The following is a 115343-nucleotide window of genomic DNA, read 5'->3' as shown; positions in this document are numbered from 1 at the left end:
TTAAGTGTGTGATTGGCAAAAATCACATCAGGAGTACCAGCGAAGTGGTGCAAGCCAAGTTTTCTAATATAAGTCCGCAGAGCGCATTCATCATTGGTGAATGATTCATAAAAGGGTTTGGGGGGGGATCCCATGAAAAAATATATTTTAGCTCATGATCTTGGAACTTCAGGGAATAAAGCTACTTTGTTTTCAGAAGAGGGGAAATTGCTAGGGAGTCAGGTTGCTGCCTATGATACCGATTACTATAATGCAACATGGGCAGAGCAGGATGCTGAGGATTGGTGGCGTGCAGTATGTGTGACGAGTAAGAGCCTCATCCATTCTTTGGGGATTGATCCTGCTGATATTGCTGTTGTGAGTTTTAGTGGACAGATGATGGGATGCCTTTGCGTAGATCGAGAAGGAAATCCGTTAAGAAAGGCGATTATTTGGGCGGATCAGCGTGCCCAAGCACAAGTATTGCAAATTGAGAAACATATCACTCAGCGGGACTATTATCACATTGTAGGTCATCGCAATACGGCTTCCTATGGGATACAAAAGTTGATGTGGGTACGTGATCATCAGCCAGAGATCTATGAAAAAACATATAAAACATTAAATGCAAAGGATTTTATTGTGCAGCGTCTAACAGGACAGTTTTACACAGACTATTCTGATGGGAATAGCAATGGATGCTTCGATTTAGTTAACCTAAAATGGTCTGATGAAATTATAGAGTATGCAGGTATCGATGCCGATAAGCTTCCAGAGTTAAAGCCCTCAACTTTCGTAGCTGGAAATGTAACCGCTAAAGCGTCAGAAGCAACAGGCTTAGCCATTGGGACCCCTGTAGTGATTGGTGGTGGAGATGGTGTAACAGCGAGTGTTGGTGCAGGGTCAATCCGTCCAGGAAAAACCTATTGTTCGATAGGAACATCAGCTTGGATTACTACTGCTACAGAGAAACCCATTTTTGATGAAAAAATGAGAACGGTTACTTGGGCGCATGTTATTCCTGGCTTATATGCGCCGAATGGAACCATGCAAACTGCCGGTGGGGCATACAGTTGGTTGAAAAATACAATATGCAAGTTTGAAATGCACGAAGCGGAGGTCCATTCAACATCACCTTATGAATATATCAATGCACAGATTGAAAAGAGTCCAGCAGGGGCAAATGGCATTATTTTTTTGCCTTATTTATTGGGAGAAAGGGCCCCGCGATGGGATGCTGATGCTAAAGGCGCTTTTATTGGATTGAAATCCGAAAATCAAAGGGAGGATCTTTTAAGAAGTGTCTTAGAAGGTGTAACCTTGAATCTGTCGCTCATTTTAGATGCTTTGCGACAACAAATAGACATTGATGAAATGCTTGTCATAGGCGGTGGGGCTAAAGGCGCGGTTTGGCGTCAAATGATGGCAGATATTTATAATACCAAAGTGATGGTTCCCAATCTCCTAGAAGAAGCAGGCTCTATGGGAGCGGCTGTTACTGGAGGTGTTGGTGTAGGACTATTTAAGGATTTTGATGTCATTCATAACTTTATTGACGTCAACGCGGTGCATCACCCTAATCCAGAGGCAGTTAAGATCTATCAGCCGATGAAAGAGTTATTTAATGAGTGCTACTTTGCATTAAAAGATGTATTTAAAAAAATCAATGCATGAGGCATTGTAAGTCTTTTTACATATTTCTTTTTTGGAATATTGGGACTCCGTTAAAAAGGGTTTATGGGTTGGACAGTCGAAGCGAGCTTATCCTGTCTATTGACGGTTAATACATTAGTGATGTCTATTGGCAGTTTTAGAGTTGAAAAGATGAAAAGGAATTTTGAAAAAAGTGAGTATCACAAAAAAATGAAAGAGATGGATTTTTGAAGGAGAAGAGAATAATGGATATGTTAAAAAAATTATTTTCACTTGAAGATAAAGTGGTGGTCATTACTGGTGGAGCTCAGGGCATTGGTAAAGCGGTTGCTGAACATATCGCTGCAGTAGGGGGCGATGTTGTCATTATTGACCAGCAGGTACAAAAAGCAAAGGCAACAGCTGATGAAATAGCGATGGCCTATCATCGAAAAACCTTTGCCATTGGTGCAGATGTTACTCAACCAGAGGAAGTGGCGCAGGCCATTGAAAAAGCAGATGAAGCAATGGGGAAACTTGATTTACTATTTAATAATGCTGGGATTGTTCTACAGAAATCTGTATTAGAGCTGGAGCCAAATGAATGGAGAAAAGTCATCGATGTCAATTTGAATGGTATTTTCTTTGTTGCACAAGCATTCGGGAGATATTTGGACGCACGACATAAAAAAGGAGCAATTGTCAACACCGCTTCTATGTCGGGGACTATAGTGAATTATCCACAACAACAAGCCTCCTATAATGCATCAAAGGCAGGCGTTGTTCAACTGACAAAGTCGCTTGCAGTGGAATGGGCTGATAAAGGAATAAGAGTGAATTGTATAAGCCCTGGATATATCTTTACGGAGCTCACATCCTTTGTTAGAGAAGATTGGAGAGAGATGTGGAAGGAACTCACGCCATTTAAAAGGATGGGTAAACCAGAAGAACTAGCTGGCGCCGTCATCTATCTACTTTCTGATTCTGCTTCTTTTGCTACCGGAACCGAATTGATTATAGATGGAGGCTTTACAATTGTATAAATTCTGTTAGGCGATCTCTTTTAGTGAAAGGATTTGTCATATTATATGATAGATAGTATCCTATTTGATTTGGATGGCACCTTATGGGATTCAACCGAAGCCTGCTCAAAGATTTGGTCGGAAGTTGCTGCAAAATACAATGTGAATAAAGGCGTCGCAGCTGATGAACTCAAGAAATTGTTTGGACTTCCAACAGAATGCATTGCAAAAAGGTTATTTCATTCGCTTTCAGAAACAACCGCTTTAGAGATAATGAATGAAAGCTGTGAAAAGCAATGTCCTTATCTTGAAACGAACGGAGGGATACTTTTTCCTCACTTAATGGAGACATTGATGGACTTAAAGGAAAGGTATCGCCTTTTTATTGTAAGTAATTGTCAAGAAGGTTATATTCAGGCGTTTATTAAGGGACATCATTTGGAAGGTTACTTTGAAGACTACGAATATCCGGGCAGGACAGGTTTATCAAAAGCAGATAACATACGTCTGGTTGTTGAAAGAAATCATTTGAGAAATCCAATATATGTTGGGGACACATTAGGAGACAAAGAAGCGGCTGAAAAGGCTGAGCTTCCTTTTGTTTACGCCAAATATGGATTCGGAGAGCTTAAGGCGTATGATTATGCTGTCGACTCATTAAGGGACTTAAACCAATGGCTGCGTGCTGTGAATGAGTTTTAGGCTATATGATGCGTTTTATAAGTCTTGCATGCCATGTAGGAGTTGTCTTAATGTTGGATGAAGAATGTTTTTAAATATATGAAACTACTCAAAGGACGCTTGCTACACCCTCTGAGGTCTGATTTTTTACAGACTTCAGAGGGTGTTTTTATACTATCAGAATGTATAACTTCGCTGCCGCTCATAAAGGAAGAGAGTATAAGGCGGGCTTTGGCTTTCGCCTTCTAAGGCTTGCGGGCACCCTAAGTGTGTGATTGGCAAAAATCACATCAGGAGTACCAGCGAAGTGGTGCAAGCCAAGTTTTCTAATTTGTCGCAAAATGTCTAAGGGTTGTTTTTAAACGTTGCCATTATATAGATTCTATTATCTGTTTGCATGCAGGAAGCGTTGACGAATCCTCTATAAATTTATGTTGTGCACAGATTAAATAAATAAAAAATTTCATTTGGATATTGAAACCGCTAACAACATATAGTATATTATAGTAAACACATAATATTGTAATGTCATAACAATGCTATGTGCTAACAAAAAAGTAAAGGGGTAAGTTTAATGAAGAAAAAGGGTTTGTTTACATTACTTCTGGTGCTAGTCATGGCTATGTCATTGTTGGTTGGGTGCGGTTCATCAAACTCCGCCTCAGGCAATCAATCGTCATCAAATAAAAAGCAACTTAAAGTAGGTTTCGCAATAAAAACTCAGGATTCTCCTTATTTTGTTTCTTTAGTTAAAAGGGTGCAAAAAGATTGTGAGGCTAAAGGGTGGAAAGTCACTATATTGGATGCCAATAGTGACACAACAAAAGAAGCGGCAAATATGGACACTTTTGTTGCTCAAAAAATGGATCTGATCTTCATAGATGCCATCGACCCTTCCTCTGCTGTGCCAGAAATCAATAAAGCTGCCGATGCTGGTATTCCGGTTATTGCGCTGGATAGTGGGGTGGACGCTTCAGCTAAAACTGTGACGACTGTTTATTCAGATAATAAAGAAAATGGACGTTCAGTCGGACTCGCTTATGCTAAAAAGATGGGTGACAAGGCAATTAAAGCTGTAATACTTAGCGGGGCTAAGGGGAACGTTGCTGGTCAAGAGCGAAGAGAAGGACTATTTGCAGGAATTATTCAAGGAAAGACTGGGGTTTCTGAAGCAAAGGCTTGGAAAGCAGCAGCATCCTTTGATAAAACATTAACTTCTAAAGGTAAAGCAACAGACAGTGCTGCTAATTTCTCTGTTGTCGGTCAAGGTTGGGGGAACTGGACCGAAGCAGATGGACTAAAAGCAGGTGAGGACTTAATTACAGCCAATCCAGATCTAACAACAGTTTTAGGAGAAAATGACCAAATGCTATTTGGAGCAATGACTGCGCTTAAGAACGCAGGAATTAAAGGTGTAGATCTTGTTGCTGCATCAGATGGTGCTAAGCGAGCGGATGATTTAATTAAAAAAGGTCAATATTTCGCGACAGGTTTAAATAGTCCATCAAAGGTTGCTGATTTAGGGGTAAAAATTGGCAAAGAAATTTTAGTTGATGGAAAGGATAAGACAAGCTATCCGAAGATCACATTAACCGACCCTGTTGCAGTCACTAAAGATAATGTAGATAAGTACTATGATTTCGGATTCTAAAGGGTGCTGCCGATAGCTTTGTTAGCCAAACCACATATTAAATTGAATTTATAACCCTTATAAAGGTGTACTTAGCTGGATAAAAGCCCTCTTTTACAAAAGAGGACTTTTATCCTAGTACTATTATTCGCATTTTACTAGAAATGAGGGGTTTATAGGATATGCAAAATGACTGTGTTGTCGAGATGATGAATATATCAAAAAATTTCGGCGGTGTTAAAGCATTACAAGATGTAATGCTCAAGGTGAAAAAGGGAGAAATCCATGCTTTGATTGGTGAAAATGGTGCGGGTAAATCCACCTTAATGAAAATTTTGGCGGGGGCCTACCAAAAGGATAAAGGGCAGATCATCATTGATGGCCAAGAGGTTAAAATCACCTCGCCAAAAAGCGCAATGGATTTAGGGGTATCCGTCATCTATCAAGAATTTATGCTGGCGCCTGATCTTACAGTTGCTGAAAATATTTTTATTGATAATTTAGTGAACCATGGCATGTTTCTGAATTGGAAGGATCTTAGGGCTAGAGCTAAAGAACAATTATCAAAGCTAGGATTTGGGGATATAGATCCAGACGTCAAAGTAGGGACTCTAAGTGTTGCGCGTCAACAAATCGTTGAAATTTGTAAATGTTTAGCTAGAAAATCTAAAGTCATTGTATTTGATGAACCTACCGCTGTTTTGACCTTTTCTGAAATTAAAAAATTATTTTCAATCATTCGTCAACTTAAAGAGGATGGCGTAAGCATCATCTATATCTCTCATCGACTAGAGGAGCTATTCGAGTTAAGTGATAACATAACGGTACTTAAAGATGGGAAATACATCGACACGGTCCCAACTGCATCGATCACTAAAGAGGAGCTCGTTGCCAAGATGGTTGGCAGACAGATCATGCAGCTTTTCCCAGAAAGACAGGCGAAAATTGGCGATGAGATTTTAAGAGTGGAGCATTTACATGTAGGTGACATGGTTACCGACGTTAGCTTTTCTGTTCGAAGTGGAGAAGTCGTAGGCTTTAGCGGTTTGGTAGGCGCCGGAAGAACAGAGGCAATGCGAGCAATTTTTGGAGCGGATAAAAAGGATTCGGGGAAAATACTTTATTTCGGAAAAGAAGTAAACTTTAAAAGTCCTAAGCAAGCGATTAAAAATGGATTTGGATTTTTACCAGAGGATCGAAAAGCTCAGGGGCTATTGTTGGAACAAAGCATACGGGTAAATGCCACATTAGCTTCAATGAGGAAAATCAAGAAATTCGATATTATCGGCCATAAAAAAGAGAAAGATTATGTAAAGCAACTGCTCAGCAGTATATCAACAAAATACGGATCAATAGAAGATAACGCTAATAGTCTGAGTGGTGGAAATCAACAAAAGATTGCCCTTGCAAAATGGCTTGCAGCGGATTGTAAATGTATTGTGTTTGATGAACCTACCAGAGGAGTAGATGTTGGTGCTAAAACGGAAATCTATAAAATAATTAATAGATTAGCCGAGGAAGGGGTTGGCATCATCATGATTTCATCAGAAATGACTGAAATCATTGGAATGTGCGACAGAGCCATTGTCATGCGGCAGGGTGTTGTGACTGGAGAAATCAACAAATCGGAGTTAAGTGAAAATAACTTAATAAAACTTGCGATGGGGGTTTAGAAAGACATGTCTAATGAACCAATTAGAAATTTGAATAATGGTATGAGCGACATAAATAGCACAAAAAAATTTAGCTTTACTAAGCTTTTGATCGACAATAACACCTATATCATATTATTAATTTTAATTATTGTCAGTAGCTTGCTTTCAAGTACATTTTTGACACCGATAAATATTAGAAATATTGCACTACAGCAAGCGGGACCAGTATTAGTAGCTATTGGAATGCTTTTTGTCATCCTAACAGGAGGTATTGATTTATCTGTTGGTTCTTTAATGGCTGTAGGCGCATCGGTCTCCTCTCTTTTAATCAAGGATCTTGGTATGAACTTCATTCTTGCCATACTGATTGCGATGGTGGTCGGCTTAATTTTTGGCTTATTTACAGGAATTTTAGTCTCTTACGGAAATTTTCAGGGCTTTGTCGCCTCCTTGGCAACGATGACTATTGCCAGTGGTGTCGCTTTTGTCCTCACCAATGGTACGCCTGTTATATTACCAGCAGGCACTTTAGACAACATAGTGGATAAAAAATTCTTCTTCCCTATTATCATCATAGCGGCTTTGTTAATCATTCTCTTTACTCTGATACAAAGGTATACGGGGTGGGGGCGGATTGTCATTGCCATTGGAAGTAATCCAACGGCCGTTCAATTAGCAGGGATCCAAACCAAGAGGTATATCATGTCAACGTATGCTGTATCAGGGTTGTTAGCGGCTTTGGCAGGGGTTTTCATTGCTGCAAGGTCAGCTACAGGAAGTGCCACCATAGGGACGGGGCAGGAATTAGATGCTATTGCCGCGTGCGTTATAGGTGGTGCCAGTCTTGCAGGTGGAAAAGGGTTTGTCATTAAAGCGGTAGCAGGTGCCTTAATTTTAGGATTAATCGGCAATATTATGAACCTAATGGCAGTTCCTTCATATCCTCAAGATATTATTAAAGGGTTTATTATTATTGCGGCCGTTTTCTTGCAAATTTTCACAAGCAAATCTGAAAAAGCCGTTTGATTTTTTGCTTTGCTACATGAGGTTCATAGACTTTATGTCTTAAAGTGAATATTGAAAGGAGGCCTGTCATGAAGACCTTAGTGACTCACTCTGACGGTCAATTAGAAGTTAGAGAAATACCGATCCCAAGCTTTCACTCTAAACAGGCACTAGTAAAAACGATTAGCTGTGGAATCTGTGGAACGGATTCTACCCTTATTCACTCAAGATTTAAGGGGTTTCCGAAGGAAGATTATCCCTTGATGCTTGGCCATGAAGGTGTAGGACGAGTTGTCGAAATTGGTGCTGAGGTTAAAAGCTTTAAAGTGGGGGATGTTGTCTTATTGCCCTTTAATGATGCTGATGAAGAATTATATGGTGCATTAGGTTCTGCTTGGGGGGCTTTTAGTGAATATGGCGTAATCAACGATAAGGCTTGTTATGAAGAGGAGCAAATTCCAGAGGTTGCATATGCCCAGCAAATCGTTCCAAAAGATATTGATCCTGTAGATGCTGCCATGCTGGTCACGCTTAGAGAAGTGCTCAGCAACATAAACTATTTTGGCATCAAAGAAAAGGATAGTGTTGTCGTATTTGGCAGCGGCCCAGTAGCCTTGACCTTCATTAAGCTGATGAAATTAAAAGGGATCAATCAAATTATTGGAGTAGCTAGAAGTGAAGAGAAAAAAAGAGTGCTATTAGCGAGTGGGGCCAAGACAGTCTTTAATAGCAGAGAAGTGAATTACGCGGAAGAGATTCACAGGCTTTTTCCAAAGGGTGTGAATTATGTGCTTGATGCGGTGGGCTCGACTGATATTATCAATGAGGCTTTAGAGCTCATATGTGATCGTGGTGAAATCCTTTGCTATGGTGTTCCAAAAAATAATCAAATGCAGCTTGATTGGAGTAAGGGACCGTATAATTGGAAAATCAATTTTCAACAAATGCCCTCTAAGCTTGAAGAGGGGGAGGCTTACGCACAGATTTTAGAATGGATAAGAGCTGGAAGGCTTGTATTAAAAGACTTCATATCAGATTATTATAAGTTTGATCATATTTTAGAGGCTTTTCAAACAGTGGCTAGACATGACGTTTTAAAAAAGGCTATTATCACTTACTAATTGGCTTAACACAAAGTTAAGAGAGGAGCAACATTATGTTACAAGCGATTATGACTCAGCCTGGAACGATTGAATTTCGTGAGGTTCCGATTCCAGAAGTAAAATCCAACCAAATTAAAATTAAGATAAAGCGCATTGGTGTTTGTGGTTCAGATGTCCATGTCAATCATGGTAAGCACCCCTATACAAGTTATCCTGTTGTCCAAGGACATGAGATATCGGCTGAAGTTGTTGAGATCGGCTCTGATGTTAAGCATGTCGCTATTGGAGACAAAGTCACGATACAGCCTCAAGTTGTTTGTGGCAAATGTTATCCCTGTACTCATGGAATGTATAATGATTGCGAAGAGCTAAAGGTGATGGGCTTCCAAACAACGGGAATGGCGAGTGAATATTTTGTTGTTGATGCCAATAAAGCCATCGCTTTACCCGAGGGCATGAGCTGGGAGCAGGGGGCTTTTATTGAACCGCTTGCTGTTGCTGTTCATGCGGTAAGACGTGCAGGTGATATTAAAGGGAAGAGGGTCTTGGTTTTAGGTGGAGGGCCGATTGGTAACTTAGTTTCTCAAACTGCAAAAGCAATGGGAGCTGAAGCGGTTCTTATTTCCGAGCTCAGTCCGTATCGGTTAGAGGTTGCTCGAAGGTGTGGCATTAAGACCGTCGATGCACAGAATGAAGATTTGCTTGAAGCCATTTATCAACATTTTGGTGCGGACAAAGCGGATTATATTTTCGAATGTATTGGTATTAATCCAACAATGAAGCAGGCCATAGATTATGCCCGTAAAGGGAGTACAATTGTGGTCGTGGGCGTATTTGCTGATTTAGGAGCAATTAATATGGGCTTCGTGCAAGACCATGAATTGTCACTTGTTGGGAGTGCCATGTATAGAGAAGAAGATTATATCAAAGCGATTGAACTCGTAAAAGAGCAACGCATTGAAGTGGATTTGCTCGTGACGCATCGCGTGAAATTTGGGGACTATGCGGAAGCTTATAAGATCATTGATGAACAAAAAGACAAGGCGATGAAGGTCATTATTGAAATGGAAGAGTAGGCTTTTTAAGCAGCTATCCCTTTTCATCAAGGAGGTAATAGCCATAAATCTTAAAGTATTTGAATCTGAAGAGGCGTTAGATCTGGCGGCGGCAAAAGATATTGCAAAGGTGATAGGGGCAAAGCCACATGCTAAGTTAGGCTTAGCTACGGGTCATAGTCCAGTGGGTCTCTATAAAAAATTGGTCTATTTATATGAAATGAAACACGTATCATTTGAGCATATCACTTCTTTTAATATAGATGAGTATGTGGGGGTAGGCAGGGACCACCCCAATAGCTTTTATCATTTTATGAAGACACACTTGTTTTCGAAGGTTAACATCCCAGAAGCACACACGCATATTCCAGATGGCAAAGCAGCTGATCTTGAAGCAGAGGCTAACCGATATGAGGCTTTGCTAAATCATGCGGGGCCACTTGATGTTCAAATTTTAAGTGTGGGATTAAATGGACATATCGGTTTTAATGAACCAGAAAGTGTTCTCCAAACAAAGACACATGTGGTTCCCCTAACTGAGGAAACGAGGCAGGTGAATTCTAAAGATTTTCCTTCACTTGCTGATGTACCGAGGCATGCAATAACCATGGGGGTAGGGGCCATGATGCGAGCCAAGAAAATTGTATTTATCGCAAAAGGCATTGAAAAGGCAGAAATATTAAAAAGGGTCTTTACAGGACCTATTGATACAATGGTGCCAGGCTCCTTATTACAGCTCCATCGCAATCTCGATGTTTATTTAGATAAAGACGCGGCGGCATTATTAACGAGTGAAGAATGATTGAAAAAGAGGATGAACACGTTTAATTACTATAAGTCATTGAGTCTATGGGCAATGCCAATTTTATAGGTCACCGTTTTAAAATCATTTTTTTAGCATACTATGTAGTAACATAGTTACAAAATGATAATCAGATAAAAGTTCTAAAGAAAATTCACCAAGCAGGAGATGAGAGCGGGAATGGGAAATAAAGTATTAATCACTCCAAAATCGTATCGTAATTATAAAGAGAAAGCCCACAAGTTGTTAGAAGAGGAGGGCTATGAGATTATCGAGAATACTTTTGGACGCACAATGACGGAAGAGGAAATCATTGAGGTTGCAAAGGAGGATGTGGTGGGTATCATTGTTGGTGTTGATCCCCTTCCAGCAGCAGTGCTCAATCAGTGTCAGGCGTTGCGCGCTATTTCAAAATACGGTGTAGGCATGGATAACATTGATCTTAAAAGAGCAGAAAAATTGGGAATTAGTGTCCAAAATGCAGCGGGAACAAATGCAATTTCTGTCGCTGAACATGCTATCGGACTGATGTTTGCCTGCGCGCGACATATACCAGAAGTCGTCGCAAAGGTTAAATCCCATTCATGGGAACGTACGATAGGGTTTGAATTGACGGATAAAAAACTTGGCGTTGTTGGTGGAGGTCAAATTGGAAGGGAGGTCGCCAAAAGAGCCATTGGGCTTGGGATGAAGGTGGCGATCTATGATCCTTATTTTAATGATCAAGCTTTCCTTGATCATTATGGTATTGAAAGAAAGGAGGATTTTGTAGGCATGCTGAGGGAAGCTGACATCATTACGCTTCATTTACCTGCAACTGAGGAGACGAAAGGATTAATGAATGCTGAGATGTTTAAATTAATGAAGCCTACGGCTATTTTAATTAATACCTCTCGTGGGGAATTGGTAGACGAAAAAGCCCTTTATGAAGCGCTTGTGCAACAAGACTTGGCTTTTGCGGCACAAGATGTTTATTCAACGGAGCCACCGAATCAAGGAGACCCATTAGTTGCCTTACCCAATTTTATTTTAACACCACATGTTGGTGCTTACACTCATGAATCGGTTGAAAGAATGGTAATGGTGTCAACTGAAAACCTTATTAAACTATTAGCTCAAAGGAAGGTAAAAAATGGCCACTAACTTTAGCGAGCTAAGAAGGAGTAAAAAGCAAGAGGAGCAAAGGACAATCATGACTGTAACAGGTGCAATAATGCCGTCAGAAATGGGCTTTTGCCATAGTCATGAGCACCTCTTTTTAAAGGGGGGGCATCAAACAACCATTGATCCCGCATTAAAAATTGATGACTTCGATAAGACGGTTGAAGAATTAACATTATTTAAATCTGTCGGTGGAAGGACCATTGTCGATGCTCAACCCGTTGGTAGTGGACGTAACAGCAAATGGTTAGCAGAAGCATCGCAGAAAACAGGTGTTCAGATCATTGCTTCCACTGGTTTTCATAAACTGGTTTTTTATCCAAAGGATCATTGGATCTATACTTCAAATGATGAAGGACTCACCCAATTATTTATAGATGAGATACAAAATGGAATGTATAGCGATGGAGAAAATGGGTGGCCAAAGGAACAGCTTACAGCAAAGGCAGGTCTTATTAAAACGGCCTCTGATTTTGAAGGGGTGGGTGGCCCTGTTTATCGCCTTTTTAAAGCAGCAGCTCATGCTGCAAAAGCAACAGGGATTCCAATCATGAGTCATACTGAAATGGGGCGAGCAGCCTTAGATCAAATTAAACTTTATTCAGACTTTGGCCTACCAGCTGACCAATTGATCATTTGTCATTTGGATCGGCAAATGGACAATGTGGATTATCTCCTTCATGTAGCGAGCACAGGAGTCTTTTTAGAGCTAGATACCATCGGAAGATTCAAATACCATTCCGATGAGGAGGAAGTTGAGATTATTTTAAAACTTATCGAGGCTGGGCATGAAGATCAAATATTGTTTGGGTTAGATACCACGAGAAAAAGGTTGAAGAGTTATGGTGGAGAGTTAGGCTTAGATTATTTGTCCAAGCATTTTCTTCCGAAGCTTGAGATCCAGGGTATATCCAAAGAAATTATTTACAAGATCATGTATGCCAATCCTGCCAGAGCATTTAGTAAAAGATCTCGTAACTAATGAAGCATAAATTTTATTTGTGAGGAGAATGATTGATGAAATTACCTGAAAAAGCAACACAACCAACGATGTATTTTATAGGCGTCACGACGACGAAATCATCGATTATGCGCCTGTTCCCCCTCTGGGCGCAATCATTGGGTCTAAAGGATGCCGTTCTTAAGGGGATTGATCTTGATATTCATGCAGCTCCTCAAGATTATCGTGAGGTTGTTGAGTTTATAAAAAATGATGAGCTGTCTCTTGGCGCACTTGTGACAACACACAAGATTGATTTGTATCACGCTGCGAAGGATTTATTTGATTATCTTGATCCATATGCAATGATGTTTGGTGAATTATCGTCAATTTCAAAAAGAGATGGCAAACTGGAAGGCTATGCAAAGGACCCCATTTCCAGTGGTTTAGCGATGGAGAGCTTTATTCCCAAGAATTTTTGGAAGGATCACAGCGGGGAATTATTTATTATGGGTGCTGGCGGCAGTGCAATCGCCATTTGTTCCTATTTATTAGATCAAAAAAATGGTGAAAATATCCCATCAAAAGTTATTGTGGCTAATCGCAGCCAACCACGCCTTGATGAAATCAAACGCATTGTTCAAGAAATTAACCCTCATATTGCGACAGAGTATCATTTAACACCAGAGGCAGAATGTAACGATGCGATTTTGGAACAAATCAAACCGCATTCTCTCATCATAAATGCCACAGGATTAGGGAAGGATCGTCCTGGTTCGCCACTAACGGACAACGGTATTTTTCCAAAGCATAGTTTGGTTTGGGAGTTGAATTATCGTGGAGAGCTCGATTTTATGCATCAGGCCCTTCAACAACAAACAGAAAAAAATTTGCATGTGGAGGATGGGTGGATCTATTTCATTCATGGCTGGACGCAGGTTGTTTCTGAAGTTTTTCATATAGATATTACGGGTGCTGTCTTTGAGGAAATTGAGCGGATTTCCAATCAATTAAATAAGTGAATGAGGTTTAGAGATTTATGACCTTTGAGTGGGAATGCAATGCAGGTTATTACTAATTAATGAAGCAAATAATAGGGGTGCTAAAAATGACAGAAACTAATGTGAAGCCATTTAATCTTGATTTTGATCTTGTCACTGGACTATCGAAATCAACGAAATCAACCAAGCGTCATTTATCAAAAATGAAGGGAATGTATGCCGATGATGCTGCGTTTGCTGCAGCAGTGCAAAGCGGTGATCCACTTGTTTATGAATTTTATGAGCTGGACTTACCAGAAACATCTGGCAATCTCTTATTTGGTACCAGTATCGTTTATCCAGGAAAAGTCGGCAATGAATATTATATGACAAAAGGGCATTTTCATACCATCTTAGAGACTGGAGAGGTCTATTATTGCTTGAGTGGTGAGGGCGCAATGTTATTGGAAAATCCAGAAGGGGACTGGGATCTGCAAAGATTTATTCCAGGGCAAGCTGTTTATGTTCCCCCTCGTTATGCTCATAGAAGCATCAATTTGGGAACAGAGCCACTTGTCACCTTCTTTACCTTTCGTGCAGATGCTGGTCATGATTATGGAACGATTGAAACCAAAGGGTATAGAAAGCTTGTCATCGAAAAGGATGGAAAGCCAGAAATCATAGATAATCCGAAATGGAAGTAAAAAAGGAGTCAAACAGATGAGGAAAAAATGGGAAGTTATCAATAGCATTACGGCGTCAGGGTTAGTTGTTGTCGTCAGATCCAGCAGTTCTGAGGAAGCAAAAAAAATTACTGAGGCTTGTTTAAAAGGTGGAGCGGCTGCAATCGAAATAACTTATACAGTTCCGGGTGCCAGCCGGGTGATTGAAGAATTAGTGAAAGAGTATAAAGATGAAATTATTATTGGAGCCGGGACTGTATTGGATTCGGAAACAGCAAGGATTGCATTGCTTTCAGGGGCTGAATATGTAGTAAGTCCCTATCTTGATGAGCAAAGTCTCAGATTATGCAATCGATATCAGGTTCCATACATGCCGGGTGTGATGACCATTGATGGCGTCGTCGAAGCTATGGAACTTGGAGCAGATATCTTGAAGGTATTTCCGGGGGAAGCTTTTGGACCAAATATCATTAAGTCCATTCATGGGCCGCTCCCGCAAGCTAATCTTATGCCGACCGGTGGTGTAAGTATTGATAATGTTGAACAATGGATAAAAGCGGGAGCAGTGGCTGTGGGGGTAGGCGGAACCTTAACATCCTTTGCAAAAACCGGTGATTTCAAGAAGATAACTGAACTTGCAGGACGTTTTGTACATAAGATCGGAGAGACCAGATCCAGTTAACCCGTTTACTTCAGCTATAAATGCTTTAACACTGTTATGTGTTCAGTGTGTTCTGCATAGCCCTTGGTATAAAGTGGATGAAGCTTTTTAAACCTAAGCATGACGTTATATTAAAAGGTTCCGAAACTTGAAAGATTTAAGGCGCTTGAAAGCGATAGATGTTTGGAGTGACTTTGGCTTACGAAAATCAGGTTAGGGTGCATTTGTTCGGCGCCGCCCACCAGGAGCTTAATGAAATTCTCAATCAAATAGAAGAAAAGGGTAAGGGAAAGCGAATTTATAAATGAGTGTTAAGGATAGAAAGTCATGTGTGTAAGTAAGAAATTATCTGTATTTCTTACTTACACATGAATTTATACTTCATATTAACGGGTGGACGCTTCCCAGTGGCTTCTAACGTGCCAGGTCATGCTCAATCTCAGCATGACTGGCGCCTTTTTAGTTATGAGTGAAGCATTATTTAAGAGGAATAAAAAACGGACATCAATACACTTTTGAAGTCGTATTTGACATCCGAATTTGAATTAAAATTGTGTTAAAGTTATCTTAGTGTTCTTAATGCACCGCTCCAAGCTATGACTTGGTCAAGCATTGCTGTGACATTTTCAAGATGTAATTCAGCGGGTTTAAAGGTTGCAAAGTTCTCAAAGTCTGTAAATAAAGATAAGGTCGGATGTGTTCTTACATCTGCGATTTGTAATTCGCCACAAATCCCTCTTAAATGTTCAGCAGCACGAGCGCCACCTGTTGACCCATAACTAACAATTCCAGCAGCCTTGTTATTCCATGGCTCACGCGCAAAATCAAGGGCATTTTTTAACGCTCCAGAAATACTGTGGTTGTATTCTTGAACGATGAAGACGAAGCCATCTAAACTTGCAAGTTTCTCGTTCCAGGCAGCAATCCCTGGTTCTGTTCCATCCGTAGTGCCTAAAAAGGGTAATTGGTAATCGGTAATATCTACAAGTTCATAGTTTGCATCTTCACGTTGATCGGCAATGTCTTTTAACCATTCCCCAACTTGTGGACTTAAACGTCCTTGTCGTGTGCTCCCTAAAATAATTCCTATATTTAATTTTTCATTTGTCATTGTATTCTCCTCCAGTTAAGTGTTTTAATTGAGATTTTGCTATTTTAAATGTTGCGCACCCATTCCAATTCTCTTTAACAGATCAATCAGCTGCTCTTTTTCTTCATTCGAGATAAAAGACAGATTTTCTGAAATGGTGGCCACGTGTTTTGGAAAAATATCATCAAAAAGTGCCTTTCCTGTTTCTGTGAGTACGACATTAGAGGCTCTTCTATCATTCGGGTTTGGCTGTCTTTCTACTAATCCTTTCTTTTCTAACTTATCTACGACATAGGTAATACTTCCACTAGGAATAGAGAAAGTCTCACTAATTTTTTGGACAGGATGAGGCCCTTTACTATAAAGGAGTTCCAGAATCATAAAATTATCATTACTAATGCTATAGCTCTCAATATCCTTCTGGATATTGAGAGCCACTGCTTTAGAAGCTTTCATCCAAATCCTAAATAATCTGAGATCCAATTCACTTTGTTCTTGCATTCTCTGACCCCCTATTGACTATAGAAGTGATGCCCTTGTCGGACTAGCACATTTACTAGTTTAACCCATTTATGAATAACACGACTAGACCTAACAGTAAGAGAATAATCGGCATGGTCATTTTGTTTACAGCATCTTTAATTTTAATGTGGGTAAAAATCCCGCCTAACATGGTGAGCACAATTAATATACCCCCATATATAGCTAATTCATGAGTCCAGATTCCCCAAATAACGAGGACGGCCGCTAAAACTTCGACCAAACCTGTAACGAATCTAAAAGCATCAGAATAGCCATAACGCTGAAATTCATCCTTCATTTGCTTTGTTCCAAACTTCATAAAACCAAACATGAGAAACCCAAGCCCTAATATAATCTGAAGAATAATCGATAAGCTCTCTATAAGTGCCACCTCCTTTGTCTTCATTCCATTTATCCTAAATATAGCCTAATTTTAGGATAAATATAGCCTAACATTAGGCTATATGTATGTCAACAAAAAATTCACGAGAAAAAAACCACCTTATCTGAGCAATGAGGCCAGTAAGGTGGGTATAGCGAAATTTAGTTTTAGGTGCTGTTTAGATGGAAAGTGATAATTGGCTGGCTAAAGCCACTGGTAGAACTCCCTATAGTGCTTTTAAACTGAAGGACTCTGACCTGAGGATGTTGAATTGCTGGTTTCTCCTCCCTCTAACTTTCGAATGCCAAAGCCACGGGTAAGTGGAGAAAGGAAACCATAAAGTGCAGAAAATACGAAGCCACCTAAGTTGAAAATAGACCAAGGCAGGAACGTAAAGTTATCAACCCCAAGTGTGGTAGCAATAAACACCCCAGAGACTGTCCACGGCATTAATACCTCGGTAATCGTAACTGAATCCTCCATGCTTCGCGATAAATTAACGGGATGGAGGCCTTTCTTTTTAAAGACATCACCATAAATATCTTTGATTAAGAAAAAGGTCACGAGTGCATTGGATGTACAACAAATTGTTGCAAACCCTGTCACAAGTGTTGCTAAAATAATACTTCCGGTTGACCTAAGATATTTAATGATGTGCTGTAAGACGACTTTGAGAGAGCCAGATACCTCTAATGCTGATGCAAAGAAAAAGGCGTAGAATATAAAGGCAGTTGAGTTATACATTGAATAAAGACCACCACGGTTGAGCAATGATTTAACATCATCTGTAATAATACTGGGGTCTAAGGAAGGGATGGACTCTTTTAAAATATCAACATTAAACCCTTCAACGGCAGCAGTAAATATATTGCCCAATGAGACAGGCTGAAAGCAGAGCGCCAGAATCATAGCTGCTAGAGAAGAGATAAATAATACGATCAAAGGTGATTTTTTCATTAATGAGCCAATAAGCACAATAATAGGTGGAATGAGCAGCAGGATATTCAAATTAAAAAGCTTTGTCATGGTAGAAAGCATATCTTGCACGTGTGTTAAATTTGTATCATGAGTATTCGTGCCTAGACCAACAGAAAAAAACACAATTATAGCGATAATGGACGAGGGGATGGCTGTAAATAGCATGTGTTTAATATGCTCATAGATATTGGCTTCCGCTGCAAGAGAGCTCATATTGGTGGTGTCTGAAAGTGGGGAGAGCTTATCGCCAAAGTAAGACCCAGAGACGACGGCTCCAGCAGTAATAGCCAGAGAGAGATCCATGGTTTGAGCGATGCCCATTAAGGCAACACCGACTGTTCCCGCTGCCCCCCATGATGTCCCTGTGCAGGTTGAGACGATGGCGGTAACAATAAAGGCCATAAGATAGAGATAGTTAGGATCGATAATTTTAAGACCATAGTAGATAAAATAGGGTATAGTACCCGAAATGAGCCAGCTGCCAATAAGTAAGCCAATGCTTAAGAGGATAAGAATGGCAGGAAGGGCTTTTTTGATCTTCGAGCCCATCACAGTGATAATGGTATCCCATTTGTTACCGTTAACAATTGCAAAGAGGCAAAAGATGATGCCTGAGAAAACAAGCATGATCTCTGCGGGATACTTTAATATACCGATGCCAATAACGAAAATAGCGATAGAAATGATGATAGGGATAAGAGCTAATCCCAGTGATGGGAGTCTTACTTCTTCAGTATTATTCATAACTTTATCATCCTTCCAAAGAATTATGGTTTAAGTGGTTAATCTTTTAAAGGCCTGCTCAAGGTCAGCGATCTGAGCTTCTGCTCCTTCAAGTCCGATAGATAGGCGAATGAGCCCTAAAGGAATACCTTGTTCTCTTAATTGGGCTTCGTTGTCATTTTTAATGGGGCTATTCACGAGACTTTCAAATCCTCCCCAACTGACCCCGATTTTGAATAAACGGAGGGCATCAATAAACTTGGAAACCCCTTCAAAATGTGCCTGCCTTAACTCGAAACTGAGTAATCCAGAGTAGCCGAGCATTTGTGAGTTTACGATAGTTTGCATTTCACCAGATTCCACATACGGGTGATGAATGGCTGTGACATCCTCCTGGTGTTTGAGATACTCGATGACTTTAAACACATTTGCTTGGTGTTGGGCCATTCTTACCGGCAGTGTACGGAGACCTCGTAGAATGAGATAGGCGTCAAAAGGACCGAGCACTGATCCGTTGAGCTGATGCCCATATTCAAAGATCGTATCGATTAATGTGTGACTCCCGATCACCGCTCCCCCAACAACATCACTGTGCCCCCCCGAGATATTTTGTCAGAGAGTGAATGGAGAGATCGATACCCAGTTCTATCGGTTTTTGGAATAACGGGGTGGACCAAGTGTTATCAATAGCTGTGATAATGCCTCGGCTTTTGGCTAACGTCGCTAAGGCCTTTAAATCCACGACTTTCATTAACATGGTTCCAGGGCTTTCAACATAGATGATTTTTGTATTATCTTTAATGGCGCTTTCAACATTTTTCAGGTTGTGATCGACCACGTCATGCTCAATATTGAATTTTTCTAGATGTTTTAGTAGCTGGGATGTCGGTCCATAGATGTTGTTCACAAATAAAACGTGGTCACCACTCTGCAAGAGAGAGAGGAAGACAGCACTAATGGCACCCATGCCAGAGCCAAAGCATTTGCATTGTTCGCCTCTTTCCAATTGAGCCAACTTTTTTTCTAAAAGGTTGACCGTCGGATTAACCCCCCGTGAGTACACATATTTCTCTCTTTCTTGTTTTTGTGATTCGGTGAAGCTCTCAAACGAATCGAATGTAAATAAACTGGTTTGAAAGATGGGAGGAGAGACCGCTCCGTGATATTGAGAGGCGTCTAAGTCTAAATCGGTACATATTTTTTCATCAGTCAGTGTCATAGATGTGCGAATCTCCTTTGTAAAATATAAATCCAATCTCAGATGATTGTGAGTTATGATGTTGTTTCTAGATTATCATACTTGCAGGCTGTATGAAAGCATAAATTTTTCAGAAAAATACCTGTTGAGCGACTATGCTATAATTTTTATAGAATATGACCAATGACGAGATAGTTATTTCAGTGATTTAGAGGTGTCTATATGAAAGCACTCAAAAAACAGCGTTTATCAGAACGAGTGGCTGAGGAAATCAAAAATTATATTAAGCAAGAGGATCTAAAAAAAGGGGATCGATTGCCACCAGCGGATACCCTTATAACAATGCTAGGCATAGGACGATCATCGCTAAGAGAGGCCTTGCAGCTTTTAGAAACACAGGGGTTCATCGAAGTTTTGAACGGAAAAGGGATCTTTGTTAAGGAGGTTAAACCCTTTTCGATACAAACGACTTTGGATATTGAGAACGAAAAAGAATTCCTCCTTGAGGCTTTAGATGTCAGAATGGCGATAGAAGGAAAAGCCGTTGATTTGGCCGTAGAGAAGGCGACTCAGGAGGACATTGATGAAATGGATTTTCATCTCCAAGAATATAGAAAATATATTCAATCCGGTGAAAGAAGAAAGGCGAATAAGGCAGATGCTCAGTTCCATCATGCACTGTATAAAGCTGCAAAAAATGCCCTTTTACTAAGCATTATTGATTCTGTATCCGATACTTTTAACGAGTTTTTTAATGAACCCTTTGGCGTTCACGATATATTTGATGAAAGTTTCCCTTATCATCAGGTCCTTTTAAATGCGATAAAGGATAAAGATTTGCCCAGTGCTCGCGAAGCCTTTAATAACCTGATGGGCTCTGTAAAAACAGCGATACTGAATGTATAGATAGAAAAGGCGATTGACACTTCCTCAAAAAGGAGGTGTTTGCTTATGGCGACAGAAGCAATGCTCACCATTGGATTAACTGTTACTCAACATTAAAGGGATGTTGTGCGACCATCGTCTCGATAATAAAAAAGTAGTAGGTAACTGAATCTGTGATATGTGAGCAGCGATAAACTGAGCGTTGCTGCACCCAGTTCTATTTATCATATGAATTTGATAAGGGATAGACTTGAAATTCAATAGTAGAGTATTATGCTTATTCTTGATATATGACCAGCAAGCAGAGCCTTTTAATTTTTTATTTGTGTAGAATAGGTTGTTTTATAATGAGAGCGCTTTATTTGTAGTGTTTTTTACATTTATAAGTAAAAAAATCATTAAGATTTGGTCTATTTAATGGTAATTTTGAATATTCATTGATATAATTCATAGTGAGATAGTTGGAATTATAAAAGGAGGGCTCTTAATGCCGAAGATTGCTAAAAATTTAACAGAGCTAATCGGTTCAACACCGCTTTTAAGACTAAATCGCATCAGTGATGACACCGGTGCGGAGGTCTTAGGGAAGCTTGAATATTTCAATCCTCTAGGCAGTGTCAAAGATCGCATTGGTAACGCAATGATTGAAGCGGGAGAAAAGACAGGAAAAATTAATAAAGACACACGTATTGTTGAGCCAACAAGTGGGAATACAGGAATTGCCTTAGCCTTTGTTTGCGCAGCAAAAGGCTATAAGTGCACCTTGGTTATGCCTGAGACCATGAGCGTTGAACGCCGTAACCTTCTTAAAGCATTGGGTGCTGATTTAGTGCTAACAGAGGGAGCGAAAGGGATGAAAGGGGCTATTGAAAAGGCGAAGGAAATCGTCTCTTCAACAGATAATGCTTTTATGCCACAGCAATTTGAAAATCCAGCTAACCCTGAGGTTCATCGGAAAACGACAGCGCAAGAGATTTGGAACGATACAGATGGAAATGTTGATATATTAATAAGTGGGATCGGTACGGGTGGAACGATTACTGGTGTGGCTGAAGTATTAAAAGAAAAAAATCCATCGTTCCGTGCCATTGCAATAGAACCAGATGCCTCACCCGTCCTTTCTGGTGGTAAATCAGGTCCACATAAGATTCAAGGTCTTGGTGCAGGTTTTGTACCAGAAGTATTGAACACCGAAGCTTATGATGAAGTTATTCAAGTCAGCAACGAAGATGCCTTTGCTGCGGCTCGAAGCATTGGTAAACAAGAAGGGCTTCTTGTCGGTATTTCATCAGGGGCAGCGATTCATGCCGCCTCTGTTGTTGCTGCGTTGCCTGAAAATAAAGGAAAAACCATTGTTGTCATTCTTCCTGATACGGGAGAAAGATATCTTTCAACACCATTATTCCAAGAAGACTGATTGGGTTTAATGTAAGTGTGTGAGTACTTTTAGAGTTAAAAAACACTAATAAAATGGATTTAAGCCGTAGGAGCTCTTTGAAAAGATTCCTATGGCTTTTATTATTTTTATTGGATTTATTTATAGAAATTTTTTGGCCAGATATAAGAAAGTAAACGTGATATGATTATTTCAATTAACAATTTTAAGGAAGAAAAAATGTTGATTATTATTTTATTATTCAACTTATAATCCAAGTTTAAATTGCCTAATTAAATTCAACTTTATGGAGGTGGAACGAAAATGCTCTTTTGAAGTAAAAGGGATCCTGGTCAAGGCTGATGGTTTGGATACCTTATTAGTTTGGAGGGTTATTCAGAATTAGTTATTACACGGGAGAGGTGCTGGTTATGAGAGGAAAACGGGATTAATAAAAGAGGCATGAACGCTATTATCACATCATTTACAACCATCGCATTGCATTTGTTAAGAAGAGTGATGTCGATGTAAAATAGATGATGATCATTGATGAGTCACATAAATAGAGATGAAACTCCTATTCCTTTGGTCTACCAAAGGAATAGGAGTTTTTTTATACTGTCAGAATAATTTCACTGACGCTCTCAAAGGATGATAGTAAAAGTGTAACCTTGACTTTCGACATTTAAGGCTTGCTCGCATTTATTGAAATTTACGTCAGGAGTACCCATACAGTACACCCTTAGTGTGTGAGTGCGAAAGCACGAACAGCAAGCTGTGCTTAGCGAAGCGATGAAGAACAAGACAAGTTTTCTAATTCCTTTATAAAAAGGGTCATAAGTCTTAGGAGTAAAGGGTGATGCATTGCACAAAAAGTTGTTTAATATTTGGTCTAAACAATCCTTTTTGCACACTTTATAGTAAATATGTAGTAAGCTAGACGGCCTAGTAAGGGAGGCAAGACCCAATGGCCTTAGATCATCGCAGCAGCGAAATTTTGCAACAGCTCATTGTGGCTGAAAACTATGTTTCGATTCAATGGTTAATGGAAACTTTTAATATATCTAGGCGTACGGTTTATTACGATTTAGACAAGATCAACAATTGGCTCTTGGACCACAATCTCTCGCCTGTTAAAAAGGTGAGAAGCGCAGGATTTTATTTGGAAAATGGGATCAAGGATATCGTCAAAAAAAATATTGAAGATATTCAAGGAAAGGAGTATGAGTATACGGCACGTGAGCGCCAGGCTTTAATGCTTTTATATCTTTTAAGCTCCACACATTCTATCTTTTTAGACGATATGGTAGAGCAACTCCGTGTCAGCCAAAATACGGTGAGTGGAGATATTAAGCAGCTCAAAAAGGTTTTAAATGCTTTTCAACTTAATCTGGTGTCTGACCGCGAGTGGGGATATCACATTATAGGAAGCGAGAAAAATAGAAGGAAGGCCATGACTTATTATCTGTCTTTTCTGCTTCCTGAACAATCGTGGAATCGGGCAGGAGCAAATATTCACATGCTATTAAACGGTAAAACGGGTATCACCTTTTCATTACTTCGTAAGCATATCGTTGAATGGATGATGAAATGGATTCGAAATAGTGAAAAAAGGCTGGGGATTGACTATACCGATGATGTCCATCAGCATCTCGCTATTCGATTTATTTTTTTTCTTAGGAGGATTGAACTTAGTCACTATGTTGGTATGGATCCTGTAGAGAGTGAAGTAATTAGAAACACTTTAGAGTTCGAGTTGTCGAAATTATTTGCACAGGATCTTGAAAATAAGCTGGGGATTATACTCCCAAAAGAAGAAGTAGATTATTTTACAACGCATTTTTTAAGTGCTAAAGTCAATCATTTACATAACTTAGAAAAAGAAAAGGATCATTTACAATGCCTCTCTATGACGATTGAAAAAATGATCGATGATTTTGAGAAAAAGGCATTTGTTCAATTTAGGGAACGTACAAAAATGACCTGTAACATGTTGATACATTTGAAACCCGCCTATTACCGGTTGCTTTATGATATCAAAGTTAACACACCTATAGCTAGGCAGATTCAAAAGAAATATCCGGAAATATTCCACATCACAGAACAGGTTGCTCATCATCTTAGTACGCTGGTAGGCAAAACGATTGATGAAAATGAAGTCGCACTCCTTGCGATGCATTTTGGTGGTTGGATGCACCGCCAAGGGATGGGATTAGAAGTAAAGATAAGGGCACTTATCGTCTGTGCCAATGGTGTTGGAACGTCAAGAATGCTTCAACAGCAGCTTGAAGAGCTATTTCCTAACATAGAAATCATCGGCCTGACTACAGTTAGAAACTATAAACGTATGGAAAAGCGTGCATCGATCATTATTTCAACAGCCCCTTTGGAGGATTCAGTAAAACCGGTCATTCTTGTCAGCCCCATTTTGACGGAGCCCCAGGTTTTAGAACTCCAAAGGGAAATAGTCGTGCGCACGACTATGGGAAAAAGGCGCAATCAATCCGTTGATGCACTATTGGATATTATTTCTCAGTTTGCCTCGATCAGAAATCGAGAAGGTTTAAATCGCGCTCTAAAACATTATTTATACCAGCCTCAAAAGGTCAACATGTTAAATCAAGCCAAGCCAGAGCTGACAGATCTTCTTCATCGTGATAATGTTCAGTTCCTTGATACTATAAATCATTGGACAGAAGCAATACATATTGCAGCAAAGCCTTTATTAATGCAGAAGAAAATTGAACCTCGCTATATTAAAGCGATCATCAATTCTGTTAATAGAAAGGGTTCTCATATGGTCATTGCACCAGGGGTGGCCATCCCTCATGCAAAACCGGAAGACGGAGCTAAGCAAATTGGCATGAGTTTATTAAAATTGCATGACCCTATTTCATTTCCGGATGTAAAACATAAGGTGTACATCTGTATCGTTTTATCAGCTATAGATGATGAAGGACATTTAAAAGCATTGTCTCAATTAACCCATATCATGAGCCAGAAACCTCAATTAGAAGCCCTCCTTCATTCGGAGACGATGAATGACTTATTAGCGATTGTCCAGCAGAAGTATTGATGCAAGTTATCGTGAGGGCAATAAGCAGAATGACGTGAATATAGATAAGCGAATGATTAGAGTGAGCATTCATCCCCGATGAAGTGACTAGCGTATGTGAAAGGAGGGAGGCTCCGTGTTATATGAATATAAAGGCGCATTCGATTTTAAAAAGGTCATACAAAAGTTAAAGCATACAGTATTGCTTCCAATTGGTAGATTGGAATCTCGGATTCCATCACTGACCATAGAGACAGAGAATAAATTAACTGAACGCATGGCAACGTGGATTTCAAAAGAAATGGATTGCCTTCAGCTCCCATCACTTTCATACGGACAAGTAAGGTGCCTTACGTCTATTCCAGAAAATACTGATATGAGTCATGAGACTTTGATTAATGTTCTTGTGGATATCGGGAGGAATCTTTATCTTTATGGCTTTCGCCTTCTTGTAATGATTAATGGTTATCCTGAGAATCAACAGACATTGAGAGAGGTTGCTCACCGTCTTCACGAGAATTATCCTAGCATGAGCGTCTATCTATTCTATTATCCAGAAATGCTAGTTTGCGCCGATCTTACACAAGAGCCTCTGGGAGTTAGCACTTGTAACCAAGATGTTACTAATACATATGAGGGGACCGCGCCCACTCTCAATGCTGTGAAAGACTCTACAACAACGGCAGTTTTGGAGCACTCTAAAATGGCTATTCAAGAGCATCAATTATATACAGCCCTTCAATCCATCATAGTGTTATTAACCCATGCACAGCAGCATCTTGCGTAACAACACCCCTTGAGAAGATGTGTTGTAAATTTTATTTTTGATAAACGACTTGAAACCTTGATTGGCAAATGCCTTTCAAGGTTTTTCAAGGTGAGAAAGGAATGGGACCTTGTTCAGGTGTTCTAAAATGATGCGCATTTTCTATTATGAAACGGATTCAATTAGTAAAATAAATTTGACTTATAGGTGTTGCATATTTATAATACAGACAATTAAATAAATTTGCTGTTATTAAAATTTTTTTATAATGGGGAGGAACGGTCCTTCTCTAAAAGATCCATTCCATTTTATTTTCGTATAATACCAAGTAATTTTATGTGAAAAGTTATATTTAGAGAATAATGTTTTTTGAGTATGAAATCAAGATAAAAGGAGGGGCGAATTTTTGATTTTGATGCAGTTATAAAATGACTGACAAAAAATTCGGAAGATTTTCTTACAAAACAATTGAAATTTATAAAATTTATATTTAAAATAATTTTGTAAATGTTAAAATTTTTTAATAAAAAGGAATTGAAACTATTCATTGAAAGAAGGGGTTGGCGTTGTCTTATAGTTATGTTTCACATCTTCACTGTCCGAAGTGCCAGAAGAAGTACAGTAAAGAGGAGAAACTACAGCTCTGTTCTTGTGGTGCACCATTGTTAGTAGATTATGATTTAAAAACGCTTAGTCAAGAGGTTGAGAGAAAGGATGTTATTGGAAGAAATCCTGATTTGTGGCGCTATCATGAATTGTTACCAGTGGAGGACCCTGATAATGTCGTGACATTAGGAGAAGGAATGACGCCTCTCTTATCAATGGAGAAGGCTGGACGAAAAATGGGGATTCCTAAGTTATTCATGAAGGATGAGGGAGTTATTCCAACGGGGACCTTTAAAGCCAGAGGGGCGGCAGTAGGTGTCTCAAAAGCAAAAGAGCTGGGCATTGAAAACCTGGTTATGCCCACCAATGGAAATGCTGGAGCGGCATGGTCCTTGTATGCAGCTCGTGGAGGGATTAAAGCTTCTATTGTCATGCCTGTGGATGCACCAGAAATCACTCGAAAAGAGGTGGCTGTTTCTGGCGCAAATTTGAATTTAGTCAACGGATTGATTAGTGATGCCGGTAAGATTGTCGGCAGAGCGGTTCAAAAGTATGATTTCTTCGATGTTTCTACATTAAAAGAGCCGTATCGTATTGAAGGTAAGAAAACAATGGGATTAGAAATTGCCGAACAGTTTAATTGGAAAGCTCCGGATGTCATTCTGTACCCTGCTGGAGGCGGTGTGGGCATCATAGGCATTTATAAGGCCTTTCTTGAATTGCAGGAGCTGGGCTGGATTGGTGAGAAGCTACCAAGACTTGTTGCAGTACAAGCTGAAGGTTGCGCTCCTATTGTCCAAGCTTGGAAGGAAAACAAGAAGGAATCGGAGTTCTGGGAAAACTCTAAAACAATTGCCTTTGGTATTAATGTGCCTAAAGCCTTAGGAGATTTCCTTGTGCTTGAAGCCCTTTATAGTACAAAAGGTTGTGCGATTGCTATTGATGACGCTTCGCTATTAAAAGAGCAAGAACAGCTCGCGGCATTAGAGGGATGTTTTATATGTCCTGAAGGTGCTTCAACCTTTGTCGCTGCCAGACGTTTGCGAGAAAGTGGCTGGATTAAAGAAGATGAAACAGTTGTAGCCTTAAATACAGGCACAGGTCTTAAGTATCCCAATACAGTTCAGGTGGAGGTACCAACCTTAGAACCAGAGGAAGAGCTCCAATGGGTAAGTGATGGTGTCAAAGTGTGACTGGCAATAATGATTTGATTTTTAGGCAGGCTGTTCGAACTGCAGACATATTAGTAGAGATGCTAGGAGCACATTGTGAGGTTGCGGTCCACGATTTTCGCAACTTAGAAGAATCTTTAATATACGTCGCTGGAACTATAACGGGGAGAAGTATTGGTGGACCTATCACTGATTTGGTTTTACAGGAATTAAAAAAACCCTCAGATGAGATTATGGATATCCCAAATTACAGAACGGTATCGAAAAATGGTCATGTGATGAAGTCCTCAACTGTTTTTCTAAGAGATTTAGAGGATGAGATCATCGGAGCATTATGTATCAATATTGATATTAGCTTATTAATTCAATTAGGTGCAGAAATCAACGACTTTTTAAGTATTGCTGAGGAAGAAAAAAGCTCAGAAAATTTTTATACCTCTGTTCAAGATGTAGTAGAGGATATGGTCAGACAGGTTTTGCAAAGCTTTAATAAAGCGCCTACATTATTAGAAATGGATGAAAAAATTGAATGTGTTCGGATATTAGAAGAGAAAGGTGCCTTCCTTATTAAGGGGTCTACCGAATATCTAGCTTCTATGATGGGTGTCTCAAAATACACCATCTACAATTACCTTCAGAAAATTCGAGTGGATACAACTTTTGGAGTTTAAGGAGTGATACATATGTTACAAACCATTAAAACAGATGACGCACCAGCAGCAATAGGCCCCTACTCACAGGCTGTGCATTCAGATCCATTTATGTTTATTTCTGGACAGCTGCCTATTAATCCTGAAACTCAGCAAATGGTAGAGGGTGGAATAGAGAAACAAACAGAGCAAGTTATGAAAAATGTCGAGGCCATTCTGAAAACAAATGGACTCGGCTTAGGGAATGTTGTGAAAACGACCATTTTCTTATCTTCGATGGATCACTTTACCTCGTTTAATGAAGCCTACGGGCGTTTCTTTGGGACTTACTATCCCGCACGCTCTGCAGTAGAGGTAAGCCGGTTACCTAAAGATTCATTGATTGAAGTGGAAGTGATTGCACTGCAGTCTAACAAACCATAGTCCAAGAAAAAAATAAAGGGGTGTTGTTATGTCAAAAGCATTGGGGTTTAGCTCAATTTTAATCGTTCTAGTTCTTGCGGTTCTCGTGGGGTGTAGTTCAGGTTTAAGCGCTCCATCTGACGATACAAGCAGCAAAACCAATAGCGGCAATGGAAAGAATTCTGCTCAAGGACACACGCTAGTTGTAGATAAGGCTAATGATCCTTCAACGCTTGATCCCGGTTTACAATACAATACAGACAGTTATACCGTTTATCGAAACATTTTTGATAACCTCATTCATAGAGACCCTGACACGCAAAAAATTCTTCCTTGGGTAGCAAAGTCTTGGAAACAGGACTCTCCTACTCAGTGGACATTTACGATCCGTGATGATATCAGTTTTCAAAATGGTGATAAATTAACGCCTGATGATGTCAAGTTTAGCTTAGATCGCATCTTAGATCCCTCATTTAAAAGTCCGCAATACTCCAACTTTAGTGATATTAGTAAAGTCAAAGCTTCTGGTAATACCGTCATTATTACAACTTCCAAGCCAAGTGCGACCTTATTAAGTAAATTGGTGAGCTTAAGCATCGTACCGAAAGATTATGTCAAAAAGAAAGGGGATAAGGACTTCAATCTTCATCCTATGGGCAGTGGTCCATATGCGTTGAGTGAATGGAAGCAGGGGGATCAGGTGGTTTTAACAGCCAATAAAGACTATTGGAATGGAGCGCCTGAGATTAAAAAGGTTGTCTTTAGAAATGTTCCAAACGCAGCGAGCCGCCTGGCAGATCTACAATCTGGTAAAGCAGATATTGCTTTTTCCATCAATCCTGATGATGTATCTGTGGTTAAATCTGATCCTAATCTCAAGGTGTTCTCAGCCCCAACGGAACGCGTCGCTTACTTAGCGTTTAACGCTTTAGGTGATACACCGACGAAGTCCGTAAAGGTGCGTCAAGCCATAGCTTATGGCATTAATTATAAATCCATGATTTCTTCACTGTTAAATGGTTATGGAAAACCGGTTAAAGAAGTGCTGACACCTGTTTCCTTTGGATACACGGATTCGATAGCTGGTTATAGCTATAACCCTAGTAAAGCAAAAGCATTGCTGAAAGAAGCAGGTTATAGCAATGGAGTGACCGTTGAATTTGCTTCATCACCAGCGTATGACCAACGTGTGATTCAAGCGATTCAAGGCGACCTGTCACAGGTAGGCATCAAGGTTAAGATTGCAAGTACGGATCAAGCTACATTTTTAAAGAAGGTTCAAGATCCTTCTCATAATTGGGGGAGCATTCGGATGGGGAACTGGTCTTGCTCATGCTTAGACGCCGATGGAACTATCTATCCATTATTCCATTCCAATACCATCTGGAGCAGCTATTCTAATAAAAATTTCGATACTATTGTAGAACAAGCTAGAACAACGACAGATGAGGATCAAAGGAAAGAAGCTTACCAAAAAGCCTTCCAAATTTTACAGGATGATGTTCCAGGGATTGGACTTTATCAAGCCTATGCGATCTATGGTGGCTCTAAGCATCTTCAATATAAACCAGATGCACAAGAGAACTTCTTTGTTGCTGATATGAAATGGAAAGAGTGAGGGGGTGTACGAATTGAAGTATATAGGGCGTAGGATATTACAAGCAATTATAGCCATGCTTGGGGTATCGACGATTGTCTTTTTTATCTTGCATCTCTCTGGAGACCCCGTTAAGCTGATGGCGCCACAGGATGCAAGCGCAAAGGATATTGCAGTTCTTCGTCACGAGCTTGGCCTTGATCAACCATTGGGGACACAATACCTTCACTTTATTGGGAATATTTTCAAAGGCGATTTGGGGTATTCCTATATACAAAATGTTCCAGTTATCAATATCATCGCAAGTCGTTTTCCTTATACGCTGGACCTCGCGCTTGGTGCTCTCATTCTGTCCCTCTTTTTTGGGATTTCAATTGGACTATTGTCGGCGATCTTTAGAGGGAAATGGATAGAAAAGGTACTCATGCCGATTATACTTATCGGACAAAGCATGCCGGCCTTTTGGACAGGTATCTTGTTAATCATGTTTTTGAGTGTCCATCTTCATCTGTTTCCTTCATCTGGGGTGGGAGGGATAAAGTCCCTCATCCTCCCCTCTATCACATTAGCCTCCTTATCTACAGCGACTATTGCCAGGATGACGCGATCAAGTGTGATTGATCAGCTGGATCAGGATTATGTAAGAACGGCTTATTCAAAAGGAGTAGGTAAGGGCAGACTGCTCGTCAGACATATTTTTCGAAATTCAGCCATTCCAATCATAACGATTGTTGGCTTGGAAATTGCTAATTTATTAGGTGGGGCGGTCATTACTGAAACCATCTTTGCCTGGCCCGGTCTCGGACAGTTAACCATACAATCCATCTCTTCACGTGATTTTCCACTTGTTCAAGCGATCGTTTTATTGGGTTCAGCCATATTTATTGGGGTAAACCTGATCACTGATCTTTTATATGCCAAAGTAGATCCAAGAATTAAACTGGGGAGAGATGCTTCATGATAAAGCCAAATATCGAAACACCTCAGCTTGGTGAGAGGAATACCGCTTTACCGTTAAGGGAAAAACGCCTTAAATTTTGGAAGCGTGATTGGTTTCAAATGCTGCCATTTTCCGTTATCATCGTGATCTTTGTAATCGTTGCTTTAGCACCAGGGTGGATTGCGAATCATAATCCTAATCTTACTGATTTAGCCATACGGTTAAAGAATCCTGGCTTTCATAATGCAACAGGGACTTATTTGTTGGGAACCGATGAATTAGGTCGTGACGTATTTAGTCGAGTCATGTACGGAGCCCGTGTCTCCTTGCTTGTTTCCCTTTGTTCGGTAGGTGTTTCAGGGATTATAGGTGGCCTGCTTGGCATTATTGCTGGGTATTACGGCAGGATTGTTGAAACGATCATTATGCGGTTGGCAGACATGGTATTGTCCATTCCCTTTTTATTACTGGCGATTCTCACAGTGGCCGTGTTAGGTCCAAGCTTGTTCAACCTTATCGTTGTCCTAGGCCTGGTACGCTGGCCAAGATATGCCAGGGTAGCCCAAGGCAAGACACTAGCTACAGTAAATCAGGATTTTGTTAAGGGTGTGATAGCTCTTGGTGCGAAATCAGGTCGCGTGATTATCCGTCATATCATTCCTGAAGTGATTCCGCCGCTTATTGTTATTGGGACGATAGAAGTGGGATTAATGATTATTTATGAGGCCTCTCTTTCCTTTATTGGGTTAGGGGTGCAGCCGCCAACAGCCAGTTGGGGAACGATGTTATCGGAGGGGCAACAATATCTGACGCAGGCCTGGTGGTTAGCAAGCTTTCCTGGTTTGGCGATTTTTCTTATTGTCGTATCCATTAATATGTTTGGGGATTATATCAGAGATCGGTTGGACCCGAAAAGTAAAAGGCGATAAGCAAAGGAGGAGTCATATGGACTCTTATAGTGAGTTTCTAGGTAAAAAGGTTGTCATAACGGGTGCTGCTGGCATATATGGGCAATGGATTGCTGAAGCCTTTGCAGCTGAAGGTGCAGAGCTCTTGTTAACAGATATTCGAGAGGAAGAGCTTGAGCGTCAAGCTGAAAAGCTTAAAGGAGTCCCTGTTACTATTCATCCGAGTGATCTGACAGACAGTGAATCCATACAGGGGCTAGTGCAAAAGGTTGAAGCATTGTGGGGAGCGCCAGATATCATTATAAATAATGCAGGGATCTATCCACGTCACTTTCTTTTAAAAATGTCTATAGAGGAATGGGACAAATCCATGGGGATCAATGTTCGCGCACCTTTTTTCCTCACGCAGCAACTAACAAGGCTTATGATCCAAAGGGAGATACCGGGTTCAGTTATTAATCTCGTTTCAGGGGCGTCCAAAAGCGTACAAATTGGTGGTGGACATTACTCTACCGCAAAGGCAGCTTTATCGATGCTGACGCGTGCCTTCTCTCTTGAATTAGCCCCCTTCAATATTCGTGTTAATGCTGTTGGACCAGGGTTTTCCCCAGGAAGTGAGGTTAGTCTTCTTGCCGATGATTATATTGACAATATGGTGAAAAGTATTCCATTAGGTCGGACATCGGGACCTCATGATGCCCCACAAGCCATTCTGTTTTTATGTTCGGATAAAGCATCCTTCATTACCGGGGCAACACTTGATGTGGATGGAGGACGAACAGCAGGTAAATTCAATGTGCCTGAACGGTTTAAAGAGGTGATTTTAGAATGAATTCAGTGCGTTACACATGGCCTGAGGGGAAAAAATGTGCCGTTGTACTGAGCTTTGATTTTGATGGCATTACACCATACTTGTGGCGTTCGCGCCACTCACAAAGCAAAGGGATCAGTGAGAAGGAACAGAGAAGATTTGGTCCACGCCAGGGGATTTACCGTATTTTAGAACTGCTCGAAAAGTGGGAGATTAAAGGGAGCTTCTATATTCCTGGAGTGACTGCTGAAGAGTACCCACAGGCTGTAGAAGCCATTGCCAAATGTGGTCATGAAATTGGGCTACATGGCTATCTTCATGAACGGGTGGATGAGCTGACTAGAGATAAGATAGAGGAAACCTTAATTAAGGGAAAAGCGGCCATTGAGCACATTGTAGGGCAAAGAAAAATGGGATATCGGTCGCCTTCTTGGGAAATGACTGAGGACACCTTTGAAGTGATAAAAAAATATGAAGTCCTTTACGATAGCTCGCTTATGGGAGCTGATCACCCCTATTGGATTAATCAAATGGTGGAGCTTCCTGTTCAATGGCTTCTCGATGATGCGATCTTTTATCGTTATGTTGGCGGCGGAGCCAGTGTGAATCCGCCAGCTAATCCAGCTACAGTTATTGATACCTGGAAGAAGGAATTTGAGGGGATCAAAAAATATGGTGGCTTATTTATGCTGACCATGCATCCTTGGTTAAGTGGGCGCGGGTCGAGAATCCTTGCACTTGAATCATTAATTTCTTATTTAAAAATGGACTCAGAGATCTGGTGGGCAACGGCCCAAGAGGTGGCAGCCTATCATCAATCTTTAGAAGTCGAGGGAAAAAATGCATGTTTGACTGAAATGATAGATCGATAGGGGGAACGGTAGCTATGAGTCTTGAAAGCACTATGCAACCGATAAATAAGGATGATGACGTGGTATTAGCGGTAAAGGATCTCTTTCTTGAATTTGATAATTTTGATAGTCATGTCACTGCACTGCATGGTCTGAATTTTACTATTCGTCGTGGTGAGATTTTAGGTTTAGTCGGGGAGAGTGGATGTGGAAAAAGCTTAACATCGTTGTCATCAATAAAGCTGCTCCCTAAAAACGCTAAGATAACCGGCGGGGAGATTCAATTAGCTGGAACCTCTATCACACATTTACCAGAAAAGGCAATGAAACGACTTAGAGGCAACACGATTTCAATGATTTTTCAAGAGCCGATGACGGCTTTAAATCCGCTTATCCCTGTGGGGAAACAAATTGAAGAGTCTCTGATTTTACACAAGAAAATAAGTCGAGCAAAAAGGCGGCAAAGGGTCATTGAACTCCTGCAATCTGTTGGTATACCGGAGCCAGAAGCACGTTATCATCAGTTTCCTTATGAGTTGTCTGGGGGAATGAGACAGCGGATCATGATAGCGATGGCACTTGCCTGTGACCCAAAATTAATCATTGCTGATGAGCCAACCACGGCACTGGATGTCACGATTCAATCGCAAATTCTCGATTTGATTAAAGACATAAGAGAGCGTTACCAAACCTCGATTCTCATCATTACTCATGATCTGGGCGTAGTCGCGGATGTTGCAGATAAAGTTGCAGTCATGTATGCCGGACATATTGTGGAGATCGCAACAGTGCATGAGCTATATGATCATCCGAGTCATCCGTATACAAAGGGGCTTTTGAATAGTATCCCAGATCTGACAACAGATTATGAGGGGGAGTTAGACTCCATTAAAGGCAGTGTTCCTGATTTGAGTGCGCTACCCGCTGGCTGTCCTTTTCAGGATAGATGTAAGAATGTTTCAGAAAAATGTCGAGTACAAAATCCGCAGCTGGCACCTACAGGTCATGCCGATCACTTTGTGGCTTGCTGGCATCCGATTGGAGATGAAACGATTGGAAAATGAAGCAACCGTCTTGAATCCTGATCCACTTGTTGTTGTTGATAATCTAAAAAAATATTATGCCTCAAGACAAGGGAATCGGAAAGATAGTGTGGTTAAAGCCGTGGACGGTGTATCCTTTAGCATTGGGGCTGGTAAGACTCTTGGTCTTGTTGGAGAGAGCGGTTGTGGAAAATCGACTACGGGACAAGCCGTCTTGAATCTTGACCGGGCAACATCAGGGCAGGTTTTCTTTCAAGGAAAAGATATCACTCAATTTAAAGGAAAGGCGCTGCGCTATTTAAGAAAGGAAATTCAAATTATTTTTCAGGATCCATATTCCTCTTTAAATAGTCGGATGCGGGTCAGAGACATATTGGAGGAGCCTTTTAAAATTCATCGGCTGTATCGTGGGAGGGAACTGACTGCTGAAGTAGAAAAATTAATCGATATGGTTGGTCTACCCAAAAATGCGTTGGATAAATATCCGCATCAGTTTTCCGGTGGACAAAGGCAGCGGATCGTCATTGCCCGTGCCATCGCGTTACGGCCCAAATTCATTGTATGTGATGAACCGGTTTCTGCTTTGGATGTCTCTGTCCAATCACAAATTGTCAATCTCTTTCGCAGGCTTCAAACGGAATTAAATCTTACCTATTTATTTATTTCTCATGATCTATCCATCGTTCGACATATCAGCGACCAAGTGGGTGTTATGTATTTAGGAAAAATAGTGGAGCTCGGTGACAAGCAAGCGATCTTCTCCAAACCACTTCATCCCTATACTAAAGCTTTGATGAGTGCGGTACCTTTACCGCATCCAGAGACGCAGCGCAATCGAGAGAAAATCAAGCTGAAGGGTGATCTGCCAAGTCCTTTGAATCCGCCGACAGGCTGTCGGTTTCATACAAGATGTCCTCTTGCACAAGAAAGATGTAAGAGGGAAGAGCCAGCGTGGCGGGAAGTTGACGCCAAGCATTGGGTCGCTTGTCATTTTGCCGAAGGTGTTGAGGAGGGTGTGCAATGACGTTGAAGCCTGAAGCGATGGAAAAACTTACATTGCTGGGACGACCAACTATCAATCCTAACAATAAGCGGTGGGCCGTGTTTGTGACATCGCGAATGAGCATAAAGCAAAACCGCTACCCCACTCAGTTGATATTATTTGATTTAGAAAGCTGTGAAGGAGCCCCTCTATTAAAAGAAGAACATGGTTATGATTATTCTAATCCAAGCTGGTCCCCCCAGGGGGACAAATTGGCTTTTATAAGACAAAAGGATCATCATGTTGAAATGTGCATCTATCATTTTCCCTCTCAAGGTCTGTTAACGTATCCTTTGCACGGAAAAGTGAAGGAATACGCTTGGAGTCCCAAAAATGATAGAATTGCATTTGTCAGCCGCGTTCAAGATTTGAGTCAACCAGCATATGAGATTAAGAGATTACGTTATAAATTAGATGGGGAAGGTCTGACGATTGGCTATACGCATATTTTTATCTTAGATATTAATCATGGCAGTATCATGCAAATCTCCAGTGGAGAATCTGATCATCAATGCCCAGCCTTTGATCGAGAGGGTGAACGGCTTGCTTATGTCCAGATGTTTTCAGAACAGGATGATGAGCTTAAGCAGCCATACATTCGCCAGGTTCACTTAAAGACTAATCATCAAAGTGAGTGGTTCCCGCAGCTAAAGGATATTTCTGCATTGATTTTTACTAGTGATGACGCCCTGCTTGCGGTTGGAAAAGAAATGGATGAAAATAGCTTTGAATTTGATAAGCTCTATTTGATAAAGGAGCACAAGCCTGCTCAGCGGCTATTACCGGATCTGGATGGGCCCATTAAATTTTCTGTGATGAGCGATTGTAAGCGTACGGGGGCAAACCCTGCCTTAAAATTACAAGGTAAGTTTGTGATTTTTACTGCTGCGTCCAAGGGAAAGCAGCAGCTCTATTTATATGATATGAGAAGGGAGACACTTACATCCATCCCAATCAACCAAAACATTATAGCCTTCGATGTGGTGACATGTGATGAAAGCTCTCTTGAGGTGATTTATCTGGCGGATTCCTTTTACCAACCAGCAGAATTTTTCCATGCGTTTTGGGATTATAAAGAAAAGATAAAGGTGAAAGGCTGTACCTCCTTTAATAAAGATATATTTTCTCAGACAGCTTCTATTCGCGTCGAGCATTATCTATATGAGGCGCCTGATCAGATACAAACTGAGGGCTGGCATATGTGGGCAGAAGACCAGGTGTCACGGGGGACTGTCCTGTTAATGCATGGTGGTCCACATGCAGCCTATGGAGAAACATTTTTCTTTGACTTTTGGTTTTTATGTAGCCAAGGGTATCATGTGGTATTTTGTAATCCGATCGGGAGTACCGGATATGGACAGGCCTTTTCTTCTGCTGTCATAAAGGAGTGGGGGAAAAAGGATGTTGAGGCTATCTTGGGTTTCTTTGATCAAGGTGTTACCCATTTTGGCCTGCCATCCCCTCATTATATTATGGGTGGGAGCTATGCCGGCTATCTTGTTAATTGGATTATTTCTCATAATGATCGTTTCCAGGCAGCTATATCGGAGCGGGCCATTAGTAATCTTTACAGTAAAATGGGCAATAGTGATCTGGGCTTCGTGATTAATCGAACGGAATTTGGCAATGTTGATTTGTGGACAGACGAGCCGTTTATTATGGAGCGCTCTCCTATTCGTTATGCTCATCAAGTAAATACTCCTGTGCTCATTATTCATAGTGGTGAGGATCATCGTGTTCCCATTGAGCAAGGTGAGCAGTGGTATACAGCATTAAAACGACTGGGGAAAAAGGTCAAGTTTATGATGTACCCCGGTTCCTCTCATGCGATGGCTGCGACAGGCCCTCCGCAGCAACGGATTTCTCGGTTAGAGACCATTTGCAGCTGGCTGGAAAGCCATGGCGAGGAGGTAAGGAAATGAGTGAATTACTGACATTTATCGATGCGCGGTTTTCTACTATGCTCAGAGATTTGGAACAGCTTGTAAACCTTGATTCTCCAAGTGATGAGAAATCTTTGACGGATAAGGCGATGCTGTTTTTTTCCAGTCGGGTTCAAGAGCTAACACAGGCAAAAATAGCTGTCGTTAAGCAAGAGCAATATGGCAATCATGTTAAGTTAAGTATTGGAGCTGGAGACAAACAAATCTTAATTCTGGGACATATTGATACGGTGTTTCCTGTGGGAGAAGCTCAGCGTCGGTCATTTCATGTGAAAGACGGTAAACTATTTGGTCCTGGTGTGTTTGATATGAAATGTGGTTTAATTCAGGGGCTTTATGCCATTTATTCTGTTATAACGCATCATGCTCTTTCTAAAAAAATAGTTTTTTTTATTAATACGGACGAAGAAATGGGAAGTCCGACCTCTCAAGCATATATTGAGGAGGAAGCACTGAAGAGTGACGCAGTCTTTGTTCTTGAACCCGCACTAGGGAAGAAGGGCGCCTTAAAAACTGCACGAAAAGGCGTGCGACGCTTCAAGGTTGAAGTGGAGGGTGTTGCAGCTCATGCGGGTATTGATCCTAGTAAAGGATGCAGTGCTTTAGAAGAGTTGGCTTACCAGATCATCTATTTGCATGGGTTAACAGATTATAATACCGGTTCGACAGTTAATGTAGGGATAGCGAATGGTGGACACTCGGTTAATGTCGTCTGTGATCAAGCGGAGGCAGAGGTAGATCTGAGGACTGTCACACAACGCGAGATGGACCGATTAATCGCGCTGATTCTTAACTTAAAGCCTCGATTAAATCATACGAGAATTACAGTGAAAGAAGGGATTAAAAGACCGCCAATGGAGAAGCAGGTCAGCCGACAACTCTTTCACCAAGCCCAGCAAATAGGTTCTAATATTGGTTTGAAGATAGAAGAGGCCAGCACGGGTGGAGCAAGTGATGGAAATTTCACAGCGGCATTGGGCATCCCGACTCTAGATGGTATGGGGGCTGTGGGAAACTTCGCCCATTCAGAAAATGAATACGTAGATATGAGTTATATAACAAGGAAGTCTGCTTTATTGGCCCATTTAATTAAAGCACAGTGTGTTTTGAATGAATGACCTGTTCTTTGTAAGGAACTTAAAGCATGATTAATTGTAGGGGCTAGTACAAAACGAAGGCAACTAAGTTTAGGCTACTGGCTAATAGGAAGCGCAGACAAAATAGTAGACTCAAACAATTGTAAAAGTAAGTACAATCTTCTCTTAAAAGCCTTCCTCAGACCTGTGGATTTGTAAAGAGCTAAGGTTTTTGACCGAGCCTATCATGGATTTATTGAAGAAGCCGAACACATTCGTTAGAAAGTGTTCGACTTCTTTATGAGTAGAAAGCCTCTCAAGAGTGAAGGGGGGAGGCGGTTATAACAGGCTGCTTATGGACTTTACACAAATAGATTTATAATGAGAGCACCTGCAAAAGCAATGAGTGAAAGCAAGGTTTCTAAGACGGTCCAGGTTTTAAAGGTTTCTTTTACAGTAAGGCCTAAATATTCCTTAACCAACCAAAATCCAGCATCATTAACATGTGAAAAAATAAGGGAGCCCGCACCAGTTGCAATGACTAGAAGTTCTAGATTAACCCCAGACATATGTTGGATGATGGGCGAGACGATCCCTGCTGCGGTGGTAAGGGCAACGGTAGCTGACCCCGTGGCAATGCGAATGAGACTGGCTACTAAGAAGGCTAGAACGATGGGAGATAGTGAGAGGTGCTCCGACATTTGTGAAATAGCCGTGCCTACACCACTATCAACGAGGATCTGTTTGAAGCCACCTCCTGCTCCAATAATCAAGATAATAGAGCTGACGGGAAGCAAGCATTCATCCACTAATTTTTTTATTCGATGTTTGTCAGTACCTTGCCGCTTGCCAAGGAGATAAAAGGCAGCGAAGCATGAGATGAGTAAAGCAATAACGGGACTGCCAATAAAAGCAAAAAATTTAGTCAAAGGACTTGGGAGATGGGCGTAGCCCGTTATGACTGTAAGCAGCATAAGTAGAACAGGAAGCAATATGATGAAAAATGAAATCCCTGTGGATGGCAATTGCTGAGAGACTGTTTTTATACGAATTAATTCAGGTTCACCTTCTGGAATTACTCTTTTATAAACCCATTTAGCAAACAGAGGTCCAGCTATAATAGAGGCAGGGATGGCAATGATAAGAGAATATAAAAGCACCATGCCTAAATTAGCCTTATAAAGGCTGATCGCAGTTAAGGCTCCAGGATGAGGTGGAACCAATCCGTGGACAATAGATAGTCCAGCAATAACAGGTAGGGCGATTAATAAGATGTTTTGTTTAGTGGTCTTATGAATAGAGATAACCAATGGAAGCAAAATAACAATGCCTACTTCAAAAAATACGGGAATACCAATGATAAAACCTGAGACTAACATAGCCCATGGTAAGTATTTTACCCCAAAGCGTTTAGCAAAAAAATCAGCGACCTGCATGCCGGCGCCAGAGTCTGACATCATTTTTCCAAGAATGGTACCAAGAGCTAAAATTCCAACCAAATGGCCTAAAACATCGCCAACCCCTGTTTCGTAAGATGTTGCAATTTTATCCATAGACATGCCTGACATAATGGCGAGAAAAAGACTTGCGACAGTTAAACTGATATAGGCGTGCCATTTCCACCAAGAGACACCTAAGATAACGATGGCTATGGCTACGACGGTGATAATCAACAAATAAATGTTCATTTGAAAGGTTCTCCTCTCACTTTTTGTTAGCGCTTTCTATTTATCGAAAAGAAAGGGGGATTCCCACCTTTATACATCGTAATTCACGACATAATGTTGAAGTTCAGTATTATAATAGCCTTCACTGTATTCGATCGGAGTTCCAACGTCATTATAGGAGTAACGGATTCTTTTTAATAAGGCAATACTTTTATCTAAGCCAAGGGCCTTTTCTACATGGGAGGGGGCTTTTGCTACAGCGAACTCATCGCGAAAGTTCTCCAATGTGATACCTTGCTCTTCGATGAAATCGTAAAGGGATTGCCCACCAAGTTCAGAAGCCTCTGTCATGTCGATATGCATGGAAAGAAAATGTGTGTAATGAATATAAGGCCTTTCATCGAGTAAATAGAGGCGATCGATGCGCAGACATTGTGCGCCAAATAAATGGTAGAGCGGAGTATCTTTAGCCGTAGCAATGGCTTCAGCTTTTAGCCATTTTTTACTCAAGGCATGGCCTTCATCGACAAGGAGTTCTGTAAAGCGTTTTCCTTTGTAAAGCTTAGATGTGACCGTATTTCGAATGACTTTTGTTCCTTTCCCGCTTCGCTTTTCAAGGAACCCTTCTTGGACAAGCGCATTAATTGCATTCCGAACCGTGATTTTGCTGACATTGAATTCTTCTTCAAGCTGGGGTTCAGAAGGTATAAGGCTATTGACTTTATAGACACCGTGTAGGATACGGTCTTTTAATATGTTTTTAATTTGTAGATATAATGGTCCTTTTTTTCGGGAGACATTCATGCTCACATCGACTACCTTTCTACATCGTTCAATGATGCGGTCATTGCTTGGAAAATGTCATGCTCTGATGACATAGGGGTATCACCTGTTACTGTATGAGCAAGCATGGCAGCTGCGGTAGCGAACATGATGGTTTTCTCAGGTGAAAAACCTTGATATTCACCATGAACAATACCGCTGACAAAGGCATCCCCAGCTCCAATTCTATCATATACCGAAAAGGTTAAGGGTTGAGAAAAGGCAAAAGACTGCTCCTTGAATAGATAACCTTGTAATGTATGGGTATTGTTTGTATGAATGCTGCGGTGCGTTCCAGCAATTAAAGAAATGTTATAATGGTGTGCTACCCTTGGGATCAACTCTTGCAGTTGCTCATGAGGTTGGGTTTCATCTGTTTGCATGCCGAGTATTAGCATGGCATCCTTTTCGTTCATCATAACGATGTCAGCATGGGTGAGCATGTGCTCGTAATAGGGTCTGGCCTTCTTATAGCCATTCTCTCCCCATAAAGACGGACGATAATTGCAATCGAAGATAATCCTTCCTCCTTTAGCTTTGACGGCCTCAACCAGTGAAGTGATATGCTGTCTTACAGTATCGTTCATAGCAAGCGCTATCCCGCAGAAATGGATAGCATCAATAGTGGAAGCGAGGGCTTCCACATCGTAAATGCCAGGAGAAGCTGTGTTGAAGCTACTTTCCAAACGGTTAGAGTAAGTGACACGACTTGGTCTTGGGCCAAATCCATTTTCTAAAAAATACATGCCGAGAGCATTGCCTTCTCTAACAGTAAAGGATAGGTCAATACCAAGCTTTTGAATGAAGGACATCGCAGCATCCCCGATAGGGTTTTCTGGCAGCGTGGTAACGAGACAGCCATCGTGTCCTAAGCGAGTAAGGGCTGAAGCGACATTAACCCCTGTCCCTGAAAAGGTATAGTGCAGTGTGTTGGATTGAGATAGAAGATCATAGCCTGGGACCTGCAAGCGCATCATAACTTCTCCAAAGGCTGCGATCTTAGCCATGCTGATCAACCAACTTTTTTATAAGATGATAGATGGATTGGACATCTGCTACTTTCGTATTTCCCGTTTGCTTATCAATAATTGAAGAATAAACATGGGGAATGATGTGGGGCACATTGGCTTCAAGCGCAATACGTAGGATCGCTTCAATATTATCCTTATCGATGCCGCCGGTTGGTTCAAGGGCAAAGCCTTCCTCACCACAGGCTTGTGCTACAGCTCTATATTCCTCCTCATGACTTAAGCCTTGCATCGGAAAGTATTTTAGAGCATTACCTCCCATATCTTTTACAAGGGCGATGGCTGCCTTAATGGGAACAATAGCTTGCTCCTTTTGCTTGGCACTTGCTGGGCCGGTCGAGAGATTCACAAAGCCCACTTGGCCGCTTGGGGCGACGAGTGCGTTAATCCAGCTCTCTTGGTCTCCAAGGTTTGCACGTGTCATGCCAACAGCTGGGAAAACTTGATTGATATGACTTCCAGAGTAATGTTTAGCAATCTCAGACACTATTGCTGCTTGCTGGTTATCACCGCTACCTAAACCAATAGAAACAGCATCATCAATGGCTTGACCGTAAGCCTGCATTGCGGCAACAGCTTCTGGAACAGAGGGATAATCCTTTGAAAGTACCCCGACTAACACATGGCCCTCAGCAGCGGCAAAAACCTCTTGAGCATTTTGGAGACTATTAGCTAGAACATTTAAAGCGATGCGCTCTTTGTAAAAGCGTTTTAAAATAGGCATGTTAGTTTCCTCCTAATATCTCACGAAGTCGTGTGGCAATAACTTGGACATCATCTCCTTTTAGAGGACGTGGATCAATGTCAAAATAACCTTGTTTCACCCCGTAATCTCGGGTATAGATCGCGATCTTTCCTTCGCGTAATTGCTCCACAACTTTTGCAGCAGTAGTCTGAGCTTTGTGTGGGTCTATGTGGATTCTGGCCCGAAAAATCATCCTACCTGCTTCATCTTGAACAAGAGTGACTCGAACGCCAGTCATCTCTTGTAGAGATGTTAATTCTTGTAAGGTATTTTTTTGCTGGTCATTCTGCTCTGTTTTTTGCATATACTCATCGAGTGCTTGAAGAAGGCCAAAGGTGGTTTCCTTACCGACCTTCATGCTTCGACCTATACCATGAAGTTGGACTTTAAGCCACTCAATATATTCGCGCTTGCCTGCAACGATTCCTGAAGTTGGCCCTTCGATAGCTTTGGAGCCACTATAGATGGCAAGGTCCGAGTACTTTACATATTTTTGAATATCTTCTTCGGCAGCAGCGTCGATAATCAGGGGAACATGGTGGTACTTGGCGATATTCCAGGTTTCCTCAACTAACAGCATATTTTTTTGGACCGCATGATGGGATTGGACGTAGAGAATAGCGGCTGTATGCTCATTGATCGCTTCTTCAATATGCTGTGCCCTGCCTTCATTGGCATAGCCCACTTCAATCAGCTTTCCACCGCCTAAATAAACCATGGTTTCAATGGGAGCACCATATTGAACATTGTGTCCTTTAAAAAGGATGACTTCATTGCTTGTGAGGGGGTCCTGGTGCAGGCGTGCGCTTGCTCGCCGGTTCCCTCTGGTTACTAAGGCCGCAATACTTAAAGCGATGCCACTTGAAGCAGAATTCACAACGACAGCAGCTTCAGCCCCGAGTAGATTAGCAACATAATCTCCCGATTTGTCCACTAAATCAGCGATTTCTACATAGCTTTGGCCACCTGCTTTCATCGCTTCCATCACGGTATCCGAAGGGGTTGAGACCCCTAAGATACTCATACGGCCACTTGCATTAATCACACGTTTAAGCCCGTATTTAGCATTTAATGAATGTTCCATTGATAACGACTCCTTGTGCTTCAATTCTTTTAGTGCCTATGCGTTCTTCTCCCTCTGAATCAATGAGTGTGATTGGTTCGTCCTTTACAGTAAATAGCGTCAAATTGGCGGGAGCACCTACTTGAATGCGACCGAGCTCGGGTTTTCTCAGCCAATCGGCTGCATGGGTCGTCACCGCGGCAATGACATCCGCTAGAGTGTAGCCTAGATAGAGAAATTTGGAAAGAACGTTTGCCATATTATAAACGGGGCCATTCAGGCGATTATGGCGATAGATATCTGTACTAATGGTATGGAGTCCAATATGATGAGCTTTGGCGGCCTCGGCAACCTTAAAAGAAAAGCTCGCGCTTCCGTGTCCAACATCTAAATGAACACCGCGATGGAGTGCGGCGCGTAAAACTTGACGTGGCTCACCATTTTCACAAAATAAGCCATTGCTTTTTCCGTTAAGGTAATGTGTAATAACATCCCCTTGTTTTAAGTAAGGTAGAATTTCATCGACGCTTGGTGGCGCAGAGCCGATATGAACCATTAGTGGCAGCTCTGTTGTTTCTGAAAGCGCGCGTGCAAGAGAGAGAGGCCGAATGCCACTTTTCCCAACAACGCTCTGACTCATCCGAACCTTTAGACCAACAATGGATGTTTTGAACGTATCAATGGCTCGAGTTAATTTCTGCTCATCAATCCAGCCCAAATGGGACAGTTCATCAATGCGTTTTAGACCGATTCGGGAAATGTTCAAGAATGCGAGCAAATGGGTTGTCGCTTGTTCACCAAGGGCTACCAGGTCGGCAATGCGATCAGCTCCGCAGCTGCCAGCATCAACAATAGTCGTTACACCACTTTTGATACCAATTTCATCGATGTCATCTCCATAAGGATCAAACTCTGGAAATGCATGGACGTGAAGGTCAATCCAGCCACTGGATACATAATAATCAGAACAATCAATACGGGATTCTCCAGATAAGCTCCCGCCGGGTGCAATCTCAGCAATCCTCCCATTCCTAATGAGGATATCGCGAGTTCCACCATTGAGCCTTTTAAGACCACTTAATATAAAATCCTGTGCCGTATCTGTCACCTCCTTAACGAAATATTGAATCTAAATTTTTAGAATATAGGGATGTGATGCCATGTTAGCACAAAACAATGAGCAAGTAAATATAACGTTATAATGTTTATGGCGAAGAACAGAAAAACATGTCTCCTATCAGGCGAAAGATGTATGAAAATGAGCTTCCTATTTCCGTTTTCCTTGTTTTGGCAAAGAGATTAATGATGATTTTGGTACCTTGTTTCTTTAGGGCCTCGAGCGGAGGTGGAACATTATATTAAGGCGCTCTCCACATTCTCACACCTACACTTTTTCATTTAATCATGCTGATTTCTAGTGCTTCAACATTGGCCTACTTTTAAGGTGACTATGTTGTTCGTCTGCTGAATCTAGATTTTATAATTTTTGTTAGATCCGGTAAAATAGGAAAGACTATCTTGAGTTAAAAGGGGATCTTTTAGATCTGCATGGTGATGAAAGAGCTTGATCGTCATAAAGTGGAGAAGAATGAAAATAGATTAATGTGCTCAAGGCCACAGGACTTTTCGAGCATTTATTGTTAATATTATAAGCAGATGTTTAAAAGTAAGGAGAGTTTATTATGTCTTCTAGAATACGTTTATTAGCTCTTGATATGGATGGCACAACATTGAATGAAACGAATCAAATCAGTGCAGAAAATCAAAAGTGGATTCAAAAAGCAATGGATGCCGGAATCATGGTCATGTTTGCTACAGGCCGTCCGTTACAAGAGATCGTCTCTTATAGAGAACAACTGGATTTACATAGTCCGATGGTATTGCTTAATGGCAGTGAGGTTCGGGATGCTGATGGGGTTTGTATAGAACGTCATTTTCTTAACCCTGAGGATGTTGAGAAATTACATCAGTTAGCAATGAGCTATCAAACATGGTTTTGGGGCTATACTTCGGAAGGGCCTGTCAAAAGGGAAAAGTGGCAGGAAGCGTTTTTGTCGAGACATTGGATGAAATTTGGCCTGCGGTCAGATGATCATCAAGTCATTCAAGAAGTGATGTCTACAATAAAAAGTTGGGGAAATTTAAAGGTAACAAGTTCTAATTGGAACAACGTGGAAGTAAATCCAATGGGAGTGTCCAAGGCAAGTGGTGTAAGAAAGGTGTGCGAAAGATACACGATGAGTATGTCTGAAGTCATGGCAATTGGTGACAGCCTAAATGATTATCCTTTATTTGAAGAGGTAGGATTAAGCGTAGCGATGGATAATGCTCATGAAGAGTTGAAACAGATAGCGGATAAGAAAACGGCTTCGAACACTGAGGATGGTGTGGCGAAAGCGATTGAGCAGTTTTTATTGGATTAATAATGTGACAGTATGAAAGGAAGGCCCTGCACCCGTGTTGTAGGGTTTTTATATAGCCAATGGAGTGGATCGTGCTCATTTCCGCTCTATGCTGCTCACATTCCACGGGCACGGCCTTCGACGCGCAAGCTGTGCGGTGAAGCATTTTTCGGATAGGATGCTCTATTCTCAACAAGGTTTGGTCATTCACTGGGTCTTCTTATCCCTGTGTAGAGCTAGTCGCTGTCTTTTAGAATAGACTGAAGGAATTCTTGTACTTGCTTTTTCTTTTCTTTTGGGGCTTTAAGATAACTTTCGATAAAATGAATGGTTTCGGGGTCATTATCGAATTCTTCTTTGACCTCACTGAGAAGTGTTCTGTAGATTGGGGAGTAAATGGAATGCTCTTCGATATAACCAGCCTTTTTCATAAGTTCATCATAGGAATAGTCATAGGCCTTGGCAAGACGTTTCAGTGTTTGTGGTGATGCTTTTAAAGGGGTATGAGTTCCCCTGCGAAAGCCCTTTTCTATATCAGAAATGTAAGAATGAGAGAGTCCTGTTAACTCTGCCACTTGTCTTAATGAGCGCTTTCCACGCAAGCTTTTTAGTAATTGCCCCAATTCACTCATAGTTACCCTCCTTATAAATGATCTTATTGCTACTTAATTATAACACTTAAAAAAAATTTAAAAGTTAGATGGTATAAAGTTGACAAGAACAAGTGTTCGTATTAAAATGAAAGCGTGGAACATGTTCGACTATATGGGGTGTGAAGCTGTAAAAGTGACATTAAAAAAATCCAAAAGGTGGGGAGCTTATGTTAATTGTAAGAGAAAGCTTTATGGATGATTTGACGGATTTTTTTTACAAAAGGGATGGGCGAATTGAGGGCGAAGAAAATGGATTATATCCTATTGAAAAATATTTGGAAAGTACATTGTCTAAAGAAGAATATCTGGAACTGGAAGAAATAATGAGTAACGTTATTGCCAATAAGAGATTTCTAAGTTACAAAAAAGGGTTTCAGGATGGTATGAGAATGCTAACTTACATGTATAAAAAGCTATAGCGCATGGATGGTAAAAAAGAACACCCCATGCGTTTAGAGTGCATTATTGTTTATTTTTATAAGATTTATTGACAAGAGGCAAGGTTAGTAATACTATTAATTATCTAAAAAATAATAGAAATCTGAATGATGGGGAAGAAAGGGAGTTGTTTGTATGGCACAACCGTCATCTGTAGAAAAACTAGGTTACAAACAGGAGTTAAAGCGGAGTCTCTCTTTTTGGGACCTCTTAATTTACGGGCTAATCTTTATGGTCCCAATTGCCCCATTTGGTATTTATGGTGATGTTGTTACGGCCTCAAAGGGTATGGTCGCCCTTGCCTATCTTATTGGCATGGTAGGCATGATCTTCACTGCATTAAGCTATGCACGAATGTCAGAGGCTTTCCCGATAGCAGGGTCTGTTTATGCCTATGCGGGCAAAGGGATCAATCCATATGTTGGTTTTGTAGCCGGATGGTCCATTTTGCTCGACTATATTTTAATTCCAGCCCTGCTCTATGTAGTCAGTGCTCAAGCATTGACAGGAATGATTCCAGGAGTGCCAAGTTGGATATGGCTCGTTGTGTTTATTCTGATTAATACGATAATTAATTATTTTGGCATCGAATTTACTGCGAAGGCTAACATCGTCATCCTTATTTTTGAGTTAATTGTTCTTGCTTTATTTATCGTCATTGGCATAGTTGCGATTGCTAAAGGGATTAATGGTGCAGAATTTTCCTTTAAACCCCTATACGATCCTGATTATTTCAGCATGCATCTTGTTATGGGGGCTGTATCCATCGCGGTTCTAAGCTTTCTAGGTTTTGATGCGATTTCGACTTTATCGGAGGAAACAAAAGGTGGAGTCAAATCTGTGGGAAGAGCGACTATTGCTTCCTTGGTTATTGTTGGGGTGTTGTTTATGGTCCAAACATGGGTTGCGGCTCTGATTTTCCCTGATTTTAATAGTTTTGATGATATTGGGACAGCCTTTTATCAGGTTGCCGATATCGCGGGTGGAGGCTGGCTTGGTAATTTGACTGCCGTCGCTACGGCAATCGCTTGGGGGATTGCCGATGCTCTAGTTGCACAGGCTGCAATATCTCGGGTGCTTTATAGCATGGCAAGGGACCGCAAGTTACCTAAGGGATTAGCCAAGGTTCATCCAAAGTATAAAACGCCTTATGTCAGCACAGTGATTGTGGCTGTGATCTCGCTTATCGTTGGTTTAGCCTTTATTTCAAATGTAGGAGTCTTATCTTCTTTTGTTAACTTTGGTGCGCTAACCGCCTTCTTATTTTTACATGTCAGTGTATTTGTTCACTACATCTTGAAAAATAAAAGTAAGGATTATTGGAATCACTTTATTTTACCGCTTATCGGTTTTATCATTATTGGCTATGTTTGGCTAAGTTTGGCGACACAGGCCAAGCTTCTGGGTCTGAGCTGGTTAGCGATTGGTGTCATTATAGCCATTGTTTTGGCGGTGCGAGGAAAAGAGACAACCTTAGAAATTGATTGAAGAATAAGGAGAGATACTCATGTCTATTCATCATCATACCCATATTCATCATACGATTCATGATATGAAATCCCACTTGCATTATGGGTGGGATCGTGACCTTAAACCCATTCTTGAAATCGATCCGGGCCATTCGATAGGTTTTGAGATTCTTGAATGTTCAGGTGGACAATTGACGAAGCAATCGAAGGCTAATGCACTCATGCATTTTGACTTTGATAAGCTCAACCCAGTGTCAGGGCCGATTTATGTAAAGGGAGCGGAGCCGGGGGATACTTTGGAAGTTGAAATCCTAGATTTTCGCTCATTAGAGTGGGGCTGGACAGGGGTTATCCCGGGATTTGGGCTGCTTGCTGATGAGTTTAAAGAGCCTCTATTGAAGACATACGATTTAAGTGGTAAGAATAAAACTGAATTTCTACCAGGGATTGAATTATTTATCAAGCCTTTTCCGGGGACGATAGGTGTTGCTCTTCCTGAACCCGGTCATTTCAACGTGGTTCCCCCAAGGAAGAATGGTGGAAATCTAGATATTCGCCATTTGACAGCAGGCACGAAGCTTTATTTACCTGTTTGGGTAGAAGGTGCACTTTTTTCCGTAGGAGATACGCATGCTGCTCAGGGTGATGGAGAGGTGTGCGGGACGGCGATTGAAGCATCAATGGAGATCACTCTTCGTTTTAAGCTGCATAAGGGTAAAACGATTGCAGAACCGCGTTATGCCATACCAGGACCCCCTACACCAGAGGCAGATAGTCGAGGATACTATGTGACGACGGGACATGGGGAGGATTTATATCAAGCCTCCCAACAGGCGATCCGTTATATGATTGAGCATCTAGTTGAAACGTATGGGCTGACATCGGGAGAGGCATATATGCTGTGCAGTGTCGCTGTAGATTTACGTATTAATGAAATTGTCGATGCTCCCAATTGGTTGGTTTCCGCTTTCCTACCTAATGCGATATTTAAATAATTAAAAAGAGGGCTCTCACTTGAGAGCTCCCTTTTTGAATTAAGGTGTAAATGGAGTGGGGAGTGCACGTTTCCACTCACGATAGCTGGGAGCTTGGTTAGGGAAGGGGTTTCCATGCTTGCGTTCGATACGGTTTGGATTAAAATAAAGTCTAAACTTTCAATTTATTCATGGGTAGTGATAAGGTATAATGAAATTATGAAAAAAATAAAGCGTATGCTTTTATTACTCATGGCTTTGCTGGTCGTGATTGGCTTTTTTGGTGCTGGTCCTTTCTTATATATAAATGAAAAGCCTGTACATTCAGATGTGATCATTGTTTTAGGTGGGGGGGCAGGCGAGAGAGAGGGTCTAGCGAGTGCATTATATAAGGAAGGTTATGCACCTTATGTCATGGTCTCTAATGGTGGTGCGCGGGATCATCCAACACCAGAGGTGGCGGAATTAGAGATGGGTTGGTTGAAAGCAGATGGTGTACCGGGCTCTGCCATCATCCCGGAATTAAAAGCACAAAGTACATATGGCAATGCAGTCTATACTGAAAAGATGATGAAAAAGCATGGGTTTAAATCAGCGATTGTTGTATCGTCAAGCTATCATATGAGACGAAGCCATTATATCTTTCAGAAGCTTTATAAAGGATCGGGGATTGCTTTACATTATAAGGGGGCAAAGACACCACATTATAATCCCACTTGGTGGTGGACGACAGAAGCGGGATGGAAAAATACAATAAGTGAATATATTAAGCTGGTCGGTTATATTGTGCTATATGGAATATTTTAAATGATATTTCAGGGATTAATTGAGTTCAAATAACAGCACCATTCGCTATGCTTTGTTAGCGAAATGGTGCTGTTTTACTTTTATACTATCAGAATTTATAATTTCGCTGACGCTCATAAAGGAAGAGAGTATAAATGTAACTTTGACTTTCGCCTTTAAAGCTTGCGGGCACCCTAAGTGTGTGATGTGCAAAAATCACATCAGAAGTACCAGCGAAGTGGTGCAAGCCAAGTTTTCTAAAAAGATCAGGGAGTATAAAATTTTGGGTGTAAATGGAGTGGATCGTGCACGTTTCCATTCTAATCAGCTGGATGACGAGGGTGCATGTTTGGCTTTCAGGCGTTTTTCAGAGACCTCGTTGCTATTCCCGTAGGAGCCTCCGTATTTTGACTACGCTTCTGGTTTCCCTGGCTCCTTTTAAAATCTTATCGTTCGGTATGAGAGTGATCTCTTTTCGTTTTGTCTCATCCCTAAAATTTTAATAAAAAAAGGGTCTAAGGCAGAAGATCTCGTATTATATAGTTTTAAGAGGGAAAAATAAAAATTTTTAAAAAATGGGGCGAGACGATGCGTGCAAAATTAAAATCTGCCGTTTTGGGATTAGGTACCATGGGGCGTGTTCATGCTGAAGCTTGGTCGCACATTGAAGATGCTGAGCTTGTAGGTGTAGTAGATCTTGACAGAGAGAAGGCGCAGACGGTAGCTTCTCAATATAATCTCCAAGCCTTCTCAGATTTTAGTACACTCATAGAGCAGTCCGATGTTGAGGTGGTTGACATTTGTTTGCCTACTTATTTACATAAGGAATATGTGGCAGCAGCAGCTAAAGCTGGCAAACATGTCATTTGTGAAAAGCCATTAGGCCTCAATGTACAAGAAGCACATGAGATGATTAACCTATGTGAAGCACAAGGCGTTAAGTTATTTGTTGCTCAAGTCGTTCGTTTTTTTCCGGAATATGTGCAAGCAACTGAACAAGTCAGAAGGGGAAAAATTGGGAATGCGGGTGTGGTGAGATTAACACGAGGTGGCAGTTTTCCGCATGGATGGAACAATTGGTATGCGGATGAAGATAAAAGCGGCCGTTTGATCCTAGATTCAATGATTCATGATTTTGATTGGCTGCGCTGGACATTTGGGGACGTTCAGCGTGTCATGACGCGACAGGCATCCTATTCTGATGGGAAAAAGGATTTGGACTATGCATTGGTTACGCTCCGCATGCTGGATGGAACCATTGCGCATGTTGAAGGCACCTGGGCACATACGGGTTTTCACACGTCATATGAAATCACAGGTGATAAAGGAATGCTCTCATATGACAGTCAAGAGGGTGTGCCATTAACAATGCAGCTCCACTCTGGTGATAGGCAATCAGAGCAAAGCGGTGTTCCTGTGCCTGAAAGTCCGCTTACTGAGAGTCCTTACTTAAGAGAATTAAAGCATTTTACAGACTGTATTCGTACGGGAAACCCTCCGATTGTGACAGCGGATGATGCATTAAAGGCTGTAGAAATAGCGCAAGCGGCGTTGGCATCGGCAGCTTCTGGAAAACCGGTTGAGCTTTCAAAAATGGGAGGTGGTGTGCGATGAAAATAGGGATGATGAGTTTTGCTCATATGCACGCCTATACTTATGCCAAACTCTTAAATCAGCGTACAGATGTTGAACTTGTGGCGATATGGGATGATGATCAACAGCGAGGATTGGCAGCCTCTAAAACCTTTAGGAGTCTTTTTTATGGTGATGTAGCTGAATTTTTAGCATTAGATCTTGAGGCGGTTGTGATTTGCTCTGAGAATAGTAAGCATCACGATTTAGTGATTCAGGCGGCCAAAGCGGGTAAGCATATTTTATGTGAAAAGCCGATTGCAACAGAAGTGCAAGATGCTAAAGAAATGATTGAAGTGTGTGAGCGCAATCAGGTTATCTTGCAAATTGCTTTTCCCGTTCGTTTTGCGCCGAGTATCAGGCGTGCTAGAGCGGTGATTCAGTCGGGCGATCTGGGAGACATCTTAGCTGTGAAGGCAACGAATCATGGACAAATGCCAGGAGGCTGGTTTGTTAACAAATCGTTATCAGGTGGTGGGGCTGCAACGGATCATATTGTCCACGTCATGGATATTATTCGCTGGGTGTTACAAACCGAAGTTAAGGACGTTTATGCGGAGCTTGATACACGATTTTACGACATTGATGTAGAGGATTGCGGAATGGTGTCACTGGCTTTAGAGTCTGGTGCCATTGCTACTATTGACCCGAGCTGGTCACGTCCCAAGACTTTTCCAATGTGGGGAGATGTCACACTGGAGTTTGTCGGAACTAAAGGGACCTTAGCTGTGGATGCCTATAAACAATCGTCTAAGTATTATAATGACAGTGAAGGAAAGGTACAGCTTATCCCTTGGGGGGATGATATGGATGAAGGTCTGATTTATGATTTTGTGCGCTGCGTCCAAACGAAAGGTATGCCATCAATTACCGGAGAAGATGGGCTGAGAACATTAGAGGTGGTTAAAGCAGCCTATCAATCCCATCAGGACAAACAAACAGTCCCTGTCAGTAGAGTCATGATTTGAGCAGGCGAATAAGTATTTAACTTAGGACTATTTAATGAAGGCATTTTAAAGAGGCCAAGGGGGCATTTCCCATTGGTCTCTTTCATTTATGCTGGAGAGGAAATGATGGGGAAGAGCTTTTATATATTAGGGGATTCCAATAAAAAAATAGGAGACATCACACCGAAAGAATTGAATAAAATAGACATTATATTTATGGTCAGGGCTCCTCTGATGGGGAAACAACTATAAATCGAGGGCCCATAAAGTGTTAAGAGGAGCGTATCATGCTGACGAGAAGAAACTACTATGTTGATCAAAAAAAGCAAATTGAACAGGTTGTTCTACGAATGATTGACCGTTTAGACACATTAATGTCCCAATGCATGAGTTATCTGAGTGAACCCTCCAAGGAAAACCAAGCCTTTATGTTGTGGACGGAGGATAAGCTTGATGCAGAGGAAAAGGAGATTGAAAATCAGATTCTTAATGTTATTTCTGTACAAAATTTAGATGTGATTGAGTTGAAATGGTTGATGACAATGTCAAGGATTATCCGAGAGTTGGAGCGATGCGGGGATCAACTCACCAATGTAATGACCGTTTGTAACATAACGTCCATTGAATCTGAAACAACTGAGGTCATTGAGCGGTTTTTCTTACATGAGTCCGGGATGGTTCAAGATCTAAAGGCTGGTATGCTTGCAAAGGATGGCGAGCGCCTAGAGCTCTTAATAACGCGTGATGAGCATGTGAATCGATTGAATCGAGAGACATATAAGCGCATGACCCATTCAATGAATGAAAATAAGCTGGATGCAACATTGGGTTCCAAGATTATCATGATGTGCCGTTTTTTAGAGAGGTTTGGTGATCACCTTGTGAATGCTGGGAAGCTTTATAAAAATTACATGGCATTTGAAAAGGAGAATGAAAGGATTCTGTAATTATGCTGAATCACTTATTAAGCTTTTTGACCGGTGTGGGTCTGTTCATCTATGGAGCTCACTTATTAAGTAAAGGATTACAGCGACTAGCCATCACAAAACTGCGCCATTATATGTCAACGTTTACGAATACGCGTCTTAAAGGGTTAATGAGCGGCTTTATTATGACATGTCTTATGCAAAGCAGTACCGTGACGTCTATCATTGTCGTTGGTCTTGTGGATAGCTCGGTGCTTTCCCTTGCCCAGGCATTAGGGGTTATATTAGGTTCAGGGATTGGAACGACAGTTATCGTGCAAATTCTCACATTTAATATTTCTAGATTTTCTGCGCTCTTTATTTTTTGTGGCGTTATTTTATTTCTCTTCATAAAAGGCTCACGTCTTAAGACCATCGGACAAGTTTTGATTGGTTTTGGTTTTGTTTTATTGGGGATCGAACTGATCACTTCATCCCTGGTTCCTTTAGGTAAGCTGCGAGGTTTTCTTCATCTCATCACTGTTCTTTCAAGTCACCCTCTGTTATTTGTGGTTATTTCCGCTCTGTGTACCGCTGTTCTTCACAATAGTGCAGCAATGATCATGATTGGGATTTCTTTTGTGACCAGTGGGACATTAGGAGTGCCCGAGGTGTTGCCATTAATATTAGGGGCAAATGTTGGGGCGACGCTCCCTGTGTTTGTATCAAGCTTGTCCGCTTCGACAGAAGGGAAGCGAGTAGCACTATCCTATATGCTGTTTAAATGTGTTGGTGCTGGGCTTTGTTTGACGTTGCTGCCTTGGCTTGGACGGAGTATCTATTGGCTACCTGGACAACTAGAACGGCAAGTGGCTAATTTTCATACAGCGTTAAACATGGGGATTGCTTTATTGTTTTTACCCTTTTTACCAAGCTTTACTCGAATGATCCATAAGGTGTTCCCAGGAAAACAATCAGAAATAGCGAAGCGGTTAAATGACACGCTTTTATCTGTGCCAGATGAGGCCTTATTAAAAACAAAAATTGAAATTCTGCAATTAGCTTATGAGGTCAAAGACCGCATGATTGTTCGCTTGCCTTATTATTTAGAGGACCCAAAGGAATTTGAACCTATTCAACAGACTGAGCAAACTGTTGATGATTCTTACCGAATGATTCAAAAGTATTTACTGAAGTTAGGACAGCAGGATTTAACGGACACACAATCAGATAAAGAGGTTCAATTACTTTATGTGCTCAATGATATCGAGAGTATTGGCGATAATGTGATGCAATGCCTCAATCTAATACAGAAGTCTCGGCTGCAAAATATTGAGATGCCTCACCAAGATTATCAGATCTTAGAGACTTTTATAGAGTATATCGAAGAGGCGCTGGAAAAGTCCATTCAGGCCTTAGAGCGACAGGATACAGCGATCGCTATGAAAAATATTCAGTCGGAACCGATTGTTTCGCAATTTGAAATGGATCTCAAGTTTAATCATTTTAATCGCCTGATTGATAAAAATGAATATAATCCAGCGATCAGTGCGATCTATTTGGATTTGATCAATCAGCTCTTAAGTATTTACCAGCATGCTTTAAATGTTTCGCGGACAGTATTGGGGCTGATTTAAGAGATGAGGATATAGGGAGACTTCCTAAATCTTATTTTAGGAGTCTCCATTTTAATGTGCACTTTATGAAGCGGTGCGATAATCGGATTCTGTTGTTTGATCCTTTCCGTTTGCCAGGCCAAGTGCCCGAAAGATGAAGGTAAGCACGACAGTGACGATAAAGTTAAGAATCACTGCGTATATTGCAGCGTACCCAGGAATAATGGCCCCGAAGAGATGCAGGGGATAGGTGGAGGCCATGTGTTGCGAGAAAGCCATCCATGTTCCTGTGGCCATTCCGACAAACCAACCGATGACAAGAGCCCATTTATTAAACCAGTTTGTATAAAGTCCAACAATAATAGCAGGGAAGGTTTGCAGAATCCAGATTCCCCCTAGTAATTGAAGGTTAATTGCATAGGTCTTTGGGAAGAACAGGATAAAGACGAGTGCTCCAACCTTGACGATAAGTGAAATGAGTTTGGCGATTTTAGATTCTTGTTCCGGTGTGCATTGTGGATTAATATATTCTTTATAGATATTTCGCGAAAAAAGATTGGCTGAAGCAATAGACATAATTGCCGCAGGAACTAGAGCTCCAATAGCAATAGCGGCAAAGGCGAAACCACTAAACCAATCGGGTAACATTTTCAAAAATAATTCAGGAATGGCATCATTCCCATTTTGAACTTTGATACCAGCGGCAAGAGCCATAGCCCCCAGTAGGGTTATAAATCCGAGTACAAGGGAATAAGCAGGCAAAATGGCTGCATTTTTTCTAATGGTATTGCGCTGACTCGAGCTTAGGACCCCGGTCAGAGAGTGGGGGTATAAAAATAAGGCAAGGGCTGATCCCAAGGCGAGTGATCCATAGGCAAAAAAGCTATTTGAGCCAAGAATCAGAGAGCCTGGTGGATTTTTAGTTGCTAAAGCTGCTTTGGCAGCATCAAACATATGGCTAAATCCGCCGAGTTTGATTGGGATCACGATCATGGCAACAATGATCGTAATATAAATCATAAGGTCTTTAACAATAGCAATAGAAGCCGGTGCGCGTAACCCACTCGAATAAGTATAAATAGCTAAGATAACAAAAGCAATAATGAGCGGAAGTTCTCCAGAAAGCCCACTATGTCCGAAGCCCATTGCGCTAATGACAGCTTGCATGCCGACAAGCTGTAGAGCGATGTAAGGCATGGTAGCCAGAATCCCAGTAATGGCGACAGCAAGAGCCATTGAACTACTGTTGAAACGTCCACGTACAAAGTCCGAAGCCGTAACATAACCGTGTTTTTTCGAGACGGACCAAAGCCGCGGCATCACAACAAAAATAAAGGGATAGATAAGGATCGTGTAGGGTACGGCATAAAAGCCCATTGCACCAGATCCATACATTAACGCAGGAACAGCGATAAACGTATAGGCCGTATAAAGGTCGCCGCCGAGTAAAAACCACGTAATCAGCGTCCCAAACCGTCGCCCTCCGAGACCCCATTCATCTAATAGAGACAAATCCCCACGGCGCCAGCGTGCAGCATAAAAACCTAAAACGGTTACAAAGATAAAAAAGACAGTAAAAACGATAAGTGCAGACCAGTTCATGACTCAGACACTTCCTCCCAAATTTAATCCACATCTTTTACTTTGATATAGACAATAGCGGTTATAACAGCTGTAAGAATAACCCAGATAAGCTGGTACCAGTAAAAAAACGGAAACCCAAATAGACGTGGCTTATCGAATGCATAAATCCCAGGCCATAACGTGGCTATAAAAGGAATGATGAGAAGGAGATACCAGTAGCTGAATCTTTTCTTCGCTTTCATCATTGACCACCCCCCTTTGCAATAATTGAGGAAATTTTCTCGCAAATTTTGGAAAATGTCAATAAAGAGATTGACTACTCACAATATTATTATTTATTAAATCTTGTCTCATGAGCCTTTTTTCACATTTCTTTTATTAAATTTTATTTTGCGAGAGCCATGGATAAAGAATATATACATAAGAAAAACTTATCAATATATATTACTTTTATAAAATTTTCCTTATGTTTTGAGAGGCATATAATAATGTTAGAAAAGGAACATGAGGAGAGATCGGGGATGATGAGAAAAAGTTATTATTTGATCGGAGCAGCATGGAGTACCTTTGGTGATGGATGTCAACAGATTGCTATGATGTGGTTGATCTATCAAGCAACAGGGAGTGCTTTATCTATTGGGGTTATGATCGCTGTCTATTATTTACCAAGTCTGCTTCTCACGCCAATTCTGAGTGTCTTTGTAGATCAGAAGGATGCCAAGAAGCTAGTAATCGCGACTGATAGTCTTCGTTTTATTATGATTGGTGGGGTTTCCGTTCTTTTATTCCTTGGTTCAAATTCAATTGCAGTGCTGTACATGGTCCAATTTTTTTCGGCGCTATGCTATACCCTTTATAAACCAGCTGTGATGAGCTTTGTTAAAGAAGCGTTTATTGATAGGGATCTCAAATTTGTCATGGCAAAAACTGTTTCACTGAATGGGCTCGCTAATATCTTAGGACTTGGAATAGCGGGCGTTCTCATTGGCGCGGTTTCTCCCGCCTACTGTTTTGCAATCAATGCCACTTCATTCTTAGTTCCTGTGATCTTATTCAGTTCGATTAAAAGAGTATGTCAAAAGTCAGTGATGCAAGGTCGTGTGCGCTATCTACTCAAACTAAGAGAGGGGTATGGGTTTGTACGCAGGGAAAAGGGCATGTCTTATCTCTTCTTTTTATCGATTATAAATAGTGTGGGTATCCAAATGTCAGCGACAATATTCTTGCCAATCGCCAAGGACTTACATGGAGGAAGTGCTCTATATTCAGCTTTCGAAGTCGCCTTTGCGGTTGGAGGCATTATATCTGGACTGCTAGTCACCTATCTTATGGAGAGATGGCAGTACAAGCTGATTTATATGACGATGATGGGGATGATGCTCCTAGCCTTGCTAATGGGGTTAAGTCGTGAGCGTTTAACTATGGTGATATTGATTTTTTTATTCGGCTATTTTGTCATGTCTCATCTAGTTGTCACACAGACATGGATTCAAATGAAATCCCCAATTGATATGGTTGGAAGGATCACTGGATTAAGGACGATGATTGCCTCACTTGTGAAGATAGCTTCCGCACTGTCTACGGGGCTCTTCATTAGTCATATAGGGATTCATAATATTTTGTTTTTGTTTGCATTGTTTTTATTATTAAGCCTCATATCAGGTAAGAGAATAAGAGAATTAGATGATCGATAGAAGGATGAAATTTAACAGAACCAAGAAACTAGGATGAAAGGACGAGGATGTTTATCGAATTTTATCGAAAAATGTAAAATATTCTCGAAATAAAATTGCCAATCTAGTAAAAATGTATTATGATTAATGTAATTTATACCAATTATTTGATGTGCACCAAGATCTTGTCATAAGGGTTGGTTTCTTTATAGTGGTTAAATAAGTGAGGGGAATAAGAGTCTAAGGTTTAGGACCTTTATTCTTTCTAAAAATCTAGTGCATCCATCAATGAACACAGTATAGGAGGGAAAAAGTTATCTATGGAATCCGTTATACCAATTGAAGAAAGTGATCACTATATCATTAATTCGAGTACGATTATTTTATATCCAATGAACGGTAACCACGGGGAGTATTGGACCATTGCATTAGATGAGGATTATAAAATGTTCTTGATTAAGGAAAAGCCGCTGACGGTTATTGATCGCTCATGCACGGTTTTTGGATCGAGTTATAGCGGTCGGAGAGAAGGCGCAGCTAAGCTGATGAACTATAATTATATGATACCTATCGCCATTAACGGCTATACAGATGTTGTTGTATTCCCACTTTCCTCTCCAAAAAATCGGGAGTGTATATGGCTCTCTCATAAGCATATCATTGAATTTAGATCCTTGGGCAGCAAGACGATGGTTTATTTTAGGAATCGTTTTGTTCAAACCTTTGATATCAAACCCTCAAGCTTTGAATCCAAACTTCTTAGAACAGCACAATTTCGCTGCATGCTTCATGAATCTGCCAAATACTATCAGAATCACCTCAAATCTCCCTTTTTGACCTCACAGCAGGTATTCAACCTAGGAAAGCTATTTAAGAGACATGAAGACGGCACGTTTGAACCCACAAGAATGCCGTGTAGAAAACAATAAAGTGGAAAAAGTGTAGAGACCATTAGCTGCCGAGAATAAAGGAAGCGCTTCCTTTATTCTCAGCATGCGTCGTTGCTTAAAAAAGCAGGGTGATGTCGAGTCTGTTATTGATATGGTAGTATATGAGAGAGAAGTGGATAAAGCTTATTAGATCAACGCTTCTGCTAATCAGATCTCATGATGTTTTTTATTTCTTGGAGGGATTAGATGTTTAAACTCGTAGCATACAGCCGACTTTCAGATGGATTAAAACAAGTGCTTGATCAGTCATGTGATGTCACCGTCTTTAATGGTATAACGAAAGAAAATGAGAGAGCCTTTAAAGAGGCATTGCAGAACGCAGAGGGCCTGTTGGGTGCAGGGCTTCCAATCACTGAGTCTCTATTGAAGCATGCCCCACGCCTTCGTTATGTCGGCAATGTTTCTGCTGGGTATGATAATTTTGATCTTGAGGCCATGTCTGCACATGGTGTAATGGCGGTGAATGCTCCTAATGCACTTACGGATACAACGGCTGATTTGATTTTTGGTCTCGTCTTATCTTCTGCAAGAAGGATAACTGAACTCGATCGTTTTGTTCGGGCTAAAAAGTGGCAAACGGGTATTAAGGCGGACAGATTTGGCGTTAACGTTCATCACAAAACCATTGGCATTATCGGGATGGGACGAATTGGGCGTGCAGTAGCGCAGCGCGCGGCACGCGGCTTTGATATGGAGGTCCTTTATACTAAAAGGCATCGTGATGTCAAAGCAGAACAAGAGCTGGGGATAACGTATAAGTCCTTGACTGAGCTTTTGCAGACCTCTGACTTTGTCTGTATTACCTTGCCATTAACTGCCGAGACACATCATTTCATTGATGATAAAGAATTGAAAATGATGAAACCCTCAGCTATTCTTGTCAATGGTGGACGTGGTCCAATCATTAATGAACAAGCGTTGATTAGGGCTTTACAAGATAAAACGATTTTGGGGGCAGGGCTAGATGTTTACGAACAAGAACCGCTGTCTTTGGATAGCCCACTTCTACAGCTCGACAATGTTGTGCTTGCCCCACATATCGGATCGGCCACTGAAGAAACGCGAACAAAAATGGCCGAGGAAGCCGTTCATAATCTCTTGCAATTCATCAATGGCGAGCAGCCTAATAATTTATTGAATCCATAAGGTGAGGTCTTTGCTTCCTTTATCTTTTGCTGGCGTGTTAAAGGAAGAATGAACATAGAAAATAGGCAAAATCACCTTATTCGAGAAAGAGGGGTGGTTTTGCTTTTATTTAATAATAAGAAAATCTAAAGTTTTGGGTGTTAATGGAGTGGATCGCGCACGTTTCCGCTCCAGAGCGCACGCTTTCCTCATGCTCAAACGATGTGGGTAGGGTCGGCGTTCGACGCACAGCGAGGTCCCCGAAAAGTGCTTTTTACTTTTTGGGGGGTATTGACGTGCGAGTTTCGGCGTTATCACATGGATGTGACGGTTTTAGCCGAGCGTCTTGAGTGGCCTCCGCTCATTTTGGAATGGTTTTATCTGTGTTCCAAAGTATTTATGATAAAAAATTCCCTGGTTCTTGCGTCTACGCGTATGACTTCGAAGTCAGCTTTCTTGGAACAACTCGACGTTTATTCGTGAAGTAACGCTCGCCCCGTTCCCGAAGGCGTCTCGCGCCTTACGCTCCAATCCACTTGATCCGGTAATGAAGCCTCTTCCATATATGAAGATGCTCTATACTAAGACAAGGACCGGGCATGCTTTTCGCTCGGTTTTTCCTAAAAGCGTCAGAATGATAGCTTTGCAGAAGACCTTAGAAGTTCGGGCTTTGACTTTTGCCCACTGAGCTTGGCGCTTCCCTTAGTATGTGATTTGGAAAAAAGCCAATGCGGTACAATCTTAGTGTGTAAGTATGAGCATCAGGCTGTGAAGTGGTGAAGTATAGGTCAAGTTTTCTAAGACAATGATTTGCGGCTCATTGACAGTCGCACATAATCATGTTATATTAAATCTTGAATTAAAGATATTTTAATTAAAGATAATTTTATATAGATCAAAACCTATTGGAGGTATCAAAAATGAACGAACTTAAAGGGATACATCATGTAACGGCTATTACGAGCAGTGCTGAAAAGAATTATGAATTTTTTACTTATGTCTTAGGTATGCGTCTCGTGAAGAAAACGGTGAATCAGGACGATATTCAAACCTATCACTTGTTTTTTGCAGATGATACAGGGAGTCCAGGAACCGATATGACTTTTTTTGATTTCCCTGGGATTCCCAAGGGGCAGCATGGAACAAATGAAATTGCCAAAACATCCTTTCGGGTGCCGAGTGATGCAGCGCTTGACTATTGGGTGAAACGCTTTGATCGGTTAGATGTGAAGCATACAGGCATTAAAGAGCTTTTTGGTAAAAAGACATTGTCCTTTGTTGACTTTGATGATCAGCAGTATCAATTAATCTCTGATGAAAACAATAAAGGGGTTGTCTCTGGGACACCTTGGCAAAAGGGGCCGATTCCATTAGATTACGCAATCACTGGCCTGGGGCCAATTTTCGTAAGGATTGCTGATTTTGATTATTTTAAAGAGATGATGGAAAAGGTGCTTTTATTCAGAGAAATCGATAAGAAAGGTTCTCTGTATCTCTTTGAAGTTGGAGAAGGTGGCAATGGGGCACAGGTTGTTGTTGAGCATAATGTTGTTTTACCTCAAGCAAGACAAGGCTATGGTACGGTTCACCACACTGCCTTTCGTGTTGAGGATCGTGCCGCCTTGGAGGAATGGATTGAGCGCATGCCTAGCTTTGGCTTCCATACCTCCGGATATGTCGACCGTCATTTCTTTGAATCGCTTTATGCTCGAGTGGCACCGCAAATATTATTTGAATTTGCCACGGATGGACCTGGCTTCATGGGTGATGAGCCTTATGAAACACTAGGTGAAAAGTTATCACTTCCACCATTTCTAGAGCCAAAGCGTGAGGAAATAGAAAGGTACGTTCGTCCCATTGATACAGTAAGAAGCACCAAAGAATTTGTAAAGGAATAGAGAAAAAATAGCTAGAGACTGTCCAAAAAGGTATCTTTAAGGACGGTCTTTTTTGAAAAGAAAAGAAAGCATAACCGAGTAAATTAAAGAAAAACCTTACTTTAATGAGGGAGTATAAAATTTCTGGTCATGAGGACGGTGCGGCTTACCGCTCCAGGCCGCTCGCTTTCCGCGGGGGAGTGGTAAGTCTCCTCGCGCCTGCGCACTGCTAAGGTCTTACCGATCTCCCACTTCCTGCTGGAGCCAGAGCGTCTTGTGCTCCAATCCACTTGACCAGGCAATGAAGCTTCTTCCATATCTGGTGATGCTCTTATAGCAAGACAAGGACCGGGACGCTTTTCGCACGTTTTTTCTCACACCATATAAGTGTTCAGAAATAGTAAGATACATGGACAGAAGAGCATTTCAAAGAGCTGCCAATTCATTTATTGCTTTACAAATTGAGCAATTTTCTTTATACTACAGATTAATTGAACGATGGTTAATAAATTGATTTTAATGGCAAGAAAAGCGGTGAAGTGAGAGCAGCTAAAGGGTAAGTCGCCCTTTTGTGGCAAAGGGTGTCAGTATGTTTTCATGAGGGAGATTGCTTAAGCATTGGGCTAGCAATTTCATTTGCTTTTTTTTGGTTTTTAATTGAACGATGGTTAATAAGGGAGGAGAAAAAATGATGAAAAAAGCAGTTGTACTTGGAGCAACAGGAAGTATTGGCTATGCCATAACTAAGGAGCTTGCGGAGAAAGGTGTAAACACTATTGCCTTTTCTCGAACTCGATCAAAGTTAATGACTTTATTTGGTGATCATTCAGCGATAACGGTGTGCGCTGGTAATGTTTTTCACATCAATGATCTAAGAGAAGCTTGCAGGCAGGCAGATCTTATTGTTCATGCCATCAATATACCCTATCAAGACTGGGAAAGAGATCTTCACACGATTATGGATAATGTATTGAAAGTCACTGAGGAAGCCCATGCAAGGCTAGCCGTTGTTGACAATATCTATGCTTATAGTGATAATCCGGGCTATCCCATTGCTGAAACGCATAAAAAGCAGCCACATACTAAAAAGGGCAGGTTGCGTCTTTCATTAGAGAAGAGGATTTGGGAGTCCAATGTGAAAGCATTAATTGCTCACTTTCCTGATTTCTATGGTCCATATGCGGGGAATACACTATTGGGTCAAACTTTCAAAGGCGTGTCTCAAAACAAACCGGCTCTTTTTGTAGGGAAGCTATCTACTCCTAGGGAATATATCTATACGCCTGATGCAGCCAAAGCGTTGATTACATTAGCAGCGCATGAAAAGGCCTATGGTCAAAATTGGAACATTCCTGGATCAGGAGTCATTACGGGAGAACAGATATTTACTATTCTCAGAGAACGGCTTAGTTATAAAAAAAGTGTGTGGAGTATTGGGAAAAAAGCGATTGCTTTCATGGGGTGGTTCCAGCCTTTGATGAAAGAAGCTGTGGAAATGCTTTACTTGACAGAAAATCCGATCATTCTTAGTGGAGAAAAGTATGAAAGTGTCATTGATGAGATTCCAAGAACACCTTATGAACAAGGGATTGTTGATACGGTACGTGCTATGCGCTAGTCTATAAAGCTTAAGTCCCACCTTATATTCTGCAAAATCAAAATGGCATTATGAGTACTTAGAAAAATTCGATAATTATTGTTTGGTAGGCTTAAATAATAGAAAGGGTTTGGAGGGCATGACATGTCGATAGAAGCGGTGAAGAAGGCTTGAAACAAGGCTGACGATATTATTGAATTTGAAGCGTCTAGCACAATGGTTGAATGAACTGTACAAGCTCTCGATGTTGAACCAGAAACCATAGCTAAGACGCTGGCAATGAATAAGGGGCTGGTCCATGTTAAGCAAAGCCAGCTTCAGAGGAAGAAATACCCGTCTCATTTTAATAAGCAAATCGAGTAATAAGAAATAAACTGGGCATATGATAGCCTGGTTTTTCTAATGCCTTTAATTGAGTCATAAATGTAGGATATTATGCAAAGCTAGTTCAAGGGTGAACGGTAAAAGGAGAAGCTGAAGTTTTTGGACAATAAAGAATTCTATTGACATGTTGAGGGATCAATGATAATTTTTATGATAATGAGAATCATTATCAATTTATCCTACATATATCCTAGAAAAAAGGAATGACGCAAATGTCCTTTACTGCTGAGGAGTTATTAGAGAATGACGATCAGTTAAAAACCCATATTCAGTCACGTCCATTAATGGGCTTAACCATTATAGTTGGGGGGTTAATTCTCCTTATTCTTTTGCTAGGGCTTTCCATTTCAGTTGGAGCGGCAGATATCAAGCTATCAACGGTTTGGCAGGCTGTATTTCATTATCATGCAAATCTGACGTCTGATCAGATTATTCGAGAGCTTCGGTTGCCACGCTCTTTAGCCTCGGCTTTAGTGGGTGCCTGCTTTGCGGTAGCGGGTGCGATGATGCAAGGGATGAGTCGTAATCCCTTGGCTGATTCTGGTTTGCTTGGCTTGAATGCTGGAGCATCTTTTACCTTAGCAATTTGCTTTGCCTTTTTCCCAAGTGTGTCTTTTATTTTATTGATGGTCTATTCTTTTTGCGGCGCAGGGATAGGGGCAGGACTTGTCTTTGGCATTGGTTCATTAACAAGAGGGGGATTAACTCCTGTTCGCTTAACTATGGCGGGTGCGGCGGTGAGTGCCTTGTTAATGGCTTTGAGCGAAGGGATCGCACTATATTTTGACCTTTCTCAGGATCTTGCCTTTTGGTATGCAGGCGGTGTTGCGGGAACAAACTGGTTACAATTAAAAATACTTTTTCCTGTTGCTGGCTTCGGCTTGGTGATGGCTATCTTACTATCAAAATCAATTACGGTGCTGAGCTTAGGGGAAGACGTTGCGACAGGGCTTGGTCAAAGGACGCGTATTATTAAGATCATGTGCTCTATTATTGTTGTCCTTTTAGCAGGATCAGCAGTTTCCGTCGTAGGAGCGATTACCTTTGTTGGATTAATGATCCCTCACATTGCCCGTTTTTTGGTTGGCGTTGATTACCGCTGGATCATTCCATGTTCAGCGGTGTTAGGGAGCCTGCTTATGGTGCTTGCAGATATTGGGGCGAGGATGATTAATCCCCCTTATGAAACACCGATTGGGGCTTTGATTTCACTAATTGGTGTCCCCTTCTTTCTATATCTAGCCCGGAAGAGGAGGAGAGCATAGTGTTGGAGATGGCTTCGATCCTTAAGGTAGAAAGAAAAAAGCGTCGCCAAGTGATGGGGATAATCGCAATTTTAGCCACCTTGGTTGTGCTAGTCCTCATCATCAGTATGAACACAGGCTATATTCGCTTATCTCCGTTAGCTGTGATCCGTACCTTATTTGGTGGAGGAACAGCAAAGGAGAGTCTCATTCTATTTGATCTTCGTCTTCCGCGTATCATTATTGCGGTGCTCATTGGGGCTGCCTTGGCTGTTTCAGGTGGTGTGTTGCAAGGCATCAGTCGGAATGCTTTGGCAGACCCTGGCTTACTAGGCATTAATTCTGGTGCAGGACTCATGGTGGTTCTCTTTATTTCCTTTTTTTCAACGCATGCGGCTTTCTCTATCTTTTTGCTGCCTTTTCTAGCTTTGGTTGGTGCAGGGGTGACAGCGGCTCTGATCTATCTTTTATCTTATAAAAAGGATGAGGGAATTTTACCCACGCGCATGATCCTTGTGGGTGTGGCGCTCACGGCAGTGATTTCTTCGATGATGATTATCTTGACTTTAAGATTAGACCCAAATGATTATAAATTTGTCGCAACGTGGATGGCAGGAAGTATCTGGGGATCGGATTGGCACTTTGTCTCAGCTTTATTACCTTGGATCATTGTTCTATTGCCTTATATTTTTGTAAAAGCCCGTTATTTAAATGCACTTAATCTCGGTGACAGCATCGCTACAGGAATTGGTGCAGCGGTTGAAAAAGAACGGCTAAAATTACTAGCGGCTTCAGTTGGATTGGCGGCGGCGAGTGTCTCAGTGAGCGGAGGCATTGGCTTTGTTGGTCTAATTGGTCCACATATTGCTCGTCGTCTGATTGGTCCCAACCACAAATATCTTTTGCCAGTTGCGGCATTGTGCGGGAGTCTCTTATTAGTGGTTGCTGACACATTAGCGCGTTGGGTCCTACAACCATCGGAAATTCCAACGGGGATCGTCGTGGCAGTTATTGGTGCACCTTATTTTCTATACCTATTAGCGAAATCAAGGGCCTAAAATAGTGAAGAAAGGGATGACTTTGATGGGGCAATTATACACAAAAGATTTGTCTATTGGTTATGCCGAAAGAATGATTGTTAAAGAGTTAAACTTAGAGATTCCAAGCGGAAAAATCACAGCATTGATTGGTCCCAATGGTTCGGGAAAATCAACGATCTTAAAAGCTATCGCACGCTTATTAAAGCCTATGGCCGGCATCGTTTATTTAGATGGACGCTCAATACGCAGTCAATCGACAAAAGAAGTGGCCAAGCAAATGGCGATTCTTCCTCAAAATCCGATAGCGCCAGATGGTTTAACTGTCTATGAATTGATTAGCTTTGGACGTTTCCCTCATCAGAGAGGGGCGGGGAATTTAACAAAAAAGGATAAGGAAATCATTCGCTGGGCCATCATGGAAACGGGGTTAACCGAATTTTATAATCGACCCGTTGATCAATTATCGGGTGGGCAGCGGCAACGGGCTTGGATTGCCATGGCTCTTGCTCAGCAGACCGATATTTTATTACTCGATGAGCCAACGACCTTCTTAGATATGGCACATCAATTAGAGGTATTACAGCTATTAGAAAAGCTAAATCAAGAACAGCAGCGCACTATTATTATGGTAGTACATGACCTCAACCATGCGGCACGTTATGCTGAGCATCTTGTTGCTATAAAGTCTGGACAGATTATCAGTGAAGGGACGCCGAATGAGGTGATGACGAAAGAGGTCATCCGTGATGTGTTCTCTATAGAAGCAGACATCGTTAACGATCCGCGATCAGGGGTTCCTCTTTGTTTGCCATATGCCTTGGTAACTCAGGAACCCTTAATAGCAACAGATACCCAATCCGGAAGTGAAAAAACACTCGTTTCAACGCGATAGATAATAGGAATAGAATAGTAAGTTTTGCAAAGCATCTCTGTTGGTTAGAGAGGCTCTCCACTAGGAAAAATGATGAACCGAATAAAAGCTTTTTGTTGAGAAGGCGTCTTTGTGATAATCACATTCAATTATAAGGGGGAGTAAATAGTGAAGGCTTCTTGTAAATATGTCTTACCCCTTTGTCTTGTTGTTCTTATGCTGGCGCTAGCCGCATGTGGTGCAAATGCCAGTAATGATACAGCCGGGACAGCAAAGAAGGAGGGAAAGAAAGCAACGATTACCTATAAAGCATCGAATGGCACTGTGAAAATACCAGCTTATCCGAAGCGTATTGTCGTGACTGAGCCAGACTATGTGGGTGATTTCTTGCAGCTTGGGATCAAACCTGTAGGTGTAACAGCCGCTACCTTTAAAAATCCTTATTTTAAAGGCAAGCTAGACGGAATAGAGAGCATAGGACAAACGCCGAATACCGAGAAAATCCTATCCTTAAATCCAGATCTCATCATTGCTCTAGATACCGATCAAAACGTCAAAAAATATGAAAAAATTGCTCCCACCATTGCCATACCTTTTGGAAAGATGCCAATTAGAGAAGAACTGAGGACCTTTGCGAAATTAACGGGAAGGGAAAAGCAAGCCAATCAATGGATTGCTGAATGGGATAAGAAAATTGCTAAGGACAAGCCCATTGTTCAGAAGCATTTGAATGGAAAAACAGTGTCCATTATTCAGCCTTATGCGAAGGGGATGTATATCTTTGGTGATAACTATGGACGCGGGGGTGACATTCTTTATCGTGAATTAGGATTACAGGCACCTGCTGAAGCTCAGAAAAATGTGATTGATGATGGTCCTGGATTTGCGAGCATCTCCTTAGAAAAACTGCCACAATATGCAGGAGATTACATCTTTACCGCGCCATGGGCTGGAGATAATGCTGACCCTGATAAAATCTATAAGAGCGATATTTGGCAGAGTCTCCCTGCAGTAAAAAATCAACGTGTCTTCCACGTCGATCCTGTGAGTTCCTATTTTACCGATCCAGTATCCCTTGAGCAGCAATTAAAATTTATTATGAATAAGCTAACAAATCATTGATAGAGTGAAAGAGACTGGTGATTCAAGCCAGTCTCTTTTATACTTTTTAGAGGTATACTTTTGTTGACGCCCTCAAGGGTATATGACACCTGAGGCTTGTATTGAACAGTTGCATCTGAAGTACTCGAAGCGGTACAGGTCAAAATTTTATCATCTTGGCTAGATTGTTCCTATGAAAGGGAGAGGCGTAAATACTAAAACGATGAGGGAATTATGTTTTTTTATACTACAGAATTCATAACTTCGCTGACGCCCATAAAGGAAGAGAGTGTAACTTTGACTTTCGCCATTAAATCTTGCGGGCACCCTAAGTGTGTGATTTGCAAAGATCACATCAGGAGTACCAGCGAAGTGGTGCAAGCCAAGCTTTTTAAACATTTTTAGAGATATAATGGTAAAAGTTTAGTATCCTTTCATAGGACTGGTTTTTTAGAAGGATGGCATCATGGCTCTTTTGTGGAAGCTGATTTTGTTTTTAGGACCAGCAATTGAAAAAGTTAAAAAAAAGGAGAGGATCATAATCTTTCATTGGTTTGAACAGTTGAGCACATTTGAAGCAACGATTTGGGTTATTTGTACAGGTTTGGTGGATGTCTTTTACGTCATAGGGTTAAAAAGTTATATTCATCGCGTATCTAACAAACTCGCATCAATTGAACGAACACTTAAGCATGTGAGAATTTGGAATGAACGTGTTTATCTCATGCTTTTCTTACTCGTAAGTTTCCTGATTGCTACCATTATTATGGCTCAAGTCCATCCACTTTTTTGGGATATTCCCTATGAATCTTTATTTGATATTTTAAGTATCTTTTTTGTGTTTTGGGCGGTTGGCTTATTGAATAAAATGATACTTTTTACAACGAGAAGACGCCTTCGAGGCAAACCTTTAAAACGGCGAGAAGCATTTGTAGAGGCGCTGCCCTTTTTAGGCTTGTTTTTTATCCCCATCGAGGGGATAACGGCGTTATTTGAGTTGGCGGATAACGGTGTTTTTGGCTATTTCTTTAGAGGAGATTTAGGTGAAATCATCTTATATTTCATTGTTCTGTTTTTAATCTTTTGCTGTTTACCTTTACTTATTACAAAACTCTTTAAAACCAAGCCTCTCACCGATTCAGACTTAACCCATCGTCTTCACCTTTTAGTTGAACAAGCTGGGGTGAAGAGAGTGAAGCTTTATTCATTGAGATTACGGGGGCGGAGAACTGCCAATGCTCTGGTTACAGGGGTTCGAACAAAACGCATTTTGATTTCAGAGGATCTTTTAACGCATCTTAATGCTCGGCAGATTGAGGCGATTGTGGCACATGAAATCGGTCATATTAAATCCTTCCATATTATAAAACGATTTATCGTCATTCTGCTATTTTTTCCTTACTTTGGAGCAATTATTTACTTGTTATATCGTTATGAAGTCTATATTCAACAGAATCTGTCCTCAGCTCTGATCACATTTATTATAATTGCTGCTGCAGTTATATATGGATTGCTTCTCCTCTACGTTTGTCGTTTTCAAGAGCAACAAGCTGATTTATATACATTAAAGCTAGGTGTGGACTATCGTGAATTGTCTTCAGCTTTGTTAAAATTAGCACGCTTAAATCATATGCCAATAAAACGAAAGAGAGTATTAGGGTGGGTTCGGCTGCACCCCTCCATCGCTCAGCGGGTGTGGGCATTAATTCATTCTGTTGGCGGTTCCATGCAGGATGTCGAGAAGTATGAACATAATGAAGCAATCGAATGACCCTTAATCCCTCTATATATGAAAACGTTTTTGTGTAATAATAAAAGGAATAATAGTTACATAGAAGGGTGAGAGAGATGGCACTGATCAAATGCGACTTTTTCTCTGAGGTACTGGCTTTAAGCACGTCGATGACCGTCATTTTACCACAGCATACCCAAGGACAAATCGGGATGAATAATGTCAAACGTGGTGAACGTCATCCAACACTGTGGCTTTTGCATGGCCTGAGCGATGATGACTCGATTTGGATGCGACGCACGTCGATTGAACGGTATGCAGCAGAATATGGATTGGCTGTTGTCATGCCTCAGGTGCATCATAGTTTTTATACAGATATGGCCTATGGCAATAGGTATTGGACATTTTTAACGGAAGAATTGCCTAGCTTAGCTCGATCATTTTTTTCCCTTTCAGAGGCAAGAGAAGACAATTATGTTGCTGGACTTTCAATGGGAGGGTACGGGGCATTCAAATGGGCCTTGAATTACCCTGAACGCTTTGCGGCAGCGGCCAGCCTATCAGGGGCTGTTGATATTGTCAGCCATATTAAGCGAAGAAAGGCTGAGAATCAGGAGGAAGCTGTCACGTTATTTGACCGCATATTTGGCGATAGGCAAGTGGAGGGAACGACGGACGATCTTTTTTATCTGCTTAATGTTAACGATCAATCGGAAAAGGCGCTTCCCAGGCTTTACCAATGCTGTGGAACTGAAGATTTTCTATATGAGGACAACTTAAGCTTCCTCGCTGCGTGTCAAAAGACACGGTTTGATTTGACACATGCCTTTGACCCAGGGACCCATGAATGGGGCTATTGGGATGCCAAGATCCAGGATATCCTTAGGTGGCTCCCTTTAAAGGGATAGTTTGTATGGTGCTCCAGGTAAAATCCATTGATCGATAAAGCGAGTGCTGGAATGTTAAAAAGGGTGGGACAAAACGAGAAGAGATCACCCTCATACCGAACGATAAGATTTTAAAGGGGCTTAAGGAAAACAAAGCGTAGTCAAAATATGGAGATGCCTTGGGGAACGGGGCCAGCGTTACTTCATGAACAAACGACGCGTTGTTCAGAGGAAGCTGACGACGAAGCGATACGAGGAGATGCAGGAACAGGGGATGTTTAGTCATATAAAGAGTTGGGAGCCCTTAAAAAGGGTTGTCTAGGTGCCTTACATTCTTCAAGGGCCTTCGGCTAAAAACATCACATCCATGTGATAACGCCGAACCTAGCACATCCTGTGCGTCGAACGCCGAAGCTCGCACATCAATACCCCCAAAAAAAGTAAAAGGCACTTTTCGGGGACCCCGATGATGCGTTGAACGCCAAAGCTAGGCAATCTCCTGCACGCCTGAGGCGGTGCCCGCGGAAAGCGACGTGTTTTGACGGAGCGCTTCATCACTCACTTAAAATCCGAATGCATGTCTTCAAAATTGTGATGCGTTCGGATTCTCTGTGAGTTGAAAACTTCTGTCTCACCCTCTTCTTTTCTTTTAATTGGAGTGTTAAACTTATCATAGACTATCATTCTTTAAAGTGATTGATGACCTCGTTTGTTCCTCGATTCCTTGTCTTTTCCTTCAGTCGTTAATTCCAATGTTGATTGGACAAATAAGCTAGGTGATGAATAAGATGAAATTAATATTAGCAGAAAAGCCATCTGTGGCGAAAAATATTGCAGATGCACTTAAGATTAAAACAAAGCAAGAGGGCTATTTTGAAGGTGAGGATTACATAGTAACCTGGGCGTTCGGCCACTTATTACAGCTGTACGATGCGAAGGACTATGATCAGCAATTCGCAAAATGGAAAATGGAGTTTTTTCCTTTCATTCCCGATTCTTTCAGATATAAAGTAAAAAGCAATCCTAGAAATAGGGACAAGCCAGATAGCGGGGCGCAAAAACAGCTTAAAATTATTGAGAGGCTCCTCAAACGTAGAGAGGTTGATACGATCATTTCAGCCTGTGACTACGACCGTGAAGGGCAGGTGATTGGTGACAGTATCATTTATCATTTCAAAACAGATAAAGCGGTTTATCGGTTGTTACTGAATGAATGGACACCTGATGAGGTGATGAATGGATTAAAGCGTCTGAAACCCAATACTGAGCTCAGGCCTTTACAGGACGCAGGGGTTAGTAGACAATGGGCCGATTGGGTGATCGGCATTAATTTGACGTCTGTGGCTACCTTGAAATATCAGAAGGGAAAAGGGAAGGCGTTGAATATTGGTCGCGTCCTCTTGCCCACACTGAAAATTATCTATGATCGAGATAAAGAAATTGAGCAATTTGTACCCGAAAATTATTATAAGCTTCAAGCTACCTTTGAAACAAAGACAGGTGAGCGTTATGAAGGGACATACTTTGAAAACGAGGAAGATAAGTTTAAAGCGAAGGCGCCATTGGAAGCTGTTCAACAATCGCTCATAGACTCAAAGGCCTTCGTCAGTGATAAGCAGGTCAGTCGGAAGAAGGAGTATCCACCTTACTTATTCAATCTGTCTAATCTACAGGGACATATTACCAATAGATATAGAGGTTGGACCTCTGATAAAGTCCTTAAAGTTGCGCAAAAGCTGTATGAAAAAAAGCTGATTACCTATCCGCGGACAGCCAGCACAGCCTTAGAAGAGAGCTTGGTCGGTAAAACAGCTAAGGTTCTCAAGCAAGTGACAGACGGGCTCCCTTATCAGCATGAGATCAGCTTTTATAAATCAAAGAGAGTCTTTAATAATGCGAAGGTAGAAAGCCATAGTGCTATTATGCCTACTTATGTACGTCCGAAAAAACTCACGGCTGATGAAGCGATTGTCTATGAGGCTATTAAAAATCGTTTGATCATGCAATTCATGCCCATTGCTGAATTTGAAGAGACCATACTCCATACAGCCTTGGTTAATGCGAAACTCAGTGGACAGTTTAGATCAAAGGGTCGCGTTCAGCTTGTTGAGGGATGGAAAAAGGTTGAACAGATAAAATCAAAGGAAGCCATGCTTCCAAACGTGGAAAAACAAGAAGCCGTTGCATTAAAAGCTCATGAAATAACGACACATGTAACCAAGCCCCCTCAGCAGCACACGGAAAAAACACTATTAAAGGTTATGGAAACCTGTGGCAAGCATATCGACGACAGCACTGAAGAGCAGGATGAAGGCACATTAAAAGCGATCTTAAGCGGTTTTAGTATTGGGACACCAGCGACACGTGCTGAAACGATCAAAAAGTTAAAGGATATCGGTTATATTCGCGCGGAGAAAAAGATTTTGACTTGTACGCCATTAGGATGCAAGCTGGTTGAAACCTTTCCCATTAAAGAGTTATTTGATCTCGAATTTACAGGACGGCTGGAGAAGGCGTTGGCGGATATTGAAAAGCGCACCTTTAGTAAAACGCAATTTTTACAATTTATTTTTCAGTTTACTAGACGGTCAGTTGATGTCATCAAAGCCGGTCAGGACACCATTATTCATGAAGTAGAGCGAGCAAAGCGGACAAATGAAGTACTAGGAGCATGCCCGGTTTGTGGGCATTCAGTGATTGAGGGATACAAAGGATTTGGGTGCACGAATTGGAAAAAGGGCTGCAGCTTTGTTATTTGGAAGAATGATAAATTTCTAGCCTCAATGAAAAAGAAGCCGACCAGGACAATGGTGAAGGGCTTGCTTAAAAATGGTGAAGTTATGGTGAAAGGATTGAAGAGTAAAAAAGGCAACACATTTAATGCGCGATTGAAATACGTTAAAAATGAGGATAATGATTACTTTAGCTGGAAAATGAGATTTTAGTAGTGAAGCGGCGAAGGTATTGTATAAAATCGTTATAAATAATAGAGGCCTCCATTGTTGAGGAGGCCTCTTCTTTAAAGTAACCCCTATCTTTTAGTGAGATAATCGTATACTTCCCAATCGTTCATAAGAGAGGCATAGGATTAGACCTAAAAGCTTTTTGGACGATCAGCATTCATTACATTAGACTTTTAAGCTTTTGAATGCGCGGGATAGTGATGTGATGAATGTTTAGAATCCCAATACATTGTTATCATCATTGCAATACCGCTGAGAAGCAAGAGACCGCTTGTGAAATAAAAGACGGTTGCGATCGAATAAAGGCCAGAAATCCAGCCTCCGAAAGCAGGGCCAATAATATTACCTAAAAAGCGGACACTGGTATTGTATCCAAGTACTTCTCCTTGAATAGATAACGGCGTCACTTGGCGTATATAAGCTGTCCGCAATGGAATGATACCACCGAGCACAACACCGAGTAGAAAACGGATGCCTATAAGCTCCCAAATATTTGAAACAAAGGCACCAGGTAAATAGAAAACGGCAGATAAGAACAATAAGAGTACTGTAATTTTTTCATAGCCGAATCGGTCAGCAAGCTTACCCCATTTTCGTGCCATTAAGAGGTTCCCTAGTCCTGCTGATGAAAAAGCGAGTCCTGAGAAAAAGGCTAAGCTTGATGGTCCATGTAACAGACTAACATAGAGAGAAAGAATCGGTTGAATACTAAAGTTAGCGATTTGCACAAACATGGACACAATCATAACCATTAAAAGCATGGGACTGAAGACGATATGCTTAATAACAGCAAGTGTTGAGTATCTTACCTTTTCCTCTTTTGGTTTTTCGAGTCTCACTTCTTTTATGCCAAATAGGACAAAAATAGCTGCAATAATTAGAGTAATGGATGTAAGCTGAAAGGTGGTTGAAAAACCTACAGCATCAGCAATCATTCCACCAAAAAGTGGACCAATCAAATTTCCTGCAACATTACCAGTTTGCAAGGTTCCTAGGACACGTCCGGCAATGTTTTTGGGCGTTTGTGTAGAGATAAGTGCTTGCGACATCGAAATAAAGCCTGAGAAAAACCCCATGAGTAAACGGAGAAAAAAGAGCTGGTAGACCGATGTCGTAAACCCCATCAAAAATACACTTATCGCCATGCCGAAGCCTGCAATGACTAAAAACTTTTTCCGTCCATGGCGGTCACCAAATCGTCCCCAAATCGGTGACACAATAAAGGCGGTGAGAAAGGTGATACCGAAAACCCATCCTGACCATTGTTGAACGTATTTGTCTGAATGATGGCCAAAGGTTTCGATGTACAAGGACAAAAAGGGTATCACCATCGTCATACTAGCGCCAATAAAGAAATTGGCAATCCACATAATGATAAGGTTTCGTTTGACAAGTTTTTCTTGATCTAAAATGCCTGATCCCTTCTTTTTACTTATTTATTTCGGATTCCAAAATATATCTTACTCCTATTCCATTTTAAAGGGAAATAAAAAGCTTCAAGGTTCAGCCTATTTTTTTATTGAAAGACTACAGAATGTTGTTATATCAGCAAGCTCCTATTGGTTTAAGGAATGATTTACCTTAAAATTAGGCTTTTAGGCACATGGGAAATAAAATAAAAGAAAAGGATTGAATTTTTACGTTGTTTTTGATAAATTCAAAATATAAAATCATATATAGATAAATTGGATCATATATGTAATTTTCTGTGAGGTGTAAAGGTGTGTCCGTTAAATCAGCTGCTCGTGTATTAGAAATCATGGAACTTCTTGCTGATAACGATCAAGGCTTATCGGTGAAAGAAATCAGTGCCAGCCTTGATTTTCCCCAAAGCAGTACCTTTAATATTATTCAAACAATGTTTACAGAGGGGTATTTAACTCAATCAGCAGATAAGAGATATAAATTAGGACCAAAGTTTATTCGAATTGGCACAAAGGCATTGAAAGCCTTCGATTTACATTCAGATGCAAGGCCATTGCTTCAGCAGCTAATGGAGAAGGTAGAAGAGACCGTCTTTATGGCTGTGCTATCAGGAAAAGAGATCGTCTATATCGCCAAAGTCAATAATAACCGTTCCATTCAAACGAGTGCTGAAATAGGTTCTAGAAAGCCATTGTATTGTACTGGGCTTGGCAAAGCGATGCTTGCCTTTTTGGATACTGAAGAAAGAGAGGTACTCCTTGATGCTATTGCGTTAGAGGCACTGACTCCCAAGACAGTGACCAATCGTGAACAGCTCATCCAGCAATTACAACACTTTAAAGAATGGGGGTATGCCATTGATGATGAGGAAAATGAAGAGGGTCTTTATTGCTACGCCGCTCCTATTTTTGACGCTTCGGGACAATTAAAGGCAGCGATTAGCACAGCTGGACCAAAGGAACGCATTACGAAAAATGAGGACACTGTTATTGCCCAATTGCTTAATACGGCTGAACAAATTTCTGAAAGATTAGGATACGTTAAACCTAAAAAAGAAGAGCAGTAAAATCGTCACTTGTGAGCAATGACCGCAATTAAAGGCTTTCGGGCAAGAGGAATGTAATCCCCCAGCGATTGATGGAATAAAGATAAAACAAAGTGCTGAACCGCTTGCTATATTCGGTGACCTGGGAATGACTGTAGGTACCCGGATGAAAAATGGAATGATTGCTAAACCTGCTTAGCAGTTTTCCTAGCTATACAAGTCGTAAAAAGGGAGAGGGAATCGAAGTGAAAATAACCAATCTGGTGACCTATCTTGTTCCTCCACGCTGGCTTTTTGTCAAGGTTGAGACCGATGAAGAAGGGATAAGTGGTTGGGGAGAGCCGATTGTCGAGGGGCGGGCGGCTACAGTTGAAGCGGCGGTGCAAGAACTTAAAAGCTATTTAATAGGTAAAAATCCATTGCGCATTGAGGACCACTGGAATGTCATGTATCGCGGTGGCTTTTATCGCGGCGGACCTGTTCTCATGAGTGCTATTGCTGGAATTGATCAAGCCCTTTGGGATATCAAAGGAAAATTTCATCATGCCCCAGTGCATGAACTCATGGGAGGTGCTTGTCGGGATCGCATTCGCGTTTATTCATGGATCGGCGGGGATCGCCCAAGCGATGTAGGCCAAGCAGCGAAGAAGGTTGTAGAGCAAGGGTTTACAGCCATTAAAATGAATGCAACAGAAGAATTACACTATATCGATACGCATGAAAAGGTCGATCAAGTGCTCGAGCGAGTGGCAGCGATCAGAGAAACAGTCGGTGATTATGTAGGGATAGGCATTGATTTTCACGGTAGAGTACATAAACCAATGGCAAAAATTCTTGTAAAAGAATTAGAGCCGTTTCGACCGATGTTTATTGAAGAACCTGTTCTTCCAGAAAATAATGAAGCCCTGCGTGAGCTTGCTCATTTTACGTCGACCCCGATTGCTACAGGTGAAAGACTGTTTTCAAGGTGGGATTTCAAACAGCTTTTAGCTGAGGGGTACGTCGATATCATCCAACCAGATCTCTCTCATGCAGGCGGGATAACAGAGTGTAAAAAGATTGCAGCAATGGCGGAAGCCTACGATGTTGCACTTGCCCCTCATTGCCCTCTAGGTCCGATTGCTTTGGCCTCATGCTTACAAGTGGATGCCTCCTCCCATAATGCCTTCATTCAAGAACAGAGCTTAGGGATTCACTATAATAAGGGGAATGATTTGTTAGATTATATCGCAGATGCCTCAGTATTTGATTATGAAGAAGGTTTTGTGAACATACCTCAAGGACCCGGACTAGGGATAGACGTTGATGAAGGACACGTGAAACAAATGGCGGATGTGGGACACCAATGGAAAAATCCCATTTGGAGACATCAGGATGGCAGTGTAGCTGAATGGTAAGGGAGTGGACTGCTGGATGAATGTTTATAGAAAGGGCAAGGCTTTACTAGCAGAGATTCATGAAACACAGGTTCCCAAGAGCGCATTAGCGCTCTGGAATTTAGGTCAATCGGGCCTTCTTATCAAAAATAGTGCGCAACAGCTTATTGCAATTGATCCTTATTTAACTGATGCGATTGAGCAAAAGAACCCTGAAACAGAATTTAGGCGTGTTTTTCCGCCAATCTTAGCTCCTGAAGACTTGAAGGGAATTGCTGGTGTTTTTATTACCCATCATCATGATGACCATCTGGATACAGTAACGATTGAAGGATTAGCACAGGTTTCTCCGGAGACTCCAATTTTTATGCCAGCTCCACATGTGCAGTATGCTCAAGAGCATTGTCCGAGTTTACAGCATGCTGTTGCAGTGAAAGCAGATACTCCTTTCTCTATTGGAGCGTTCTCCATTCAAGTTATTGCCAGTGCTCATCCGGATTATGAGCGTGATGAGCAAGGGAATGATAGCTTTGTTGGCTATGTTTTTACTTGCGATGAGATCTCGGTTTATCACAGTGGTGATACCTTGGTAACGGCTGCTCTCTATCAAGAATTACAAACCATTCAACCAGAGATTGCGTGCCTGCCCATTAATGGTGGGGACTTTTTTCGAATCGGTCGGCGGATCGTTCCTAATATGAGCTTTAGAGAAGCAGCTGACTTGGGTGTTGGCATTAAAGCTGACCTTATTATGCCTGTTCATTATGATCTTTTTCCAAATAACCGTGAAAATCCAAGCTATTTTGTAGATTATCTCCTGCAGCGCTATCCAGGACAAAAATTCCACATGAGTGCCCCTGGGGAGCGGTTTATTTACTTTAAATGAGCACGTCGCGTGAACATAAGAAAAATAGGAATGACTGTGCATCCCTTCGTAATGATTCGAGGGGATTTTTTATACTTTCAGCTAGTATAAACCTTTAGCTTTCAGTAGTTTTTTAGTGCCCTCGAGCTGTTCCCGAAGGAGCCGGAGTGTATTTCGTTCCAATCAACTGACTGATGCTGTCTTTGGGTAAACACAGTTTACTCTTTGAAATGGGGAGCGAGCATGTTTCGCTTGATTTTTCTTATACTATCAGAATGTATAACTCTGCTGCCGCTCATAAAGGAAGAGAGTATAAGGCGGGCTTTGACTTTCGCCATTAAAGCTTGCGGGCACCCTAAGTGTGTGATTGGCGAAAATCACATCAGGAGTACCAGCGAAGGGGTGCAAGCCAAGCTTTCTTAAAAGAAAAGAAAGTGTAAAATTTCTGGTCATGAAGCCGGTGCGGATTTCTGCTCCAGGCCGCTCGCTTTCCGCGGGGGAGTGGTAAGCCTCCTCGCGCCTTCGTACTGCTAAGGTCTTACCGCTCTCCCACTTCCCGCAGGACTCTAGTCTCCGCATCATGAGTCAGCGGCGCCCGAGGAACACACGATTTTAGAGTGTTCCGAATCTCGCGCCTTGTACTCCATCCACTTGACCATGCATGAAAGCACCTTCCATATCTGATAATGCTCTGTACCAGACAAGGGGCGGGCATGCTTTTCGCCCGGTTTTTCTTATGATTTTTATAGTGTTTGGATAAACCTTTATCTATGACTAAAGTAGGGTTTGGTTATTTTTCCAACTTTAAATACTTGTCTGAATAATCTTTTTAATTTAATCTATAGAATAAGCCCCCTTTAAGTGTACAGCAGTGGAAAATAATAGCCTTTAAGAATGCTATTGCAGAGAAAGGATGGGGAGATATGTTATCACTTATCGGTATTTTAGTCGTTGTTGTTGGATTTATGCTACGTCTTAATACATTGTTAGTGGTCGTATTAGCGGGCATTGTTACAGGATTGGTTTCAGGAATGTCCTTTAACGCTATCGTCAGTGATTTTGGAAAGTTTTTTATTGAAAACCGCTATATGTCCTTAGCAATTGCGATGACATTACCTGTCATCGGCATCCTTGAGAGGTATGGGTTGAAGGAACAGGCTGAGAAAATTATCAAGCGCGTCAAAAATGCGACAGCTGGTCGAGTGATGCTCACATACTTAGGAATACGTGAGATCTCAGCTGCTGTTGGGCTGAATATAGGGGGACACCCGCAAACGGTTCGGCCGCTGGTTGCCCCTATGTCCGAAGCTGCGGCAAAAGCGAAGATAAAGGGCCCACTCCCTGAAAAACTATCTACAGAAATCAAAACCTTTGCGGCTACAGTGGAAAACACAGCGTGGTTTTTTGGAGAAGATATCTTTATTGCGACGGGCGCGATTTTGTTAATGAAAGGATTTTTTGAAACACAGGGCATGCATGTTGGTGTCTGGAATATGGCATTTTGGGGAATTCCAACCGCATTGAGTGCTTTTATTATTAGCTGGTTTAGACTGCGTCGCTTGGACCGTCGTATTTCACAGGCAGCACTACAGGTGGCGCATTCATCAGAAGGTCACACCGTGGAAGCTCAGGCAAAAGACAATCCAGAATCAGCAGATAAAGAGGTGGACTGAGATGCCTTATATTTTAGGGATGCAATTCCTATATTATTTAATTGGAGTGATTGTCCTAGTAGTGGCTGGTCAAATTTTACTTGATCGCAATCATCCGAAGCGCTGGACATCTGGTTTATTTTGGTTTCTTTTCGCCATGACTTTTATCATTGGGGATAAAGTATCGCATCTTGTTATTGGCTATATGATTTTAGCAATGGTTGCTCTTTCAGCACTCGGCCAAGTGAAAAATGGTGGGCGCGATACAAGCACAAAAGAGGAACGGCTGGAAAAGGCCAATTGGCTAAAAGGAAAATTATTTATCCCTGCTTTAATGATTCCCGTTTTCACTGTCATTGGAACGTTAACATTGGGACACATCCATTTTGGAAAGTGGCATCTGATTGATACAACGCAAGTCACTTTAATCTCATTAGGTATTGCCGCCATTCTCTCCTTCGTTGGTGCTATGGTTATTACAAAAGCCAAATGGCAGGTACCCGCTCGAGAAGGGAGTCGTTTGCTGCAATCTGTCGGCTGGGCGGTGCTTCTGCCACAGCTCCTGGCAACATTAGGAGGCATTTTTGCTGCAGCAGGTGTGGGGAAGGTGGTTTCCGATTTAGTGGGAGATTATTTGCCAACGACTAATGCCTTTGTGGCAGTTCTCGCTTATTGTCTCGGCATGATGGTTTTTACTATAATAATGGGAAATGCCTTTGCAGCTTTTGCAGTGATTACCGCAGGCATTGGGCTTCCTTTTATTGTACAGATGCATGGAGGTAATCCCGGGATTATGGCTGCACTTGGCATGTTTGCAGGATATTGTGGAACGCTTATGACGCCAATGGCAGCAAACTTTAATATTGTTCCAGCCATGTTATTTGAATTAGAGGATCAAAATGCCGTTGTAAAGAAGCAAATTCCCTCTGCCATTACTATTTTTATTGTTAATATGTTTCTCATGTACTTCTTGGTTTATCATTTTTAATAGAGGAGTGATCGTTGATGCCAAAGGTATTAGTCACTGGATTTGAACCATTCGATGGAGAGGCTGTGAACCCAGCCTTTGAAGCGATGCAGGCACTGAATGGAAAAACGATAAAAGGCTATGAAGTCATCGGAAAAGGACTACCAGTTGTCTTCGGGGAATCAAGGGAGCTCCTTAAAAAGTGGCTGGATGAAGTGGAACCAGATATTGTGATCAGTGTCGGCTTAGCCGGTGGACGCTATGCTATTAGTGTTGAGCGGGTTGCCATAAACATTGATGATGCACGAATTCCTGATAATAAAGGGAGGCAGCCCGTTGATGAAGTGATCAATCCCAGTGGGCCAGCAGCATACTGGTCCAAATTGCCTATTAAGGCAATAGTCAAAGAAATAAGAGAGGCGGGAATTCCGGCAGAAGTGTCACAAACGGCTGGAACTTATGTATGTAATCATATTTTCTATGGGTTAATGGATTATCTTGCGCAAAAACCTGGGGTGAGGGGTGGATTTATCCATATTCCATTTATTCCTGCCCAGGTTGCCGATAAGCTTCAACAGCCGTCACTTCATCTTGATGATATTATTCGAGGGCTGGAAATTGCGATAGCGGCGACTATTACCTATGAAAAAGATATCGTTGAGGCCGGTGGAACAGTGAGTTGAGCAAAGCTATTGTATAAAGGAAAAGGCCTAAATCCTTATACAATAAAGGTTTAGGCCTTTTAATATGGAATTTTACAAACTATCCCATTATGTTAGATCAAATCCATAACCTTTTTAAATAGTAGGATTATCACCAACAAAACAATTCCTTACCTAGATTATTCATAGAAGTTCCCAAAACACAGTAAAAAGGCTTATCTATCAAGTGGTTTATTCTGTATTTCAACGCATCAAATAAATGAAAAAAAACCTGTAATTGTCTGTTTTTTAATATCCCGAGCGACTAGGCAGAAAAAGGTGAACTATAGAATTCCATCATCCTTTAAATGTTGGCATATGGATGAAAGACAATTTTCTTGATCAGACAAAAGTTCTAAAGCACTAAAGGAATACTCGGCAATATAAGCCACCTCTGACTCTTATTAGTGTGCTTTTTGAGATTTCTGTCATGTCTCTACTTGTCTGTAACTATGGATATTTAATAAATTTAATGCATGTTCAATTTGTGTCTTGCTGTATTTATTCGGCCTACTTCCCTCTAAAATCCTCACCTTGTTTTGCAGTGGCTTTTCCCTCGGCTTTATTCTCTATTTATTAACTTTTGCCCTTTTTGTCATTTTACTTGAGCCTTTTGTTAAAATGGTCAAGTCTTTTGTTCTAACGTCGCATGTATAGCTTTGCGGAAGAATTTAATAAGTGCAACTTTGGGTTTCACTATTAGGGCTTGGCGATAAGAAAAAAGGTTTTTAATGTGAGAGCATCCCATGAACGACAAAACCTAACAGGATTTGACAAAAAGTGAAATCAATAATATTATAAATCTATAAAATATTCTGTTTACCATGACGGAGTTCTTCTATTTTTTCTTTAATCTGCTCATCTTTATTAAAAAAGGTATAAAAGCTTTTTAAATGAACGAGTGCATTACTTCGGTTGCCTTTTTCATACAGGACATCTGCGACCCACAGAATTAAAGCGATTAACTTCGTTTCCACCCAATTTATAAAGTTGACAAACCAATCATCGTATATGGCGGGTGAAGATATAGTGATAAGGCGACTGAGTAAGTCTTGCGTTAAGACAAATTTTCTTTCCGTGTCAGTTTCAAATAATATATGCTGTAATTCTGTGAGCAGTGTTAGGGCATCGCATTTGATCGTGGCATTGAGATGAATGTGCTCGCGATCAGTAATGAGAACAGGCTCCCTTTGTTCAACTGCTGATAAAAGTTTTTTTAAATAGGATAAATAGACTGTTAAGTTCTTTTTGGCTTGTCGAATTGGAATTTCTGGCCATAGAGCTTCACAGAGTTGATCTCTTGTGACGGTTTGATGAAACAGTAAATAGATGAAAATGGATTTTGCTGAACGCATATTCCACCCGCTAACAATGGGTTTGTCGTTAAGGACGACATAAAAGGCTGTCATTAAATTGGCTTCAATGGTGTGAGGATAGACCTTTTTTTCAGAGACAGTCTGTTGCCCTGTGGTGCTATAGGCTCTGACTTCGTCATAGATGGCTGCAAGCCGCTCATCCGGAAGCGGTTGAACACTTGTCTTCTCGTTAATGAAATCCGCGATCAACATTGCAGTTGATTCGGGTTTATCTAAGACAACCATGTTTGATGAATTCGGTATGCTGATATAATGACAATGGGGTAAGTCCTGCAAATGTGATATAAGGTAATGCTGTGGAAAGAGTCTATCTTGTTTTCCTGATAAGATAAGGGTTGGACTTTGGATGTGAGTTAAGTCATCTAGTGGTGTACCACTGACGGATAGATCCATGATTTTATAGTAAAAATGGGGCGTTGTGCGCTTAATAATGCTTACCCATTTTTTGATGGATGGGTGGTCAGTTGGTAGCAACGCCCCCACTCGAGTGATGTAATCAATAGGAATGGTTTCCCCTGAGTGACTTATATTTCTTCTGTGTTCCCTTACTTTTTCTATTGTATTCGGTGGGTGGCAGGGCATGGATAATAAAATGAGTTTATTCATTTTTTTATCATTACGTGTTGCATATTTGGCGGCAATCAATGCACTGAATCCTATGCCCACAAGATGAAAAGATTGAAGCTTCAGCGCCTTGATAACAAATTGCAAGTCTTTAATGTAAAGACCATATGAAACCTCTTGCTCTCCTAAATCACTTTTTCCAAACCCTCTGAGATCATATCTGATGATTGTAAACCGTTTATTAAGCAGTGGCACAACTGGGTCGAACAATGAATGGTCTGTAATATTATTATGAAGCATAACTATTGTCTCCGGTTTTTTTTCTTCCGTCGCTGGTTCCACTATGTAATAGATCCTCTCTTTTCCTTGTTGCAGAAAAGGCATAACGTTTCCTCCTAATACAGTGTAGCGTTCGTGTAGTGAGAAAAGGTTTAATATAAAGAAAATTATAAAACCTCACCTCGTGAATGTAAAATGATAATGATCTGATTGTCCATAAAAAATAAGGGGTTAAGGCGTATACTTCTTTAAGGATGACTGTACTGGGGGATATACTATATATGGATCAAAAAAGGGAAATCGATAAAGAGTGGCTTAGTATGATATTAGAAGCTAAGGCATTGGGGCTATCGCTTGAGGATATCCGTCATTTTATTGAGGAATATAAGCATATACATAAACAAACAGGTTCTTAACCAAGTAATGTGCAAACTTAAGCAGCTATTTTGAAAGCGTTTCATATGAATAGAAGTATTGGGAAGGCTTAAGACTTATGTTGGCTTTATGCCCGAAAAAGTGAAGATTAGGGTAGGTAATACGGCAGTTCTATGTTGAAATGAGGGAAAGCCGATGGACATCAGTGAACAATTAGGGGTGAAAGCATTCGACGAGGTGCAGTCCATTATATGTGTGCAACCGCATCCCGATGACAATGAGGTGGGGGCTGCGGGAACCATTAGGCAACTTGCTGAAAATGGGTGCCGGGTGTGCTTTGTGACTGTAACGGATGGACGTTATGGCACACGGGATTCCGATGTTTCACCTGAAGTCTTAATCCAGAAGAGGCGTCAGGAGCGCGAACAGTCTGGAAGGTATCTTGGAGTGAACAGACAATATGAATTAGGTTTTGAAGACTGTGGGGACTACACTGAAAGGGCTGTTATGCAAGCCTTGCTCCCTATATTGCGATTAGAAAAACCAGAAATGGTGATGACTGTCGATCCATGGCTGCCTTATGAGGCGCATCCTGATCATTATAAGACGGGGCGGGCGGTGGCAGCCGCTGTTCTTGCGAGTGGTCATACCTTTCGGCCGGAGGCAGGTCCTCCTCACCCTATGCATCAGGTTGCCTTTTATGCGACGAGTTATCCCAATACGTATAATGACATTACAGCCTATTGGGAGAAAAAATTGACTGCCTTACTTCTCCATAAAAGTCAATTTGAGAATGAGGAGTGGGAGGGACTTTCGCTGTACTTAGCCGATCAAGCACAAAAATGGTACAGCCAACTCCAGTCTATCCACAATGATTATGGAGCACCCCACCAGGGGTATGCCGAGGCGTTTAAAGTATTAGCCACACAACAGCTTCATTTCTTTCCTGAAGCATTATATAGTTAATTGTTGAATCCGAAAGCTACATACATAGTAGCTTCGGATTATTTTTTACTATCACTTTTAACCCCGCCCTCAAGAAGAACGTAATAAGTCTAACTTTAGCGGCTGCCATAATGTATGAGTTTTAGTCGTGGCAGAAGACCAATCAAGCAGTGAGGGCCAGGCTTCTTTCTCACCTATCTGCCGATAAGTAGAAAAAGTGCTTCGCCTTAAAAGGACTTTCAAGTGAGCTGCCCGAAGTTATAGAGTAAGAGGAAAGGATAGGAGGAAAAGAAAGCAGCTATCTGTAGTTCTTTTCTTCTATTAAAAATCGATCGATCATCCATAAGAATGGTGGGAAGAGAATGAAAGTGAAGGCCATGACCTTTAATATCCGTGTAGATGTAGAAAGTGATAGAGATAATGCTTGGGGGTATCGCACTGAATATATTGGTAAGCTGATGCATTCTATAAAGCCACATCTTTTAGGGCTTCAAGAGGTAAAGCCTCATATGCTTAAGACAGTGGAACAGCTTTTAGATAATTATCATTGGATTGGAGAGTATCGAGCTGAAAATGATGAGGCCAATCCCTTGTTTTATGATAAAGCATTTTTTCAACTTTTAGACCATGACACTTTTTGGCTTTCGGAAACACCTGAACGCCCTGGGAGTAATGATTGGGGGGATCTTCCGCGAATCTGTACATGGGGACGGCTTCAGAATAAAGAAAATCCTCATAAGGTCTTCTTAGCGTTTAATACCCATTTGGATCACATTAGTGAAGAAGCTCGAACCAAGGGAATGCAATTAATATGGACGAGAATGAAAAACTTGATCGCACAGTTTCATTGTCCTGCCTTATTAATGGGGGACTTCAATGCTGCACCAGATTCAGATACCATTCGGTTTGCCGATGGACAATTAGAGCTTGAGGGGGTCCGGGTACATTTGCAAAACAGTTACCAGGTGCTTGATAACTCAAGTGGGGAATCCATTGGGTGTACGTTCCATGATTTTTCGGGAGATACACGCGGGGAACCGATCGACTATATTTTTGTAACCCAAGAGATAACCTTACATCAGTCCCACATTCATAGAGAACACTTTGAAGGCAACTATCCGTCTGATCATTATCCGTTAGTGGCACATATCACGATTTAACATGGATATAGACTTATAGGCGCGTTTTCGTTCTAGAATGAATTGATGGGCGCGTCTAAGTCTATAGTGGTGGGGTATCATGTTGCCTATAGGTGCGAGGCGACATGCCAATGATCGCTTTGAATGTCCGCGAAAAGTAAGCGGCATCATAATAGCCCAGGTAACCAGCAATACTTGTGACTGTCATGTCAGAATGACAAAGCAAATTACAAGCTTCCATCATTCGAATATGATGCATGAACTTTATTGGCGATGTTTCCATTACATCTTTGAATATAGAAATCGTATAGTTCGGAGAGCGATGGATGAGACGCGCTAACTGTTCAATATCGATGGATTCTCTATAATGTGTATACAAATAGTTTTTTAGGGTTTGCACATAGCGCAGTTTCATCGGAGTAACCTCTGGCTGTTCTAACTCTCTTGAGACCATCCCTAGCAATTCTTGGAGTATACCAACACAAATATAGGAACGAAACCTTTCTTGACCTCGCAATTCCTCATAGAGTCTTTCAAGACGATGTTTAAGATAGTCAAAATGCCTCGTATGTATTTTTAAACATTCTGGTTGACCTAAAAAGGTGATTTCTTTCTCGTCTTCTTCACTGTGATAAAATAGGACGGTATATTTTTGATGGGGTGTTCCTTCAAGGTTCTGCCCTGCGCGTTCTGTATGCTTAGGAATGAATAAAAGGTCTCCGCTTTCAGCGATAAGATTCTGACCGTTTAATGTATAGTGTACAGATCCTTTCGTGACCAACGCAAGGACGTTTAGGCTCAGATCCTCTTTAGGTGTTCTCCATTTTGGAATAAAGTCATCAAAGTTAGCAGAATGGAAAGCAATCATTGTTTTTACCCCTCTTATTTTGAAATACGGATGAGCATCCTACATAAAATCGTAAAATCATACATGAGTTTAGAATGAGTATTTCATATAATCTAAATTAATAATAGCATAGAATTCAACTTTTAAAGCGGTTATCTTTATCTGGTTACGTAGTCTTAATGATTAATTGATATGAATTTATTACAGGAGATGAGGATGAGTTGAAGGTACTATTTTTGGATTTAGATTCGATGAGTGCAGAGCATTTAGGATGCTATGGCTATCAAAGAGAAACCTCACCAAATATTGATCGTATCGCCGAAGAAGGGGTGCGCTTTACCAATTATTATACGTCTGATGCCCCTTGTTTTCCATCACGGACAGCATTGATGACGGGACAATTTGGCATTCATAATGGAGTGGTTGGTCATGGAGGGACAGCAGGTGATGTGCGTCCTGAAGGGATTGACCGTGGGTTCCAGGATCGACTTGCTTCCGAGAGCTTTCCGGCGTTATTTCGCTCTGCCGGGCTTAAAACGACATTGATCAGTCCTTTTGCTGAGCGGCATTCTGCCTGGACCTTCTATGCTGGGTTTAATGAAATTCATAATACCGGGAAAAAAGGCATGGAATCTGCCGAAGAGGTAACACCAACCGTTTTGGACTGGCTTGATCGGAATCGGCAAATAGATGATTGGCTGTTATATGTCAACTATTGGGACCCTCATACGCCATATAGAGCTCCAAAGGGCTTTGGAAATCCGTTTACTAATGCACCATTACCTGAATGGATGACAGAAGAAGTTCTTGAAGCACATAAGAAAAAAATTGGGCCACATAGTGTACATGAGGTCAATATGTATAATAATGATAGACTTCCAGAATTTCCTCGCTATCCTGGAGAAATCCAAACAATGGAGGATATGCGAGAAATGATTGATGGCTATGATTGTGGTGTCCGTCATATGGATGAAAATATCGGAATGATATTTGCTGCGCTTGAAGAACAGGGCATTATGGATGAAGTGATTATTGTCATCACAGCTGACCATGGTGAAAATCTAGGAGAACTCGGAATTTATGGAGAGCACGGAACTGCTGATCAAGGGACATGTCGGATTCCAATGATTATTCGTTGGCCTGGTGTTGGTGCTCCAAAAGGACATGTGGATCATGGCTTTCATTACCACTTGGATTTGCCGCCAACATTTGCTGAGCTATTTGGGTTAGAGCCTGCGTCATTTTGGGATGGACAGAGCTTTGCGCCTGTTTTACAAAAGGGGGAAGCCTGTAGCCGTGATTATCTTGTCATTTCCCAATGTGCACATGTCTGCCAACGAAGTGTGAGATTTGGAGAGTGGTTATATATGCGCACTTACCATGATGGCTATCATTTGTTTAATAGAGAAATGCTGTACAACATTAAAGAGGATTGCTTTGAACAGCATGATGTTGCTGAGCACTATCCAGAAATTTGTAAAGATGCTGTCTATTTTCTTAACCAATGGCATGATGAGATGATGCTGAGTATGGCCTATGATATTGACCCTTTATGGACCGTCATCAAAGAAGGTGGGCCCTATCACGCGAAAGGCAACTTAAAAATGTATATAGAACAGCTTAAAGCAACAGGACGCGAATATGCGATACCTGAATTGACAAAACGTCATCCTCGCGAGTTTATATAAAAGTAATCATATCACTAGGAATAGCTTGGGTGCATTCGGGCTATTCCTATGTCAGTTCAGAAAAGGCGATTAAGAGCAATAAACTTTTATCTTAACCGGAGGGCAATGGCCTGATGATGACAAAGGAGCAGGATGAAAAGGGAAAGGGGTGTTTTATGGCGACAGAGAATGAGAAAACAAGGGCCTTGAAGGAAACGGAGATGTCATGTTGCTGTTCGGTCAGTCGAGCGTCGGAGGAACAGCTGATACATCATGCGGTTAGAGAACCAAAAATTATGCAAGAATCAAGGGACCACAGTCACATGATTTATCTAGAAGGTGGCAGTTATTTCATGGGAACAAATAGTAAAGAAGGGTTTCCTTCGGATGGAGAAGGTCCAGTTAGAAAAGTGACGGTTGATCCATTTTATATCGACGCGTGCACGGTAACGAATGCACAATTTGCTCAGTTTATTGAAGCAACAGGATATATAACAGAAGCCGAGCGCTTTGGCTGGTCCTTTGTATTTTATAGCTTTGTTCCTAAAAAAGTAGCCCATGCATCACATGCTGTCCGAGGAACGCCTTGGTGGCTCGCTGTAGAAGGGGCTTATTGGAAGTGTCCAGAGGGATTAGGATCATCTATAGAGGAGCGTCTGGCTCATCCCGTCATCCATGTTTCCTGGAATGATGCGATGGCTTATTGCAGATGGGCAGGGAAGCGGCTCCCGACTGAAGCTGAATGGGAATTTGCTGCTCGAGGTGGTCTTGAGCAAAAACGCTATCCATGGGGGGATGAACTGACTCCAGGAGGCGAGCATCGATGTAATATTTGGCAGGGGGAATTTCCCAAAACCAATACTTTAGAGGATGGCTATGCTGGAACAGCGCCGGCACGCTCCTTTTTACCCAATGGTTTTGGACTGTATAACGTGTCGGGAAATGTATGGGAATGGTGTTCCGATTGGTTTAGTCGCAGTATTCATCGTCGTGGTGGTCGGCAAAATCCAAGAGGGGCAGAAAATGGGACGAGCCGAGTAGTGAGAGGAGGATCCTATCTATGTCATCACTCTTACTGCAACCGCTACCGAGTGGCGGCTCGTAGCGCGAACACCCCAGATAGCTCAACAGGAAATATGGGATTCCGTTGTGCTGCAGATGCTTAATAAATAGGGAAACGCTAACGCCGACCTTTGGTCGGTGTTATTTATATGCACTATTTTTAGTGAAACTATATCGACCAAGTCGATGTAACGAATTTTATCCAGTCACAGGAGTTGGTTTTACAAGGAAATACCCTAACCATGAAAAAAAGGATGCAAAAGCTTTCCTTTATAGAGCTAGAACCCAATTTTACTGTCTCGCAATTTAGTCCAGAGCAAGGCTTTCAGCATAGTGGTATCCAAGGGGATATTTTTTTGAAGTTAGAAGTTCCCAAAGATCTTAACTTAAAAGGTGCAGACTTTCTTTATATGAATTGAGAATTAGACATTTTGTTACATCCATTCAAATTCTATTAAAATAACTTATTTACAAAAAGGTCAAAATAGCGTTTAATAGATAAATGAGAAGTAGAATTTGTATGAAATTGTAAAAATATGTTTCCCGTACTCACACTATATTAGGGGGCAATGTGTTTGAGAACGCAACGTGCGAAAAAGAAATCAAAGCTCAAAAGAGCTCTTTTAATTTTCGGTATTATTGTTGGTGTATTAATTGTTGGCGCCTGTTCATATAGCTATTATCTCTATCATACGGTCAATAAAACTGCCGATAAAATGTACAATCCACTTAAAGGGGTTAATAATGATGATTTACCTCTGAAGAAAGATACGTCAACGGCTAAGCCGCTCAATATTCTAATATTGGGTGTGGATGAACGTAAGGGAGATAAAGGGCGTTCAGATACCATGATTGTAGCGACATTAAATCCGCAAACGCACTCTATGCTGTTAACCAGTATTCCAAGGGATACGCGCGTGCAAATTCCAGGACGGGCAGGCTACAGCAAAATTAATGCGGCCTATGCATATGGGAATGAGGAATTAGCTGTTCAAACAGTGAAAAAATATTTAAATGTTGATATCCCCTATTATGTCAAAATGAATATGGAGGGTCTGGCTGACCTTGTCGATGCTGTTGGGGGTGTGACAGTCCATAATGATATTCAGTGGACAGACGAAGGCTTTTACAAAAAAGGCTATGTTTATAAAAAAGGGGACATCTATCTAGATGGTCCTAAGGCTATGGGTTTTGTCAGAATGCGTCATGAAGATAACCGCGGTGATTTCGGAAGGAATTTAAGACAGCGTGAAGTCATACAGGGGATTCTCCATAAAGGAAAGAGCTTTACCTCTGTCACTAAGATTGATAACGTATTAAATGTATTAGGAGACAATGTTTCGACAAACCTCTCCTTTGATGATATGAAACGTTTGGCGACAGAATATCGTTCAGCGCAACAGAACATTAAGGATTACGAGCTTAAAGGCTCAACTGGAATGAAGGATGGCATCAGCTGGGTATTTGTTTCGGATGCTGAGTTCCAGAACGCACACAATAAAATTGAAGAACAGTTAAAAGATAAATAATTGACGATGATCGAACCACATGAGGCATGCCTCATGTGGCTTTTTAAATTCAAGCAGTATAATTTTTGGAGTGGATAGCGTTATCTCATAAAGTAAAATAATGGGGATGTGATATTTTAAATGATTCCACCCAAGGAGATACACGAAGCGCCAGTCATTTAATATTTAAAACGAGTGTTCAATCATAACTGGAGCATCAGTTTCCTTGGTATCGAGTAAAATATTAAAAAAAAGCTTCTCTGCACATTTTCATACAGTAAGGAGAGCAGGAAGACAAGAGGTGTCCGAAGCTAGAGTGTGTTTGGACAGGAATCGCAGTAGGAGGTCTCTTTGAGTCTGAAGTCAGGGCGTCACTCGCTTCAAAAAGGTAAATGCAACGGTAGATTCTACGAATGTAAAGGCAAGCAACAGCTGTTATTTTATACTATCAGAATGTATAACTTCGCTGACACTCATAAAGGAAGAGCGTATAAGTGTAGCTTTGACTTTCGCCATTAAAGCTTGCGGACACCCTAAGTGTGTGATTTTTCACATCACGAGTGCCAATACGGCGCAACTTTAGCGTGTGATTTGAAAAATTACATCAGGCAGTGCTTAGTGAAGCGGTGAAGGATAAGCCAAGCTTTCTAGTGAATGCTCAGAAATAAAAAAGAACCCTTTTCGCCTGGATCGGTTAAACGGTTCTTATGTTTGTGTTTATAGAGAAGCTCTTTTTTTGTTGTGGTCTTGCGTGTGCGCATATCTGCAAGGGCAAAAGGACTTCGACTGAGTTCAGGATTTCTATGGCCTTCACGCACGCGTTTTTTTCGCCATTTTTTCGCTTTTGAATCTGCCATGTATAACACTCCCTTAATATTTTAATCATTATATACGGCTGAATGGGGAAATGGAAGAGGTTATATTCGAGTGCATGTTTGTCAAGCTTTTCTCGAAAGAAGTTTAAGGTCGCTACTTCCTGGGACACGCTTTCCATGGGGGGTGCCGATGCCTCTCTTGGTTACATCTTGCAAGGTCTCTTTCGCTTCCCCACTTCTTTGTTGTTTGTAAATAGCTGCTATAGTCGCTTTCATGAGAAGGCCGCCATTTCAATGCATTTGCTCTGATAAGCATATGTTTATCATAAACTGCCTTTTCTATTTTATACATAGTCCCTTCGCTTTAAAAGAGGGAAGACGCAGGCGTAAACGCCCTTGTTGTTAAAATCAAAACCCCCCTCATCCAGAGAATGAGGGGGGACAGTGTCGATGACTTAGCCTTGTGTTAAGGCTTCTGTTAGGTTTGGAACAATTTGTTTTTTACGGGATACAACGCCCTTAAGAAGAAGGGTATTGTTATCAAGGGTACCGTTAAACGCCTTTTCAACAGCCGCCGCTTGCTTTCCTAGCGCTAGACCTGTTGAATCATTTTCCAGAATATCAGTGATAACAAACAAGAATAAGTCAAGACCTTTTTGTTCAATCACGCTATTAATCGCTGCTTCAAGCTCGGATTGGCGGCTTAATACACTTGCCGTATCTACTGTGTTGACCTGAGCGACTTCAACTTTATAGTCACCCATTGAGAATTCTTTGGCATCCAAAGAGATGAGCTCTTCGATGGTTTTATCATCTAAGTTAGCGCCTGCTTTTAACAAGTCTAGACCATAGCCCTCAGGATCGACACCAGCAATATTCGCAAGCTCGCGAGCAGCAGTAACATCTTCGTCTGTACATGTCGGCGATTTGAAAAGAAGGGAGTCGGAGATAATGGCTGACAACATTAATCCAGCAATATTCTTAGAAATTTCAACGTTGTTTTCTTTGTATAATTTGTTGAGGATGGTTGCTGTACAGCCCACCGGCTCAGCACGATAATACAAAGGGTCACTGGTTTCGAAATTGGCAATGCGATGATGGTCAATAACCTCTAACACGCGGACTTGGTCGATATCGCTAACACTTTGTTGCCGCTCATTGTGGTCCACTAGAATGACCGCGTTGACTTCGTTGCTTACCGTCTCAACAAGTCTTGGGGCTTCTGTTTTAAATGTCTCTAGGGCAAATGCAGTTTCGCCGTTAACATCACCTAGGCGAACGGCTTCGACACTGTGGCCAAGCTTACTCTTTAAGTCAGCATAGGCAATCGCTGAACATATGGTGTCTGTGTCTGGATTTTTGTGGCCGAATATGAGTACTTTGTCCATATTATCAATCTCCTTACTATGTATTCAATAGCATTTACTGTTATCTGCAGTTACTATAAATAGTACCACAAATTGCTTTCATATCCTATCCATTAAAACGACTTCCTTTAATCACATGTTTGGGGTTGAGGAAAATGATGCGCTTTCATGAGGGGGCTAAAGAGATCAAGGATTGATATTTGTTAGAATACTGCGTATAATAAAAATAACAACGTTGTTATTTTAAAAAGAAGGGATTGAAGCGCATGACACATTTTATGAAAGGAAAGCAGGTCAATGGCTATCAGGAGATCTTTTCTGAAGCGGATGCCTTGCTTAACTATTTAGCCTTTGGAAAATTAGAGTTAAATAAGGAGCAAACCTTTGAAAGCGCTACAAATGAATATGAAACGACCTTAGTGATTTTAGAAGGAACGATTTCGGTTGAAACAGAAGGACAAAGCTGGACGGCACTAGGTGGAAGAACGAGCGTCTTTGATGGAAAGGCAACTGCTGTTTATATTCCTTGCCAAGCCACATATAAAATCACCGCTGAATCAGTAGCGCAAATTGCCGTATGTAAGGTTAAGGCTGAAGAAAAGTACCGTCCCTTTGTTGTTCGTCCCGAGGACATTGTTATTCATCGTCGTGGTAAGGACACCTGGCAACGCGTGGTCCACGATATCATTGTTGAAAATGATTATCCTGGTAAAGTGCAGCGGACGGTTTTAGGAGAAACCTTTAATGATCCAGGGAGCTGGTCAGGTTATCCACCGCATAAACACGATGGAGAATTTGCTCCAGAAGAGCCCAATTTAGAGGAAATCTATCATTATCAAGTCAATCCAGAGCAAGGGTTTGGCGTACAATTTTTGTATACAAAAGATGGGGAAATCGATCAGGCCTATAGAATTCAGCAAGGAGATAGCTTTGCGATAGATAAGGGCTATCATCCAGTAGGCGGGGCAGGGGGCTATCAAATCTATTATCTTTGGTTCATGGCTGGGCCCTCGGGAAGAACCCTGAACCCTTATGAAGACCCTGACCATCGCTGGCTCAGTGAATAAAGTGATGGCTTTGAGGTAGACCAAAAAAGGTTGAGTGGGGAGGCGGAGTATGATGGGGAATCCATTGATGGTGCTTCATTCTAATGATTCAGTAGGTGTTGCTCTAGTGGATCTGCCGGCTAGTGACAGTGTTCAATACAACGGAGAAGCTATACGAGTTAAAGAGGCGATCGCTAAAGGTCATAAAGTCGCTTTAAAGCCAATCGCTCAAGGTGAAAGGATTATCAAATACGGCTACCCTATCGGCATTGCAACGCAGAGAATTGAACAAGGAGAATGGGTGCATTCGCACAATTGCAAAACAAACTTAGAAGGGACACTTGACTATCATTATCAGCCTGATAGTCAGCGCATCAAGATAGGAGAGTCAGAACGGAGCTTCCAAGGCTATGTTCGTCAGAATGGTGCGGTTGGGATCAGAAACGAAGTATGGGTGATTAATACTGTTGGTTGTATTAATAAAACGGCAGAAAATATTGTACGGTTGGCCAGTCAAATGTATGCTGGGACAGCGATTGACGGTATCTACCATTATCCTCATCCTTATGGCTGTTCTCAATTAGGCGACGATCTTGTCTTTACGCAAAAAATATTAAGCCAGCTTGTGAAGCATCCAAATGCTGGCGGTGTTCTTGTTATCGGTTTGGGCTGTGAGAATAATTTTATTGCCTCTTTTAAGGATGTGTTGGGGGATTACGATGAGAGGCGCGTCAAATTTATTGAGAGTCAGTTAGTGGATGATGAAATTGCGGATGGCGTTGACCTTATTGGTGAATTAATCGACGAGATGTTAAAAGACAAAAGAGTGCCGGTGCCTGTCTCAAAATTAAAGGTTGGTCTAAAATGTGGTGGTTCTGATGGCTTTTCGGGGATTACGGCAAATCCTCTTGTCGGTGAGTTCTCGAATTTATTAATTGAAGCAGGGGGTACAACGATTCTGACGGAGGTTCCAGAGATGTTTGGAGCAGAAACGCTCTTAATGAATCGTGCAGCAAATAATGAGGTTTTTACAAAAACTGTCCATCTTATCAATAACTTTAAATCTTACTTCATCGCTCATGATCAACCTATTTATGAGAATCCTTCCCCAGGAAATATCAAGGGGGGAATTACGACGCTTGAGGAAAAATCCCTAGGCTGCGTTCAAAAAGGTGGCCGTGCTGAGATTGTGGATGTCATTGATTACGGTGACCAGGTAACCCAACACGGTTTGAATCTTGTTCAAGGCCCTGGAAATGATCTTGTTTCGGTGACCGCTCTCGCGGCAGCTGGGGCGCATATGGTCTTATTTACAACAGGTCGAGGAACTCCTTTTGGTGGCCCAGTGCCGACAGTAAAAATCTCTACCAACACACAGATTTATAATAAAAAGAAAAACTGGATTGATTATAATGCTGGCGTATTATTAGAAGGAAATACCATGGAAACAGTGAAGCATGATTTCTTTGATTATATTATTGATGTGGCCTCAGGGACAGCAGTCACCAATAATGAGACCTATGGATTTAAAGAGATTGCCATTTTTAAAACGGGCGTGACATTGTAATGGCGGTAAAAACGCTCACGATTGCAGCCGAACCAAGATCACTATAAGAACTTTTATTTAAATGAGGCGCTATAAGCTAGGCTGTTGATTTCCGTGAGTGCGCTTCAGTGTCTTCAACGCATAGAACGTGCTAGCCACGGAAATGTCGCTTGGGTCTGGCGATTTTATCCCGAAGCGTTTTTGGCACTGCGGGAACTTGATCTGATACTGTGCTTCATAGCTTTGAACAAAATGATGATAGGAGAGAGGAGGGTGAGGGTGGAGCAGCTTAGTAGACAACGTATACGATCTGAACAGATATATCCTGAAAGGGTCATTCAATTTGGGGAAGGTAATTTTTTGCGGGGGTTTATTGATTGGATGCTACAGAGAATGAATAACAAGGGGCTATTTAATGGCAGTGTGGTAGCCATTCAACCGACGCCATCTGGCAAGGTACTGCCTAAACTAGAAGAGCAAGATTATTTATATACCGTCGTGTTACGAGGGGTAGAACAAGGAAGCACCATCGATCAGGAAGAAATCATCTCTTCAATTCATAGAGGGATTAATCCCTATACCAATTGGGCAGCGGTGCTTGCGCTTGCGGAGAATCCTTCGCTTCGCTATATCTTTTCGAATACGACAGAAGCAGGATTAACCTATAAAAAAGAAGTATATCGTGAGGGGATAGCACCAATGTCTTATCCAGGAAAGCTCGCTGTCCTTCTCTACGCCCGTTATCGTCTGTTTAGTGGCTCTCTGGATGCAGGCTTTCATATATTTCCGTGTGAACTGGTTGAGGAGAACGGAGCTGTCTTACAATCCCTTGTGTTACAGGCCTCACATGATTTTAGGTTCCCAGAAGCCTTTAGACTATGGGTCAAGACAGCTAATGTGTTTTATAATACGCTCGTCGATCGAATTGTTACGGGATATCCGGATGAAAGCATCGCCTCCTTTCAAGAACGCTTGCAATACAGAGATGCTCTATTGACAGTGGGAGAGCCCTACCACTTATTTGTGATAGAGGGCCAACAGAATCTAGAGCATGAGCTCCCCTTTCAAGAGGCGGGGCTGAACGTGCATTGGGCTGCCGTCAAGCCATTCCGAGATTTAAAGGTACGAATTTTAAATGGTCTACACACCGTGATGTATGCAATGGGGTACTTGTTAGGTCTTGAAACGGTTAAGGAGGCGATGGAAGACCCCTTATTGGAGCCTTTGATTCATCACTGTCTTTATGAAGAGATTTTGCCTGTTTTGCCGATGGAGGATGAGGAAAAAGAAACCTATGCTAAAAGTGTGGTACAACGCTTCGTAAATCCTTTTAATCACCATCGTTTAGCTGATCTTGGCTTGAATGGACTGAGTAAGTTTAAGGTTAGAGTTCTACCGACGCTTTTGGATTATGTAGAACAAAAAAAGAAGGTACCAGATGTTCTTGTCTTCGCTTTAGTGACCAATCTGCTTTATTTTCGTGTTGTCCATCGAGAGGGAGAAGCGATGTATGGTCAAACGGATAAAAGCATCTATAGATTGAAAGAAAGTGAAGCATGGCTTGAGTTTTTAGAGGCAACGTGGAAAATGTATGATAGCAGTCAGCACTCTTTAGCGCATATGGTTGCGACAATTTTGGGAAATGAAGCATTGTGGGGGCAGAACCTGATGCAAATTCCCCAGCTTCATCAAGCTGTACTTCGCGATTTAACGCGACTTATAGAAGATGGGATTAAAAAAACGTTAAAAAATGACCTCTTTTGATATGGGATAAGGAGGTCATTTTTACGTCGGAATGTATAACTTTGTGGAAGGTTATTGCCATCTCAGAGGCTTGGCAATAGCCAAGTTTTCAGTGAGATTTTGGGTGTAATGGAGCGGATCGTGCACGTTTCCGCTCCAGGCAGCTCGCTTTCCGCGGAAGAGTGGTAAGCCTCCGTGCACTGCTAAGGTCTTACCGATCTCCCACTTCCCGCTGGACTCTAGTATCACATCATGAGTCAGCGGCGCTCCAATCCACTTGACCTGGTAATGAAGCCTCTTCTATATATCTCTATACCTAGACAAGGAACGGGCACATTTTTAAGCCCGTTTTTTCTACATTAACCCCACTATAGGGTAAGCGCTTGGCAGGATGAAGCGAGATTGAGCTCAGGCTCTAAATAGATTGTTTGGGGGACAGCTTTGCCTTCGATAGTGTGCATTAATGCATCGACAAGTGTTTTTGTAATGGTATCAATGGGGACACCAACCGTTGATAAGGCAATATCTAAATGGTGTCTTTCTGGAATGTTATCATAGCTAATTAAAGAAATGTCTACAGGCACTGAAAGCTGATTTTCATAAATGGCTTGTAAAATGCCGCGCGATAAGTCGTGGCTCCCACTGATGATGGCAGTGGGGCGACTTTTTTTACCTAATAGTTTGCGAGCCGCTATATAGCCGTCATATTGTTCTAAACCCTGAACCTTAATCGTTTGATCAGCAAATGGTTTTAATTGAAATAACTCCAGAGCGTTTTTGAATCCCTTCACTTTTTCTTCTTGGAGAAAGTCCCCGCTTAAATCGCCAATGTAACTGATGTGCTGGTGTCCCAACTGGATCAATTGCTCGACGGCGATTTGGATGGCCTTCTTTCTATTGACGTCGATCGTTAGAAAAGGCGAGTGCTGACCAGCAATACCATAAGTTACGATGGGAACGGAAGAGGTATAATCAATCGGTGAATAGGAATCATTGAAGGCCAGGATAGCATCTACTGGGTATTGATTAAAGGTGCTGAAAGCGGTCTTCATATCATTAATCGATATCAGCGTTGTATAGTTTATAGCTTCTAAACGCTGATTGAGACTCGTAATAAGGGCTGAATGAGCAACGCGCTCAATCGTTGGCCAGACCACACCAATGGTTTGTGATCGTCTAGAAACAAGATTTCGTGCAGCGACATTTGGCTTATAGCCAAGCTGTTCGGCAATAGCAATTATCCGTTTTTTAGTGGGGGGCTTGACAAGCGGACTATCGCGCAGTGCTTTAGAAACCGTTGAATAGCTGACGCCTGCCTGCTTAGCGATATCTTTAATCGTTACACTCAATGTTAGGACCTCTCCATATTCATAGAAAAATTTTCATATATCCTTAAAAAACAACGTTGTTATTACTGTATTAATTATAGCTTTTGAATAGGAAAACAACAAGCTTTGGATAAAGAAGAAAGATACGCGCCTCAAATAATGAATACCTATAATATGGCAAATCTTAAGCCAGGTAATTGAATAATGCCTAATGGGAAGCTATAGTTATAAGGAATATTATTAATTAAAGTGAGGGGAGATCATGAAAAAAGGCACTTATATATTTATGGCAGTAGCTCTTTTTATTGCTGCTTTAAATCTGCGCCCAGCCATTAATTCGGTGTCGCCTATCCTTGATAGTATTCGTCATGATTTGGGGATGTCGGCGGCGACAGCCAGCTTGTTAACATCAATCCCTGTTCTTTGTATGGGGGTCTTTTCTCCTGTTGCGGTAAAATGTGCCCAGCGTTTAGGGATTGAACGGGTGATCGGCTGGTCTTTAGTCATCATAATCATTGGAACAGTTCTGCGAATGTTCACCCATTCTTCATTTTTTTTACTCGTGACAGCCTTTATTTCAGGCCTTGGGATTGCAGCCATCGGTCCCTTATTATCCGGCTTTATTAAGCAGCATTTTCAATCCAAGGGACCATTATTAATCTCAGTGTTTACTGTCGGTCTAACCATTGGCGCTTGTTTAGCTTCGGGGCTGGTTGCTCCCCTTGAGGACATCGTGCATACGTGGCAAAATGCTTTAGCGATTTGGGCGGTATTAGCCGTGATGGGTGCGATAATTTGGTGGTTATGTGTTATGCCCCATGCTGTCCCTGTGCCAAAAGTAACAGAGCCTCAGCATGTGACCAAGCTCCCTTGGAACAATGGGCAGGCCTGGTTGATAACGGTATCCTTTGGTTTGATGGCTGTTATCTTTTACTCGGTCACAGCTTGGCTGCCACCAATTGTACAAAGCATGGGGTATAACAAGGTCTATGCTGCCAATACATTAACCCTGTTTGCCTTTATTCAAATTCCGGTGAGTCTCCTTCTTCCATTCGTTCTAAGGAAATTTCCTTCCCGACTCTTATGGCTGCTTGTCGCTTCAATCTTTGAACTGATAGGATTTGTCATGTTAACCTTTTCAGCTTTACCATGGCTAGCAGCGGCGAGTATAGGCATTGGTGCTGGAGCACTCTTTTCTCTTAACCTCTTGCTCCCTATTGATGTGACCACTCATGCTCAAGAAGCGGCCTCATGGTCAGCGATGGTTCAAGCAGCTGGTTATGTTATCGGTGCGGCAGGTCCTTTTATATTAGGGATGCTTCATGATTTTACAGGGAATTATCTCGTCGCAATCATTGGGCTAATTCTTGTTAATCTCGTCATGATGGGAGTACAAATCATAACGGTCACACGGCAACAGCGTAAATATAGCGTCACTATATCCTAAAAAATAAAAATCATAGTCATATCTATCATTTGCTGCTCATAGTCTAGTAAAAATGGCTTGAGTAGGGAGTGATAGAGCAATGGGAGCTTTTGAAGATCTATATCAAAGAAGTAAAATCTTTAATCAGCTCTTTGGTCAGGTGACCGTCGGCATCGAGACCAATCTCTATGATGAATCACTGGAAGATTACGCTGTCTTCTATGTCAATGTTGCCAATCAAGTGGATCTGATGAATGAAGAAATCACAGCGTTAGCCACTTCCATTGATGCGACGATTCCGACAGCGGTGTTTTCCTTTTTTCGCGCTGACATTCCGCCGCAGTCTATTAAACGCCGAATGAATATGGAGCTATTGAATGAGGACGCGAGGGAATTGCTATTAATTGATGATTGGAACCTTGAATACCCTGATCGATTATTTGACTCAGTTGAACAGAACATAGATTGCATTCCTGTAATAGATGAAGAGGGGAAGAAGCGCTACTATTATATTAAAATAAGGGACTTATTTATTGTTTGATACCAAGCACAGCTGGCAAAGGCTGTGTTTTTCTTTGCCCGATGACTCCATTGCCTAATTGCTTTTAAAACGCATAGCATTTCATTTTCACTTCAAAAAATTTTTGGGGTCACTCATATTACTATTGAAATTTGCTGGGACAAATGTCTAAGCCGCCCTACTTTATTGATGGTGTTGTGGGGGCTCGAACGCCTGTTTTTCCAGTACGACACCGCGCCTATAATTATGTAAAATAAAAAGGCCAATCCTAACCGCTACTCGCCAACTAATAGGACAGCCTTTTTATTTTTGCCATTCTAGTATCCCTTATGGTAATCCACGAGATTAATCAGTAAAGCTTCGCCTTTAAGATAGTGTTGTAGATTTGGTAGGAAGATATCCTTGATGACACGATCATTATAACGCTCTGTGGACCCTGCAGAATGTGGGGTAATGATGACATTGTCAAGAGACCAAAGAGGACTTTCAGATTCTAAAGGCTCGGTTTCAAAAACATCGAGACCTGCTCCGGCAATCGCCCCTTCTTGTAAAGCTTGTATGAGGTCGGCTTCTTTTACAGTTTCCCCGCGACCAATGTTAATGAAAAAGGCTGAGGATTTCATGGCATCAAATTGCTCCTTTGTAAATAGCTGATACGTCTCTTTGGTAAGTGGCACAGTGGAGACCACGTAATCACATTGAGGAAGGATCGTGTTTAATTGTTCACTCTTCACCATTTGGTCTACATATTCCTCAGGCTTGCCAGAGTGCCTGACCCCAATCACCTTCATGCCAAAGGCTTTGGCAATTTTGGCTGTTTCTTTTCCGATAGCGCCTACACCAATGATGCCGATGGTTTTCTCATGGATTTCTAGCTTCAGTCCCCCATGTGCCCATTTCCTTTCCAGTTGCTGCTTAACATAGGTATTGATTTTTCGAGTTAATCCCAGCATCATTGCAAATATTGTTTCCGAAATGGAGTAGGCGTGGACACCATTTGCACTGGTGAGTGCGATGTGTTTTGATTCAAGAAGGTCTAAGGGGTAGCTGTCTACACCTGCGCTCCAGCTTTGAATCCACTTAAGCTGGGAAGGCTCCTTTAAGCAGGGCTCCTCCATAGATTTTTGCCAACCAGCAATGATCTCAGCTTGGTGGAGCCGATCTTCCCAACTGCTTCTATCCTTTCCAATATAGACCTCCCAATCTGGAACAGCAGATAATAGTGCTTTTTTTAAGTCCTCTTTAAGATCCTGTGCGACAATTAATGTTCTTTTAGCCACTCGTATCACCCCGTCACATGATTTAGGCTTATTTTATCAGATATTGATCAAAAGGGTGAATAAAGAGAATGAAAGGGAGGGTAACTCTTAAAAAATAAGTGAGGGGTTAGAAGATCTTTTATTTATCAATGCTGCAATCCTTCAGTAAGGTTAAGCCTTATAGAAATATTTATGAATAACACTTTAAATCCATCTAAGCTGCAATACTCGCTTTTTGTTAAAGGAAGAGTAAGGTATAATAAGCGCAATCCTGTTTTAAGAACGGCGGTGTGCGCATGTTAAAAAATAAATGGGGGCTATTCTCCTTTTTCATTCTGTTTGGTTTTGCATTATTTATTTTTAAGGCTTCCAATACCCCCTATAAGGATCAAGACATGAAGCCGTTGTTAAGAAAAACCATTCATTTACAAGCAGATAGTCTGCCGCATCTTTCATTTCATTATGACGGAGAGCAGGTCACATCAACTAAACCATATGCCTTTATTGAATTTATTCTAAGGAAATTAGGGCATGTCGCTGAATATGCAGGATTCACCCTTCTTGTAGCCTTTTTTCTTAGGCAGTGGCGGATGAAGTCCGGATGGCTAAGGATAGGGAATGTACTCATTCCATTGCTCTATGCTCTGAGTGATGAGTGGCATCAAAGCTTTATTCCTGGGAGAACCGGTCATCTTATTGATGTCTATAGTTTTGACTTATTTGGGATTATTTTAGCTCTAATTGGGGTAAAGTGTTGGAGAAGAAGACCAATGAAAAAAGACAGGCATTTAAGCCTTAAGAAATCATAGTTTTTTTAAAAGGACGAGTGAATCATGGCTAATGAACCAAAAGATCAAAAAGAGCGCAGCTTGATTTCCATTTCGGATATGGACATATCCACTCAGCATTTGGACCAAAAGGAAAAGTATGTGAAGAAGGGCTTTTGGAAAAAGACAAGACGTCTCATAGGGAAAATTCCTTTTGTTACGGATGTCGTGGCGCTATACTACTGTGCAATGGATAAACACACACCACTTTGGGCAAAAGGAGTGGCTTTTGGGGCGCTGGCCTATTTTATCGTTCCCACAGATGCCCTCCCTGATGTCATGCCAGTGCTCGGCTATACAGATGATGCTAGTGCCGTGGCTGCGGCTATTGCCTATCTTGGAAAATATGTGACGAAGGAGCATCGTCAGAAGGCAAAAGCAGCACTGATAAAGGGAGATGGCGTTGATAATAGTAATAATTAGAGTATTATTTAGAAATAGCGTTTAGCTTTATCGCTAAACGCCATTTTTCATCGGTTATCAATTTTTTCAGGGTATAAGTCATGATTTAACATACGGTGATCGGCCATTTTTTCGTATTTCGTTCCTGGACGACCATAATTGACGTAGGGATCAATACTAATGCCACCGCGGGGCGTGAATTTACCCCAGACTTCGATGTAACGTGGGTTCATGAGGGTGATCAGGTCATTCATAATGATATTCATGCTATCCTCATGAAAATCTCCATGGTTTCGGAAACTGAATAAATAGAGCTTTAATGACTTACTTTCTACCATCTTTTGATCGGGAATATAACTGATATAAACAGTACCAAAATCAGGTTGTCCTGTTTTGGGGCAAAGCGTTGTAAATTCAGGGCAATTGAATTTGACGAAATAATCTCGATTCACATGTTTATTATCGAAGGTCTCCAGGACCTCAGGCGTATAATCAAAGGCATAGCTCGTCTGTTGATTCCCCAAAAGACTTAAATCCTTTAAATCCTCATCTGTTCTTCCAACCATTGTTTATCCTCCTTGCGATGAAAAGGAATAAAGACAATCCTAATGGAAATATTCGTTTATAAGCTTTAGGATTGGTGTGAAACACTGCAGTTCATTTTAACAAATGTCCCACTGTTTGTCACTGATTAGAAAAGGGCTCTGCCGAAGATGGCAGAACCCTTTGTGAAGAAGGAAGGTTTTATTTTGTTATTGGGGTCATTCGGTAATTGTCTTTCGGAGACACCTCATTTCAAAGGTTGTTGTTAGATTGACCAATTATCCTTGTTCAACCGAACCATCTCCCTTAAAAACAGCCGATTTTTATCCAAAAACTTTCTTAAAACTTTCCCCTTCGCTTATTATACTGTCCCAAACCAAAACAATTATTCAGGAATGAGCTATTAATTTTTTGATTATCAAAAAGAGGTGGATTTCAAAAGGTCTTGAAATACTCTTGATATTAAAATATAATGGTAATGATAATCGTTATCAATTACATAAGCTTAATGTTTTGTAAATTACTCTTACTTCCATAAGTGGAATGGTGAGAAAAACGCATATTTTATATGGAAATGGCAAGATCTCTAAGAAGTGAAATGGAGAAACACGTCTTTTAATGAAACAACTCGAAATACAGGGGAATTTATTGCTCGGGAAATAATTCACTGACAGACGCCGTCGAATGGTTGTAAAACCATGACGAGTGCTCGGTTAAAGCTTTTAAGACACTAAGGGGGATTAACAATGGGAGAAGAGAAGGATGTACTTTATGATGTAACGGTTGTCGGCGGCGGTCCAACGGGATTATATGCTGCTTTTTATAGTCAATTGCGGGGGCTAAAAACAAAAATTATTGAAAGTCGCAATGTGTTTGGCGGTCAAGTCTCTGCCTTTTATCCTCATAAAAAAATTTATGATATTGGTGGCTTTCCTAATGTTACGGGGGAGCGATTAACAGAGTTGATGGTTGAACAAGCTGAACACAAAGATTTGACAAAGCTATCTAATACTTTTGTCGAAGCCATTCATAAAAATGATGAGGGTAAGTTTACATTGACGACGACTGACGGTGTTCAGCATCAAACGCGTACAGTGATTCTTGCTGTGGGAAGAGGCACTTATGAAGTGGTTGGATTAGATCTTCAGGAAACCGGAGATTATGCTGAAAAAACACTTCATTATGATATTAATCATATTAAGCAATTCACAGATAAAAAAATTATGGTCTATTCTAATCAACGGGCAGGTTTAGATTGGGCGTTGACTTTAGAAAACATTGCTTCAGAAGTCATCCTGGTGAATAAAAAGGCACGTTTTCTGCATGTATCAGATGAAGACTTGGAACGGCTGGCAGAATCATCAGTCCATGTCAAAACGGCTTCAACGATTGAAGCCTTGCACGGATCTGATGGTGTGTTACAAGAGGTTATTTTAAAAAGTGAAGCCGATGGAGAAACGTCTATACCTATTGATCATCTACTCGTGTATAACGGAGTGCAAATGATTGCCCCTCCGCTTGAACCATGGGGGATAGAAACGGTGAAAAACCAAATTGCGGTTGACGGTAAGATGCTCACGAATATCAAGGGAATTTTTGCAGCAGGGGATGTGGTTCAGTACTTAGGGAAAACCAATCTTGTTGCAACTGGCTTTACTGAAGCGATTGCGGCAGTGAATAGTGCGGCACTCTATTTGAACCCAAAAGCGCCAGCCCAGGTTTACAGTACAGTTTTATATAGATAAGTGAGGCACCTGACTAAATATGTCAGGTGCTTTTAAATCGGGTTTTGGCTTCGCCTTTAAAGACTGGGTGTCCTCTAAGTAATGATTTAAAAATCTGTATACCGTAGCGATAAAAGCCAATTTTTCTTATATGGACAGTATTATGGTTTATCTATATTTGATTGTGGTTTGTAGTCCTCTTCCGTTAAAAAGTCATGGTGTTGGTAGGCGGCTAGCATCCCGTGATAACTAATGTCGAGACCAATTTCTTCTTCCTCCTCACTTGCTCGGACTGGAATCCACTGCTTTATAAGTGTAAGTCCGAGCCATGTGCAGAAGAAGCCCCAGGTACATAAAATGATTAAGCCGAGGAGCTGGATCGAAAGTAAGTGCCAATGACCGGTAGTCAAGAGGCCACCACTGCTAGAGAATAGGCCAATGGCAAGGGTGCCCCATGCTCCAGACACAGCATGGACCGGAAAAGCTCCAACAGGATCATCGATTCTTTTGGATTCTAACCATTGGGTAGCTGCCAACATCAATAGGCCGGAAATCGTACCGATCAGAATCGCAACCGCATCACTAACATACGCACAACCTGCGGTGATGCCAACGAGTCCTGCTAAGGAGCCATTGATAACGGCAGGAGCATCAGAGCGATTGTATCGAAACAAAGTATAGATGAGTGTGACGGCTCCGCCAGCTGCTGCAGATAACATCGTGTTAATAGCGATATGACCGATGCGAGGGTCACTGGCGCTTAATGTACTGCCCGCATTGAAACCAAACCAACCAAACCAGAGAAGAAAGGCACCGACTGAGGCTAGAGGCAGATTGCTTGGCAGCGCAATAGTGCTTGTCCCTCGGGAAGTAAATTTTCCCTTTCTGGGTCCGATGAACAGGGCGGCAGCCAATGCTGAAGAGCCACCTAGCGCATGAATGACTGCTGAGCCTGCAAAATCCTCCATTCCCAGTGTATCAAGCCAGCCATTTCCCCATACCCAATGGCCTGCTATTGGATAAATCAAGCTTGTCATTAAAATGACATACAAAATATAGGCTCTAAAGTTCATTCTTTCAGCGACTGCACCAGAAACAATTGAGATGACCGCAATAACAAAGGCGGCTTGAAAGAGCCAAAATGTATCCGTTGAAATGCTAGGGTGGAGGTGTGAAAGATCACCGCTTAGAAAAAAGCCTGTGGTTCCGATAATACCGGAAGCGTCTGAACCATACATAAAAGCAAAGCCGATCGCGTAAAAGCACAATGTTCCTATAGTAATATCGACAAAGACCTTCATAATGATATTGATATTATTTTTATGGCGTACAAAGCCTGCTTCGAGAAGGGCAAAGCCGCCTTCCATCAATAAGATCATGGCCGCCGTTAGAACAACCCAAATAGTATCTATCCCTGTACTTAAATGATTAATCGTCATAATGGTTCTCCTGATCCTTTTCGATTTTTGTTAAAGCATCAATGACTGATACAGGAAGCTCAATCTGCGCCTGCGTTTGCCCATGCTCAATCATGAGAATAAGCGCCTGAAGTGTTGTGATTTCTTGTTTTATCCGTTTGATTTTATTTAAGCGATCTTTAACATGAACAAGATACTCTACAGCTTGGTGATGATTTGGTGGCCTTCCAGAAAAGAGCTTTCTTAATGGTGACCGGGATTGATATAGGGCATCTTCTGTTTGACGTTTTTGCTCATATTTTTGAATCTTATCCTTCAAAAGGACAATCTCTTGTTCCTTTTGCTCTTGTATGATTTTTAACCTTTGCAGCAATTGCTGAGGGGAATAAATAAAACGGACACGTTGATAGAGCTCATCTACAACTTTCATGTTATGTCAGATCTCCTTACATTATAAGTAACCTTTTTTAATTATAAGAAGAGTCGGATTTTAAGTCAATAAAAACATCAGCGCTTGTTGTTAAAGTAAGAAAATTTTGGATGATTTTTGAATAAAGATGCATTGACAGTTATGTATACAATCACTACTATTAATTTAAAAGTAAGCGCTATCATCCTGGATTGAACAATCGCTTTTGGCGGATTATAAGCGTATGCTTGACTTGGATATCATTATTTCAGTCTATGAGGAGATTGCCTATTACTTTAGATTTTTTGATCCCAATCATTTCAGAGAGGACACAGTGTGTCTACCATCAACACAGTTTGCGACCTATAATAAAATTCAGTCGGAGAAGGAACTCTTGATCTATCTAAAATATGGGCATGAAAGATTGCCCTACTTGATGGATATGGCCCTTCATTTTTTCTTAACATATGATGCCGGTGCATTTCTTATTTGCTGACATATTCAGAGAAGAGTGAGCGCGTGTAGCTTTGCATGCAGCACCATCAGATCTGCTTTGCAATGGCTTCTGTATAAAAGACAAGGTATATTGAAAAACAAAAAGAGGGTTCTAAGTGCCAGATAGGCTTAGGCTTAGAACCCTGTTTAAGGTGAAAGCTTTGCAAGTTTAAAGTGCGGTATGTTTTAGGACGCTGGAAACTTGTTGCAAGGTTTGCGGTTTAATCAGTAAATCGGCTAGCTTTTTATTATGGGTATCATAAATGTTTATGATAATAGGTTGCGTGTCTTCAAGCGTTTGCTTGCTGACAAGTGTGTTCAATGACAGTGGCTTTGTACCGTCGTCAGTTTTCATATAGAAATCGGCCTTTAACTGAAGCAGCTCAAGGCCATCGTTGATCTTAGCTACCCATTGCTGACGCTCTTTTTCTGTCATCTGCCCATTGATAGCATGATTTTCAATGTGGCCTAGTTCTGCAGAGACATTCTTTAACGCTGGAAGTGCCGCTGACAGGTCAAGCTTTCCGAAGTGAATAAAGAGCCGATTGATTTCACTTTGTGAGAGTCCGCAGGAACTGCTTAACTGCTTGGCATGACTAGAATAGTCCTTGACTTGTGAAGGTGAAAGGTCCGTGTCCTTTTTATCAATGGCTTCACTTGGATGGGGAATGAACACAAGTCCGATCATCAAAAGTAAACTCAAACTAACGGTTAAAAATATCCTTTGCATGTGTGTCACCATCTTAATTCATTTTAATAATAGTGTTGACACAATTATTGAAATGTAGACACTTATCCATTGATTTGATATTGCTTGAGCTTCTTATATAGGCTTACCCTAGAGATTCCCAGCTCTCTGGCGGCTGCACTTTTGTTTCCATTATGCTTTAGTAGAGCGTTTTCGATATGCTTTTTTTCCAGGGCGATTTTTTCACCAATTAAGGTCGTGCCTTCCTCCTGAAGCATGATGTGATGATCTTCATTAGGCTGGATGCTTGTTGAAAAGAAGCTGGCAATCTCCGCTTTTCCGATAACGGATTGATCAGAAAGGATGACTGCACGCTCCACAGCATTACGCAATTCTCGCACATTCCCTGGCCAATTATATTGTAAAAGGTAACGGTAAGCTTCTTTTGTGAAAGTAGGTAGCGTAAGATGATACTGCAGCGCAAATTCATTTAAGAATTGCTGAACGAGTTCTGGAATATCTTGCAAGCGCTCGCGTAGTGGTGGCATGTTGATCTGTATGACATTAAGGCGATAGAAAAGATCTGAGCGAAAGCTTCCTTCCTTCACCATAGCTTCTAAATGACGATTAGTCGCTGCGATAAAGCGGACATTGATCTTTTTGCTTTTGGCAGCGCCTACACGAAAGAGCTCTCCCTCTTGAAGGACGCGCAAAAGCTTCACTTGCATATCTAAAGGGAGTTCACCAATTTCATCTAAAAATAGTGTTCCGCCATCTGCTGATTCGATTTTGCCCATTTTCCCTTCCTTAACAGCTCCAGTAAAGGCACCACTCTCATAACCGAATAATTCACTCTCAAATAAGGCATGGGGGATAGCGCCGCAATTGACAGGGACAAAAGGTGCCTCTCTTCTTGAACTTGTTTCATGAATTGCTTGAGCGCAGAGCTCCTTTCCTGTTCCACTTTCTCCGAGAATCAGGACAGTAGCATGTGTTGCAGCGGCTTTCATTGCTAATTGAATGGTCTTTTGAATGGCTTCACTTCGCCCTTTCAAACGAGAAAAGGGACTTTCTAATTGCTGAGCATACACTTTATGCTTCAGTTCATTAAGCTGATTGGATGTCGTCGACAATTTTTCATTGAGTTTAACGATATGAGTAATGTCCTGTTCAATAGATAAAGCGCCGATAAGCTGGTGATTATCGTCATAAATGGGCGAGGAATTGACAAAGACATGTTTATCCTCACGTGGTCTGTGGTAGACATTTTTTACAGGCTGTTCTGTTTGGAGGACCGTAAAAACCATAAGATCTGTTGCTTTAAAAAAGGTTGAAATGGGTTTGCCAATGATCCTTTCTGCAGAAATATTGTAGGTCTCTTCAGCGGCTTTGTTCCAAAACACAACTTCACTCTTGCGATTAATGATTGTAATGGCATCAGTATCCGTATCTAAGATCGCGTGTAAATAGTGAATGACGTCCTCGATTCGCATCAAGCCTCACCACCCCTTAAATGTAAGTGTATACATTTTATACAATTGTAAATATAATATACGATTTTACACTGGTATTGTAAACACATCAGACTTTGGTTCCGTATACTCTGCACATTTATTTTTTGGCATGATTTTTGCAAGGTAATAAGGTGTAGAGAGGATTATTTAGGGAAGGTCTTTTAGAGAGAAAAGGGGTTTTGCAACCTATCACATTGAAAACTGCTGCGGATGCAGTGACATGGGGGTGAAATGATGGAACAATTATTAAGAAATTTCTTTTTGTTCATGGGAAAAAATCGACGGCTCACCACGCTTGCCAAAAAATATGGCATGCGTTTTGGCGCAAGTCGTTTTGTCGCCGGCGCCTCATTGAGAGAAGCTATACAAACGATCCGAGACTTGAATGCGCAAGGGTTCGCTGTGACGATTGATCACCTTGGGGAATTTGTCGACAATGAACAAGAAGCTATAGAAATGGCTGACCACTGCATCCACGCGATTGAAGCCATTGCCGAGGAACATTTAGATGCTCAGCTCTCGTTGAAGCTGACTTCCATGGGTTTAGATATTGATAAAGATTTGGCGCTAGCCAATATGCGCCGTATTTTGGATGCGGGTCAAAAGCACGATGTGTTTGTCACCATTGATATGGAAGATGAACCCCATTGTGAGATAACCTTAGACATCTTCAAAGCATTAAAGGCTGACTATGATAACGTTGGTACGGTTGTTCAGGCATACTTATACCGGACGGTAGACGATCTTCAAGCATTGAATGCCTATCATCCGAACTTGCGTATTGTTAAGGGCGCCTATAAAGAACCACCAGAGGTTGCTTTTCCTGATAAAAAGGATGTGGATGACAACTATAAAAATTTGGTGACGATTCACCTGCTTCAGGGGAATTATACGGCAGTGGCAACGCATGACGAAGCCATTATTCAGTTTGTCAAATCGCTTGTGAAGAAACACAATGTGTCCAAGGATCGCTTCGAATTTCAGATGCTTTATGGCATCAGACCAGAGCGCCAAAAGCAAATCGTCAATGAAGGATACAAGATGCGGATCTATGTGCCTTACGGCGAGGATTGGTATGGCTATAATATGCGGCGTCTAGCAGAGCGTCCTGCAAATGTTGGCTTTGTTTTAAAAGGTTTATTTAAAAGATAAATGGTGTCATATAACAAATCAAAGGAGGCAATATCATGGTCTTACCTTATACTCATGAACCACTTACAGATTTTACAAATGAAGACAATCGTCAGGCGTTTAAGGAGGCTTTAAAGAAAGTAGCAGGGGAACTTGGCAAGAGCTATCCTCTCATCATTGGTGGTGAGAAGATGACAACAGAGGATCAATTGATCTCGTATAACCCTGCCAAAAAAGATCAGGTAATTGGAAAGGTATCAAAGGCGACAAAGGCGCATGTTGATCAGGCCATGAAAGTCGCTCAAGAGGCTTTTGGAGAATGGCGAACATGGGCACCGGAAGTGCGTGCGGATATTTTATTCCGAACCGCAGCCATTGTGCGCCGTCGCAAGCACGAGATTTCAGCCTGGATGGTCTATGAAGCAGGGAAACCTTGGGGGCAAGCCGATGCTGATACGGCGGAGGGCATTGACTTTCTTGAGTATTATGGCAGACAAATGCTTGAACTGGCTAAAGGTAAAAAGGTGAATGATCGCGTTGGGGAAAACAATCAATTTATCTATCAACCTATGGGTGTGGGCGTAACGATTCCACCGTGGAACTTTCCATTCGCTATTATGCTCGGAACAACGGTTGCCCCAGTCGTTTGTGGAAATACGGTGCTTCTAAAGCCAGCAGAAAGCACGCCGGTTATTGCTTATAAAATGATGGAGATCTTAGAGGAAGCAGGGTTGCCAAAAGGTGTCGTCAACTATATTCCTGGTGAGCCAACAGAAATCGGTGATTATTTAGTGGATCATGCGCAGACCCGCTTTGTGAACTTTACCGGTTCTCGTGCAACAGGTGTACGGATATATGAGCGAGCAGCTAAGGTTCAGTCTGGTCAAACCTTCTTAAAAACGGTTGTCGCTGAAATGGGTGGAAAGGATACGATCATTGTCGATAAGGAAGCGGATCTTGATTTGGCAGCGGATGCCATTGTCCATTCTGCCTTTGGCTTTTCTGGGCAAAAATGTTCTGCTTGTTCACGGGCTGTGATTCATGAGGCCGTATATAATGAAGTATTGGAGAAAGCAATTGAACTAGCGAAGCAACTTGTTGTGGATGATCCTACTAAGGATCCTTACATGGGGCCAGTAATCAACCAAAAGCAGTTTGATAAAATCAAGGATTATATTGAAATTGGCAAGCAAGAAGGTGAGCTTAAGCTTGGTGGGACAACGGATGATTCAGAAGGGTATTTTGTTCATCCTACTATCTTTGCTGATGTTGCACCTGATGCTCGCATCATGCAGGAGGAAATTTTCGGTCCTGTTGTGGCTTTTGCGAAGGCGAAGGACTTTGATGCGTTATTATCCATTGCGAATAACACAGAATACGGTTTAACCGGAGCGGTTATCTCCAATAATCGGGAGCATTTGAATCGCGCGCGTACAGAGTTTCATGTGGGTAACTTATATTTCAATCGTGGGTGTACAGCAGCCATTGTGGGCTACCACCCGTTCGGTGGATTCAAAATGTCTGGAACAGACTCCAAAGCCGGTGGACCAGATTATTTACTCAATTTTATGGAAGCAAAAACAATCTCTGAAATGCTATAATGTCGACACTCCCCCAAGCTTTGAGGGAGGAACTGCCACAGTGGATGTTCACTGTGGCTTTGCTTTTTTTATACTATCAGAATGTATAACTTCGCTGCCGCTCATAAAGGAAGAGAGTATAAGGCGGGCTTTGACTTTCGCCTTCTAAGGCTTGCGGGTACCTTAAGTGTGTGAGTTGCAAAAATCACATCAGGAGTACCAGCGAAGGGGTGCAAGCCAAGTTTTCTAAAAAGATCAGAAGGTATAAAATTTCTGATCATGAGGACGGTGCGGATTTCCGCTCCAGGCCGTTCGCTTTCCGTGGAGGAGTGGCAAGTCTCTCCGCGTTGCGCAGCTTTTTTCGGGACGACTTAGATTTGACTTTAGGTTAGATTGCGCTTTTCGTTTGAAGAGAAGCGCTCTAAGGAAAATAGAGAGAGATCATGCTGTGTTGCACCATGAAGGACCCATTCGCTTAATGCTTCACCAAGGACACTGGCGAATTTGAATCCATGACCTGAGAAACCGGTGGCAATGAGCATATTGTGCTGATCCGGGTGTTCGTCAATGATGAAATGACTGTCGATGGA

The 115343-nt window shown here is 41.5% G+C and carries 103 protein-coding genes and 2 pseudogenes (1 of these 105 only partly in view); 76 read left to right on the top strand and 29 right to left on the bottom strand.

The window, feature by feature from the left end:
* Nucleotides 1-132: 132 nt before the first annotated feature.
* The 14 genes from xylB (at nucleotide 133) to IEW82_RS00920 (ending at nucleotide 15010) form a co-directional block, all read left to right on the top strand.
* Nucleotides 133-1653 carry a xylulokinase gene (xylB, locus tag IEW82_RS00985; protein ID WP_188687959.1) on the top strand — a complete coding sequence of 507 codons (1521 nt, stop codon included), beginning with the start codon at nucleotides 133-135 and terminating at the stop codon, nucleotides 1651-1653.
* A gap of 224 nt (nucleotides 1654-1877) precedes the next feature.
* A complete protein-coding gene (locus tag IEW82_RS00980; RefSeq protein ID WP_188687957.1) occupies nucleotides 1878-2654 on the top strand; it encodes a glucose 1-dehydrogenase in 777 nt (258 codons plus the stop codon).
* Between the two features lie 45 nt (nucleotides 2655-2699).
* Nucleotides 2700-3335: an HAD family hydrolase gene (locus tag IEW82_RS00975; RefSeq protein ID WP_188687955.1), complete on the top strand. Its 636-nt coding sequence runs from the start codon at nucleotides 2700-2702 to the stop codon at nucleotides 3333-3335.
* Between the two features lie 553 nt (nucleotides 3336-3888).
* A complete protein-coding gene (locus IEW82_RS00970; protein ID WP_188687953.1) occupies nucleotides 3889-4965 on the top strand; it encodes a substrate-binding domain-containing protein in 1077 nt (358 codons plus the stop codon).
* Between the two features lie 161 nt (nucleotides 4966-5126).
* Nucleotides 5127-6617, top strand: a complete 1491-nt coding sequence (locus IEW82_RS00965) for a sugar ABC transporter ATP-binding protein (RefSeq protein ID WP_188687951.1) — start codon at nucleotides 5127-5129, stop codon at nucleotides 6615-6617.
* A 6-nt stretch (nucleotides 6618-6623) separates the two neighbouring features.
* Nucleotides 6624-7625 carry an ABC transporter permease gene (locus IEW82_RS00960; RefSeq protein WP_229672155.1) on the top strand — a complete coding sequence of 334 codons (1002 nt, stop codon included), beginning with the start codon at nucleotides 6624-6626 and terminating at the stop codon, nucleotides 7623-7625.
* A 68-nt stretch (nucleotides 7626-7693) separates the two neighbouring features.
* Nucleotides 7694-8725 (top strand): zinc-dependent alcohol dehydrogenase, encoded by a 1032-nt coding sequence (locus IEW82_RS00955; protein ID WP_188687949.1) that lies wholly within the window; start codon nucleotides 7694-7696, stop codon nucleotides 8723-8725.
* Nucleotides 8726-8760: 35 nt separating this feature from the next.
* Nucleotides 8761-9783: a zinc-dependent alcohol dehydrogenase gene (locus IEW82_RS00950; RefSeq protein ID WP_188687947.1), complete on the top strand. Its 1023-nt coding sequence runs from the start codon at nucleotides 8761-8763 to the stop codon at nucleotides 9781-9783.
* Nucleotides 9767-10564, top strand: coding sequence for a glucosamine-6-phosphate deaminase (nagB, locus tag IEW82_RS00945; RefSeq protein ID WP_229672153.1), 798 nt, complete (start codon nucleotides 9767-9769; stop codon nucleotides 10562-10564). The genes IEW82_RS00950 and nagB overlap by 17 nt, the downstream gene beginning before the upstream one ends.
* Nucleotides 10565-10744: 180 nt before the next feature.
* A complete protein-coding gene (locus IEW82_RS00940; RefSeq protein WP_188687945.1) occupies nucleotides 10745-11707 on the top strand; it encodes a phosphoglycerate dehydrogenase in 963 nt (320 codons plus the stop codon).
* Entirely contained in the window at nucleotides 11697-12707 is a 1011-nt protein-coding gene (locus IEW82_RS00935; protein ID WP_188687943.1) for a phosphotriesterase family protein, read from the top strand. Before IEW82_RS00940 ends, IEW82_RS00935 begins: the two co-directional genes overlap by 11 nt.
* A 35-nt stretch (nucleotides 12708-12742) precedes the next feature.
* The gene (locus tag IEW82_RS00930; RefSeq protein WP_188687941.1) at nucleotides 12743-13687 is read left to right on the top strand and encodes a shikimate dehydrogenase family protein; all 945 of its coding nucleotides are present in this window, start codon (nucleotides 12743-12745) and stop codon (nucleotides 13685-13687) included.
* A gap of 86 nt (nucleotides 13688-13773) precedes the next feature.
* The gene (locus IEW82_RS00925; protein WP_188687939.1) at nucleotides 13774-14349 is read left to right on the top strand and encodes a glucose-6-phosphate isomerase; all 576 of its coding nucleotides are present in this window, start codon (nucleotides 13774-13776) and stop codon (nucleotides 14347-14349) included.
* A gap of 16 nt (nucleotides 14350-14365) precedes the next feature.
* Complete coding sequence (locus IEW82_RS00920; RefSeq protein ID WP_188687937.1) at nucleotides 14366-15010, top strand: bifunctional 2-keto-4-hydroxyglutarate aldolase/2-keto-3-deoxy-6-phosphogluconate aldolase; 645 nt, start codon at nucleotides 14366-14368, stop codon at nucleotides 15008-15010.
* 541 nt (nucleotides 15011-15551) lie between these two features.
* Here the strand turns inward: IEW82_RS00920 and IEW82_RS00915 are convergent.
* The 6 genes from IEW82_RS00915 to IEW82_RS20170 form a co-directional block, all read right to left on the bottom strand.
* Nucleotides 15552-16100 (bottom strand): NADPH-dependent FMN reductase, encoded by a 549-nt coding sequence (locus tag IEW82_RS00915; RefSeq protein ID WP_188687934.1) that lies wholly within the window; start codon nucleotides 16098-16100, stop codon nucleotides 15552-15554.
* Between the two features lie 39 nt (nucleotides 16101-16139).
* Nucleotides 16140-16580, bottom strand: coding sequence for a MarR family winged helix-turn-helix transcriptional regulator (locus IEW82_RS00910; RefSeq protein WP_188687933.1), 441 nt, complete (start codon nucleotides 16578-16580; stop codon nucleotides 16140-16142).
* Between the two features lie 55 nt (nucleotides 16581-16635).
* Nucleotides 16636-17007, bottom strand: coding sequence for a DoxX family protein (locus IEW82_RS00905; RefSeq protein ID WP_188687931.1), 372 nt, complete (start codon nucleotides 17005-17007; stop codon nucleotides 16636-16638).
* Nucleotides 17008-17220: 213 nt separating this feature from the next.
* Entirely contained in the window at nucleotides 17221-18705 is a 1485-nt protein-coding gene (gene nhaC, locus IEW82_RS00900) for a Na+/H+ antiporter NhaC (protein WP_188687928.1), read from the bottom strand.
* Between the two features lie 30 nt (nucleotides 18706-18735).
* Nucleotides 18736-19254: a PLP-dependent transferase gene (locus IEW82_RS20175; RefSeq protein WP_268237322.1), complete on the bottom strand. Its 519-nt coding sequence runs from the start codon at nucleotides 19252-19254 to the stop codon at nucleotides 18736-18738.
* Nucleotides 19255-19270: 16 nt separating this feature from the next.
* On the bottom strand, nucleotides 19271-19903 hold the full coding sequence (locus IEW82_RS20170) for a trans-sulfuration enzyme family protein (RefSeq protein ID WP_268237321.1): 633 nt from the start codon (nucleotides 19901-19903) through the stop codon (nucleotides 19271-19273).
* A gap of 201 nt (nucleotides 19904-20104) precedes the next feature.
* Here IEW82_RS20170 and IEW82_RS00890 point away from each other — a divergent pair, with 201 nt between their 5' ends.
* The 16 genes from IEW82_RS00890 to IEW82_RS00815 all read left to right on the top strand — a co-directional run bounded on the left by IEW82_RS00890 (nucleotide 20105) and on the right by IEW82_RS00815 (nucleotide 39046).
* Nucleotides 20105-20788 carry a FadR/GntR family transcriptional regulator gene (locus IEW82_RS00890; protein ID WP_188687926.1) on the top strand — a complete coding sequence of 228 codons (684 nt, stop codon included), beginning with the start codon at nucleotides 20105-20107 and terminating at the stop codon, nucleotides 20786-20788.
* A 466-nt stretch (nucleotides 20789-21254) separates the two neighbouring features.
* Nucleotides 21255-22184, top strand: coding sequence for a cysteine synthase A (gene cysK / locus IEW82_RS00885; RefSeq protein WP_188687924.1), 930 nt, complete (start codon nucleotides 21255-21257; stop codon nucleotides 22182-22184).
* A gap of 925 nt (nucleotides 22185-23109) precedes the next feature.
* A complete protein-coding gene (locus IEW82_RS00880; RefSeq protein WP_188687922.1) occupies nucleotides 23110-25218 on the top strand; it encodes a BglG family transcription antiterminator in 2109 nt (702 codons plus the stop codon).
* A gap of 115 nt (nucleotides 25219-25333) precedes the next feature.
* Complete coding sequence (locus IEW82_RS00875; protein ID WP_188687920.1) at nucleotides 25334-25984, top strand: creatininase family protein; 651 nt, start codon at nucleotides 25334-25336, stop codon at nucleotides 25982-25984.
* A gap of 545 nt (nucleotides 25985-26529) precedes the next feature.
* Nucleotides 26530-27762 carry a threonine synthase gene (locus IEW82_RS00870; RefSeq protein WP_188687918.1) on the top strand — a complete coding sequence of 411 codons (1233 nt, stop codon included), beginning with the start codon at nucleotides 26530-26532 and terminating at the stop codon, nucleotides 27760-27762.
* Nucleotides 27759-28412 carry a helix-turn-helix transcriptional regulator gene (locus IEW82_RS00865; protein WP_229672150.1) on the top strand — a complete coding sequence of 218 codons (654 nt, stop codon included), beginning with the start codon at nucleotides 27759-27761 and terminating at the stop codon, nucleotides 28410-28412. Before IEW82_RS00870 ends, IEW82_RS00865 begins: the two co-directional genes overlap by 4 nt.
* Nucleotides 28413-28424: 12 nt before the next feature.
* Nucleotides 28425-28814 carry a RidA family protein gene (locus IEW82_RS00860; protein WP_188687916.1) on the top strand — a complete coding sequence of 130 codons (390 nt, stop codon included), beginning with the start codon at nucleotides 28425-28427 and terminating at the stop codon, nucleotides 28812-28814.
* Between the two features lie 28 nt (nucleotides 28815-28842).
* Nucleotides 28843-30411 carry an ABC transporter substrate-binding protein gene (locus IEW82_RS00855; protein WP_188687914.1) on the top strand — a complete coding sequence of 523 codons (1569 nt, stop codon included), beginning with the start codon at nucleotides 28843-28845 and terminating at the stop codon, nucleotides 30409-30411.
* Between the two features lie 13 nt (nucleotides 30412-30424).
* Complete coding sequence (locus IEW82_RS00850; protein ID WP_229672148.1) at nucleotides 30425-31351, top strand: ABC transporter permease; 927 nt, start codon at nucleotides 30425-30427, stop codon at nucleotides 31349-31351.
* Nucleotides 31348-32259 carry an ABC transporter permease gene (locus tag IEW82_RS00845; RefSeq protein ID WP_188687911.1) on the top strand — a complete coding sequence of 304 codons (912 nt, stop codon included), beginning with the start codon at nucleotides 31348-31350 and terminating at the stop codon, nucleotides 32257-32259. The genes IEW82_RS00850 and IEW82_RS00845 overlap by 4 nt, the downstream gene beginning before the upstream one ends.
* Before the next feature lie 16 nt (nucleotides 32260-32275).
* Nucleotides 32276-33070 carry an SDR family NAD(P)-dependent oxidoreductase gene (locus IEW82_RS00840; RefSeq protein ID WP_188687909.1) on the top strand — a complete coding sequence of 265 codons (795 nt, stop codon included), beginning with the start codon at nucleotides 32276-32278 and terminating at the stop codon, nucleotides 33068-33070.
* On the top strand, nucleotides 33067-33921 hold the full coding sequence (locus tag IEW82_RS00835) for a polysaccharide deacetylase family protein (protein ID WP_188687907.1): 855 nt from the start codon (nucleotides 33067-33069) through the stop codon (nucleotides 33919-33921). The genes IEW82_RS00840 and IEW82_RS00835 overlap by 4 nt, the downstream gene beginning before the upstream one ends.
* A gap of 14 nt (nucleotides 33922-33935) precedes the next feature.
* Nucleotides 33936-34964, top strand: coding sequence for an ABC transporter ATP-binding protein (locus IEW82_RS00830; protein ID WP_188687905.1), 1029 nt, complete (start codon nucleotides 33936-33938; stop codon nucleotides 34962-34964).
* Nucleotides 34945-35967, top strand: a complete 1023-nt coding sequence (locus IEW82_RS00825; RefSeq protein ID WP_188688857.1) for an ABC transporter ATP-binding protein — start codon at nucleotides 34945-34947, stop codon at nucleotides 35965-35967. The genes IEW82_RS00830 and IEW82_RS00825 overlap by 20 nt, the downstream gene beginning before the upstream one ends.
* Complete coding sequence (locus tag IEW82_RS00820; RefSeq protein ID WP_188687903.1) at nucleotides 35964-37907, top strand: alpha/beta hydrolase family protein; 1944 nt, start codon at nucleotides 35964-35966, stop codon at nucleotides 37905-37907. Before IEW82_RS00825 ends, IEW82_RS00820 begins: the two co-directional genes overlap by 4 nt.
* The gene (locus IEW82_RS00815) at nucleotides 37904-39046 is read left to right on the top strand and encodes a M20 family metallopeptidase (protein ID WP_188687901.1); all 1143 of its coding nucleotides are present in this window, start codon (nucleotides 37904-37906) and stop codon (nucleotides 39044-39046) included. The genes IEW82_RS00820 and IEW82_RS00815 overlap by 4 nt, the downstream gene beginning before the upstream one ends.
* 320 nt (nucleotides 39047-39366) lie before the next feature.
* Here the strand turns inward: IEW82_RS00815 and IEW82_RS00810 are convergent, their stop codons facing one another.
* The 6 genes from IEW82_RS00810 to IEW82_RS00785 all read right to left on the bottom strand — a co-directional run bounded on the left by IEW82_RS00810 (nucleotide 39367) and on the right by IEW82_RS00785 (nucleotide 45437).
* Nucleotides 39367-40692 (bottom strand): GntP family permease, encoded by a 1326-nt coding sequence (locus tag IEW82_RS00810; protein WP_188687899.1) that lies wholly within the window; start codon nucleotides 40690-40692, stop codon nucleotides 39367-39369.
* A 69-nt stretch (nucleotides 40693-40761) separates the two neighbouring features.
* A complete protein-coding gene (locus tag IEW82_RS00805; RefSeq protein ID WP_188687897.1) occupies nucleotides 40762-41475 on the bottom strand; it encodes a GntR family transcriptional regulator in 714 nt (237 codons plus the stop codon).
* Between the two features lie 11 nt (nucleotides 41476-41486).
* On the bottom strand, nucleotides 41487-42500 hold the full coding sequence (locus tag IEW82_RS00800) for a sugar kinase (RefSeq protein WP_188687895.1): 1014 nt from the start codon (nucleotides 42498-42500) through the stop codon (nucleotides 41487-41489).
* Nucleotides 42493-43245: a 2-dehydro-3-deoxy-phosphogluconate aldolase gene (dagF, locus tag IEW82_RS00795; RefSeq protein WP_188687894.1), complete on the bottom strand. Its 753-nt coding sequence runs from the start codon at nucleotides 43243-43245 to the stop codon at nucleotides 42493-42495. Before dagF ends, IEW82_RS00800 begins: the two co-directional genes overlap by 8 nt.
* A gap of 1 nt (nucleotide 43246) precedes the next feature.
* Nucleotides 43247-44350, bottom strand: coding sequence for a DgaE family pyridoxal phosphate-dependent ammonia lyase (locus tag IEW82_RS00790; protein WP_188687892.1), 1104 nt, complete (start codon nucleotides 44348-44350; stop codon nucleotides 43247-43249).
* Nucleotides 44328-45437 (bottom strand): amidohydrolase/deacetylase family metallohydrolase, encoded by a 1110-nt coding sequence (locus tag IEW82_RS00785; protein ID WP_188687890.1) that lies wholly within the window; start codon nucleotides 45435-45437, stop codon nucleotides 44328-44330. Before IEW82_RS00785 ends, IEW82_RS00790 begins: the two co-directional genes overlap by 23 nt.
* Before the next feature lie 574 nt (nucleotides 45438-46011).
* On the opposite strand from IEW82_RS00785, the gene IEW82_RS00780 reads away from it, so the two are divergent.
* Nucleotides 46012-46752, top strand: coding sequence for a Cof-type HAD-IIB family hydrolase (locus tag IEW82_RS00780; protein WP_188687889.1), 741 nt, complete (start codon nucleotides 46012-46014; stop codon nucleotides 46750-46752).
* Nucleotides 46753-46967: 215 nt separating this feature from the next.
* Here the strand turns inward: IEW82_RS00780 and IEW82_RS00775 are convergent, their stop codons facing one another.
* On the bottom strand, nucleotides 46968-47363 hold the full coding sequence (locus tag IEW82_RS00775; protein ID WP_188687887.1) for a helix-turn-helix domain-containing protein: 396 nt from the start codon (nucleotides 47361-47363) through the stop codon (nucleotides 46968-46970).
* Between the two features lie 188 nt (nucleotides 47364-47551).
* Here IEW82_RS00775 and IEW82_RS00770 point away from each other — a divergent pair, with 188 nt between their 5' ends.
* The 9 genes from IEW82_RS00770 to IEW82_RS00730 all read left to right on the top strand — a co-directional run bounded on the left by IEW82_RS00770 (nucleotide 47552) and on the right by IEW82_RS00730 (nucleotide 56172).
* On the top strand, nucleotides 47552-47803 hold the full coding sequence (locus IEW82_RS00770; protein ID WP_188687885.1) for a hypothetical protein: 252 nt from the start codon (nucleotides 47552-47554) through the stop codon (nucleotides 47801-47803).
* A 154-nt stretch (nucleotides 47804-47957) separates the two neighbouring features.
* Nucleotides 47958-49310, top strand: coding sequence for an APC family permease (locus IEW82_RS00765; RefSeq protein ID WP_188687883.1), 1353 nt, complete (start codon nucleotides 47958-47960; stop codon nucleotides 49308-49310).
* Between the two features lie 19 nt (nucleotides 49311-49329).
* A complete protein-coding gene (locus IEW82_RS00760; RefSeq protein WP_188687881.1) occupies nucleotides 49330-50286 on the top strand; it encodes an acetamidase/formamidase family protein in 957 nt (318 codons plus the stop codon).
* 198 nt (nucleotides 50287-50484) lie between these two features.
* Nucleotides 50485-51072: a YdcF family protein gene (locus IEW82_RS00755; protein ID WP_188687879.1), complete on the top strand. Its 588-nt coding sequence runs from the start codon at nucleotides 50485-50487 to the stop codon at nucleotides 51070-51072.
* Nucleotides 51073-51639: 567 nt separating this feature from the next.
* Nucleotides 51640-52665: a Gfo/Idh/MocA family protein gene (locus IEW82_RS00750; RefSeq protein ID WP_188687877.1), complete on the top strand. Its 1026-nt coding sequence runs from the start codon at nucleotides 51640-51642 to the stop codon at nucleotides 52663-52665.
* A complete protein-coding gene (locus tag IEW82_RS00745) occupies nucleotides 52662-53651 on the top strand; it encodes a Gfo/Idh/MocA family protein (RefSeq protein ID WP_188687875.1) in 990 nt (329 codons plus the stop codon). Before IEW82_RS00750 ends, IEW82_RS00745 begins: the two co-directional genes overlap by 4 nt.
* Nucleotides 53652-53723: 72 nt before the next feature.
* Nucleotides 53724-53882: a hypothetical protein gene (locus IEW82_RS00740; RefSeq protein WP_188687874.1), complete on the top strand. Its 159-nt coding sequence runs from the start codon at nucleotides 53724-53726 to the stop codon at nucleotides 53880-53882.
* A gap of 35 nt (nucleotides 53883-53917) precedes the next feature.
* Entirely contained in the window at nucleotides 53918-54577 is a 660-nt protein-coding gene (locus IEW82_RS00735) for a phosphate signaling complex PhoU family protein (protein ID WP_188687872.1), read from the top strand.
* A gap of 2 nt (nucleotides 54578-54579) precedes the next feature.
* A complete protein-coding gene (locus tag IEW82_RS00730; RefSeq protein WP_188687869.1) occupies nucleotides 54580-56172 on the top strand; it encodes a Na/Pi cotransporter family protein in 1593 nt (530 codons plus the stop codon).
* 63 nt (nucleotides 56173-56235) lie between these two features.
* Here IEW82_RS00730 and mctP read toward each other — a convergent pair whose 3' ends face one another.
* On the bottom strand, nucleotides 56236-57753 hold the full coding sequence (mctP, locus tag IEW82_RS00725) for a monocarboxylate uptake permease MctP (protein ID WP_188687867.1): 1518 nt from the start codon (nucleotides 57751-57753) through the stop codon (nucleotides 56236-56238).
* Nucleotides 57754-57776: 23 nt separating this feature from the next.
* A complete protein-coding gene (locus IEW82_RS00720) occupies nucleotides 57777-57980 on the bottom strand; it encodes a DUF3311 domain-containing protein (protein WP_188687865.1) in 204 nt (67 codons plus the stop codon).
* A gap of 276 nt (nucleotides 57981-58256) precedes the next feature.
* Here IEW82_RS00720 and IEW82_RS00715 point away from each other — a divergent pair, with 276 nt between their 5' ends.
* The 12 genes from IEW82_RS00715 (at nucleotide 58257) to IEW82_RS00660 (ending at nucleotide 75161) form a co-directional block, all read left to right on the top strand.
* A complete protein-coding gene (locus IEW82_RS00715) occupies nucleotides 58257-59429 on the top strand; it encodes an MFS transporter (RefSeq protein ID WP_188687862.1) in 1173 nt (390 codons plus the stop codon).
* 299 nt (nucleotides 59430-59728) lie between these two features.
* Complete coding sequence (locus IEW82_RS00710) at nucleotides 59729-60337, top strand: competence protein ComK (RefSeq protein ID WP_188687860.1); 609 nt, start codon at nucleotides 59729-59731, stop codon at nucleotides 60335-60337.
* 207 nt (nucleotides 60338-60544) lie between these two features.
* Nucleotides 60545-61504, top strand: a complete 960-nt coding sequence (locus IEW82_RS00705) for a 2-hydroxyacid dehydrogenase (RefSeq protein ID WP_188687857.1) — start codon at nucleotides 60545-60547, stop codon at nucleotides 61502-61504.
* Nucleotides 61505-62403: 899 nt separating this feature from the next.
* On the top strand, nucleotides 62404-63381 hold the full coding sequence (locus tag IEW82_RS00700; protein WP_188687855.1) for a ring-cleaving dioxygenase: 978 nt from the start codon (nucleotides 62404-62406) through the stop codon (nucleotides 63379-63381).
* Nucleotides 63382-64048: 667 nt separating this feature from the next.
* Complete coding sequence (locus tag IEW82_RS00695) at nucleotides 64049-64978, top strand: NAD-dependent epimerase/dehydratase family protein (protein WP_188687854.1); 930 nt, start codon at nucleotides 64049-64051, stop codon at nucleotides 64976-64978.
* A 575-nt stretch (nucleotides 64979-65553) separates the two neighbouring features.
* A complete protein-coding gene (locus IEW82_RS00690; RefSeq protein WP_373285681.1) occupies nucleotides 65554-66606 on the top strand; it encodes a FecCD family ABC transporter permease in 1053 nt (350 codons plus the stop codon).
* A gap of 8 nt (nucleotides 66607-66614) precedes the next feature.
* On the top strand, nucleotides 66615-67643 hold the full coding sequence (locus IEW82_RS00685) for a FecCD family ABC transporter permease (protein ID WP_188688854.1): 1029 nt from the start codon (nucleotides 66615-66617) through the stop codon (nucleotides 67641-67643).
* Nucleotides 67644-67668: 25 nt separating this feature from the next.
* Nucleotides 67669-68517 (top strand): ABC transporter ATP-binding protein, encoded by an 849-nt coding sequence (locus IEW82_RS00680; protein ID WP_188687850.1) that lies wholly within the window; start codon nucleotides 67669-67671, stop codon nucleotides 68515-68517.
* A 147-nt stretch (nucleotides 68518-68664) separates the two neighbouring features.
* A complete protein-coding gene (locus IEW82_RS00675; RefSeq protein WP_229672146.1) occupies nucleotides 68665-69618 on the top strand; it encodes an iron-hydroxamate ABC transporter substrate-binding protein in 954 nt (317 codons plus the stop codon).
* 445 nt (nucleotides 69619-70063) lie between these two features.
* Nucleotides 70064-71368, top strand: coding sequence for a M48 family metalloprotease (locus IEW82_RS00670; protein WP_188687848.1), 1305 nt, complete (start codon nucleotides 70064-70066; stop codon nucleotides 71366-71368).
* A gap of 77 nt (nucleotides 71369-71445) precedes the next feature.
* Nucleotides 71446-72237, top strand: coding sequence for an alpha/beta hydrolase (locus tag IEW82_RS00665; protein ID WP_188687845.1), 792 nt, complete (start codon nucleotides 71446-71448; stop codon nucleotides 72235-72237).
* A 767-nt stretch (nucleotides 72238-73004) separates the two neighbouring features.
* Nucleotides 73005-75161, top strand: coding sequence for a type IA DNA topoisomerase (locus tag IEW82_RS00660; RefSeq protein ID WP_188687843.1), 2157 nt, complete (start codon nucleotides 73005-73007; stop codon nucleotides 75159-75161).
* A gap of 191 nt (nucleotides 75162-75352) precedes the next feature.
* Here the strand turns inward: IEW82_RS00660 and IEW82_RS00655 are convergent, their stop codons facing one another.
* Nucleotides 75353-76549 carry an MFS transporter gene (locus IEW82_RS00655; protein WP_188687841.1) on the bottom strand — a complete coding sequence of 399 codons (1197 nt, stop codon included), beginning with the start codon at nucleotides 76547-76549 and terminating at the stop codon, nucleotides 75353-75355.
* Between the two features lie 353 nt (nucleotides 76550-76902).
* On the opposite strand from IEW82_RS00655, the gene IEW82_RS00650 reads away from it, so the two are divergent.
* From IEW82_RS00650 to pcp, 6 genes are all read left to right on the top strand, one after another.
* A complete protein-coding gene (locus IEW82_RS00650; protein ID WP_188687839.1) occupies nucleotides 76903-77670 on the top strand; it encodes an IclR family transcriptional regulator in 768 nt (255 codons plus the stop codon).
* Between the two features lie 224 nt (nucleotides 77671-77894).
* Entirely contained in the window at nucleotides 77895-79046 is a 1152-nt protein-coding gene (gene dgoD, locus IEW82_RS00645; protein WP_188687837.1) for a galactonate dehydratase, read from the top strand.
* A 16-nt stretch (nucleotides 79047-79062) separates the two neighbouring features.
* A complete protein-coding gene (locus IEW82_RS00640) occupies nucleotides 79063-79911 on the top strand; it encodes an MBL fold metallo-hydrolase (RefSeq protein WP_188687835.1) in 849 nt (282 codons plus the stop codon).
* Nucleotides 79912-80813: 902 nt separating this feature from the next.
* The gene (locus IEW82_RS00635; RefSeq protein ID WP_188687833.1) at nucleotides 80814-81563 is read left to right on the top strand and encodes a DUF969 domain-containing protein; all 750 of its coding nucleotides are present in this window, start codon (nucleotides 80814-80816) and stop codon (nucleotides 81561-81563) included.
* 1 nt (nucleotide 81564) lies between these two features.
* Nucleotides 81565-82530 (top strand): DUF979 domain-containing protein, encoded by a 966-nt coding sequence (locus tag IEW82_RS00630; protein ID WP_268237319.1) that lies wholly within the window; start codon nucleotides 81565-81567, stop codon nucleotides 82528-82530.
* A gap of 17 nt (nucleotides 82531-82547) precedes the next feature.
* Complete coding sequence (pcp, locus tag IEW82_RS00625) at nucleotides 82548-83192, top strand: pyroglutamyl-peptidase I (RefSeq protein WP_188687831.1); 645 nt, start codon at nucleotides 82548-82550, stop codon at nucleotides 83190-83192.
* A 381-nt stretch (nucleotides 83193-83573) separates the two neighbouring features.
* On the opposite strand, the pseudogene IEW82_RS19910 reads toward pcp, so the two are convergent.
* Together IEW82_RS19910 and IEW82_RS00620 are read right to left on the bottom strand one after the other, a co-directional pair.
* Nucleotides 83574-83783 (bottom strand): annotated as a pseudogene (locus tag IEW82_RS19910) (recombinase family protein); the annotation flags it as partial.
* A 230-nt stretch (nucleotides 83784-84013) separates the two neighbouring features.
* Nucleotides 84014-85534: an alpha/beta hydrolase gene (locus tag IEW82_RS00620; protein WP_188687829.1), complete on the bottom strand. Its 1521-nt coding sequence runs from the start codon at nucleotides 85532-85534 to the stop codon at nucleotides 84014-84016.
* A gap of 176 nt (nucleotides 85535-85710) precedes the next feature.
* Between IEW82_RS00620 and IEW82_RS00615 the strand changes: the two genes are divergently transcribed.
* The 3 genes from IEW82_RS00615 to IEW82_RS00605 all read left to right on the top strand — a co-directional run bounded on the left by IEW82_RS00615 (nucleotide 85711) and on the right by IEW82_RS00605 (nucleotide 87909).
* Complete coding sequence (locus IEW82_RS00615; RefSeq protein WP_188687827.1) at nucleotides 85711-85845, top strand: anti-repressor SinI family protein; 135 nt, start codon at nucleotides 85711-85713, stop codon at nucleotides 85843-85845.
* A gap of 154 nt (nucleotides 85846-85999) precedes the next feature.
* Nucleotides 86000-86770 carry a PIG-L deacetylase family protein gene (locus IEW82_RS00610; RefSeq protein ID WP_188687826.1) on the top strand — a complete coding sequence of 257 codons (771 nt, stop codon included), beginning with the start codon at nucleotides 86000-86002 and terminating at the stop codon, nucleotides 86768-86770.
* Nucleotides 86771-87111: 341 nt separating this feature from the next.
* Entirely contained in the window at nucleotides 87112-87909 is a 798-nt protein-coding gene (locus IEW82_RS00605; protein ID WP_188687823.1) for an endonuclease/exonuclease/phosphatase family protein, read from the top strand.
* A gap of 61 nt (nucleotides 87910-87970) precedes the next feature.
* On the opposite strand, the gene IEW82_RS00600 is transcribed toward IEW82_RS00605, so the two are convergent.
* The gene (locus IEW82_RS00600) at nucleotides 87971-88756 is read right to left on the bottom strand and encodes an AraC family transcriptional regulator (RefSeq protein WP_188687821.1); all 786 of its coding nucleotides are present in this window, start codon (nucleotides 88754-88756) and stop codon (nucleotides 87971-87973) included.
* A gap of 200 nt (nucleotides 88757-88956) precedes the next feature.
* Here IEW82_RS00600 and IEW82_RS00595 point away from each other — a divergent pair, with 200 nt between their 5' ends.
* The 4 genes from IEW82_RS00595 to IEW82_RS00580 all read left to right on the top strand — a co-directional run bounded on the left by IEW82_RS00595 (nucleotide 88957) and on the right by IEW82_RS00580 (nucleotide 92993).
* Entirely contained in the window at nucleotides 88957-90423 is a 1467-nt protein-coding gene (locus tag IEW82_RS00595; RefSeq protein WP_188687819.1) for a sulfatase family protein, read from the top strand.
* Between the two features lie 155 nt (nucleotides 90424-90578).
* Nucleotides 90579-91568, top strand: coding sequence for a formylglycine-generating enzyme family protein (locus tag IEW82_RS00590; protein WP_373285684.1), 990 nt, complete (start codon nucleotides 90579-90581; stop codon nucleotides 91566-91568).
* A gap of 138 nt (nucleotides 91569-91706) precedes the next feature.
* Complete coding sequence (locus tag IEW82_RS00585; protein ID WP_188687817.1) at nucleotides 91707-91883, top strand: hypothetical protein; 177 nt, start codon at nucleotides 91707-91709, stop codon at nucleotides 91881-91883.
* Between the two features lie 156 nt (nucleotides 91884-92039).
* Complete coding sequence (locus tag IEW82_RS00580) at nucleotides 92040-92993, top strand: LCP family glycopolymer transferase (protein ID WP_373285680.1); 954 nt, start codon at nucleotides 92040-92042, stop codon at nucleotides 92991-92993.
* Between the two features lie 626 nt (nucleotides 92994-93619).
* Here the strand turns inward: IEW82_RS00580 and brfA are convergent.
* Nucleotides 93620-93829: a ribosome rescue factor BrfA gene (gene brfA / locus IEW82_RS00575; protein WP_188687813.1), complete on the bottom strand. Its 210-nt coding sequence runs from the start codon at nucleotides 93827-93829 to the stop codon at nucleotides 93620-93622.
* Between the two features lie 413 nt (nucleotides 93830-94242).
* Nucleotides 94243-95175 carry a manganese-dependent inorganic pyrophosphatase gene (locus tag IEW82_RS00570; protein ID WP_188687811.1) on the bottom strand — a complete coding sequence of 311 codons (933 nt, stop codon included), beginning with the start codon at nucleotides 95173-95175 and terminating at the stop codon, nucleotides 94243-94245.
* A 245-nt stretch (nucleotides 95176-95420) separates the two neighbouring features.
* Here IEW82_RS00570 and iolB point away from each other — a divergent pair, with 245 nt between their 5' ends.
* The 3 genes from iolB (at nucleotide 95421) to IEW82_RS00555 (ending at nucleotide 99510) form a co-directional block, all read left to right on the top strand.
* The gene (iolB, locus tag IEW82_RS00565) at nucleotides 95421-96221 is read left to right on the top strand and encodes a 5-deoxy-glucuronate isomerase (RefSeq protein WP_188687809.1); all 801 of its coding nucleotides are present in this window, start codon (nucleotides 95421-95423) and stop codon (nucleotides 96219-96221) included.
* Nucleotides 96222-96273: 52 nt separating this feature from the next.
* The gene (locus IEW82_RS00560; protein WP_188688842.1) at nucleotides 96274-97767 is read left to right on the top strand and encodes a UxaA family hydrolase; all 1494 of its coding nucleotides are present in this window, start codon (nucleotides 96274-96276) and stop codon (nucleotides 97765-97767) included.
* Between the two features lie 258 nt (nucleotides 97768-98025).
* Nucleotides 98026-99510 (top strand): tagaturonate reductase, encoded by a 1485-nt coding sequence (locus IEW82_RS00555; RefSeq protein WP_188687807.1) that lies wholly within the window; start codon nucleotides 98026-98028, stop codon nucleotides 99508-99510.
* A 347-nt stretch (nucleotides 99511-99857) separates the two neighbouring features.
* On the opposite strand, the gene IEW82_RS00550 is transcribed toward IEW82_RS00555, so the two are convergent.
* Nucleotides 99858-100838, bottom strand: coding sequence for a LacI family DNA-binding transcriptional regulator (locus IEW82_RS00550; protein WP_188687806.1), 981 nt, complete (start codon nucleotides 100836-100838; stop codon nucleotides 99858-99860).
* Between the two features lie 241 nt (nucleotides 100839-101079).
* On the opposite strand from IEW82_RS00550, the gene IEW82_RS00545 reads away from it, so the two are divergent.
* Nucleotides 101080-102264 carry an MFS transporter gene (locus tag IEW82_RS00545; RefSeq protein ID WP_188687804.1) on the top strand — a complete coding sequence of 395 codons (1185 nt, stop codon included), beginning with the start codon at nucleotides 101080-101082 and terminating at the stop codon, nucleotides 102262-102264.
* A gap of 79 nt (nucleotides 102265-102343) precedes the next feature.
* Nucleotides 102344-102784 carry a hypothetical protein gene (locus tag IEW82_RS00540; protein WP_188687802.1) on the top strand — a complete coding sequence of 147 codons (441 nt, stop codon included), beginning with the start codon at nucleotides 102344-102346 and terminating at the stop codon, nucleotides 102782-102784.
* Between the two features lie 296 nt (nucleotides 102785-103080).
* On the opposite strand, the gene IEW82_RS00535 is transcribed toward IEW82_RS00540, so the two are convergent.
* Nucleotides 103081-104043 (bottom strand): D-2-hydroxyacid dehydrogenase, encoded by a 963-nt coding sequence (locus IEW82_RS00535; protein WP_188687800.1) that lies wholly within the window; start codon nucleotides 104041-104043, stop codon nucleotides 103081-103083.
* A gap of 275 nt (nucleotides 104044-104318) precedes the next feature.
* On the opposite strand from IEW82_RS00535, the gene IEW82_RS00530 reads away from it, so the two are divergent.
* Both IEW82_RS00530 and IEW82_RS00525 read left to right on the top strand, forming a co-directional pair.
* Complete coding sequence (locus IEW82_RS00530) at nucleotides 104319-104831, top strand: VanZ family protein (RefSeq protein WP_188687798.1); 513 nt, start codon at nucleotides 104319-104321, stop codon at nucleotides 104829-104831.
* A gap of 24 nt (nucleotides 104832-104855) precedes the next feature.
* Nucleotides 104856-105272 carry a YkvA family protein gene (locus IEW82_RS00525; RefSeq protein WP_229672142.1) on the top strand — a complete coding sequence of 139 codons (417 nt, stop codon included), beginning with the start codon at nucleotides 104856-104858 and terminating at the stop codon, nucleotides 105270-105272.
* 47 nt (nucleotides 105273-105319) lie between these two features.
* Here the strand turns inward: IEW82_RS00525 and queF are convergent, their stop codons facing one another.
* Nucleotides 105320-105817 (bottom strand): preQ(1) synthase, encoded by a 498-nt coding sequence (gene queF / locus IEW82_RS00520; RefSeq protein WP_188687796.1) that lies wholly within the window; start codon nucleotides 105815-105817, stop codon nucleotides 105320-105322.
* Nucleotides 105818-106540: 723 nt separating this feature from the next.
* Here queF and IEW82_RS00515 point away from each other — a divergent pair.
* Nucleotides 106541-107539, top strand: coding sequence for an NAD(P)/FAD-dependent oxidoreductase (locus tag IEW82_RS00515; protein WP_188687794.1), 999 nt, complete (start codon nucleotides 106541-106543; stop codon nucleotides 107537-107539).
* A 140-nt stretch (nucleotides 107540-107679) separates the two neighbouring features.
* Here the strand turns inward: IEW82_RS00515 and IEW82_RS00510 are convergent, their stop codons facing one another.
* Together IEW82_RS00510 and IEW82_RS00505 are read right to left on the bottom strand one after the other, a co-directional pair.
* Entirely contained in the window at nucleotides 107680-108957 is a 1278-nt protein-coding gene (locus IEW82_RS00510; protein WP_188687792.1) for an ammonium transporter, read from the bottom strand.
* Nucleotides 108947-109366: a hypothetical protein gene (locus IEW82_RS00505; RefSeq protein ID WP_188687790.1), complete on the bottom strand. Its 420-nt coding sequence runs from the start codon at nucleotides 109364-109366 to the stop codon at nucleotides 108947-108949. The genes IEW82_RS00510 and IEW82_RS00505 overlap by 11 nt, the downstream gene beginning before the upstream one ends.
* A gap of 205 nt (nucleotides 109367-109571) precedes the next feature.
* Between IEW82_RS00505 and IEW82_RS00500 the strand changes: the two are divergent.
* A pseudogene (locus IEW82_RS00500) lies at nucleotides 109572-109841 on the top strand (acetylxylan esterase); the annotation flags it as partial.
* A gap of 168 nt (nucleotides 109842-110009) precedes the next feature.
* Here IEW82_RS00500 and IEW82_RS00495 read toward each other — a convergent pair.
* Both IEW82_RS00495 and IEW82_RS00490 read right to left on the bottom strand, forming a co-directional pair.
* Nucleotides 110010-110570, bottom strand: coding sequence for a processed acidic surface protein (locus IEW82_RS00495; RefSeq protein WP_188687786.1), 561 nt, complete (start codon nucleotides 110568-110570; stop codon nucleotides 110010-110012).
* Nucleotides 110571-110632: 62 nt separating this feature from the next.
* Entirely contained in the window at nucleotides 110633-112021 is a 1389-nt protein-coding gene (locus tag IEW82_RS00490; RefSeq protein ID WP_188688836.1) for a sigma-54 interaction domain-containing protein, read from the bottom strand.
* Between the two features lie 255 nt (nucleotides 112022-112276).
* On the opposite strand from IEW82_RS00490, the gene IEW82_RS00485 reads away from it, so the two are divergent.
* Both IEW82_RS00485 and pruA read left to right on the top strand, forming a co-directional pair.
* Entirely contained in the window at nucleotides 112277-113194 is a 918-nt protein-coding gene (locus IEW82_RS00485; protein WP_188688833.1) for a proline dehydrogenase family protein, read from the top strand.
* 35 nt (nucleotides 113195-113229) lie between these two features.
* Nucleotides 113230-114774, top strand: coding sequence for an L-glutamate gamma-semialdehyde dehydrogenase (pruA, locus tag IEW82_RS00480; RefSeq protein ID WP_188687784.1), 1545 nt, complete (start codon nucleotides 113230-113232; stop codon nucleotides 114772-114774).
* Nucleotides 114775-115136: 362 nt separating this feature from the next.
* Here pruA and solA read toward each other — a convergent pair whose 3' ends face one another.
* Nucleotides 115137-115343, bottom strand: the final stretch of a protein-coding gene (gene solA / locus IEW82_RS00475; protein WP_188687782.1) for an N-methyl-L-tryptophan oxidase. The gene runs 951 nt beyond the window's last position; 207 of the gene's 1158 nt are visible here — the last part of the coding sequence; its start codon lies off the right edge, out of view; its stop codon occupies nucleotides 115137-115139.

The organism is Pullulanibacillus camelliae (assembly GCF_014642655.1).
Taxonomy (GTDB): Bacteria; Bacillota; Bacilli; order Bacillales; family Sporolactobacillaceae; genus Pullulanibacillus; species Pullulanibacillus camelliae.
The sequence above is the reverse complement of the archived record's forward strand: the minus strand, read 5'-3'. Positions and strand labels throughout refer to the sequence as shown.

What these genes read in the sequence shown, in the direction of transcription:
- xylB (WP_188687959.1), top strand. Translation starts at nt 133, where the DNA reads ATGAAAAAATATATTTTAGCTCATGATCTTGGAACTTCAGGGAATAAA.
- IEW82_RS00980 (WP_188687957.1), top strand. Translation starts at nt 1,878, where the DNA reads ATGGATATGTTAAAAAAATTATTTTCACTTGAAGATAAAGTGGTGGTC.
- IEW82_RS00975 (WP_188687955.1), top strand. Translation starts at nt 2,700, where the DNA reads ATGATAGATAGTATCCTATTTGATTTGGATGGCACCTTATGGGATTCA.
- IEW82_RS00970 (WP_188687953.1), top strand. Translation starts at nt 3,889, where the DNA reads ATGAAGAAAAAGGGTTTGTTTACATTACTTCTGGTGCTAGTCATGGCT.
- IEW82_RS00965 (WP_188687951.1), top strand. Translation starts at nt 5,127, where the DNA reads ATGCAAAATGACTGTGTTGTCGAGATGATGAATATATCAAAAAATTTC.
- IEW82_RS00960 (WP_229672155.1), top strand. Translation starts at nt 6,624, where the DNA reads ATGTCTAATGAACCAATTAGAAATTTGAATAATGGTATGAGCGACATA.
- IEW82_RS00955 (WP_188687949.1), top strand. Translation starts at nt 7,694, where the DNA reads ATGAAGACCTTAGTGACTCACTCTGACGGTCAATTAGAAGTTAGAGAA.
- IEW82_RS00950 (WP_188687947.1), top strand. Translation starts at nt 8,761, where the DNA reads ATGTTACAAGCGATTATGACTCAGCCTGGAACGATTGAATTTCGTGAG.
- IEW82_RS00940 (WP_188687945.1), top strand. Translation starts at nt 10,745, where the DNA reads ATGGGAAATAAAGTATTAATCACTCCAAAATCGTATCGTAATTATAAA.
- IEW82_RS00935 (WP_188687943.1), top strand. Translation starts at nt 11,697, where the DNA reads ATGGCCACTAACTTTAGCGAGCTAAGAAGGAGTAAAAAGCAAGAGGAG.
- IEW82_RS00930 (WP_188687941.1), top strand. Translation starts at nt 12,743, where the DNA reads ATGAAATTACCTGAAAAAGCAACACAACCAACGATGTATTTTATAGGC.
- IEW82_RS00925 (WP_188687939.1), top strand. Translation starts at nt 13,774, where the DNA reads ATGACAGAAACTAATGTGAAGCCATTTAATCTTGATTTTGATCTTGTC.
- IEW82_RS00920 (WP_188687937.1), top strand. Translation starts at nt 14,366, where the DNA reads ATGAGGAAAAAATGGGAAGTTATCAATAGCATTACGGCGTCAGGGTTA.
- IEW82_RS00915 (WP_188687934.1), bottom strand. Translation starts at nt 16,100, where the DNA reads ATGACAAATGAAAAATTAAATATAGGAATTATTTTAGGGAGCACACGA.
- IEW82_RS00910 (WP_188687933.1), bottom strand. Translation starts at nt 16,580, where the DNA reads ATGCAAGAACAAAGTGAATTGGATCTCAGATTATTTAGGATTTGGATG.
- IEW82_RS00905 (WP_188687931.1), bottom strand. Translation starts at nt 17,007, where the DNA reads ATGAAGACAAAGGAGGTGGCACTTATAGAGAGCTTATCGATTATTCTT.
- nhaC (WP_188687928.1), bottom strand. Translation starts at nt 18,705, where the DNA reads ATGAATAATACTGAAGAAGTAAGACTCCCATCACTGGGATTAGCTCTT.
- IEW82_RS20170 (WP_268237321.1), bottom strand. Translation starts at nt 19,903, where the DNA reads ATGACACTGACTGATGAAAAAATATGTACCGATTTAGACTTAGACGCC.
- IEW82_RS00890 (WP_188687926.1), top strand. Translation starts at nt 20,105, where the DNA reads ATGAAAGCACTCAAAAAACAGCGTTTATCAGAACGAGTGGCTGAGGAA.
- cysK (WP_188687924.1), top strand. Translation starts at nt 21,255, where the DNA reads ATGCCGAAGATTGCTAAAAATTTAACAGAGCTAATCGGTTCAACACCG.
- IEW82_RS00880 (WP_188687922.1), top strand. Translation starts at nt 23,110, where the DNA reads ATGGCCTTAGATCATCGCAGCAGCGAAATTTTGCAACAGCTCATTGTG.
- IEW82_RS00860 (WP_188687916.1), top strand. Translation starts at nt 28,425, where the DNA reads ATGTTACAAACCATTAAAACAGATGACGCACCAGCAGCAATAGGCCCC.
- IEW82_RS00855 (WP_188687914.1), top strand. Translation starts at nt 28,843, where the DNA reads ATGTCAAAAGCATTGGGGTTTAGCTCAATTTTAATCGTTCTAGTTCTT.
- IEW82_RS00845 (WP_188687911.1), top strand. Translation starts at nt 31,348, where the DNA reads ATGATAAAGCCAAATATCGAAACACCTCAGCTTGGTGAGAGGAATACC.
- IEW82_RS00840 (WP_188687909.1), top strand. Translation starts at nt 32,276, where the DNA reads ATGGACTCTTATAGTGAGTTTCTAGGTAAAAAGGTTGTCATAACGGGT.
- IEW82_RS00835 (WP_188687907.1), top strand. Translation starts at nt 33,067, where the DNA reads ATGAATTCAGTGCGTTACACATGGCCTGAGGGGAAAAAATGTGCCGTT.
- IEW82_RS00830 (WP_188687905.1), top strand. Translation starts at nt 33,936, where the DNA reads ATGAGTCTTGAAAGCACTATGCAACCGATAAATAAGGATGATGACGTG.
- IEW82_RS00825 (WP_188688857.1), top strand. Translation starts at nt 34,945, where the DNA reads ATGAAACGATTGGAAAATGAAGCAACCGTCTTGAATCCTGATCCACTT.
- IEW82_RS00820 (WP_188687903.1), top strand. Translation starts at nt 35,964, where the DNA reads ATGACGTTGAAGCCTGAAGCGATGGAAAAACTTACATTGCTGGGACGA.
- IEW82_RS00815 (WP_188687901.1), top strand. Translation starts at nt 37,904, where the DNA reads ATGAGTGAATTACTGACATTTATCGATGCGCGGTTTTCTACTATGCTC.
- IEW82_RS00810 (WP_188687899.1), bottom strand. Translation starts at nt 40,692, where the DNA reads ATGAACATTTATTTGTTGATTATCACCGTCGTAGCCATAGCCATCGTT.
- IEW82_RS00805 (WP_188687897.1), bottom strand. Translation starts at nt 41,475, where the DNA reads ATGAATGTCTCCCGAAAAAAAGGACCATTATATCTACAAATTAAAAAC.
- IEW82_RS00800 (WP_188687895.1), bottom strand. Translation starts at nt 42,500, where the DNA reads ATGGCTAAGATCGCAGCCTTTGGAGAAGTTATGATGCGCTTGCAGGTC.
- dagF (WP_188687894.1), bottom strand. Translation starts at nt 43,245, where the DNA reads ATGCCTATTTTAAAACGCTTTTACAAAGAGCGCATCGCTTTAAATGTT.
- IEW82_RS00790 (WP_188687892.1), bottom strand. Translation starts at nt 44,350, where the DNA reads ATGGAACATTCATTAAATGCTAAATACGGGCTTAAACGTGTGATTAAT.
- IEW82_RS00780 (WP_188687889.1), top strand. Translation starts at nt 46,012, where the DNA reads ATGTCTTCTAGAATACGTTTATTAGCTCTTGATATGGATGGCACAACA.
- IEW82_RS00775 (WP_188687887.1), bottom strand. Translation starts at nt 47,363, where the DNA reads ATGAGTGAATTGGGGCAATTACTAAAAAGCTTGCGTGGAAAGCGCTCA.
- IEW82_RS00770 (WP_188687885.1), top strand. Translation starts at nt 47,552, where the DNA reads ATGTTAATTGTAAGAGAAAGCTTTATGGATGATTTGACGGATTTTTTT.
- IEW82_RS00765 (WP_188687883.1), top strand. Translation starts at nt 47,958, where the DNA reads ATGGCACAACCGTCATCTGTAGAAAAACTAGGTTACAAACAGGAGTTA.
- IEW82_RS00760 (WP_188687881.1), top strand. Translation starts at nt 49,330, where the DNA reads ATGTCTATTCATCATCATACCCATATTCATCATACGATTCATGATATG.
- IEW82_RS00755 (WP_188687879.1), top strand. Translation starts at nt 50,485, where the DNA reads ATGAAAAAAATAAAGCGTATGCTTTTATTACTCATGGCTTTGCTGGTC.
- IEW82_RS00750 (WP_188687877.1), top strand. Translation starts at nt 51,640, where the DNA reads ATGCGTGCAAAATTAAAATCTGCCGTTTTGGGATTAGGTACCATGGGG.
- IEW82_RS00745 (WP_188687875.1), top strand. Translation starts at nt 52,662, where the DNA reads ATGAAAATAGGGATGATGAGTTTTGCTCATATGCACGCCTATACTTAT.
- IEW82_RS00735 (WP_188687872.1), top strand. Translation starts at nt 53,918, where the DNA reads ATGCTGACGAGAAGAAACTACTATGTTGATCAAAAAAAGCAAATTGAA.
- IEW82_RS00730 (WP_188687869.1), top strand. Translation starts at nt 54,580, where the DNA reads ATGCTGAATCACTTATTAAGCTTTTTGACCGGTGTGGGTCTGTTCATC.
- mctP (WP_188687867.1), bottom strand. Translation starts at nt 57,753, where the DNA reads ATGAACTGGTCTGCACTTATCGTTTTTACTGTCTTTTTTATCTTTGTA.
- IEW82_RS00720 (WP_188687865.1), bottom strand. Translation starts at nt 57,980, where the DNA reads ATGATGAAAGCGAAGAAAAGATTCAGCTACTGGTATCTCCTTCTCATC.
- IEW82_RS00715 (WP_188687862.1), top strand. Translation starts at nt 58,257, where the DNA reads ATGATGAGAAAAAGTTATTATTTGATCGGAGCAGCATGGAGTACCTTT.
- IEW82_RS00710 (WP_188687860.1), top strand. Translation starts at nt 59,729, where the DNA reads ATGGAATCCGTTATACCAATTGAAGAAAGTGATCACTATATCATTAAT.
- IEW82_RS00705 (WP_188687857.1), top strand. Translation starts at nt 60,545, where the DNA reads ATGTTTAAACTCGTAGCATACAGCCGACTTTCAGATGGATTAAAACAA.
- IEW82_RS00700 (WP_188687855.1), top strand. Translation starts at nt 62,404, where the DNA reads ATGAACGAACTTAAAGGGATACATCATGTAACGGCTATTACGAGCAGT.
- IEW82_RS00695 (WP_188687854.1), top strand. Translation starts at nt 64,049, where the DNA reads ATGATGAAAAAAGCAGTTGTACTTGGAGCAACAGGAAGTATTGGCTAT.
- IEW82_RS00690 (WP_373285681.1), top strand. Translation starts at nt 65,554, where the DNA reads ATGTCCTTTACTGCTGAGGAGTTATTAGAGAATGACGATCAGTTAAAA.
- IEW82_RS00685 (WP_188688854.1), top strand. Translation starts at nt 66,615, where the DNA reads ATGGCTTCGATCCTTAAGGTAGAAAGAAAAAAGCGTCGCCAAGTGATG.
- IEW82_RS00680 (WP_188687850.1), top strand. Translation starts at nt 67,669, where the DNA reads ATGGGGCAATTATACACAAAAGATTTGTCTATTGGTTATGCCGAAAGA.
- IEW82_RS00670 (WP_188687848.1), top strand. Translation starts at nt 70,064, where the DNA reads ATGGCTCTTTTGTGGAAGCTGATTTTGTTTTTAGGACCAGCAATTGAA.
- IEW82_RS00665 (WP_188687845.1), top strand. Translation starts at nt 71,446, where the DNA reads ATGGCACTGATCAAATGCGACTTTTTCTCTGAGGTACTGGCTTTAAGC.
- IEW82_RS00660 (WP_188687843.1), top strand. Translation starts at nt 73,005, where the DNA reads ATGAAATTAATATTAGCAGAAAAGCCATCTGTGGCGAAAAATATTGCA.
- IEW82_RS00655 (WP_188687841.1), bottom strand. Translation starts at nt 76,549, where the DNA reads ATGTGGATTGCCAATTTCTTTATTGGCGCTAGTATGACGATGGTGATA.
- IEW82_RS00640 (WP_188687835.1), top strand. Translation starts at nt 79,063, where the DNA reads ATGAATGTTTATAGAAAGGGCAAGGCTTTACTAGCAGAGATTCATGAA.
- IEW82_RS00635 (WP_188687833.1), top strand. Translation starts at nt 80,814, where the DNA reads ATGTTATCACTTATCGGTATTTTAGTCGTTGTTGTTGGATTTATGCTA.
- IEW82_RS00630 (WP_268237319.1), top strand. Translation starts at nt 81,565, where the DNA reads ATGCCTTATATTTTAGGGATGCAATTCCTATATTATTTAATTGGAGTG.
- pcp (WP_188687831.1), top strand. Translation starts at nt 82,548, where the DNA reads ATGCCAAAGGTATTAGTCACTGGATTTGAACCATTCGATGGAGAGGCT.
- IEW82_RS00620 (WP_188687829.1), bottom strand. Translation starts at nt 85,534, where the DNA reads ATGCCTTTTCTGCAACAAGGAAAAGAGAGGATCTATTACATAGTGGAA.
- IEW82_RS00615 (WP_188687827.1), top strand. Translation starts at nt 85,711, where the DNA reads ATGGATCAAAAAAGGGAAATCGATAAAGAGTGGCTTAGTATGATATTA.
- IEW82_RS00610 (WP_188687826.1), top strand. Translation starts at nt 86,000, where the DNA reads ATGGACATCAGTGAACAATTAGGGGTGAAAGCATTCGACGAGGTGCAG.
- IEW82_RS00605 (WP_188687823.1), top strand. Translation starts at nt 87,112, where the DNA reads ATGAAAGTGAAGGCCATGACCTTTAATATCCGTGTAGATGTAGAAAGT.
- IEW82_RS00600 (WP_188687821.1), bottom strand. Translation starts at nt 88,756, where the DNA reads ATGATTGCTTTCCATTCTGCTAACTTTGATGACTTTATTCCAAAATGG.
- IEW82_RS00590 (WP_373285684.1), top strand. Translation starts at nt 90,579, where the DNA reads ATGGCGACAGAGAATGAGAAAACAAGGGCCTTGAAGGAAACGGAGATG.
- IEW82_RS00585 (WP_188687817.1), top strand. Translation starts at nt 91,707, where the DNA reads ATGAAAAAAAGGATGCAAAAGCTTTCCTTTATAGAGCTAGAACCCAAT.
- brfA (WP_188687813.1), bottom strand. Translation starts at nt 93,829, where the DNA reads ATGGCAGATTCAAAAGCGAAAAAATGGCGAAAAAAACGCGTGCGTGAA.
- IEW82_RS00570 (WP_188687811.1), bottom strand. Translation starts at nt 95,175, where the DNA reads ATGGACAAAGTACTCATATTCGGCCACAAAAATCCAGACACAGACACC.
- iolB (WP_188687809.1), top strand. Translation starts at nt 95,421, where the DNA reads ATGACACATTTTATGAAAGGAAAGCAGGTCAATGGCTATCAGGAGATC.
- IEW82_RS00560 (WP_188688842.1), top strand. Translation starts at nt 96,274, where the DNA reads ATGGGGAATCCATTGATGGTGCTTCATTCTAATGATTCAGTAGGTGTT.
- IEW82_RS00545 (WP_188687804.1), top strand. Translation starts at nt 101,080, where the DNA reads ATGAAAAAAGGCACTTATATATTTATGGCAGTAGCTCTTTTTATTGCT.
- IEW82_RS00540 (WP_188687802.1), top strand. Translation starts at nt 102,344, where the DNA reads ATGGGAGCTTTTGAAGATCTATATCAAAGAAGTAAAATCTTTAATCAG.
- IEW82_RS00530 (WP_188687798.1), top strand. Translation starts at nt 104,319, where the DNA reads ATGTTAAAAAATAAATGGGGGCTATTCTCCTTTTTCATTCTGTTTGGT.
- IEW82_RS00525 (WP_229672142.1), top strand. Translation starts at nt 104,856, where the DNA reads ATGGCTAATGAACCAAAAGATCAAAAAGAGCGCAGCTTGATTTCCATT.
- queF (WP_188687796.1), bottom strand. Translation starts at nt 105,817, where the DNA reads ATGGTTGGAAGAACAGATGAGGATTTAAAGGATTTAAGTCTTTTGGGG.
- IEW82_RS00515 (WP_188687794.1), top strand. Translation starts at nt 106,541, where the DNA reads ATGGGAGAAGAGAAGGATGTACTTTATGATGTAACGGTTGTCGGCGGC.
- IEW82_RS00510 (WP_188687792.1), bottom strand. Translation starts at nt 108,957, where the DNA reads ATGACGATTAATCATTTAAGTACAGGGATAGATACTATTTGGGTTGTT.
- IEW82_RS00505 (WP_188687790.1), bottom strand. Translation starts at nt 109,366, where the DNA reads ATGAAAGTTGTAGATGAGCTCTATCAACGTGTCCGTTTTATTTATTCC.
- IEW82_RS00495 (WP_188687786.1), bottom strand. Translation starts at nt 110,570, where the DNA reads ATGCAAAGGATATTTTTAACCGTTAGTTTGAGTTTACTTTTGATGATC.
- IEW82_RS00490 (WP_188688836.1), bottom strand. Translation starts at nt 112,021, where the DNA reads ATGCGAATCGAGGACGTCATTCACTATTTACACGCGATCTTAGATACG.
- IEW82_RS00485 (WP_188688833.1), top strand. Translation starts at nt 112,277, where the DNA reads ATGGAACAATTATTAAGAAATTTCTTTTTGTTCATGGGAAAAAATCGA.
- pruA (WP_188687784.1), top strand. Translation starts at nt 113,230, where the DNA reads ATGGTCTTACCTTATACTCATGAACCACTTACAGATTTTACAAATGAA.